Here is a 115,343-nt window from a genome sequence, read left to right on the forward strand (position 1 = left end):
CACACCGAGGACCTGCCCCTCGAAGAGCACCGGCAGCACGATCACATGCGCGGGCGGCGCCTCGCCGAGCCCCGAGGAGATCTTCAGATAACCGGGCGGCACGTTGTCCACCTGGATCGTCCGCTTCTCCTCCGCCGCCGTGCCGATGAGCGTCTCACCGGGCCGGAACGACGTCGGCATCGATCCCGCGGAGTAGCCGTAGCTGCCCCGCATCCGGAGCACATACGCGCCTTCCTTGTCGGCGTCCGCCCCCACCGCCTCGATGTCACCGGTCGGCACGGCCAGGAAGAACGCCCCGTGCTGCGCCGAGACGACCGGGGTCAGCTCGCTCATGATCAGCGAGGCGACGTCGTCGAGATCGCGACGCCCCTGCATCAGACCGGAGATCCGGGCGAGGTTGCCCTTGAGCCAGTCCTGCTCCTTGTTGGTGGCCGTGGTGTCGCGCAGGTTGGCGATCATCGTGTTGATGTTGTCCTGCAGGGCCTGGATCTCGCCGGCCGCGTCCACATCGATCTTGAGGTTGAGATCGCCACGGGTCACCGCGGTGGCGACGGCCGCGATGGCTCGCACCTGACGGGTCAGGTTCCCGGCCATCTCGTTCACGGACTCGGTGAGGTCGCGCCAGGTGCCGTCCACGTCCCGTACCCGGGCCTGACCGCCCAGCTGCCCCTCGGTACCCACCTCGCGGGCCACCCGGGTCACCTGGTCGGCGAAGGACGACAGCTGGTCGACCATCGTGTTGATGGTGTTCTTCAGCTCCAGGATCTCGCCGCGGGCGTCGATGTCGATCTTCTTGGTGAGATCGCCCTTGGCGATAGCTGTGGTGACCGTGGCGATCTGGCGCACCTGACCGGTCAGGTTGGACGCCATCGAGTTCACCGACTCGGTCAGGTCCTTCCACGTGCCGGAGACGCCCGGGACCCGCGCCTGACCGCCCAGCTCGCCCTCCGTGCCCACCTCACGGGCGACTCGCGTCACCTCGTCGGCGAACGACGACAGCGTCGTCACCATCGTGTTGACGGTGTCGGCGAGCTCGGCGACCTCGCCACGGGCCTCGACGGTCACCTTCTTGGTGAGGTCGCCGTTGGCGACCGCGGACGAGACCCGGGAGATGTTCCGCACCTGGCTGGTCAGGTTGTTGGCCATCAGGTTGACGTTGTCGCTGAGGTCCTTCCAGATTCCCGTCGCACCTCGCACCCGGGCCTGGCCGCCCAGGATGCCCTCGGTGCCCACCTCGCGCGCGACTCGCGTCACCTCGTCGGCGAAGTTGAGGAGCTGGTCGACCATCGTGTTGACGGTCGTCACCAGTTCGAGGATTTCGCCCTTGGCGTCGACGGTGATCTTCTTCGAGAGATCGCCCTTGGCGACCGCGGTGGTGACCTCGGCGATATTGCGGACCTGCAGGGTCAGGTTGTTCGCCATGCCGTTGACGGACTGGGTGAGGTCCTTCCAGGTACCGGACACGCCCTGCACCTCGGCCTGACCGCCCAGAATGCCTGCCGTGCCCACCTCACGGGCGACCCGCGTGACCTGCTCCGCGAAGTTCGACAGCTGGTCCACCATCGTGTTGAGGGTGTTCTTCAGCTCCAGGATCTCGCCGCGGGCGTCCACGTCGATCTTCTGCGACAGGTCACCGCGCGCCACCGCGGTCGCGACCTGCGCGATGTTACGCACCTGAGCGGTGAGGTTCCCCGCCATGCCGTTCACCGAATCGGTCAGATCGCGCCACACACCGGCCACTCCGGGCACCTGCGCCTGGCCGCCGAGCCGCCCGTCCGTGCCCACCTCACGGGCCACCCGGGTCACCTGCTCGGCGAAGGCGGAGAGCTGGTCGACCATCGTGTTGATGGTGTTCTTCAGCTCCAGGATCTCGCCGCGGGCGTCCACGTCGATCTTCTGCGAGAGATCGCCCCGTGCGACCGCAGTCGTCACCTGGGCGATCTGACGCACCTGCGAGGTCAGGTTCCCCGCCATGAAGTTGACGGAGTCGGTGAGCTCCTTCCACGTACCGGAGACACCGTCGACCCGCGCCTGGCCGCCGAGCCGGCCCTCCGTGCCCACGTCCCGCGCCATCCGTGTCACCTGGTCGGCGAAGGACGACAGCTGCGCCACCATCGTGTTGACGGTGTTCTTCAGCTCCAGCATCTCGCCGGCCACATCCACGGTGACCTTCTGCGACAGATCGCCGTTCGCGACCGCCGTCGTCACCTGCGCGATGTCCCGCACCTGACCCGTCAGGTTCCGGAACGCCGTGTTCACCGAATCGGTGAGGTCCTTCCACGTACCCGCCGCACCCGGCACCTCGGCCTGACCGCCCAGCCGGCCCTCGACACCGACCTCCCGGGCGACCCGGGTCACTTCGGAACCGAAGGACTGCAGCTGGTCCACCATCGTGTTGACGGTGTTCTTCAGCTCCAGCATCTCGCCGGCCACATCGACCGTGACCTTCTGCGTCATGTCGCCGCTGGCCACCGCGGTGGTCACCTGCGCGATGTCCCGCACCTGCGTCGTCAGGTTCCGGAAGACCGTGTTCACCGAATCGGTGAGGTCCTTCCACGTACCCGCCGCACCCGGCACCTGCGCCTGACCGCCGAGCAGACCCTCGCCACCGACCTCGCTCGCCACCCGCGTCACTTCGTCCGCGAAGGTCCGCAGCGTCTCGGTCATCTGGTTGATCGTCTCGGCGAGCTGCGCCACCTCACCGCGGGCACTGACCGTGACCTTCTGCGACAGGTCACCATTGGCGACCGCCGTCGTCACCTCGGCGATGCCACGCACCTGCGAGGTGAGGTTTCCGGCCATCGTGTTGACGGAGTCGGTGAGGTCCTTCCACACCCCGGCCACACCGGGCACCGTCGCCTGACCGCCCAGCTCGCCCTCCGTGCCCACCTCACGGGCGACCCGGGTCACCTCGGAGGAGAACGACGACAGCTGGTCGACCATCGTGTTTACGGTGTTCTTCAGCTGGAGCATCTCGCCGGCCACATGGACGGTGACCTTCCGCGACAGATCACCCTTGGCGACCGCCGTCGTCACCAGCGCGATGTCCCGCACCTGCGCGGTGAGCCGGTACGCCATGGTGTTGACGGAGTCCGTGAGGTCCTTCCAGGAACCGGACATTCCGCGCACCTGGGCCTGCCCGCCCAGCTTGCCCTCAGTACCTACCTCGACCGCCACCCGCGTCACCTGCTCGGTGAACGCCGACAGCTGGTCGACCAGGTTGTTGACCGTACGGGCCACCTTCAGGAACTCGCCACGCAGCGGTCGCACGGTCTCGTCGGCCGTGTGCGACCGGAGCTCCATCCGCTGCTCGAGATCACCGTCGGCAACCGCCGAGAGCACCCGCCCGACCTCCGACACCGGCCGCGCCAGGTCGTCGACCAGCTCGTTCGAGGCATCGATGGCGGCGGCCCAGGAGCCCTCGCAGGCCCCCGTCTCCAGCCGCTCGGTCAGCTTCCCCTCGCGCCCGACCACGCGACGTACACGTGCCAGTTCGCCGGTGAGGTGAAGATTACGGTCGGCGACCTCGTTGAAGACCGCCGCGAGCTCCGTCATCACGCCGTCGCCCGAGACGGTCAGCCGCCGGCGGAAGTTCCCGTCGCGCATCGCCACCAGGCCCGCGAGCAGTCTGTTGAGCGCCGCCGCATCGACGTCGATCGTTCCATTGCGCTGTTTCTTCACGGACTGTCCGCCTTTTGTGCGCGTGCTTGATCCCCGCGCCGCCACGCCAGACTCCACCGTGTCCCTCCCGCAGGGGTTGACCGTATCGCTCGGGCCTTTATCTGGGAGCTTGCCCAGTTCCACATTGGCTCACCGCCACTGCCCACCGTTGACGGGTGACCATGCGGACGTCAAATCGTTGAAACGTACCAGGCCGAAACAGATCGAGGTGGAACCTCCAACGGTTGTCCCTCATCCCTCCGTTGGGAAGCCCACACTTGTCCGCTCATCGACCACATCCTGGTCGCCCTTGTCCGAACTCGGCCCTCGTGTACCCGGGACCGAGACCGAGCGTCTAGCCTGGCTAAGCGAATCGAAGCGGCGAGAAACGGGCACAGGACTCGGGGAAGCGACGAGACACCATATGGGGAGTGCTGTGATCACCGCGCGCGCGGCTGCCACCTTCGACCCGGTCGGGCGCTCCGTCGCGACCGCCCGCGCCTTCGTGCGTGACACCCTTCAGGGCTGGGGGTACACCGACATCGTGGACGACGCGGTCGTCCTCACCAGCGAGCTCGTGACGAACGCGGTGGTGCACGCAGGCACCGCCGCCGACGTGCTGTGTCTGCGCACGGAGGACGGTGTCCGGGTCGAGGTCTCCGACCGCTATCCGGAACGAGAGATCCCGCTCCAGAGCACCGGCCTGGACTTCGGCAGCCCGGACCGGGAGAGCGGCCGCGGTCTGCTGCTCTGCGCCGCGCTCGCCTCCCGGTGGGGCGTCGAGTACTCCCCGACGCACAAACACGTCTGGTTCCAGCTCGATCTCCCCGAACGCCCGGTGGGCATCCGCTCCGCCGGCCCCCTGCTCCCCACCGATCTCCTCCCGGTGGCCGACGAGCGCGTCCGGGTCGCCGTCGTCCAGATCGACAGCTCCGGTTCCATCGCCACCTGGAACGACGACTGCGCGTTCCTCTTCGGCTACAGCGCGGACCAGGTCACCGGTAAGCAACTCACCGACTTCATGGCGTGGCCGCACACCCCCGGCACCAACACGGGCATCGCCGACGCTCTCCAGCTCTCCCGCTGGGAGGGCAGCTACGGGATCCGGGGCGCCGACGGCCGCACCATCCCGGTCTATGCCTCGCACCTCAGAGTCCGCGACACCCACGGCGAACCGTCGACAGTCTGTCTGCTCGTCCGCGACTACGAGCGCGCCGTGCTGCAGTCCCCGGTCCGCACCCCCGTCTCCGACCTCGGCGCCGAGAGCCGCGCCACCGACCCGTTCGAGGTCTTCATCGGCTCCCCCGCCCCCGACGACCTCGACGGACTGCTCCAGCGCACCGTCGAGCGGGCGCGCGACATGCTCGACGCGGATTCGGCCTTCCTGCTGTTGGCCACGGACGACGAGACGGAGCTGGAGGTACGGGCCACGACCGGCCTCCCGTCCGCCCGTCAGCGCTTCGCCCGGGTCCCCGTCGAAGCCGGCACCGGACGGTACGGCTCCGCCCGGATGCCCGCCGTCCACGAGGACCTGACCGCCGTACCCGGGGCCGTACCCCTGCTCGGCGGCACCGGCATGCGCTCCGTCGTCACCGTCCCGCTCAAGGTCGAAGGCCGACTCACCGGCTCACTCGGTGTCGCCGCCGAAGCACCGGGCCGGTACACCAACGAGGAAGCCCTGCGCCTCCAGTTCGCCGCGGACCGCATCGCACTTGCCGTCGAATCGGCCCGCCTCGGCGAACTCGAACGGCTCCGCCGCGGTTCGCTGTCCTTCCTCGTCGAGGCCTCCGACCTCCTTGCCGGCACGCTCGACCGGGACCAGACACTGGCGCTGATGGCCCAGATGACGGTCCCCACCCTGGCCACCTGGTGCGCCGTCTACACGATCGCCGACCAGTCCTCGGAGCCGTACCTCTCCTATGTGCTGCACGAGGACGAGGAGCTCATCGACGGACTCAAGGCGCTGCTCTCCAAGATCTCCCCGCCGGACCCCGTGCCGACACCCGGCGCCCGGGTCTGGGCCGCGCCCTCCGAGGCCGCCCACGAGGCGGCCCTGCGCACCTCCATGCGCAGCCTCGGCCTCAGCGAGTCCACCGCTCTCGGCGCCGGTATCCGCTCGACGCTGGCCACCGCAGCCGCGGTGGGCGGCGAGACGGTGGTCCTGCCGCTCGTCGCCCGGAACCGCGTCATCGGCATGCTCACGCTCGGCAAACCGTCCGACGACCACTTCCGCCAGGAGATCCTCGAACTGGCCGAGGACCTGTCCCGACGTGCCGCCCTCGCCCTCGACAACGCCCGTCTCTACTCGGAGCGCATGGCGATCAGTCAGTCCCTGCAGCGCAGCCTGCTGCCGCCGGGCCTCCCCGATGTCCCCAATGTCGAGATCGAGGTCATCTACCGGGCGGCCGGCGAGGGCAACGAGGTCGGCGGCGACTTCTACGACGTCTTCCCGATCCGCGACGGCGCATATGGCTTCGCCATCGGTGACGTCTGCGGTACCGGCCCGGAGGCCGCGGCCGTCACGGGCCTCGCCCGCCACGCCCTGCGCCTGCTCGCCCGAGAAGGCTTCGGCGGCCCGGCCGTCCTGGAGCGTCTCAACGCCGCCATCCTCGACGAGGGCTCCCGCAGCCGCTTCCTCACCCTCCTCTACGGAGAGTTGTGGCCCCAGAAGGACGGCAGCGCCCTTCTCAAGGTGGTGTGCGCCGGGCATCCCCTGCCACTGCGCCTGCGCCAGGACGGCACGGTCGAGGCAGCAGCCGAACCGCAGCCGCTGCTGGGCGTCATCGAGGACCTCGAACTGTACGAACAGACGGTCACCCTCCGTCCCGGCGATGTCCTGCTCTGCGTGACCGATGGCGTGACAGAACGCCGTGAAGGTACCCGGATGTTGGGGGACGACGGCCTGGCCGACGTCCTCACCATGTGTACGGGCCTCACTGCCGGAGCGGTGGCGTCCCGTGTCCTGCGGGCCGTCGAACGCTTCGCAGCCGAACCGGCCTCCGACGACATGGCCATCCTGGCGATGCGGGTCCCGGAACCGCCCACGGCCTGACGGCGAATCATCGATGAGCTGGTCGGCGCCCCCGGCGCCGGCAATCCGGACCACCCCCAGGGGAGTGAGTCTCAAGGCACCGGACATACGAAAGGCCCCCGCCATCGGCGGGGGCCTTTCGTATTACCTGAGCCCCAATACGGAATCGAACCGTAGACCTTCTCCTTACCATGGAGACGCTCTACCGACTGAGCTATTGGGGCCTGCTGCGCGGTGGCAACGAGATAGAGCATACCCCGAACTCGGGGATATTCATAACCACGCGCGGCCCAAGTCCAAACCTTCTCGCCGGCACTGTCTTCGCCTGCCCCGCGGGCCGGTACAGGATTCCTGCGCCCGGTGAGCCGGCATCCGATAAACGCAGAAAAGCCCCGCACCAGAGGTGCGGGGCTTTCCCGGAATAATTGTTCGGCGGCGTCCTACTCTCCCACAGGGTCCCCCCTGCAGTACCATCGGCGCTGAAAGGCTTAGCTTCCGGGTTCGGAATGTAACCGGGCGTTTCCCTAACGCAATGACCACCGAAACACTATGAAATTAACCAACACCGGGCAACAACACGGCCGTTCGTTATTTCAGAACTAACACAGTGGACGCGAGCAACTGAGGACAAGCCCTCGGCCTATTAGTACCAGTCAGCTCCACCCGTTGCCGGGCTTCCACATCTGGCCTATCAACCCAGTCGTCTACTGGGAGCCTTAACCCCTCAAAGGGGGTGGGAATACTCATCTCGAAGCAGGCTTCCCGCTTAGATGCTTTCAGCGGTTATCCTTTCCGAACGTAGCCAACCAGCCATGCCCTTGGCAGGACAACTGGCACACCAGAGGTTCGTCCGTCCCGGTCCTCTCGTACTAGGGACAGCCCTTCTCAATATTCCTACGCGCGCAGCGGATAGGGACCGAACTGTCTCACGACGTTCTAAACCCAGCTCGCGTACCGCTTTAATGGGCGAACAGCCCAACCCTTGGGACCGACTCCAGCCCCAGGATGCGACGAGCCGACATCGAGGTGCCAAACCATCCCGTCGATATGGACTCTTGGGGAAGATCAGCCTGTTATCCCCGGGGTACCTTTTATCCGTTGAGCGACAGCGCTTCCACAAGCCACTGCCGGATCACTAGTCCCGACTTTCGTCCCTGCTCGACCCGTCGGTCTCACAGTCAAGCTCCCTTGTGCACTTACACTCAACACCTGATTGCCAACCAGGCTGAGGGAACCTTTGGGCGCCTCCGTTACTCTTTAGGAGGCAACCGCCCCAGTTAAACTACCCATCAGACACTGTCCCTGATCCGGATCACGGACCCAGGTTAGACATCCAGCACGACCAGAGTGGTATTTCAACGGCGACTCCACAACCACTGGCGTGGCTGCTTCAAAGTCTCCCACCTATCCTACACAAGCCGAACCGAACACCAATATCAAACTGTAGTAAAGGTCCCGGGGTCTTTCCGTCCTGCTGCGCGAAACGAGCATCTTTACTCGTAGTGCAATTTCACCGGGCCTATGGTTGAGACAGTCGAGAAGTCGTTACGCCATTCGTGCAGGTCGGAACTTACCCGACAAGGAATTTCGCTACCTTAGGATGGTTATAGTTACCACCGCCGTTTACTGGCGCTTAAGTTCTCAGCTTCGCCGACCCGAAAGTCAGCTAACCGGTCCCCTTAACGTTCCAGCACCGGGCAGGCGTCAGTCCGTATACATCGCCTTACGGCTTCGCACGGACCTGTGTTTTTAGTAAACAGTCGCTTCTCGCTGGTCTCTGCGGCCACCCCCAGCTCATGGAGTAAATCCAATCACCAGTGATGGCCCCCCTTCTCCCGAAGTTACGGGGGCATTTTGCCGAGTTCCTTAACCATAGTTCACCCGAACGCCTCGGTATTCTCTACCTGACCACCTGAGTCGGTTTAGGGTACGGGCCGCCATGAAACTCGCTAGAGGCTTTTCTCGACAGCATAGGATCATCCACTTCACCACAATCGGCTCGGCATCAGGTCTCAGGCTTAATGTGTGACGGATTTGCCTATCACACGCCCTACACCCTTACCCCGGGACTACCACCGCCCGGGCTGGACTACCTTCCTGCGTCACCCCATCGCTTACCTACTACAAGTCTGGTTCGTCGGCTCCACCACTACCCTCAACTCCGAAGAGATCGGGCCGGCTTCACGGACTTAGCATCGCCTGATTCAGTACTGGGCGTTTCAAAGCGGGTACCGGAATATCAACCGGTTGTCCATCGACTACGCCTGTCGGCCTCGCCTTAGGTCCCGACTTACCCTGGGCAGATCAGCTTGACCCAGGAACCCTTAGTCAATCGGCGCACACGTTTCTCACGTGTGTATCGCTACTCATGCCTGCATTCTCACTCGTGAACCGTCCACAACTCGCTTCCGCGGCTGCTTCACCCGGCACACGACGCTCCCCTACCCATCCCAGCAGGCGTTGGCCCTATATGCTGGAATGACACGACTTCGGCGGTACGCTTGAGCCCCGCTACATTGTCGGCGCGGAATCACTTGACCAGTGAGCTATTACGCACTCTTTCAAGGGTGGCTGCTTCTAAGCCAACCTCCTGGTTGTCTCTGCGACTCCACATCCTTTCCCACTTAGCGTACGCTTAGGGGCCTTAGTCGATGCTCTGGGCTGTTTCCCTCTCGACCATGGAGCTTATCCCCCACAGTCTCACTGCCGTGCTCTCACTTACCGGCATTCGGAGTTTGGCTAAGGTCAGTAACCCGGTAGGGCCCATCGCCTATCCAGTGCTCTACCTCCGGCAAGAAACACACGACGCTGCACCTAAATGCATTTCGGGGAGAACCAGCTATCACGGAGTTTGATTGGCCTTTCACCCCTAACCACAGGTCATCCCCCAGGTTTTCAACCCTGGTGGGTTCGGTCCTCCACGAAGTCTTACCTCCGCTTCAACCTGCCCATGGCTAGATCACTCCGCTTCGGGTCTTGAGCGTGCTACTAAAACGCCCTATTCGGACTCGCTTTCGCTACGGCTTCCCCACACGGGTTAACCTCGCAACACACCGCAAACTCGCAGGCTCATTCTTCAAAAGGCACGCAGTCACGACATGCAAGCAAGCTTGCATGCGACGCTCCCACGGCTTGTAGGCACACGGTTTCAGGTACTATTTCACTCCGCTCCCGCGGTACTTTTCACCATTCCCTCACGGTACTATCCGCTATCGGTCACCAGGGAATATTTAGGCTTAGCGGGTGGTCCCGCCAGATTCACACGGGATTTCTCGGGCCCCGTGCTACTTGGGTGTCTCTTAAACGAGCCGTTAATGTTTCAGCTACGGGGGTCTTACCCTCTACGCCGGACCTTTCGCATGTCCTTCGCCTACATCAACGGTTTCTGACTCGCCTCACAGCCGGCAGACTGTGAAAAAGAGATCCCACAACCCCGCATGCGCAACCCCTGCCGGGTATCACACGCATACGGTTTGGCCTCATCCAGTTTCGCTCGCCACTACTCCCGGAATCACGGTTGTTTTCTCTTCCTGAGGGTACTGAGATGTTTCACTTCCCCTCGTTCCCTCCACACTGCCTATGTGTTCAGCAGCGGGTGACAGCCCATGACGACTGCCGGGTTTCCCCATTCGGACACCCCCGGATCAAAGCTCGGTTGACAGCTCCCCGGGGCCTATCGTGGCCTCCCACGTCCTTCATCGGTTCCTGGTGCCAAGGCATCCACCGTGCGCCCTTAAAAACTTGGCCACAGATGCTCGCGTCCACTGTGCAGTTCTCAAACAACGACCAGCCACCCATCACCCCACCCCTAAGGGCGAGTTCACTGGGGCCGGCAACTGAAGGCAACCATCACGGCCGTACCCTCAGATACCCAACAACGTGCCCGACACGACCGACCATCCTCCACGTTCCACGCCGAAGCAGTACTAGTGAAAAACAACCTGTCGTGCCGAATAGTCAACGTTCCACCCATGAGCAACCACCGTCGAACATTTGCCGACGTAGTGGCCTCTGACCAAGCAAGCTTGGTAAGAAGTGCTCCTTAGAAAGGAGGTGATCCAGCCGCACCTTCCGGTACGGCTACCTTGTTACGACTTCGTCCCAATCGCCAGTCCCACCTTCGACAGCTCCCTCCCACAAGGGGTTGGGCCACCGGCTTCGGGTGTTACCGACTTTCGTGACGTGACGGGCGGTGTGTACAAGGCCCGGGAACGTATTCACCGCAGCAATGCTGATCTGCGATTACTAGCAACTCCGACTTCATGGGGTCGAGTTGCAGACCCCAATCCGAACTGAGACCGGCTTTTTGAGATTCGCTCCGCCTCGCGGCATCGCAGCTCATTGTACCGGCCATTGTAGCACGTGTGCAGCCCAAGACATAAGGGGCATGATGACTTGACGTCGTCCCCACCTTCCTCCGAGTTGACCCCGGCAGTCTCCTGTGAGTCCCCATCACCCCGAAGGGCATGCTGGCAACACAGAACAAGGGTTGCGCTCGTTGCGGGACTTAACCCAACATCTCACGACACGAGCTGACGACAGCCATGCACCACCTGTATACCGACCACAAGGGGGGCACCATCTCTGATGCTTTCCGGTATATGTCAAGCCTTGGTAAGGTTCTTCGCGTTGCGTCGAATTAAGCCACATGCTCCGCTGCTTGTGCGGGCCCCCGTCAATTCCTTTGAGTTTTAGCCTTGCGGCCGTACTCCCCAGGCGGGGAACTTAATGCGTTAGCTGCGGCACCGACGACGTGGAATGTCGCCAACACCTAGTTCCCAACGTTTACGGCGTGGACTACCAGGGTATCTAATCCTGTTCGCTCCCCACGCTTTCGCTCCTCAGCGTCAGTAATGGCCCAGAGATCCGCCTTCGCCACCGGTGTTCCTCCTGATATCTGCGCATTTCACCGCTACACCAGGAATTCCGATCTCCCCTACCACACTCTAGCCTGCCCGTATCGACTGCAGACCCGGGGTTAAGCCCCGGGCTTTCACAACCGACGCAACAAGCCGCCTACGAGCTCTTTACGCCCAATAATTCCGGACAACGCTTGCGCCCTACGTATTACCGCGGCTGCTGGCACGTAGTTAGCCGGCGCTTCTTCTGCAGGTACCGTCACTCTCGCTTCTTCCCTGCTGAAAGAGGTTTACAACCCGAAGGCCGTCATCCCTCACGCGGCGTCGCTGCATCAGGCTTTCGCCCATTGTGCAATATTCCCCACTGCTGCCTCCCGTAGGAGTCTGGGCCGTGTCTCAGTCCCAGTGTGGCCGGTCGCCCTCTCAGGCCGGCTACCCGTCGTCGCCTTGGTAGGCCATCACCCCACCAACAAGCTGATAGGCCGCGGGCTCATCCTTCACCGCCGGAGCTTTCAACCCCGTCCCATGCGGGACAGAGTGTTATCCGGTATTAGACCCCGTTTCCAGGGCTTGTCCCAGAGTGAAGGGCAGATTGCCCACGTGTTACTCACCCGTTCGCCACTAATCCACCCCGAAGGGCTTCATCGTTCGACTTGCATGTGTTAAGCACGCCGCCAGCGTTCGTCCTGAGCCAGGATCAAACTCTCCGTGAATGTTTTCCCGTAATCGGGAGACACATCACGAGAGCGGGACGATCAGCCGGAATAAGACCGACCGTCCACAGCGTCCTCGCTGTGTAATTGCCTACCGGAACCACAAGGGCCCGGCAGGACTTTCAAAGGAACCACCAACCTGCCGAAGCAGGCCGGGGTATCAACATATCTGGCGTTGACTTTTGGCACGCTGTTGAGTTCTCAAGGAACGGACGCTTCCTTTGTACTCACCCTCTCGGGCTTTCCTCCGGGCTTTCCCTTCGGTCTTGCGTTTCCGACTCTATCAGACTCTTTCGTGTCCGATTCCCGGTCGAAGCGGGTTCCGCTTTCCAGGTTTTCGCTTTCGCGTTTCCCTTTCCGGCGGTTCCAACCTTACCAGACTCTTTTTCGTTACCGTTTCCGGTTCGAATTTGATTCCGATGGCCGATTGGAGTGGCCTTTGCCTTTCGGCGGATCCGACTTTATCAGAAGTTCTGAGTCGGAATTCCCGCCCCCTGCGGGGTGACCTCCACGCACGAGTGCGCAGGGTGCTTCCCGGTCAGGCGGAGCCGTAAACGTACTGGAGCGGGGCGCCCCGATGCAAATCGGGGGCCCCGCTCCGCAGTTCGCGCCTGTCGGGGCGTCAGACCTCGACGACGACGGGAAGGATCATCGGGCGCCGGCGGTAGGTGTCGGAGACCCACTTGCCCATCGAGCGACGGACGAGCTGCTGGAGCTGGTGCGGCTCCACCACGCCGTCCTGGGCGGACTTGTTGAGCGCTTCCTCGATCTTCGGCACGACGGCGGTGAATGCCGCGTCGTCGATTCCGGAGCCCCGGGCCTGGATGTACGGACCGCCCGTGATCTTGCCGGACGAGCTGTCGACCACGATGAAGACCGAGATGATGCCCTCGTCGCCGAGGATGCGACGGTCCTTGAGGGAGGTCTCCGTGACGTCTCCGACCGAGAGGCCGTCGACATACACATAACCGGCCTGCACCTTGCCGACGATCTTGGCCTTGCCGTCGACGAGGTCGACGACGACGCCGTCCTCGGCGATGACGATGTGGTCCTTGGGCACGCCGGTGAGCGCACCCAGTTCGGCGTTGGCCCGCAGGTGGCGCCATTCGCCGTGGACCGGCATCAGGTTCTTCGGCTTGCAGATGTTGTAGAAGTACAGCAGCTCGCCGGCCGAGGCGTGGCCCGAGACGTGGACCTTGGCGTTGCCCTTGTGGACGACGTGTGCACCCCAGCGGGTCAGGCCGTTGATCACGCGGTAGACCGCGTTCTCGTTGCCCGGGATCAGGGACGACGCGAGGATCACCGTGTCGCCCTGGACGATCCGGATCTGGTGGTCGCGGTTGGCCATGCGGGACAGTGCGGCCATCGGCTCGCCCTGGGAACCCGTGCAGACCAGCACGACCTCGTCGTCCGGCAGGTCGTCGAGGGTCTTGACGTCGACGACCAGGCCCGCGGGGACCTTCAGATAGCCGAGGTCACGGGCGATGCCCATGTTGCGGACCATCGAGCGGCCGACGAAGGCGACCCGGCGGCCGTACTCGTGTGCCGCGTCGAGGATCTGCTGAATCCGGTGTACGTGGCTGGCGAAGCTCGCCACGATGATGCGCTTCTGGGCGTTGGCGAAGACCGTGCGCAGGACGTTGGAGATGTCCCGCTCGGGCGGTACGAAGCCGGGAACCTCTGCGTTCGTCGAATCGGAGAGGAGAAGGTCGATGCCTTCTTCGCTCAGCCGGGCGAAAGCGTGCAGGTCGGTGAGACGGCCGTCCAGCGGGAGCTGGTCCATCTTGAAGTCACCGGTCGCGACTGCCATGCCCGCAGGCGTGCGGATGGCGACCGCGAGAGCGTCCGGGATGGAGTGGTTGACCGCGATGAATTCGCAGTCGAAGACGCCGATGCGCTCGCGCTGGCCCTCGGCGACTTCGAGGGTGTACGGACGGATGCGGTGCTCCTGGAGCTTCGCCTCGATCAGGGCGAGGGTCAGCTTGGAGCCGATGAGCGGGATGTCCGGCTTCAGTCGCAGCAGATACGGGACACCACCGATGTGGTCCTCGTGTCCGTGCGTGAGGACGATGCCCTCGATGTCGTCGAGACGGTCCCGGATCGTGGTGAAGTCCGGCAGGATCAGGTCGATTCCGGGCTGCTCCTCCTCGGGGAAGAGCACTCCGCAGTCGACGATGAGCAGGCGTCCGCCGTACTCGAAAACCGTCATGTTGCGGCCGATTTCGCCGAGGCCGCCCAGAGGGGTGACGCGGAGGCCACCCTTCGGGAGCTTCGGCGGGGTGCCGAGTTCGGGGTGCGGATGACTCAAAAGACTCTCCTTACCACGCACGCCACGTACCGCTGAGGCACGTGGCGCGCATGTCATTCGTGCACTTGCTGTTGTCTGTGATGTCGCTCTTGCGAATGTTCTTCGCGTATTCAGTTGTGAAGTCTGTGGTTACAGCTGTACCCCACCGGCGGCGAGATCGATCTTGAGCTGCGCCGTTTCCTGTGCGGTGAGTTCCACCAGAGGGAGGCGCAGCGGGCCGGCGGGCAGGCCCTGGAGGGCGAGCGCGGCCTTGGTGGTGATCACGCCCTGGGTGCGGAACATGCCGGTGAAGACCGGCAGGAGCTTCTGATGGATCTCCGTGGCCTTCTGGACGTCTCCGCCGAGGTACGCCTCGATGAGGGCGCGCAGCTCGGGGGTGACGACGTGACCGACGACCGAGACGAAGCCGATGGCGCCGACCGAGAGCAGCGGCAGGTTCAGCATGTCGTCGCCGGAGTACCAGGCGAGGCCGGACCGGGCGATGGCCCAGCTGGCGCGGCCCAGGTCGCCCTTGGCGTCCTTGTTGGCGACGATGCGCGGATGCTCGGCGAGCCGGACCAGCGTCTCTGTGTCGATCGGCACACCGCTGCGGCCGGGAATGTCGTAGAGCATCACCGGTAGACCGGTGGCGTCCGCGATGGCCGTGAAGTGACGGAAGAGGCCTTCCTGCGGCGGCTTGTTGTAGTACGGCGTCACCGCGAGAAGGCCGTGGACGCCGGCGCGCTCGGCCGTGCGGGCCAGCTCGACGCTGTGGCGGGTGTCGTTCGTGCCGATGCCGGCGACGACATGGGCCCGGTCCCCCACGGCTTCCAGTACAGCCCGTACGAGCTGGTCTTTCTCCGCGTCGCTGGTGGTCGGGGACTCGCCGGTGGTGCCATTGATGATCAGGCCGTCATTGCCTGCGTCCACCAGATGGGCGGCGAGCCGCTGGGCGCCGTCGAGGTCGAGTGCGCCGTCCGCCGTGAAGGGCGTGACCATAGCGGTGAGGACCCGCCCGAAGGGGGTCTGCGGAGTGGAGATCGGAGCCATGGGTAACACGCTACTCGTTGCTCAGCGCGCGGTGTCCCCTCGGGGGGACAAGGGATAGGAGCCCGGCACTGCCTGCTCGGGGGTTCAAGCAGTGCCGGGTCCGTTTGATCAGCCTAGATGAACTTCACGAAACGCCGCAATACGGACACCGCCTACGGAGCTACGCGTCCATTTTTGTTGAAGGCTGCATGGGTGAGCGGCATGAGCTGCGCCCACTGCTCCTCCATCTGTTCACCGACCATTTCGATCTCCCGCTGGGGGAAGGACGGCACCTTCGCCAGCTCGTGCTGGGTGCGCAGGCCGAGGAAATGCATCAGCGAGCGGGCGTTGCACGTGGCGTACATCGACGAGAACAGCCCCACCGGGAGCACGGCACGGGCGACCTCGCGGGCCACTCCGGCGGCGAGCATCTCCTGGTAGGCCTCGTACGCCTGGCGGTACGCGTCCTCCATCACACGGCCCGTGAGCTCCTGCTGGGCCGCGGTGCCCTCGACGAACTCGTATTTGCCGGGGCGGCCCTGCTGAACCAGCTTGCGAGCCTCATCGGGGACGTAGAAGACCGGCTCCAGCTCCCTGTAGCGGCCCGATTCCTCGTTGTACGACCAGCCGACCCGGTGACGCATGAACTCGCGGAACACAAAGATCGGGGCGCTGATGAAGAACGTCATCGAGTTGTGCTCGAACGGGGACCCGTGGCGGTCGCGCATCAGGAAGTTGATGAGCCCCTTCGAACGCTCCGGGTCCTTGCTGACCTCCTCCAGGGACTGCTCTCCGGCCGTGGAGACACGGGCGGCGAACAGGACGTCGGAGTCGGCCGCGGAGTGCTTCACCAGCTCGACGGTGACATCGCTGCGGAAGCTGGGCTTTGCGGGCTCGGGGGTCTCGGTCACCGGCGGGGTCCTTCCAATTGCGTCGCTCGGGCGGCGCCCACTCTACGGGCCGCCACTGACAACGAGGCACGGAAGGCCCGTCCGGGGATTTCTTCGGCCAATCAGGTGATTCGGGGCACCGAACGGGCGTGCCGCGCGTCTCACTCTGTAGCAGCACCTGTAACAGAGATCAAGGAGAGTTTCCTCATGTTCCGCCGGCGTGAAGCCGTCCCGTTCGCCTTCGTGGCCGAGGCCGACCGATTCCGTAGCAACGTCGCACCGCCGCCCCGGGAACGCGCCACCGCCGCCCAGCTGGCGGCCCGTTCTCTCGTAGGACTGACGGTGCTCGCAGGCCTTGCCGGATCATTGATCCTCGGCCTTCCCGCGCTTGCCCCGGCCCAGGCTCCCTCGCACACTCAGCAGACCGAAGCCGCGCACGGCCCCTGACTCGTACGGGGCCCCTGGGGTGGTAGCGGCGGTGGCCTGCTCGGTAGCCTCACCGGGCACAGCAATCGAGCGTGCTTGTGAGTGAGGATCAGTCGTGCCCCTGCCCTTTCTGACGGCCGACCGCGCGTTTGACGCGAGCGCTGAGGACATCGCGCTGCCGTTCGACGACCACGACAGCTGGCGGCGCCCCTACCGCCCCGGGCCGTGGCGGGTCGCCGCGGCGGCCACCTTGTTGTTGCTCGCCTCGTACGTGCTGATCGCAGGCATGATCATCGCGTTTGCCGGGGCACTGCCCGGGGCCTCAGCATGCCTCGGGCTCGCCCTTGTGGTGATTCTCTGCGCCCTGCGGATGCTGCGGGTCGGTGCCTGGGTGAGCCGCCACGGAGTGCGGCGCGTGGGCTTCTTCATAACGACGACCGTGCCGTGGAACCGGGTCACCGCGGTCCGCACCGTGCAGCAGCCGGTGAAGTGGCTCGGGTTCCCGCGCACGGTGCAGGGGCAGGCCCTGATCCTCGTACGTCTGGGTGGCGACGCCGTTCCGCCCCTGCTCACCGACAGCAACGCGGACTTCTTGGGGCGCAGCGAGGCGTTCGACCGGGCCGCGGACACGATAGAGGCCTGGGACGACGAGTACCGGCTCAGCTAGTGCTCCGAGCCCGCCCGGCGGCCGGTTACGTCCTCGGTCGCCGGACGGACTCGGATGACGTTCTCAGTCGCCGGACGAGCTCGATGTGACCGCCGGGCTTGATGTCCTCATGTGGAGGGCGATGGCGCGCTGCATGGCCTTGCGGGCGCGCGGGGTGTCCCGGGCGTCCTGATAGGCGACGGCGAGCCGGAACCAGCAGCGCCAGTCGTCCGGGGAGTCCTCGGTCTCCTCGCGGCGCCGTGCGAAGACGGCGTCGGCCGAGTCCCGGTCGATACGACCGGCCGGGGTACGGACCAGCTCGTCGACGGGCAGACCGCCCTCTGCGTCCAGCTCTGCGGCGAGGGCGTTGGCCCTGCGGACGAACTGGGTGTTCTTCCAGAGGAACCAGATACCGATCACCGGCAGGATCAGCACCGCGACCCCGAAGGTGACCGTGAGCAGCGTGCCGTGCTTGATGAGCAGCAGGCCACGGCTGCCGACCAGGGCGAAGTAGAAGACCAGGACGGCAGCGGTGACGAGGTAAGTGATCTTTGCGCGCATGGCGGTGGGCTCAGTCAGTTCAGGTCGAGGAAGTTTTCCAGGCCGAAGGTGAGGCCCGGAGTGGTCACCACACGGCGTGCACCCAGCAGGATGCCCGGCATGAAGCTGCTGTGGTGCAGGGAGTCGTGGCGGATGGTGAGGGTCTCGCCCTCGCCGCCGAGCAGCACCTCCTGGTGGGCGAGGAGGCCACGGAGCCTGATCGCGTGGACCGGGACCCCGTCGACGTTCGCGCCGCGGGCGCCGTCGAGCGCCGTGGCCGTGGCGTCGGGCTGCGGGGCGCAGCCGGCCTTCTTCCGGGCTTCGGCGATCAGCTGGGCGGTGCGGGTGGCGGTGCCGGAGGGGGCGTCGACCTTGTTGGGGTGGTGCAGTTCGACGACCTCGACCGACTCGAAGTAGCGGGCGGCCTGCTCCGCGAACTTCATGGTGAGGACGGCGCCGATGGAGAAGTTCGGCGCGATGAGCACACCGGTCTCCGGGGAGCCGGAGAGCCAGGTGTTCAGCTGCGCGAGCCGTTCGTCGGTCCAGCCGGTGGTGCCGACGACCGCGTTGATTCCGTGCCGGATGCAGAAGTCGAGGTTCCCCATCACCGACGCGGGTGTGGTGAGTTCGACCGCGACCTGGGCGCCGGTTTCCGCGAGCGTCTCCAGCTTGTCGCCGCGGCTGAGTGCGGCCACCAGTTCCATGTCGTCGGCGGCCTCGACGGCTCGCACCGCTTCGGATCCGATGCGGCCCTTGGCGCCGAGAACGGCCACGCGCAGCTTGCTCATTGCTCTGCTTCCTTACGGGTGGATTAGGAGACCGCTTCGTCGAGGCGGCCGGCCTGCTTGTCCTTGAGCGGACCGATGACGGAGAGCGAGGGGCGCTGTCCGAGTACCTCGCCTGCCACTGCCCGGACGTCGTCCGGGGTGACCTGCGCTATCCGGCTCAGCATGTCGTCGACCGACATCTGCTCGCCCCAGCACAGCTCGCTCTTGCCGATACGGTTCATCAGGGCGCCGGTGTCCTCCAGGCCGAGGACGGTGGAGCCGGAGAGCTGGCCGATGGCACGCCCGATCTCTTCGTCGCTCAGTCCGTCGGACGCTACCCGGTCGAGTTCGTCGCGGCAGATCTTCAGGACGTCGTGGACCTGGCTGGGCCGGCATCCCGCGTACACGCCGAAGAGTCCGCAGTCGGCGAAGCCCGAGGTGTACGAGTACACGCTGTAGGCGAGGCCGCGCTTCTCACGCACCTCCTGGAAGAGGCGGGAGCTCATTCCGCCGCCCAGGGCGGTGTTGAGTACGCCGAGTGCCCAGCGACGGTCGTCGGTGCGGGCGAGGCCCGGAACGCCGAGGACGACATGGGCCTGCTCGGTCTTGCGGTTGAGCAGCTCGACCCGGCCCGCCGTGCGCAGGGTGCGAGAGCCTTCGCGGGGTGCGACCGGGACGGCTTCGGTACGGGACAGGGCACCCGCGCGCTCGAAGGCCTTGCGGACCTGGCGTACCACCGTGGCGTGGTCGACGTTGCCGGCGGCGGCGACGACCAGGTGGGTGGGGTCGTAGTGCTTCTTGTAGAAGCGGGCGATCTGGCCGCGGTTCAGTGCGTTGATCGTGTCGACGGTGCCGAGGACCGGGCGGCCGAGGGGCGTGTCGCCGAGCATCGTGTGCGCGAACAGGTCGTGCACGCAGTCGCCCGGGTCGTCCTCGGTCATCGCGATCTCTTCGAGGATGACGCCGCGCTCGGCGTCGACGTCCTCGGCGGCGATCAGCGAGCCGGTCAGCATGTCGCAGACGACATCGATGGCCAGTGGCAGGTCGGTGTCGAGGACCCGCGCGTAGTAGCAGGTGTACTCCTTCGCCGTGAAGGCGTTCATCTCGCCGCCGACCGCGTCGATCGCGGACGAGATGTCGAGGGCGCTGCGCTTGGCCGTGCCCTTGAAGAGGAGGTGCTCGAGGTAGTGCGTCGCGCCGTTCAGGCTGGGCGTCTCGTCGCGTGATCCGACATTGGCCCAGATACCGAAGGTGGCGGAGCGTACGGAGGGCAGGGTCTCGGTGACGATCCGGAGACCGCCGGGGAGAACGGTACGGCGAACGGTGCCGATGCCATTGGTGCCCTTGAGAAGCGTTTGGGTACGGGCGACGGCCCGCGCCTCCGAAGAGGTGCGGGCCGTCGTCACGGAACTACGGGACGTCACTTGGCAGCGTCGTCCTTCTTCTCGTCCTCTTCGCCCTCGATCACGGGGATGAGGGAGAGCTTGCCGCGGGAGTCGATCTCGGCGATCTCGACCTGGACCTTGGCTCCGACCGCAACCACGTCCTCGACGTTCTCCACGCGCTTGCCACCGGCGAGCTTGCGGATCTGCGAGATGTGCAGCAGGCCGTCCTTGCCCGGCATGAGCGAGACGAACGCACCGAAGGTGGTGGTCTTGACGACCGTACCCAGGTAACGCTCGCCGACCTCCGGCATGGTCGGGTTGGCGATCGCGTTGATCGTGGCGCGGGCGGCCTCGGCCTGCGAGCCCTGCTGGGCACCGATGTAGATGGTGCCGTCGTCCTCGATCGTGATGTCGGCGCCGGTGTCCTCCTGGATCTGGTTGATCATCTTGCCCTTGGGGCCGATGACCTCACCGATCTTGTCCACCGGGATCTTGACGGTGATGATCCGCGGGGCGTTCGGGGACATCTCGTCCGGGACGTCGATGGCCTCGTTCATCACATCGAGGATGTGGAGGCGGGCGTCGCGGGCCTGCTTCAGCGCGGCGGCCAGGACCGAGGCGGGGATGCCGTCGAGCTTGGTGTCGAGCTGGAGCGCGGTGACGAACTGCTTCGTACCGGCGACCTTGAAGTCCATGTCACCGAACGCGTCCTCGGCACCGAGGATGTCGGTCAGGGCGACGTAGTGGGTCTTGCCGTCGATCTCCTGGGAGATCAGACCCATGGCGATACCGGCGACGGCGGCCTTGAGGGGCACACCGGCGTTCAGCAGCGACATGGTGGAGGCGCAGACCGAGCCCATGGACGTCGAGCCGTTGGAGCCCAGCGCCTCGGAGACCTGGCGGATCGCGTAGGGGAACTCCTCGCGCGACGGCAGCACCGGCACGATGGCGCGCTCGGCGAGCGCACCGTGGCCGATCTCGCGGCGCTTGGGCGAGCCCACGCGGCCGGTCTCACCGACGGAGTACGGCGGGAAGTTGTAGTTGTGCATGTAGCGCTTGCGGGTCACCGGGGAGAGGGTGTCCAGCTGCTGCTCCATGCGGAGCATGTTCAGGGTGGTGACGCCCAGGATCTGGGTCTCGCCACGCTCGAACAGCGCCGAGCCGTGCACGCGCGGGATGGCCTCGACCTCGGCGGCGAGCGTACGGATGTCCGTGACGCCACGGCCGTCGATGCGGACCTTGTCCTTGATGACGCGCTCGCGGACCAGCTTCTTGGTCAGCGCGCGGTAGGCACCGGAGATCTCCTTCTCGCGGCCCTCGAACTGCGGGAGCAGCTTCTCGCCGGCGATCTCCTTGATGCGGTCCAGCTCGGCCTCGCGCTCCTGCTTGCCGGCGATGGTGAGCGCCTTGGCGAGCTCGGTGCTGACGGCGGCGGTGAGCGCCTCCAGGACGTCGTCCTGGTAGTCGAGGAAGACCGGGAACTCGCCGGTGGGCTTGGCAGCCTTGGCGGCGAGCTCCGACTGGGCCTTGCAGAGGGCCTTGATGAACGGCTTCGCGGCCTCGAGACCGGCGGCGACGACCTCTTCGGTCGGGGCCTCGGCGCCGTCCTTGACGAGCTGGATGGTCTTCTCGGTGGCCTCGGCCTCGACCATCATGATCGCGACGTCGCCGTCCTCCAGGACGCGACCGGCGACGACCATGTCGAAGACGGCGTCCTCGAGCTCGGTGTGCGTCGGGAAGGCGACCCACTGGCCCTTGATCAGGGCGACACGGGTGCCACCGATCGGGCCGGAGAAGGGCAGGCCGGCCAGCTGCGTGGAGCAGGAGGCGGCGTTGATCGCGATCACGTCGTACAGGTGATCGGGGTTGAGCGCCATGATCGTCTCGACGATCTGGATCTCGTTGCGCAGGCCCTTCTTGAAGGAGGGGCGCAGCGGCCGGTCGATCAGACGGCAGGTGAGGATCGCGTCCTCGGAGGGGCGGCCCTCGCGGCGGAAGAAGGAGCCGGGGATCTTGCCCGCGGCGTACTGCCGCTCCTCGACGTCCACCGTGAGGGGGAAGAAGTCGAGCTGGTCCTTCGGCTTCTTGGAAGCCGTGGTGGCCGACAGCACCATGGTGTCGTCGTCCAGGTACGCAACGGCGGAGCCGGCGGCCTGCTTGGCCAGGCGGCCCGTCTCGAAGCGGATGGTGCGGGTGCCGAAGGTTCCGTTGTCGATAACGGCCTCGGCGTAGTGGGTCTCGTTCTCCACTAGCGTTTTCTCCGATACATATCGTCTTCTCGCCCCCACGCCCGTGTGGCGGGGGACGGTGCGGAGAAGCGCTCCATCGGCGGGCCGGTCTTCGATCGAAGCACCCGGGTTGCTCTGTCCGGGGGCCACTACCGAGGACCGGCGGCGGGGAGCCTGCTTCTTCCGCTCGTCTGCGGGACGTTCCGGGACCAGGTTACTGAGATTCGGCTCAGCTTGGCATTCCGGTCGACCGGGCGAGCCGGTCACGTCCCGTACAAGCTGTTGCACGCACACCTGTACGTACAACAAAGGGAGCGGTTCCCTCAGTCGTGGGAACCGCTCCCTTCACGGCGTCTTACTTGGCACCGCCGGCCGCACCGCGGCGGATGCCGAGGCGGTCGACCAGGGCACGGAAGCGCTGGATGTCCTTCTTGGCCAGGTACTGCAGGAGGCGGCGACGCTGGCCGACCAGGATCAGCAGACCACGACGGGAGTGGTGGTCGTGCTTGTGCGTCTTGAGGTGCTCCGTCAGGTCCGAGATGCGACGGGAGAGCATGGCCACCTGGACCTCGGGGGAACCGGTGTCACCCTCCTTGGTGGCGAACTCGGACATGATCTGCTTCTTCGTAGCGGCGTCGAGCGACACGCGGTACTCCTCTTTGATGTTCGATGCGCCCACGAGTGCCCCTGGTCTTGATCTCAGGGGGTCTTCCGTTACTCGAGGACGAAGGTCCGATGAGCGCAGCCCTCAGGATGATCCGGGAGCGCGTACACAAACGGCCGTCACACAGCGTACCAGGCCGGCAGAGCCGGGTTGCCGGGGGCTGGTGAGAGACGTCCGGGTGCCGGTTTGTCCTCCATCGCCGGACGGGCTTGATTGTGCCCGGCCGAGCTCGGTTCAGCCGGTGAGGGCTCGCGCCCTGGCGAAGACGTCCAGTACTGCCAGGCAGAGCGGGACCGGGGAGAGGAGGAGGGCGCTCTCCGTGAGGTCGAGGAGGCGGCCCCAGAACGGGGAGAGCCCCTTACGGGGAATGATCAGACCGATCGCCGTCAGCAGTGCGGCGCCCGCGGCCACGGCCGCGGAGAGCCAGACCGTTCGGATGTCCAGGGAGCCGCTGTCCCCGTACCGGGCCAGCTCCCTCACCAGGTCGGCCGGCGGTTTCAGGGAGAGGCCGAGGACCAGCAGGGCGACCGCGCCGATGCCCGCCACCAGGACGCAGGCGACCTGCGAGGTGTAGCGGAAGAGGCGGGCGCGCAGCAGCATCGCGAGTCCGGCGGCGAGGGCGAGGAGCCGGCCCCAGACGTTGCCGGAGAAGCCCAGGACGGCGGCGGACCCGACGACGACGGCCGCGCAGCCGCCGACCAGACCGAGCAGCATCTCGTGGCCGCGGCGGGCCTGGGCGGCGATGCGGTCGGCGTCGACGGGGACGCCTTCGGGCTCCGGGGAGGCGTTCGGGTCCGCGAAGCTGTCGTCGTAACCCCCCGGGGCGGTGCGTGGCGATGCGTAACCGATGGGCAGCCGGGCGAAGCGGGCGGAGAGGCCGGGCAGGAAGGCGACGAGGCCGAGGGCGACCGGGGCGCAGACCGCGGCGGTCCCGGTGGCGGAGACCCCGGTGAGGATCGCGACGAAGGTGGCGAGGGTGCCGACGGTGGCGACGAAGGTCGCCGCGACGAACGGGGCGTCGCCGCTCGGGGTCAGAGCGACCAGGACGACGGACGCGACCAGGACGGCCACGCAGCCGAGCAGGAACTGCAGCCGTCCGGGGCCCTGGCCGGCGTCCGGGCCGATGATGCCGGAGCCTGCGATGAGTACGAGGGGCAGCGCGCCGAGGCCGAGTGCGACGGCGGTGGCGCGATCCCCGTAGACCCGGGCGCGTACCCCCGCGAACGCGGTGAGCAGCAGTCCGGCGGAGCCCGCGATGATGCCGGGCAGGCTGTGCATGTCGTGCCGGACGGGGTCGGCGAACCAGAGGACGAAGCCCATCAGCACGAGGAGCAGTACGCCGCCCAGCAGACCGGCGCCGCGCAGCAGTTCGTCGCTCCACAGGTGGCGGTCCCGGGTGACGGCCGAGGCGACGGCGTCCGACACGTCGTCGAATACGGCGGGCGGCAGTGACTGCGCGAACGGGCGCAGGCTGAGCAGTTCGCCGTCGAGCACCTGCTGGGCGGCGAGCGTGCGCGCCCCGTCGAGCACCGTGCCGTCGCGGCGCACCAGGTGGTAGCCGGTGGGGTGGCCGGCTGCCTGGGTCTGGCCGGTGAGACGGAGGATCTCCGGGTAGATGTCGGCGACTGCGATGTCCTCCGGCAGGGCGACGTCGATACGGCTGTCGGGCGCCACGACAGTGACGCGGCAGAAGCCCGTCGCTGCAGTCGTACTCACGTGTCTGGTCCCCCTGATTCGCGGTTGCGCACGGTGCGCGCGCCACCCTACCGGGAGGAGGAAAGGTGATCGGCAAGTAGGATCACCGTCGCGCGGAGGGACGTCCGCAAGCAAAGGCAGCCACGGGGGGCTTCGGTGCGGGTTCGACCGGTCTTCCGCCCGTCCGTACCGAGGGATTGATGTTCCGGTGAGCCAGATCGTCGTGAAACGACCTCCGCGGTCCCTGCCGCCCGAAGTGCCCACGGACGAACTGACGTTGGAGGCCCCTCCCGAACTGCCGCGCGGGCAGCAGGAGGGCATGCTGATGCAGATCCTGCCGGTGCTCGGCATGGGCTCGTCGGTGGTCTTCTTCTTCTCGCCGCAGGCTCCTCCGTTCATGCGCATCATGGGCGTTCTGATGCTTGTCTCGACCGTCGGCATGGTGATCGCCCAGCTCGTCCGCCACCGCCGCGGTACGCAGGGGCAAATGGCAGATGTGCGGCGCGACTACCTCAAATACCTGGCGCAGACGCGGCGTACGGTGCGCCGGACCGCGCGCGCCCAGCGCGACGTGCAGCTGTATCTGCAGCCCGCTCCTGAGCAGTTGTGGTCGGTGGTCGCCGAGGGCAGCCGGGTGTGGGAACGGCGGGTCGGGGACAACGACTTCGGGCAGGTGCGGGTCGGGCTCGGGGCGCAGCAGCTGTCGACTCCGCTGATCGCCCCGGACACCGCGCCGGTGGATGAGCTGGAGCCGATGTGTGCGGGGGCGATGCAGCAATTCCTCGCGGTGCACGGGTCGTTGGACGGACTGCCGATGGCCGTGTCGATGCGGGCCTTCTATCACGTGACGGTCTCCGGTCAGCCGGAGGCGGCGCAGTCGGCGGCGCGGGCGCTGGTCGCGCAGCTGGTGACGCTGCACTCCCCCGAGGATCTGATGGTCGCCGTGGTGGCCGCACCGGGTGCGGTGGCACGCTGGGACTGGACGAAGTGGCTTCCGCACGCGCAGGTGCCCGGGCAGCTCGACGGGGCAGGTACGAAGCGGTTGTTCGGCGACGATCTGGGTGAGCTGGAGCAGTTGCTGGCGAGCCGGCTGGAGGGGCGGCCGCGGTTCGGGCGGGAGAGTCAGCCGCTGCTGGACCAGCCGCACATCGTGGTGGTCCTCGACGGCGGGATGGTGCCGCCGGATTCGTTGTTCGCGGCGGCCGAGGGGCTGCAGGGTGTGACGATCGTCGAGGTCGTCCCGGGTGAGCTGGACGAGCCGCGCGGCGGGCTGTCGGTGGTGGTGCGGCCGGGACTGCTGCGGCTGGAGTCGGGGGCGGGACTGGCGTACGAGGGTGTGCCGGACGGGATGTCGCTGCCCGCGGCCGAGGCGCTGGCCCGGCAGCTCGCACCGCTGCGGATGGGCGGGGGCGACGACGACGAACCGCTGCTCGCCAACCTGGACTTCACGGACCTGCTGAACCTCGGCGACGCGGGGGCGGTCGATGTGGCGCGCACCTGGCGGCCGCGGTCGGTCTCCGAGCGGCTGCGGGTGCCGATCGGGGTCGGTGAGGACGGTCAGCCGGTGATGCTGGATCTGAAGGAGGCCGCGCAGGAGGGCATGGGTCCGCACGGACTGTGTGTCGGTGCGACCGGTTCCGGCAAGTCGGAGCTGCTGCGGACGCTGGTCCTGGGGCTCGCGGTCACGCACTCCTCGGAGACGCTCAACTTCGTGCTGGCGGACTTCAAGGGTGGTGCGACGTTCGCCGGGATGTCGCACATGCCGCACGTGGCGGCGGTCATCACCAACCTGGCGGACGATCTGACGCTCGTCGACCGCATGGGTGATGCGATCCGCGGTGAGCTGCAGCGGCGGCAGGAACTGCTGCGGTCGGCCGGCAACTACGCCAACATCCACGACTACGAGAAGGCGCGGGCGGCGGGCGCGGCGCTGGAGCCGCTGGCCTCGCTGGTCCTGGTCATCGACGAGTTCTCCGAACTGCTGGCAGCCAAGCCGGACTTCATCGACATGTTCATCCAGATCGGTCGCATCGGCCGCTCGCTGGGTGTGCATCTGCTGCTCGCCTCGCAGCGCCTGGAGGAGGGCAAGCTGCGCGGTCTGGACACCTATCTCTCGTACCGGATCGGGCTGCGGACCTTCTCGGCCGCCGAGTCGCGTACGGCGCTGGGGGTGCCCGACGCGTATCACCTGCCGTCGGTGCCGGGTTCCGGTTATCTCAAGTTCGGTACGGACGAGATGACCCGGTTCAAGGCGGCGTACGTGTCGGGGACGTACCGCACAGGTGGGCCCGATCTGTCGGTGGGGACGCTGCCGGTCGAGCGGCGGCCCGCGGTGTTCAGCGCACTGCCGGTGCCGGTGGTGTACGCGGCGCCGGACCCGGCGCATGTGGTCGCCTCGCGGACGAGTACGGAGGACGACGCGCTCGCGGACACGGTCCTCGATGTGATCGTGCGGCGCCTCGAGGGGCAGGGGGTGCCCGCCCATCAGGTGTGGCTGCCACCGCTGGACCGGGCGCCGACGCTGGACCAGCTGCTGCCGGGGCTCGCGCCGACCGCGGACCGGGGGTTCACGGCGACGGAGTACACACGGCCGGGTGGGCTGACCGTTCCGCTCGGTCTCATCGACAAGCCGTTCGAGCAGCGGCGTGAGGTGCTGTACCGGGACTTCTCCGGTGCGGCGGGCCACATGATGGTGATCGGCGGTCCGCAGTCCGGCAAGTCGACGATGATGCGGACGCTGATCTCGTCGTTCGCGCTCACCCACACCCCGCACGAAGTGCAGTTCTACGGACTCGACTTCGGCGGTGGCGGACTGGTCTCACTGGCGGAGCTGCCGCATGTGGGCGGGATGGCGTCGCGGCTGGATCCGGAGCGGGTGCGGCGTACGGTCGCCGAGGTCGCAGGGGTGCTGAACCGGCGCGAGGAGTTCTTCCGAGCCCACTCCATCGACTCCGTCGCCACGTACCGGCGCAGGCGCGCTCTCGGTGAACTGCCGGGCGAGCCGTGGGGCGACGTGTTCCTGGTCGTCGACGGCTGGGGCGGCTTCCGGGCCGAGTACGAGATGCTGGAGCAGGTCGTCACCGACATCGCCTCGCGCGGTCTCGGGTACGGCGTCCACGTGGTGATCACGGCCGCCCGGTACATGGAGGTGCGCGCCGCGCTCAAGGACCAGATCCTCGGCCGGCTCGAACTGCGGCTCGGCGACGTCATGGACTCCGAGTTCGACCGCAGGGTCGCGGTGAACGTTCCGCAGGGAGTGCCGGGACGTGGCCAGGTCCCGGAGAAGCTGCACTTCATGGGTGCACTGCCGCGTATCGACTCCACGAGCAGCGCGGCGGATCTCTCCGACGGCACGGCGGGCTTCGTCGAGACGGTGAAGTCCAACTGGGCGGGTCCATCGGCGCCCGCCGTACGGCTGCTGCCGCGGAAACTGCCCGCCGAGCAGCTGCCGAAGGGCTTCGAGTTCCCGCAGCGCGGGATCGCGATCGGTATCGACGAGACCGACCTGGAACCGGTGTTCGTCGACTTCGAGACCGATCCGTTCTTCCTGATCTTCGGCGAGAGCGAATCGGGGAAGACGAATCTGCTGCGTCTGATCGCGAAGCAGATCGCGGAGCGCTACTCGCCCGACGAGGCGAAGCTCGTCGTCGGCGACTACCGGCGGGCCCTGCTGGGCGCGCTGCCGGAGAGCCATCTGCTGGAGTACGCGCCGATGGCGAGCTCCATGCAGATGCACATGGAGGCGCTGGCCGGTGTGTTCTCGCGGCGGCAGCCGCCGACGGACGTCACCCCGCAGCAGTTGCGCGACCGCAGCTGGTGGACCGGGCCGCAGATCTTCATCGTCGTCGACGACTACGACCTGGTGGCGACGAACGCGGGCAACCCGCTCGCCCCGCTCGCGGAGTATCTGCCGTTCGCCCGGGACACGGGCGTCCGGTTCATCATCGCGCGCAACTCGGCGGGAGCCTCGCGATCGATGTACGAGTCGTTCATGCAGCGCATCAAGGAGCTGGGGGCGCAGGGCGTGGTGCTGTCCGGCGATCCGTCCGAGGGCGATCTGATCGGGCCGGTACGGGGGCATCCGATGCCGCCCGGGCGCGGGTACTTCGCCTCCCGACGGCGGGGGAACCCGCTGGTGCAGATCGGGCGGCTGCCGGAGCAGCGCTGAACCGCGGGGACCGGGAGTGGTTCCCGGCCGACGACGGTGTGGGCCAGTGCCTCAGCAACGTCGCGGGCAACCGCAGCCGCGTCGCGTACATGCTGCGACGCGGCTTCCGTGTGGGGCGCGCGGTCCGTACCACCGCCGGTCGGAAGCTGTCCATACCGGGCCTGTGGGCCGTGGGAGCGGGGATAGTCTGCACGCGGGCGACGAACGTGTTCCGCCGCAGGAGAGGAAGGGCATCTGATGGGCACGCAGCAGGAGAAGGACGAGCTGTACGCACTCGACATCTCGGGGGTCGAGTGGCTGAGTGCGCCCGGTACGGAAGAGGCCGAGGAGCGCGTCGAGATCGCGCATCTGCCGGGCGGGGCCGTGGCGATGCGGTCCTCGCTGGATCCGGAGACGGTGCTGCGGTACACGGAGGCCGAGTGGCGGGCGTTCGTACTGGGTGCGCGGGACGGCGAGTTCGACCTGACGTAGGACACCGTACGGACGGGAGAAGGGGCACGCTGCGACGAGCGTGCCCCTTCCGCCTGTGCGGTGCCGCGGTCAGTACGCCTCGGTGAACAGGCGCGAGGCCTTCACGTCCGTCGAGCGGTAGCTGTCCTTGCCGGACTCGATGATCTTCGCGACGTGCTCCAGGCGGGTCTTCATGTGCTCCGCCTTGCCCTTGTACTTGGACTGGAGGTGCACGTACTCCCCGTGCGCCTCACCGTCCCAGGTGTCGGTGACGACCTTCAGTGCCGCATCCATCTCCTGGAGGTCCTTGATGATGTTCTGCGAGACCACACGGATGCGGTTCGCCATCTCCTGGACGCTCTCGTACCTGACCTTGGTGTTCGGGTCGGTCGCCATCTGTCTGCTCCTCGGTGCTCGGCGTGTGTACGGAAGGGTGCTGCGGCGCGGCTCAGATGCCGTTCAGCCCGGAGGTGTTGCCGGACGACGCCGGCTCCTTCACCGCGTTGAAGGCCGCGCGGACCTCGTCGTCGTTGGCGTTGCTGAGGTTCTTGGTCTGGCCGACCGCGTTGAGGAGCACGTTGAGGAGCCGGCGGATCTCGTCGTGGTCCTCGTTGATCACGATCTGTGCGGATGTGAATCCCGAGGCGCCGACACCCGTCCACCCCGCGCTGACCGTCGCGAGGATGTCGGCCAACTCCCTGGACTGCTTGGACACCTGCTCCGCGGTTTCGATGATCTTGTTCTTCGCCTGGACGATCGGATCGTCGGCAAGTCCGAAACCACCTGCGGGGTTGGTCATCCGGAGGTCCTATCTCTGAGTTCCCGGTCCTGTCCGCCCATCGCGGCCAGGGTTCCTGCCTGCCCCGTGTGCTCCGGTCGCGGAGTCGGGGAAGTGCGGGGACGGGGAAGGGCATGGCAGTGTTCCCACGCCTCTGAATCGGATGCGACCACTTCTCGTTCCCCCGTCACACACGTGAAGTCAGCTACCACCCTAGTCACTTCGTCATCTCTCCCCAACTGCGCTTTATGGGGAGGGATCCACTTCACCGGGCGGTGCTGTCATCGCAAACCGCGTCGCCGCCGGACATCGCGGACGACCGTCGCGGTACCGGCGACCACGGAGATCAGTACGGCCGCTATGGCCAGGGCGTAGGTCGCGTACCGCTCGCTGCGTTCCTGCGAGGTCTCCGACAGCGACAGATGCGCGGGCGAGGGGGCCTGGGCCCGGGGCGGGGCCGGGTCGGGGTGCGGGGTGTCCTGCGGGGTGTCGTCGCCGGAGAGTGCGCGGACCGGGTCGACGACGCCCCAGCCGACGAAGTCGTCGTGGCCGGTGACGGAGCGTTCGGCGGTCTGCTCGATCCGGGCGACGATCTGGGGCGCGGTCCATTTCGGGTACTTGGCGCGCATCAGGGCGGCTACCCCGGCGACGTACGGCGCGGAGAAGCTGGTGCCGTTGTCGGTGCACTGGCCGTTGCCGGGAACGGTGGAGACGATGTCGACGCCGGGTGCTGCGACGCCGACGAACGTACCGGCCTGGGAGAAGGCGGCGCGCTCGTTGTTGCGGTCCGACGAGGCGACGGCGAGGACGCCGTCGAAGGCCGCCGGATAGGTGTTCCTCAGCTTGCCGTCCATGCCGTCGTTGCCCGCGGAGGCGACCACGACGACGTCCTTGGCGAGCGCCCTGGCCACTGCCTTCCCCAGCGGGGAATCCGGGGTCAGCGACTTCGTCGTGTCCTGGGAGATGTTGATGACCTGGGCGCCCTCGGCGATCGCGTGGCCGATCGCGGCGGCCATGGTGGTGTCCTTGCCGCTGTTCTTCTCGTCGTTCTGGCGGATCGGGATGATCGTGGCCTCGGGCGCCAGGCCGACGAAGCCGGTGCCCTTGCGGGGGCGGGCGGCGATGATGCCGGCGACCTTGGTGCCGTGGCCGACCTCGTCGACGGTGCCGTCGCTCCGGCCGCCCTTGAGGTAGTCGGCGCCCGCGGAGGCGTCGACGGCGGTCTGCAGCTGCGGGTTGGTGTTGTCGACGCCGGTGTCGATGACCGCGACGCGGACGCCCCTGCCCTTGGTGTCCTGCCACAGTTCGTCGAGCAGGACCCGCTGCAGCGACCAGGGGCGTCCCTCGTACTGCTTCTTCATCGGGAAGGCGCATTCGCCGCTGCCGTCTATCCCGACGTCGCCCCGGTCGCCGGGGTGTTCCTCGGCGTACGCCGCCCAGGGTGCCGCCAGTGCGGCCAGCGCGGCGGTGGCCGCCACCGTCAGCAGGGCCGTCTTCCGGTACAACATCTGTTCCTCTCCCCCGACTTCTACGAGCCCTTCGCGAATGCCGTGGTCACGAACCCTGGGGCTGGCGAGCGCTGTTGGTGTCGAGCCGCGGGCCCTTGGACAGGAACTCGGACCAGGCGAGCGGGACGAGAGCGGGCGTCACCTTCTCGTATCCGAGCCTGATCTGCGCCTGGCTGGGTTCGGGGCGGCCGTCCGTCCCGTTCTGCTGCTCGCCCGCCCCGATGTCGGAACGCTCGGCGTCGCTGTCGCCGTTCGCCTGAACGGCGTACCGCAGTCCGGTGTCGGTCACCAGGAAGAGTGAGCCGTCGGGGCTGGCCTGCTGCCCTCGGAACTGGGTGTAGAGGAGGCCGCTGCCGGGGGTGACGTACGTGCTGGTGCCACCGGCGCTGATGGAGGCGGGGTACGCGGTGCCCGCCCAGGTGCTGAGCGTCGGGCGGCCGTTGCCGTCGACCTTGCGCAGCACGCTGCAGATGGTGTCGTGGTCGCCGCTGCCACCGTCGGCGGCGTTCACCTGGACGGTCTTCCGCGTGGGCCAGTGTGCTGCCTGGCCGGTGAAGGCAGCGGGGTCCGGGACGAACTTCTGGAGTCCGACGGCGCGCGCCTCGCTGTTCAGGTCGAGGCCGGCGGTCCGCGGGGAGTTGATCAGCAGCCAGGCGGTGAACTCGGAGACCGGCTGGACCTTGCCGTCGAGGACCACGTAGTGGGTGGTGCCTTCGCCGTTACGGGTCCGCAGGACCATGCCGACCCTGTTCTCCTCCGTGGAGAGCTGTCCTTGGATGTGCGCGTTCGCGCCGACGGTGCCGGGAATCTGCGGGAAGACGATCGGGCTGCCGTCGTTCAGGGTGGCCAGCCAGTCGTCGGTGACGGACTGCGGCTGCCGGCTGCCGACGAGGGCGCCGGTCAGGTGGCCGTTGTCGGCGGCGGTCTCGTCGATGCGGTATTTGGTGCCGCTCGCATCGACGAGATAGCGGGCTCCGGTCTGGCCCTTGACGTACAGGACCTCGCCACCGCTGAGCCTGTTGGCGCCGTCGGTCCGCCTGTTGTCGCGTTCGGCGAAGACGAAGGCGGCCTTCTGCACGGTGTTGCCCTTGCCTCCGGGCTGTTCGCAGACGGCCCACCGCTTGGCCGTGCCCGCGTCGTTCGCCTCGGGCAGCCGGTCGGGGGCGTACGGGATGCCGAGGACCGGTCCGCGCGGCGGGCTGCCCGCGTCGAGGATGTCGTCGGGTACCTGGATGACGTCGTACTGCTGCGGGGTGAGGAGCAGTCGGGCGGAGGCGAGGTTCAGTACGGGATGCAGCAGGGTCTTCTTCTTCGTGCCCTTGCCGGTGGTGAGCACGACATAGCGGGTGGTGGACTGCTTGCCGACGATCACGTTGGTGAAGGGCTTGTCCCAGTCCTTGGGTGCGGTGGGCTTGAACATGCCGTAGGCCCCGAAGCCCGCGAGGATCAGCGCCCCGGCCACCATGCTCGGGAGGACGGCGCGCAGGGGGCGCGGCGCGCCCTCCTCGGTGCCGGTGGGCGAGGGTTGGAGAAATGCCGCCACCGTGCGTTTCTTCGCAAAGGTGTACGCGTTGAGTTCATCCCGCCGTGATGTCATGAGTCTGCGTGTCTCCCGTGTCTCCCCGCGCGGCTCCAGGAGTTCGCGTCCCCCGACCCCTGCGCCGGCCCCCCGGATGCCGGACCGCGCTGCCGGACAGGCCCCTACTATGCCTGCTGACCCCGGGCGACTGCGGGGCGGGTAGGGTGATCCAGCCGCCAAAGCCCCGGCGGGACAGGGGTGATCGGGTCGAAACGGGGGCCTTATGAACGGGGGAATGCCGGAATGATGTCTTCCGCGACGCGGACACGTCCGGCCGGGAACGCACCACCCCCCGCAGCCCGTACACCCACCGGAGCGGCGTCCTCCCCGTACCCGCCCGGCGGACCGGCGCGCGGCTCCTCCGGCCCCGGCCGACAAGCCGTCCCGCGGCTGAACGGACGCCCCGGACACTTCGGTTCGTTCCGATTGCAACAACTCGTACTGATCGAGATCGCGGCTGCGCTGCTGCTCGTGTCCTGGGTGATCGAGCCTCTGCTGCTGGTTCCGGCCGGCGCGGTCGCCACTGCGCTGGTGCTGCTCGCCGTCCTCCGCAGGCACCGCCGTTCGCTGCCCGAATGGCTGGGCACCGCGATCGCGCTGCGCGCGCGTACCCGCAGGGCCGCGTCGCTGGTGCTGCCCGCAGGTACTGAGCCGGGGATCGCGCCCGCCGTCGAGTGCGACCCGGCGCTGCGCACGTACTCGTTCAGCGACCGTGACCGGCGGCCGGTCGGGATGATCGGCGACGGTACGTTCCTCACGGCCGTACTGCAGATCGAGTCGGACGCCACGGCCCTGCGGCCCGACCGGTCCGCACAGCCGTTGCCGCTGACCCTGGTCCGGGATGTCCTCGACGTCGACGGCATCCGCCTGGAGTCGGCGCAGATCGTGCAGCACACCCAGCCCGCGCCCGCTCCGCATCTGCCCCCGCAGTCCGTCGCGGCACGCAACTACGCACCGCTGCAGGCCCGGACGGGATCGCCCGCGGTCCGGATCACCTGGATCGCGCTCAAGCTGGACCCGGAGCTCTGCCCGGAGGCCGTGCAGGCGCGCGGCGGCGGGGTCGAGGGAGCGCAGAAGTGTCTCGTACGCGCTGCCGATCAGCTGGCCAGCAGACTGACGGGGGCCGGTTTCCGCGCGACGGTGCTGACCGAGCAGGAGTTGACGTCGGCGATCGCGACCTCGGCCTGCGTCAGCCCGTCGGCGATGGAGCAGGCGGGCCGGACCCACACACCGGCGCGGCGCACCCAGGAGAACGCGCGGACGTGGCGCTGCGACGACCGGTGGCACACCACCTACTGGGTGGGACGCTGGCCGCAGTTCGGCGGGGCGACGAGCGGTGGCGGGGCGTCGATGCCGCAGCTGGTCGCACTGCTCACCTCGCTCCCGGCGCTCGCCACGACCTTCAGCCTGACGCTGGGACACGGCGACCGGCAGGAGGTCTCGATCGCCGGCCATGTCCGGATCACCGGACGCAGCGACGAGGAACTGCTCACCGCCCGGCACGAGTTGGAGCGCACCGCGCGTGGCGTGAAGACATCGCTGGTGCGACTCGACCGCGAGCAGCTGCCCGGTGTGCTCGCCACGCTGCCGCTCGGGGGTACCCGCTGATGTCCGTACCCACCAGTGCCCGCGCCCGGCTGGGCTTCGGGCTGATCGGACCGCGTCGCAGCCGGCACACGGTCTCCGTCGAGCAACTGGCCTCGATGGCCCTGCCGCTCGGCGACGACGGCATGGTGATCGGTGTGGACGCCGAGGGGCGGCCCGCCGTGCTCGGCATCAACCGGCCGACGCCGTACGACGTCACACTGATCGGCGGGCTGTGGACGGCGCAGGTGCTGGCCCTGCGGGCGGCCGCGACCGGCGCCCGGATCGTCGTGGAGACCGGCCGGGCCCACGCCTGGACGGGGCTCGCACAGGCGGCCGGGGGTGGCCAGCCGTGCATTTCGCTGCACGACGTGGGACGGGTGCCACCGCAGGGCGCCTCGGCCGGCAGCCCGGTGGTCGTGGTGCGGGACTGCGGGATGCGGCCGCCGCGCGGGCGAGTGGTGTCCGGGCCCTGGCAGTCGGTGATGACGCTGCTGCCGTATCTGAGTCCGGTGGCCCCCGGATTGATGAAGAAGGCGTCCCTGGTGGGGATTCAGCGGGTATCTCCCGACGAGGCCGCGCAGATCGGGCGAATCGCTCATCTGCCGGTCGCCGCGACGCAGGCGCTGTCGACGCTGGCGGACGGGGTCACCCTCTGGTGCACGGAACGGGACCGGCAGTTCGTGATGACGCAGGCCACCGATGCGGAGACGGGGCTGCTGGGCGGCGCACGACGGATGGACTGACCGTCGCACGCGCGCGAGGTACGTACCGGTCCGGGCAAGGCGCACGGAATGTTCACATATCCGTGTGCAGATGTATGAGTTTGACCGCTTCGCTCGTCATGCTCTGACCTACTCGGTTCACTTGGGGGCTACGCGTGACGTACTGGACAGCTCTTGCGGTGCCCTACGGCCTGCCGGAGGGGGCCCGATGACGATTAGGGTGGGTAGGGGCGCGGCAGTAGAACCTGCGGGCAGGCAGTGCGCGTCCCAAGGGGGAGAGCCGGGCGGTTCGGAATACGGGAACGGTCGCCCCCACCCACCACGGCACAAGGGTGCTCGACCACACCAGGAGGCAAAGTGAACGGCGATCGGGACGAAATCCGAGAGGGCTGGAGCAGGCCCGTCGACGAGTCGTCCGACGCGGAGCCCGCCGAGATGACGGGTGAGTTCACCATCGACTACACCCCGCCCGCCTGGTACACGCAGAACGCGTCCGGGGACTCGTCGGGCGGGGCCGGATCGCACCTGGCGCCGCCTCCGCCGCCCAACGGGGCGCCGGTGTCCGTGCCCGGGCTGCCGGCCGGGGGCGGCTTCGAGCCCACCTGGGCTCCGGCACCGCCCGCAGCCGCACCGCCGGTGGCACCGGTCGCGCCGACACCCCCTGCTGCTGCCGCTGCCGCTGATTCCTCTTCCTCCCCCGCGCCCGGGGCAGGGGAGGCAAGTGGTGCGCCGGCTCCTTTCGGAGGCGGAGACCTGGAGAGCGGCGCGACCATGCGGTTCTCGCCGGCCGCGCTGAAGCGGGAGATCGCGGAGCGGGAGGCTGCGGCCGCGGAGGCCGCGGACGCCGCTGTGGCCGCGACTGCGGCCGCGACAACTGCCCCGCCGGCAGACGGGGCCGGTGCCGGTGATCGTGGCGGGGACGGTGGCGCTGCCGATTCTGGCGCGACCGCCGGATCCGATTCGGGACAGCCTTCCGACGTGGCGACCGGCGACGGCGACGGCGATGCGGGACCGGTGACCGATGCGGTCAGGGACTCCGTTACGGACGAGGTTCCGGCCGACGTTCCTGCCGACGCCGACGAGCCTGTCGGCCCTGCGCCCTCGGACGCCATTTCGGACGCGGTGCCGCCGAACGCCCCGCCGGCCGCTGCGCCGCCGACCCCTTGGACCCCGGCACCGCCCGCGCAGGGCACTCTGCCGCCGCTGCCGCCCGCCTTCCAGCCCGCCGCGCCGCAGCCCGACGCGCCCCAGCCGGCGCCGCAGTGGCCGGCGACGGGGCCTGCCCAGACGAACCAGGCGCCCGGCGGTTACGGGTTCCCGAACCCCGCGCAGGCGCCGCACACGCCTCAGGCACCGCAAGCGCCTCAGCTGCCTGCCCAGCGGAACGCCCCGGCGCCGCAGGGCGGTTACGGATTCCCGCCGCAGCCGCAGGCGCCCGCCCAGGGAGTGCCGCTGCCGCCGCAGGTTCCGCAGCACCCCGCTCCCCCCGCGCCGCCGGTGCAGGGCGCATACGGGTTCCCGCAACCGCCTCAGGTGCCGCAGCCACCGCAGTGGCCCGCACAGCAGAGCGCCCCGCAGCCGCCCCAGGCCCACCAGGCGCCCCAGCCGCCGGTCCAGGGCGCGCCCAATCTGCCCGCGCCGGTCGCGCCCCAGCCGCCCGCCCACCAGCAACAGCCCCAGCAACCCCAACACCTGCACCCGCAACAGCAGCCGCCGCAGGGTCCGCCCGTCGACCCGCGCACCGGCGCGGCCTGGCCCACCCCGGTCACCCATGACCAGCGCGAGCGTTCCGTGCCCGGCGCACCCCTCGGTTACACGGCGGCTGTGGAGCTGTCCTCCGACCGCCTGGTCCGGGGCAAGCAGAAGGCCAAGAGCAGCCGTGCGCCGTCCGCCGCGTCCCGCTTCAAGCTGGGCAACAAGAAGGAGGAGGCCGAGCGGCAGCGCAAGCTCGACCTGATCCGTACGCCCGTGCTGTCGTGCTACCGGATCGCGGTCATCAGCCTCAAGGGCGGTGTCGGCAAGACCACGACGACCACCGCACTCGGCGCGACCCTGGCCACCGAGCGCCAGGACAAGATCCTCGCCATCGACGCCAACCCGGACGCCGGTACGCTCGGCCGCCGCGTGCGTCGCGAGACCGGGGCCACCATCCGTGACCTGGTCCAGGCGATCCCGTACCTCAACTCGTACATGGACATCCGCCGCTTCACCTCGCAGGCGCCCTCCGGTCTGGAGATCATCGCCAACGACGTGGACCCGGCGGTCTCGACGACCTTCAACGACGAGGACTACCGGCGCGCGATCGATGTCCTCGGCAAGCAGTACCCGATCATCCTCACCGACTCGGGTACCGGTCTGCTCTACAGCGCGATGCGCGGAGTGCTGGACCTCGCCGACCAGTTGATCATCATCTCGACGCCGTCGGTCGACGGTGCCTCGAGTGCCTCCACGACGCTGGACTGGCTGTCGGCGCACGGGTACGCGGAACTGGTGCAGCGCTCGATCACCGTCATTTCCGGGGTCCGCGAGACCGGGAAGATGATCAAGGTCGATGACATCGTGCAGCACTTCGAGACGCGCTGCCGGGGCGTGATCGTCGTACCGTTCGACGAGCATCTGTCGGCCGGCGCCGAGGTCGACCTGGACATGATGCGCCCGAAGACCCGCGAGGCGTACTTCAACCTCTCCGCGCTGGTCGCCGAGGACTTCCCGCGCGCCCAGCAGCAGCAGGGCCTGTGGACGTCGGACGGCAACAACCCGCCGCCGCAGTTCGCCCCGCCGATGCCCGGACACCAGACGCCCGGTCAGCAGCCGTACGCACCACAGCAGACGGGCCAGCCGTATCCGCCTCAGCAGCCCCAGCAGCCCTACCCGCCCCATCAGCCGTACGGGGGACAGCAGCCGTATCCCCCGCACCCCGGTCCCGGTGCACAGCAGAACGGCTGGCAGCAGTCGTTGCCGTCCCAGGCCCAGTCCCCGGCGAGCCCGGCCGGCCCGCCCGCGCCGCAGCAGCACGGCGGTCAGCCCGGCTTGCCGGCACAGCAGGACCACCCCGAACTGCAAGGCCCCGTCCCGCCCGCGGGCTGGCAGCAGCACCCTCCGCAGCCACCGCCAGCGCCTCAGCAGTAAGGCATCAGAGGTCTAAACCAATGAGGGCCCGCACCGTCCCGACGGTGCGGGCCCTCTGGGCATTCCTGCAGCCCACACGCCGTTTGGGGCACCGTTGACGCGACTCGACCGGCGCTGGTAGACCTTCGCTTCACCAGTTGGCGAACCAGAGATCAACCCGCCTTCTCCGTGCGAGTCATGACGCGAGGTCCCTGTTCATGGTCACAAGAGTCCCACCACCCTCCGCTCAGCCACGCTCACGTATGCGTACCCTCCTGGCATCCGGTGCCGCGGCCCTCGCATTGGCGGCCGGATCGATCGTCCCCGGGATGCCCGTCGGCGCCGCCCCGCAGCAGGCGCAGGCAGCCGACAACGGCAAGACGACGCTGACCGTCGCGGTCGCACAGAGCGTCGACTCACTGAGCCCGTTCCTCGCTCAGCGGCTGATGAGCACCAGCGTCCACCGGCTCATGTACGACTTCCTCACCAACTACGACCCCAAGGACAACCACACGGTCCCTGGGCTCGCCACCAAGTGGGAGCCGTCCGCCGACAAGCTGACCTGGACGTACACCATACGGCCCAACTCCAAGTGGTCGGACGGGCAGCAGGCCACCGCCGAGGACGCGGCGTGGACCTTCAACAAGATGATGACCGACGAAGGTGCCGCCACCGCGAACGGCAGCTTCGTCGCGAACTTCAAGAAGGTGACGGCGCCCAGCCCGGAGAAGCTGGTCATCGAGCTGAAGCAGCCTCAGGCCACCATGGCCGCACTCGATGTGCCGATCGTGCCGAAGCATGTCTGGGAGAAGGTCGGGGACTTCTCGAAGTTCAACAACGACACCAAGTTCCCGATCGTGGGCAACGGGCCGTACATCCTGACCGACTACAAGGTCGACCAGTATGTGAAGCTCAAGGCCAACAAGAGCTTCTGGCGCGGCGCCCCCAAGTTCGACGAACTGGTCTTCAAGACGTACAAGGACCAGGACGCCGCGGTCGCCGCCCTGCGCAAGGGTGAGGTCTCGTTCGTCGCGGGCGCCCCCGCGCTCACGCCCGCCCAGGCCGCGTCCCTCAAGGGCGACAAGAACATCAAGGTCAACGAGGGTCCGGGCCGCCGCTTCTTCGCGCTGGCCACCAACCCGGGTGCGCAGACCAAGGACGGCAAGAAGTTCGGCGACGGCAACAAGGCCCTGCTCGACCAGAAGGTCCGTCAGGCGCTCTTCCTGTCGATCGACCGCAAGACCATCATCGACAAGGTCTTCCAGGGCCACGCCGTCGAGGGCCAGGGCTACATTCCGCCGCGTTTCTCGGACTACTTCTGGCAGCCGTCCGACAGCCAGAAGCTGTCGTACGACCCCGACCGGGCGGGCAAGCTCCTCGACCAGGCGGGGTACAAGCTCAAGGGCGACCAGCGCGTCGGCAAGGACGGCAAGCCGCTCGACCTGCGCATCCTGTGCCACGCCACGGACCCGAACGACAAGGCGATCGGCAAGTACCTCAAGGAGTGGTGGGGCAAGCTCGGCATCGGCCTGAAGGTCGACTGCCGCGACGACGTCTCGGTGCCCTGGTACGCCGGTGAGTACGACCTCGCCTTCGACGGCTGGTCCGTCAACCCGGACCCGGACTTCGTCCTGGGCATCCACACCTGCTCGGCCCTGCCCGCCAAGGCCAAGGAGAGCGCAGCCACGGACAACTTCATCTGCGACAAGACGTACGACGAGCTGTACAAGAAGCAGCTCGCCGAGTACGACCCGGCCAAGCGGGCGGACATCGTCAAGCAGATGGAGTCGTGGATGTACGACTCCGGGTACATGAACATCATCGCGTACCCGAACGCGGTCGAGGCGTACCGCACCGACCAGATCAAGTCCATCACCACCATGCCCGAGGCGGCCGGCAACATCTACGGCCAGGACGGGTACTGGAGTTGGTGGTCGGCCGTTCCGGCGGCCGCCGACGGCAAGAACGGTTCGGCCGCCGACAGCGGTGGCAGCTCGACCGGTGTCGTCATCGGCATCGTCGTCGCCGTGGTGGTGGTCGCCGGTGGCGGGTTCCTCCTCGCGCGGCGCCGCCGCAGCACGGCGGAGGAACGCGAATAATCACGCGAACGGGATGAGAGGGACCGGCAGGGGGCCACGACATCGCATCCCCCTGCCGGTCCCTCCAAGTGCAGCACGAGTAACGAGAGTTCCCCCATGACAGCTGACAGCACTCCGGCGCTCGTGCAGAACGCGGATGCGGACATCGACGGCCGGGCTCCGGCCGGGCCGACGGTCGCCCGCGACGCACGGGCGCGCAACATCAAGGTCTATCTCCAGTACGTGGCGGCAAAGATCGCGGGAGCGGTCGTCTCCCTGTTCGCCGTTCTGGTCACCAGCTTCTTCCTCTTCCGCCTCATCCCCAGCGACCCCGTGAAGCAGATGACCGGCGGCCGCCGCGTCTCCGCCGAGCAGCTCCAGTCGCTCAGACACCAGTTCGGCCTCGACCAGCCGCTCTGGAAGCAGTTCACGAGCTACGTGGGTGATGCGCTGACCGGGGACTTCGGTACCTCGTTCCAGTTCCACAGCCCCGTCATCGACAAGATCACCGAGGCGCTCCCGGCGACGCTGCTGCTCACCGGCACGGCATACGTCCTCTACACGGCGCTCGGCATCTGGCTGGGCACCCGTACCGCCTGGCGCAACGGCTCCCGCAGCGACCGCTTCAACACCGCGTTCGCGCTCACGCTCTACTCGGTGCCGTCGTTCTGGCTGGGCCTGCTCCTGATCATTGTCTTCTCGGTGGGCATCGGCCCGATCCCCGGCATGTTCCCGACGGGCGGCCTGGAGTCGGGCGGCGAGACAGGCCTCGCCTATGTCCTCGACGTCGCCCATCACCTGGTGCTTCCCGTGATCACACTGGTCGCGGTCGGCTATGCGCAGACACTCCTCGTGATGCGTTCCTCGCTCCTCGACGAGATGGGCAGCGACTATCTGACGACAGCCCGCGCGAAGGGGCTCCGTGACGATGTCGTACGGCGCAAGCACGCCGTCCCGAACGCGATGCTGCCCACGTTCACACTGATGTTCGTGAACCTTGGTCATGTGGTGGCGGGCCAGATCCTGGTCGAGACGGTGTTCTCCTGGCCGGGACTCGGCGGTCTCTTCTACCAGGCGCTGAGCGTGCCCGACCTTCCCCTCGTCCAAGGGCTGTTCTTCGTCTTCGCCACCGCGGTGATCCTGGCGAACACCCTCGCCGACGTGCTGTATCCGCTGCTCGATCCCCGGGTGGGCCGATGACGACCGAACCGTTGCCCGTGCAGAACGAAGCGGGCGTGACCAAGACCCCGCGCGCCCTGGCCCGGGCCCGCAAGCGCCAGTCACTGGCCCGCTTCTGGCGGGAGTACCGGACACACCGGGGCGGCCTGTGGGGGCTGGCCGGGCTCATCCTGATCGCACTGATCGCGGTGTTCGCGCCCACGCTGGCCGGCGCCGACTCGCAGAGCGTCACCGACGCACCGGGGGGCGCGCTCGAATCGCCCAGCGGTGAATTTCCGCTCGGTACCGACCAGTTCGGACGCAGCGTCCTGGCACTGCTGGTATGGGGCGCCCGCGTCTCGCTCACGGTGGGACTGCTCGCCGCGTTCCTGTGCGTGGCGATCGGCACGGTCGTCGGAATCGTCGCGGGCCACTTCCACGGCTGGTACTCGACGGTGCTGATGCGCGTCACCGACTGGTTCCTGGTGATGCCGACCCTCGTTCTCGCGATCGCGCTCGCCACGGTGATGGACCGCTCCATCTGGACGGTCATCCTCGCCATCGGCGTGACGACCTGGCCGACCACGGCCCGTCTGGTCCGCGCCCAGACGCTCGCCGTGGAGTCCCGTCCCTACATCGAGCGCGCCCGCGCCCTGGGCGGCGGCCACGGGCACATCATGGCCCGCCACGTCCTGCCGAACGTGATGCCGCTGGTGCTCGCGCAGACCACGCTCGTGATCTCCAGCGCGATTCTCACAGAGGCCACGCTCGCCTTCCTCGGCCTCGGCGACCCGACCATCACCTCCTGGGGCGGCATGCTTCAGGACGCGCGCGAGGCGGGCGCCGTGAGCGCCGGCGACTGGTGGTACCTGGCACCGCCCGGCATCGCCATCGCCCTGGTGGCGCTGTCGTTCACACTGTGCGGGCGTGCCATCGAGTCCGTCCTCAATCCCAAGCTGGGGGTGGCCCGTTGAGTACACCGAGCACACAGAGGAGCCCCCTGCTGGAGGTGCGCGACCTCTCGGTGACGTACGCCGGCGGAGCGCAGGCGGTCCGGGGCGTGAACCTCACCGTCGACGCGGGCCGGAAGCTCGGCATCGCCGGTGAGTCCGGGTGCGGCAAGTCGACGCTCGCGCTCGCGCTGCTGCGGCTGCTGCCCGCCCGGACGAAGGTCACCGGCGAGATCCTGCTGAACGGCGAGGACGTCCTCGCCATGAAGTGGGGCCAGGTCAGGGCCGTGCGCTGGGCGGGTGCCTCGATCGTCTTCCAGGGGGCCATGCACTCGCTCAACGCCGTGCACCGCATCGGTGACCAGATCGCCGAGCCGATCCTGCTGCACAAGAAGGCGACACCGGCCGGCGCGAAGAAGAAGGCCGGTGAACTCCTTGAGCACGTGGGGCTGCCGGCCGCGCGCGCGAACGCGTATCCGCACGAGCTCTCCGGCGGTCAGCGGCAGCGCGTGATGATCGCGATGGCGCTGGCCTGCGACCCGGACCTGATCATCGCGGACGAGCCGACGACGGCTCTCGATGTGATGATCCAGGCTCAGATCCTGCGGCTGATCGAGCAGCTGGTGTCCCAGCAGGACCTCGGTCTGATCATGATCAGCCACGACCTGGCGGTGCTCTCGGACACCTGTGACCGGCTCGCGGTGATGTACGCGGGCCGGGTCGTGGAGGAGGGCCCCTCCGCCGCGGTCTTCGAGGACGCCCAACACCCCTACAGCAAGGCCCTGTCGGGCGCCTTCCCGCGGATCGGCGACCGGTCCTCCCGGTTCGCGCCCCGCGGGCTGCCCGGTGACCCGCCGGACCCGTCGGCGCTGCCGGCCGGCTGCACGTTCCATCCGCGCTGTCCGGTGGCACTGGACTCCTGCACCACACAGGACCAGGAGCTGCGGGACGCCGGCGCGGCGCGGCGGGCGGCCTGCGTGCTGGTGGAGCCGGGGGCGGCCGACGCCTCGCTCCGGCAGGGCGCCGAGGAAGCAAGGAGCACATCATGACCACCACCACTCCTCTGCTCAGCGCAGAGGGACTGAAGGTCACCTTCCCCGGCCGGCGCGGTGCGGCCACGGCTCGCGCGGTGGACGGCGTCGACCTGGACATCCGGCCCGGCGAGATCGTCGCACTGGTCGGCGAGTCCGGGTGCGGGAAGACGACGCTGGCCCGCTCCCTGCTGGGGCTGGTGCCCCCGACGTCCGGGGCGGTCACCTTCGACGGCAAGCCGCTCGACTATGCGGGCCGCGCGCTTAAGGCGTACCGCAAGCGGGTGCAGCTGGTTCTCCAGGACCCCAGTGGTTCGCTCAACCCGCGGCACACGGTGTACGAGGCGGTGGCGGAGGGCCTACGGATCCACGGGTACGCCGGTGACGAACGGGCCGCCGTCGCGGAGGCCCTGTCGCGGGCCGGGCTGCGGCCCCCCGAGCGGTTCTTCCTGCGCTACCCGCACGAGCTGTCGGGCGGCCAGCGTCAGCGCGTTGTGATCGCGGGCGCCCTCGTCCTGGAACCGGAACTCATCGTGGCCGACGAGCCGGTGGCCTCGTTGGACGCGTCGGTGCGCGGCGAGATCCTGGCCCTGCTGCTGCGGCTGAGGGACGAACTGGGCCTGTCGGCCCTGGTGGTCACGCACGACCTCGGTCTGGCGTGGAACATCGCCGACCGGGTCGCGGTGATGTATCTCGGCCGGATCGTCGAGACGGGCGAGGTCGAGCAGATCCTGACGGCCCCGCAGCATCCCTACACCCAGGCACTGCTGTCGGTGCTGCCGGAGGCCGAGGGCGATCCGGTGATCCTCACGGGTGAACCGCCGGACCCGTCGAAGGTGCCGTCCGGATGCCGCTTCCACGCGCGTTGCCAGATCCTCGCCTCGGGCGAGGCGGAGCAGGCAGGAGTGGCGGACGCGTGCCGTACGAAGGATCTTCCGGTGCTCGCCGGGGGCGGGGAGACACAGGTGGCGTGCCACTGGGCGAACGCGGTGGTGGGCGCGCAGTCGTAGGGCGGTGGCCCTCCGGTCGGCCGGGCGTCCGGCCGACCGCTCCGGGTCGGACGCGGCCCCGTCCCGGTCGATGCCTCAGTGCTCAGATACTGACTGTCGGCGGCTTTTCGACCCGGGCCGGCCGCCCGGCCACCCCGGTGGCCGTCCCGGGGTCGGGCGGTGTCCGTTCCGCCGTCTCCAGGGAGCGTTCCAGCTTGCCGAGGAGCCGGCCCAGTTGACGTCGCTCGGCCCCCGTCAGCTCCGCCAGCATCCGCTCCTCGTTGGCGAAGTGCGCGACCGCGACCACATCGGCGATCTCGATCCCCCGGTCGGTGAGCCGCGCGTACACGACCCTGCGGTCGCCGGGATCGCGCTCCCGGGTCACCAGACCGGCCTTCTCCAGCCGGTCCAGACGCAGCGTGATGCCGCCGGTGGTGACCAGGGATATGTGGGCGAGTTCACCGGCGGTCCGTCGGTAGGGCGGTCCTGACCTGCGCAGAGCAGCGAGCACATCGAAGGCCGCCATGTTCAGGTCGAAGCAGTCGAAGAGGTCGGACAGCAGCCCCTGGTAGCGCAGGAAGCTGCGGTGCAGCCGGCCGAGCACCTCCATCGGGGAGGCGTCGAGACTCGGCAGCTCCCGCTTCCACTGCTCCAGAATGAGGTCGACCGCGTCGGGGCTGCTGGAAGCTCTACGAGTCATGTGCGGTGGGAGGACGGCGCCGGCGCCGGGACCCCGCGCCTCCTTCCGGGAATGGAGCGTGCGGTGCGGTAGTGACCGCCCACGATACAACCGGCACCCGGAGCCGGACCCTTGTGGTGGCTATCTCCAAGTGCTAGAAATCTCAGCATTAGCTGTTTCAGTTCTTAGATAACTCTCCGTGGTGACATCGGTGATCGACCGCTGCGCCGCTCCAGGAGGCACGGTCCGCATGCTCCTGCTCCCCACCGGGATGGTGGCGCCCACCCAGCGCACCATCCCCGACTTCGTCCTGGAACGTCCCGTGACGGCGGCCGAGGCCGTGGCGGCGGGGGCAACCCGCGGTGCGGTCTATGCGCAGGGCTGCAGCGATCTCTTCGCACAGTTCCGCGAGGGTCTCGACTGCCGGACCCTCGTGTCGCTGGAGCGCGTACCCGAGCTCGGCGCGGTCGAGTGGGACGGCTCGACGCTGGAGATCGGCGCCGGGGTCGATCATCATGCCGGCTCGCACGACGCCCGGGTGCGGGCCGCCCTGCCGGGTCTGGCCGCGGGCTGGGGCAGCATCGCCACCCAGCGGATCCGGCGGCGGGCCACCCTCGGCGGGAATCTGATGGCGCGACGTACCCGGTACGAGATGTCGGTGATGCTGGGCGCGCTCGACGCGGAGCTGGACTTCCTGACATTCGACGGGACGGTCACCGTCTCGCCGGCCGCACTGTGGGACCGGGCGGAGCCGCCGGGCGGTCTGCTGCGGGCGGTCAGGATCACGGACGTACGTCAGGTGTGGTTCGGGTACGAGCGCTCGATGCGCCCGCTGATGACGGTGGCCGCAGCGGTCCGTGCGGGGACGGTCACGATGGCGGTGGGCTCCGAGTACACCCGTCCGTACACCGTCGGCGCCCCGCTGGGCACCGACCCCACCGAGATCGCGGCCGCACTGCCCGAGGCGATCGGCGACGCGGCCGGGAGCGCCCGCTACCGGCGCCATGTCGCCGCGGTACTCCTCGGACGGCTGCTGGAACGACGCACCACCGGAGAGGGAACACCCCGATGAACAGCGACATGACCAGCGACATGGGCACCCGACTCACGATCGACTTCGCCGTCGACGGCCGGCCGCGCACCGAGCGGATCGCACCCAACACCGTTCTGCTCGACCTGCTCCGCGACCGCTACGGCATGACCGGTGTCAAGGCGTCCTGCGAGCGCGGCGTCTGCGGCGCCTGCACCACGCTGATCGACGGGACCCCCTCCGCCTCCTGCAGCGTCTTCGCGTTCAGCGTCGACGGCCGTGCGGTGGAGACCGTCGCGGGACAGGCCACGGGCGGGGAACTGAGTCCGGTGCAGCGCGCCTTCGCGGAGTGCGGGGGCTTCCAGTGCGGCTACTGCACCCCCGGCATGATCATGCTGACCACCGCCCTGCTGAGGGAGGACCCGGAGCCGGACGACGAGACGATCCGTTCCTGGATCTCCTCCAATGTGTGCCGCTGCACCGGCTATCAGATGATCATCGACTCGGTACGCAGGGCGGCCGAGCTGTCCCGTGACGACGAGCCGGCCCGTGACACCGAGGACGCCCGATGACCGGATCCCGCATCGGAACCCGCGACCGCCGCACCGACGCGACCCTCAAGGTCACCGGCGCCGCGCAGTACACCGCCGACATCCGGCTCCCCGGCATGCTGCACGCCAAGGTGCTCCGCAGCCCGCACGCCCACGCCCGCCTGGTGTCGGTCGACAGCGCCAAGGCCCGCGCGCTGCCGGGCGTGCACGCCGTACTGACCCGCGACGAGCTCGACGGACTCGACCCCACCTACGGCTACTTCATCAAGGACCAGCCGGTCGTCGCCCTGGACCGGGTGCGGTACGCGGGCGATGTGGTGGCGGCCGTCGCCGCCGAGTCAGAGGCGGTGGCGCTGCACGCGCTGGAGCTGATCGAGGTGGTGTACGAGCCGCTGCCGGCCGTCCCCGACATCGAGGCCGCTCTCGCACCCGACGCCCCTGAGCTGTTCGAACAGGCTCCGCCCGGCATCGTCCCTCCCTATGGGACAGGGGCCTCCGGTCAGCTCCGGCCGCGGCCCAACGTCTGTTACGAGTTCCGGTACGAGACCGGCCCGGACTCCGTCTGGGACGACTGCGACCACATCTTCGAGGACTCCTTCACCTTCTCCCGGATGAATCACTTCCATCTGGAGCCGTTCGTGACGGTCGCGGATGTGCGCGGCGAGGAGATCGAGATCTGGGCCTCGACCCAGAACCCGTTCCCGCTGCGCAAGGAGCTGGCACGGGTGCTGCGCACCCCGGAGAGCCGGATCCATATCCATGTGCCGTATGTGGGCGGCGGGTTCGGCTCGAAGCACAACTGCAAGACCGAGCCGATCGCCATCCTGCTGTCGCGGGCGGCCGGCCGGCCGGTGCGCTACTGCCTGACGACGGAGGAAGGTTTCCTCACGCTCAGCCAGCACGCCGCCGTCCTGAAGGTGAGGACGGGCGTCATGGCGGACGGGACGTTCGTCGCGCGCGAGAGCGAGGTGCTGCTGGACGCGGGAGCGTACTCCGACGGCAGCCCGCTGGTCGCGGAGAAGGCCTGCTACCGGATGCCGGGGCCGTACCGCTGGCAGCACATCCGTTCCTCCTCGTCGTGCGTGATGACGACGACCACACCGGCGGGTCCGTTCCGCGGCTTCGGGGCGACGCAGGCCACCTGGGCGTCCGAGAGCCAGGTCGACATGATCGCCGAGCGGCTCGGGATGGACCCGTACGAGCTGCGCATGAAGAACCTCAAGCAGCTCGGGGAGCCGTTCGTGCCGGGCGAGAGCGGGATCGACAGCGATCTCGCCGAAGGCCTGGACGCGGTCGCCGATGCGCTCGGCTATCAGGGGCGCGAGCGCGTACCCCATCGCGGTATGGGGCTGGCCATCGGTTTCAAGGACGGCGGAGGGGTGAACAAGCCCGCGCAGGCCCGGGTGAAGATCACGGCCACCGGCTCGGTCTACGTCAGCTCCGGCACTGTCGAGATCGGCCAGGGCGCCTCCACCTCGCTCTGCCAGGTCGCAGCCGAGGTGCTCGGCACGGATCTGGAGCGGGTGCGATACGCACCGGTCGACACCGATGTCACTCCTTACGACCAGGGCACCAACGCCTCGTCCGGGATGACGGTGATGGGCACCGCGGTACTCAGGGCGGCCCAGGACGCCAGGTCGAAGGTGCTCGCTTTCGCAGCCGAGCAGCTCCGCTGCGATCCGGCCGAACTGACCCTGCAGGATTGGACGGTACGCCGCGGGGAAGACGCACCGGTTCCGCTGCCGGGCCTGGTGGCGAGGGTCTTCGGCGGTACGGGGTACGAGTTCCACGGCGAGGGCTTCTTCAAGGCGCCGCTCTCCTCCGACGCCCCGCTGGAGTCCCCCTGCCTCTTCTGGGAGATCGGCTGGGCGGGCGCGGAGGTCGAGGTCGACCCGGACACCGGAAAAGTGACGGTCCTGCAGCTGGTGGCGAGCGGCGATGTCGGCCGGGCCGTCAACAAGCTGCTCTGCCGTGGTCAGGACGAGGGCGCTGCCGTGATGGGGCTGGCGCAGGCGATGTTCGAGGAGATGCGGTACGAGGACGGCGCACTGCTCAACGGTGAGGCGCTGGACTACCGGGTGCCCATGGCCGAGGACCTCCCCGAGCGTTTCGTGTCGATCACCCAGGAGCAGGGGCACGGACCCGGCCCGTTCGGCGCCAAGGGGGCCGGCGAGGGCGCGATGGTCCCGGTCGCGGCGGCCATCGCCAATGCGGTGCAGGACGCCACCGGTGCGCGGGTGACCACCCTGCCGCTCTCCCCCGAGCGGGTCTTCGACGCGCTGCAGGCACTGCCGCGGGAGCGCACACAGCTGCGCTGACCCGCACCGCCCCAACCGGCCCATGGCTCATCCGCCATAGGTCGGTGAGTCATGCCCGTGCCTCGCTCACCATCAAAATGCCTGTTCAGGCGGGGTTCACTTCGTTATGAAATTTAAGTGCTTAGTTGTTGACCCCTAAGACACTTCTTTCTAAGGTCACCGCAACTCCTCTGTTCGCGGAAGGATCCCCATGTCAATCGTGGCCACCGGCCCCACCGTGAGCTCCATCTCGGCCAGGCTCGAACGCCTGCCGAGCTCTCGCTGGCACATCAAGGTCCGCACGCTCATCGGCGCCGTCACGTTCTTCGAGGCGTTCGACCAGTTGCTGACCGCCTCCGCACTGCCCGTCCTGACCGAACAGTGGAAGCTGAGCACCGGCCAGGGCACGCTGATCGTCACCAGCGGTTCGGTCGGCATGCTGCTCGGCGCACTCGTCGCCGGCTGGCTCGGCGACCGCATCGGCCGGGTCCGTACCGTCGCGCTCGGCGTGGCCGTGACCGCGCTGGCCAGCCTCGCCGTCGCCGTCTCGCCCGGCTTCGCCCTGTTCACCGCCTTCCGGTTCGTCCAGGGGCTCGGCATCGGCGGCGTCGTACCCGTCGCCGCCACGTACATCAACGAGATAGCGCGCGCCGACCACCGCGGCCGGTTCGTGCTGCTGTACGAGCTCATCTTCCCGGCCGGTCTGGCCTCGGCGACGCTGGTCGCCAGCTGGGTGGTGCCCAGCTTCGGCTGGCGTGTGATGTTCCTGATCGGCGCCCTGCCCGTGCTGCTGGTGGTCGTCCTGCGCCGCCAGGTTCCCGAGTCGCCACGCTGGCTGCTCTCCCGCGGCCGGGTCGAGGAGGCCGAGCAGGTCATCGCCCGGATCGAGCAGGACGTCGAAAAGTCCATCGGCGCACAGCTGCCGGAGCCCGGCCCGGCGACAGCCGTCGAGACGGCCCGTGGCGGCCTGCGCGACCTGTTCACCGGCCGCTATCTGCGGCGCACGGTGGTCGTCTCGGGTCTGTGGTTCGTCGCGTACTACGTCAACCACGGCATCGCGACGTGGCTGCCCTCGCTCTACACCAAGACGTTCGGCCTCGATCTGCGCACCGCGCTGAACTACTCGCTGCTGAGCAATGTGACCGGGCTCATCGGCTGTCTCCTCGTGGCCCTGATCATCGACCGGGTGGGCCGCCGGATCTCGCTCACCATCGGGCTCGGCGGCGCGGCGGTCGCCCTGCTCTCGCTGGCCGTCTCCGGTGCCACCTCGGGCGGACAGGTCGCGGTCTGGGCGTCGGTCGCGACGCTCTTCGTCTTCGCGACCAATGTCAGCCTGTACCTCTACACACCGGAGCTGTACCCGACCCGCAGCCGTGCGCGCGGGGCGTCGTTCGGCGGGGTGTGGAACAGGCTCGGTGTCATCCTCGGACCGATCGTGGTCGGCGCCATCATCGGCTCGGGGGGCAGCCTGACGATGGTCTTCGCCCAGCTGGGCTGCATGGCCGTGGTGGGTGCGGTGATCGCACTGTTCGCGGTGGAGACCAAGGGGAAGACGCTGGAGGAGCTCAACTCCTGAGCCGCCTCCCGATACACCTACGGCTCCGGCCGGGACCGCTCTGCGCGGTCCCGGCCGGAGCCGTAGGTGAGAGAAGGATCAGCCGCGGTCGTACGCCGCGACCAGCTCGCTCGCCCGCTTCACATCGGCGGCGATCGCCACCAGCAGGTCGTCGAGCGAGTCGAACTTCGCCATCCCGCGGACGTACGCGAGGAAGTCGACGGAGACATGGAGTCCGTACAGATCAAGACCCACACGGTCGATCGCGTAGGCCTCCACCGTCCGCTCCGTGCCGTCGAACTGCGGGTTCGTGCCGACCGAGATCGCGGCGGGCATCGTCTCGCCGTTCGCGTTCAGCCAGCCCGCGTACACGCCGTCGGCGGGGATCGCGGTGTGCGGCAGGGTCTCCACGTTCGCCGTCGGGAAGCCCATCTCGCGGCCGCGCTGTGCGCCGCGCACCACGATGCCCTCGACACGGTGCGGACGGCCCAGGATCTCGGCGGCGCCCGCCACATCGCCCTCGGCGACGAGCCGGCGGGTGAGGGTGGACGAGAACGGCTCGCCGCCGCCCGCCTCGCCCCTCACATACAGATCGATGACCTCGACGCTGTAGTCGTAGGTCGCACCGAACTCGGTGAGAAGCTGCACGTTCCCCGCGGCCTTGTGGCCGAAACGGAAGTTGGGGCCCTCGATGACGAGCTGCGCGTGCAACTTGTCGACCAGCACCTTCACGATGAAGTCGGCCGGCGTCAGCTTCGAGAACTCGGTCGTGAACGGCAGGATCAGCAGCGCGTCCACTCCCAGGTCGGCCATCAGCTCGGCGCGCCGGTGGTGCGGGGCCAGCAGCGGCGGATGGCTGCCGGGCCGTACGACCTCGCTGGGGTGCGGGTCGAAGGTCACGACGACCGAGGGCACGCCCAGCTCGCGCGCGCGGTCCACGGCCCTGCCGATGATCAGCTGGTGTCCGCGGTGCACCCCGTCGTAGGAGCCGATGGTGACGACGCTGCGTCCCCAGTCCTGGGGGATGTCCTCCAAGCCACGCCAGCGCTGCACTGTGACCGCTCCTCGCCCGAACCTGTGTACGTGGGTTTACCTCTTATGCAGGTCTAAGACTGCCATGCCCCCGCCCCGGGGCCTGCATCGGCATCGTCATCGCGGTGGACAGGGTCTCCACGGTCCGCCGCGTACTGGGGCCGACGACGGCTGTCCACTCCTGCGGCGCATCGGCCAGCCATCCGGTGACCAGCTGGGCGAATCCGGGCACGTCGCGGGCCAGTTCGACCAGCCTGCGGTCGAAGCGGGCCGCTCCTTCGGGGGTGCGGACGAGCAGCATCCCGGTGCGGTGCACCAGCGCTCGGGTACGGACCGGCGCACGCCGGGCGGATTCCGTCGCCGCTGCACAGAGCAGTGCGTCGAGCACGACCGGGTCGCGGTGGGCGCCCTGTTCGAACTCCAGCAGGACCTCCAGCAGCTCGGCGCGCAGGGCCCCGGAAGCCGGGGTGCCGGGCGCGGCCAGCACCCGGGCGAGCGCGCCACGCACGGGTGCGGGGGCCGGACGGTCCCGCAGCAGGCCGCTCATCAGAGGCAGCAGCAGCGCGCGGGCGACGGGCCCGTGCTCCAGTCTGCGGTCGATGTACGCGGCAGCATGTGCGCCGCCCTCAGGATGGCTGTCGACGTACGCCCGCACCAGACCGGCCGCGTGCAGGGCGAGCGCCGGGGCGTCGATCCCGGCGAGCGAGCGCAGCACCTCGCCCGCGCCGTCCCCGGGCCGGGTGAGCGCCTCCCGCAACGCGGCGATCACCGGCTCGCGATGGGTCGGCAGGGCGACGACGAGCTCGGCCGCGGTCAGATGCGGATCGCCCTGCACGAAGACCCGCAGGGCCTGCGGCAGATAGCGGTCCCGGGTCTGCGGATCGCGTACGAGGAGGGTCAGCGCGGCTCCGTGCAGGTCGACGTCGGCGGGGTGGGCCAGCAGGGCGAGCGCGGAGCGGCGCAGCAGTGCACGGTCGGCTTCGGCAGTGGCGTGCGGTGCGGTGACGAGCCCGTACGAAGCGGCGGCGCCCCGTCGGGCCCGCCGGTCGCCATCGCGTGCCCAGCGCTCGACAGCCCGGCACAGGGCGGCCGGCTCGTCCTCGGCCAGCGCGACGAGCAGCTCGTCGGCGCGCGGGTGGACGGTCGCGACGAGGGCGTCGGTCAGATCGTCGACGGCCAGGTCACGACGGGCGTACAGGAGCGCCTGCGCGGCGGCGGCGACGGTCGGCCGCATCGCCACACCGTCCTCGGCGGGCAGCGGGCGCTCATCGGTGAACCAGCGGCAGAGCAGGGGCTGCACGATCCGGGGCCGGGCGACGAGCCGCCTGGCCACCACATCCAGGAACCGCTCCCCGCCGCTGTCCCCGCCCTCGTCACGACATGCGGCGGCCCCGCCCCGTCGGCTGTGGCGGTCGCCGTCCCATCCGTCTCCGCGCGGCGGGCCGTCCGCAGGCACCAGCCGCCGCAGCAGGTCGATCCGGTCCGCCTCGGACAGCCGCAGCCGCAGCCAGAACCACGGTCCGAACTCGGCGTACGCCCCCAGCGGGTGTCGGTGACACCCCGGACCGGGCGGGACATCGCGGGCGCCCTCTCGCTCTCCTGTCCCTCCCTCGGCGCCGGACCGCCGGACGATGAGACCTGCGAGAAGCCGCAGCACTTCGACGTACCGCCCGGCATCGGGCACCCGGAGCAGTGTCTGCGACAGGAGGTGAGCGGCCCACCAGGAGGCGTCGCGCAGCGGGCCGGCGCCCTCGGCCCCGCCGGGCCGGGCAGCGCCGCCGTCCGGACCGGCCGCAGCCGTCGGGATCCCGGTGCCCTGCCCCCGGGCGGCTGTGGCCGGGCCGTCCGTCCTCGTGGACAACCGGTCCATGGCCTCGATCAGATCCGCCAGGCGATGGGACAGGGCGGCAGCGCCTTGCCTGCGGCCCAGGAGCAGGAGTGCCTGGATCACCGGGCCGATCCGATGGCGCGGTACGGGGAGCGTGTGGGGCTCGCGCGAGGGCATCGCTCCCGAAGCCGCGTCGGCCCCCTGCCCCCGCTCGGAGGCAGTCGACGCCCGGCGGCTCGTCCGCGGGCTCCGCTGGGCCGGAACGCGTGCCTCCGCCGCCCTGCCCCCACCGCCCGGATCCTCCTCGTGCCATCGGTGCACCAGCGACCGCAGCGCCGTGTCCAGGTCCAGGTGGGCGCCCTGCACCCAGTCCCCCAGCTCCTCGTGCGCGAAGCGGTAGCCCGCGCCCGCCGGGACCAGCAGGCCCTCGGTGAGGACCGCCGACGCCCATCCCGTGCGCCAGGGGAAGATTTCCTCGAACGCCGCGCGGTCCAGCTCCCCCTGCCCCGGCCCGAGACAGCGCCGCGCAGCCTCGTGGACCTGCCCCGTCACCCGGGTGGCCAGCCGCCGCACCGCCGTGCCCCTGAGCGCCGGACGGGACGCCGCGGCGATCCGGACCGCGATGCGCAGGCACATCAGGTCCAGGTGGGCGCCGAAGACGTCGTCCGTGTCCGGCTGTCCGGCCACGTCTCCGGGGAGCGCCGCCCGTACCTCTGCGAGCAGGCGCAGGGTGAGCGGATGCCGGTCGTAGCCGGGGGCCAGGGCGTCGGCCGGAATGGCGTACCGTTCCCTGGCACGCTCGGCCTGGCTCGCGGTGAGGCCGGCGAGCCGGACGGCGGCCGGCAGCCGACGGGCCGGCCTGGCGGGGCGGTGCAGCGCTCCGGGCGGGCAGAGCGCACCGGCCGTCTCCCAGTGTTCGGGCCGGCAGGCGATCACCAGCCGTGCCCCGTTGCTCCGCAGCCAGTCGACCGTTCCCGCCGTCCACCGGTCCAGCCGGTGAGCGAGTACGGGCGGCATCTCCTCGGGGCCGTCCAGCAGAACGAGCAACGGGCGCCCGGAATCGGCAGCGAGCCGGGCCACCCGCTCGGGGGTGGCCGTCGCCATGTCACCGCCGGCCCCGGCCGCCGTGACGATCCGCCCGGCCTGCCCGAGCGTGCGGGCGATCGCGTCGGCGACCGAGGCATCGGCGGCCAGCAGATCGGCGCCGCGCAGCCAGAGGGTGAGGGCGGGGTCGCAGCCGCGGGCCCGGCGGGCGGCGAGCGCGGCGAGTTCGGTGGTGCGGCCGGTGCCGGGCTCCGCGACGAGGCCGAGCACGACCGCAGGGCGTTCCCCGGCGGCCGCGAACGCCGTGAACTCCGCGGTGACGTCCGGGCGTTCGACCGGATCGGGCCGGGCCCCAGGACCGCCCGCGGCCCCGATGGACATCGCGGCGAGCTGCAGGGCACCGGCAAGGTTGAGGTCGCGTCCGTATCCGGGGACGGTCGTCGCATTGCGCCGCAGCAGCGCGCCCAGCGGTGCGTCGGTGCCGACGCCCACCAGCGGCACCGCGAACCCGGCGGCGGGGTGTTCGCCGCGCAGCGCGGTACCGACCACGGCGATCACCGCACCGCTGTCCGGATCGAGCACCGGCCCGCCGACCGCCGCCCCGCGCAGCCGCAGTGCGTCTCTGCCGTCCGTGCCGAGCGCCAGCTCCATCGCGGCGCCGACCCGGTAGGAGCGGTCGGTCGCGGTGTACGTCACCGGGGCCACGCCCAGCACGCGCGCCTCACGCCAGCCGTGGGCGGCGATACGTACGTACGTACCGGCCTCGATCCGGTCCCGCAGCACGATCGGCAGCGGCTCCACGCCGAGCACATCGAGTCCCCCGGTGCGTACCAGCGCGAGGTCCAGCTCCGGGAGCGCGGTGATCGCATCGGCCTCGACGCGGCAGCTGCGATCACCTGTCCCGTGCAGGACGAGTCGCAGCAGGCCGTCGACGGCTTCGTGACTGGTGACGACCGTGCCGCGGTCATCCGCGACGAACCCCGTCCCTCGCGGCCGGCCGGCCGGATCGCAGATACGCACCAGCGTCGACCGGTCCCCGCTTCCCATGGTCCGACGTTAGGTCGGCAGTGATCAGCGCGAGAACCACTCGGAGCAAACGCGCCCCCAAGTGCACCCCTGAATCACTCCGAGCGCCTGCTCGTGGGGGTGAATTCGCGGGTTCCGGTGGACAGACACCCGAGGGGGATCGTGGAGCGGGCACGGGGGGCTGCCCGCTCCACGATGGGGATCCGGCGTCCGGTGGCGATCCCGGCGCCGACGGCCGTCAGCCGAAGACGGCGAGGCTCTTGGCCTTGCCCTTCTGCTCCTCGACCAGCACCAGGAAGGTTCCGTCGGGCCCGAAGACCGCGACCGGTCCCGGCGGGTACGAGGGCATGTCCAGCCGCACCCCGTTCAGCAGCAGCTTGGCCCGCTTCTCGTCCACGTCCCAGCGCGGGAACGCGGCGGCGGCGGCCTCCGCGACCGGCATCACGGTCAGCTCCTCCTGGTGCTGATCCAGCGTCCGCGCCGCATCGATGCCGTACGGACCGACGCGAGTGCGCCGCAGTGCGGTCAGATGCCCGCCGACACCCAGTCCGGCGCCGAGGTCGCGGGCCAGGGCGCGGATGTAGGTACCGGAGGAGCAGACGACGGAGACGACCAGGTCGACGACCGGGGTCCCGTCCTCCGCGACCGCCTCGCGGACGTCGTAGACGTTGAAGGACGAGATCGTGACCGGCCGGGCCGGGATCTCGAACTCCTCGCCGCCGCGCACCCGCGCGTACGACCGCTTGCCGTCGATCTTGATGGCGCTGACCTTGGACGGCACCTGCATGATCGCCCCGGTCAGCGCAGCGACACCGGCGTCGATGCCCTCACGCGTGACACCCGACGCATCGGTGGACGAGGTGATCTCGCCCTCGGCGTCGTCCGTGACCGTGTCCTGGCCGAGCCGGATCGTGCCGAGGTATTCCTTCTCGGTCAGTGCGAGATGGCCGAGGAGCTTGGTGGCCTTCTCGACACCGAGCACGAGAACGCCGGTCGCCATCGGGTCCAACGTGCCGGCGTGCCCGACGCGGCGGGTGCGGGCGATGCCGCGCATCTTGGCCACGACGTCGTGCGAAGTGAAGCCGGACGGCTTGTCGACAATGACAAGGCCGTCCGGCGTCCTGTTCTGCTGTGTCATTCGGAGGCTGAGCCCTCGTTCTCGTCGGACTCGTCCGTTTCGTCCTCCGGCTTACGGTACGGGTCGGCGTCGCCCGCATACTTCGCACCGGTGGACACCTCGCGAACCTCCGCGTCCTTGGCCCGCGCCTTGTCGAGGAGGTCCTCGATGGTGCGGGCGTTGTCCGGCAGGGCGTCCGGGACGAAGGCCAGGGTCGGCGTGAACCGGACCCCGGTCTGCCGGCCGACCTCGGAGCGGAGCACGCCCTTGGCGCTCTCCAGCGCGGCGGCGGAAGCCGCCCGCTCCTCGTCGTCGCCGTAGACCGTGTAGAAGACCGTGGCCTCCCGCAGGTCGCCGGTGACCCGGGCGTCCGTGATGGTCACGAATCCGAGCCGCGGATCCTTGATACGCCGGTCCAGGGTCTCCGCGACCACGACCTGGATGCGATCGGCCAGCTTGCGGGCCCGCGCGTTGTCGGTCACCGGTCCGTCACTCTTCCTTCTGGGTTGCTTACGGTCCGACGCTTCCGGGGTCCGACGCATGCGCGTCGGACGGTGCCGCGTCGAACAGTTCTGACGTTGTTCAGTCTTCGTCGCTGTGCAGCCGCCGTCGAACCGACAGCAGCTCCACCTCGGGCCGGGCGGCAACCAGCCGCTCGCACCGGTCCAGTACGTCTGTGAGGTGTTTGGTGTCCCCGGAAACCACGGCAAGGCCGATCTCTGCCCTGCGATGGAGATCCTGTCCGCCCGTCTCCGCCGCACTCACCGCGTACTTGCGCTGGAGCTCGGCGACGATCGGCCGGACGATGGAGCGCTTCTCCTTCAACGACCGTACGTCGCCGAGGAGCAGATCGAAGGACAGTGTCCCCACATACATGTATGTCCGGATGTCCCGCCGGTTCGGGTTCGCGCCCTGCCAGTGCTTGGCAGGGACACAAGAACCGTACACGGAACGGCCGGGGCCGATCGACGGGAATACGACCCGTCGACCGGCCCCGACTGTTGAGGTACGGGTCAGCCTCGCGGCTTCTCGCGCATCTCGTACGTCGCAATGACGTCGTCGATCTTGATGTCGTTGAAGTTTCCGAGGTTGATACCGCCCTCGAAGCCTTCGCGGATCTCGGTGACGTCGTCCTTGAAGCGGCGCAGACCGGAGATGTTGAGGTTCTCCGCGATGACCTTGCCATCGCGCAGCAGGCGCGCCTTGGTGTTGCGCTTGACCTCGCCGGACCGGACCAGCACACCGGCGATGTTGCCCAGCTTGGACGAGCGGAAGATCTCGCGGATCTCCGCCGTGCCGAGCTCGACCTCTTCGTACTCCGGCTTGAGCATGCCCTTGAGGGCCGCTTCGATCTCTTCGATCGCCTGGTAGATGACCGAGTAGTACCGGACGTCCACGCCTTCGCGCTCGGCCATCTGCTGCGCACGCCCTGCGGCGCGCACATTGAAGCCGATCACGATGGCGTCGGAGCCGGTCGCCAGGTCGATGTCCGACTCGGTGACCGCACCCACACCGCGGTGCAGGACCCGGATGTCGACCTCGTCACCGACGTCGAGCTGGAGCAGCGAGGACTCGAGAGCCTCCACCGAACCGGACGCGTCGCCCTTGATGATGAGGTTGAGTTCCTGGACCAGACCGGCCTTGAGCGCCTCGTCCAGGTTCTCCAGGGAGAACCGGACGCCCTTGCGGGCGAAGTTGGCGTTGCGCTCACGAGCGGCACGCTTCTCGGCGATCTGACGGGCCGTACGGTCCTCGTCGACCACCAGGAAGTTGTCACCGGCGCCCGGGACGTTGGTGAGACCGAGGACGAGGACGGGGGTCGACGGACCCGCTTCCTCGACGTTCTCACCCTTGTCGTCGAGCATCGCGCGGACTCGGCCGTACGCGTCGCCGACCACCATCGTGTCGCCGACCCGCAGGGTGCCTCGCTGGACCAGGACGGTCGCAACGGCACCGCGGCCGCGGTCGAGGTGGGACTCGATCGCAATACCCTGCGCGTCCTGCTCCGGGTTGGCCCGCAGGTCGAGCGAGGCGTCGGCGGTGAGGACGACGGCCTCCAGAAGAGCCTCGATGTTGAGGCCCTGCTTGGCGGAGATGTCGACGAACATCGTGTCGCCGCCGTACTCCTCGGCCACCAGACCGAACTCGGTGAGCTGACCGCGCACCTTGGTCGGGTCGGCACCCTCGACGTCGATCTTGTTGACCGCGACCACGATCGGCACGTCGGCCGCCTTGGCGTGGTTCAGCGCCTCGATCGTCTGGGGCATCACACCGTCGTTCGCCGCCACCACGAGGATCGCGATGTCGGTGGACTTCGCACCACGGGCACGCATGGCGGTGAACGCCTCGTGACCCGGGGTGTCGATGAAGGTGATCCTGCGGTCCTCACCGTTGACCTCGGAGGAGACCTGGTACGCACCGATGTGCTGCGTGATGCCGCCGGCCTCGCCCGCAACGACGTTCGTCTTGCGGATCGCGTCCAGCAGTCGGGTCTTACCGTGGTCGACGTGACCCATGACGGTCACGACCGGCGGACGCGAGACCAGAGCCTCTTCGCCGCCCTCGTCCTCGCCGAACTCGATGTCGAAGGACTCGAGCAGCTCGCGGTCCTCCTCCTCCGGGCTGACGATCTCGAGGATGTAGTTCATCTCGTCGGCCAGCAGCTTCAGAGTCTCGTCGGAGACGGACTGCGTGGCAGTGACCATCTCGCCGAGGTTCATCATCACGGCGACGAGCGACGCCGGGTTGGCGTTGATCTTCTCCGCGAAGTCGGTGAGGGAGGCACCGCGCGACAGCCGGACAGCCTGTCCGTTGCCGCGAGGCAGCATGACGCCGCCCACCGACGGGGCCTGCATGGCCTCGTACTCCTGGCGCCTCTGCCGCTTCGACTTGCGACCACGACGCGCGGGACCGCCGGGACGGCCGAACGCACCCTGTGTGCCACCACGGCCACCGGGGCCGCCGGGGCGTCCACCGAAGCCGGGACGACCGCCGAAGCCGCCGCCACCACCGGGACGGCCTGCGCCGCCACCGCCACCGCCGCCACCGGGACGACCGGCGAAACCGCCGCCACCGCCACCGGGACCGGCCGGACGACCGGCGAAGCCGCCGCCGGGACGACCTGCACCGCCGCCACCGCCACCGGGACGGCCTGCGCCGCCACCGGGACCACGGCCACCGCCGGGGCCACCACCGGGACGCGGGCCGGCAGCGGGACGCTGCGGCATCATGCCGGGGTTCGGACGGTTACCACCGGGCGCACCGCCCGGACGCGGAGCCTGCGGACGGGGCATGCCGCCCGGAGTCGGACGGGCACCGCCCTGCCCCTGCGGACGCGGGGCGCCACCGGGGCCGCCCTGCGGACGCGAGGCGCCCGGACGCTCCTGGCCGCCACCGGGACGCGGGGCGCCACCGGGACGGGGTGCCTGCGGACGGGCCATGCCCGTCGAGCCACCGGAGGTGAAGGGGTTGTTGCCCGGACGGGGACCCGCCGGACGGGAGCCGCCGGGGCGCGGGGCGCCCTGGCCTGCGGGACGGGCCGGACGGTCGCCGCCACGGCCACCGTCACGCTCGCCGCCACGGCCACCGTCACGCTGACCGCCGGCCGGAGCCGGACGGGCGGGGCGAGGACCGGGGGTGGCACCCGCGGGACGCGGGGCCTGCTGCGGCGCGGCCGGCTGGGCCGGGGCCGGAGCGGAGAACTCTGCTGCGGGCACCGGGGTGACCGGAGCGGGCTTCGGCGCGGGCTTGGGACCCGGACGCGGGCCCGCCGACGGCGCGGAAGGCGCGGCAGCGGAAGGGGTGCTGCCGGGGGCCTCGGCTGCGGCCGGCTTGGGGGCCGGGGCGCCGGGCTTCGGGGCAGCGGGACGTGCCGCAGCAGCCGGGGAGGGCGCTGCGGGCTTTACGGGCGCGGCCTTGCGAGGCGCGCCAGGCTTCGCAGCGGACTTGCCGGCGTTGCCGCCGGGCCCCTGCAGTGCGTCAGTCAACTTGCGTACAACCGGCGCCTCGATCGTCGAGGACGCCGAACGGACGAATTCACCGAGTTCTTGGAGCTTGGCCATGACGACCTTGCTCTCGACGCCGAACTCCTTGGCGAGTTCGTATACCCGGACCTTAGCCACTTCGCTCCTTTTAGGTCCGGGTTACCGCCGGACCGTCGCTACTTCATGGGCGTACTCATCGCGTACTCATCGAGTGCTCATCGCAATCTCGACCTACTTCCAACTCGCGAGGTACCTGACCGCACGGGGTCCCGTGCCGTTCTCGTTTCTTACGGTGTCACCCGCTCGACGTACCGCTGCACTTCCGCGGAATCGAGCGGCCCCTTGGCCTTGAAGGCCCGGGGGAATGCCCGGCGGCGAACCGCCAGGTCCAGACAGACAGTGACGGGGTGCACATATGCACCCCGGCCGGGCAGCGTACCGCGAGGATCGGGGACGCATGCATCCTCGTCCACCGCGATGCGCAGCAGCTCGCTCTTGGCCGCTCGCTCCCGGCATCCCACACAGGTTCGCTCAGGGCAAGCGCGGGCGTGCGTCCGGCCAGACACGGTTAAGTCTACCTCCCCGCACCGACCTCACCCCTTTGGGGCAAAAATCGAACGGATGTTGTCGTGTTCTCAGCGGCATGAAGCGTGGGTCTATTCCCCCGGGACCCATGTCGGCCCCGTGCTCCTGACCGTTTCGGGTCCATTTCCCGGACCGGACGGGTCCACCGTCCGGACGGGCGCCGGTCCACTCCTCGGACCGGCGCCGGCCGATTCCGTACCGGATCAGAGCCGGTCGGACCGCTCGCGGGCGCGCTCGGCCCGCTCCCGGTCGGCGATGTCCCGCTCGGCGTCGGTCTCGGTGTCCGGGCGGATGTCGATACGCCAGCCGGTGAGGCGGGCGGCGAGGCGGGCGTTCTGCCCCTCCTTGCCGATCGCCAGGGACAGCTGGTAGTCGGGGACGGTGACCCGGGCGGACCGTGCCCCGAGGTCCACGACCTCGACCTTGCTCACCCGGGCGGGCGACAGCGCGTTGGCGACCATCTCTGCCGGGTCGTCCGACCAGTCCACGATGTCGATCTTCTCGCCGTGCAGTTCGGCCATGACATTGCGGACACGGCCACCCATCGGGCCGATGCAGGCACCCTTGGCGTTCAGGCCCGAGCGGGTCGAGCGAACCGCGATCTTGGTGCGGTGGCCTGCCTCGCGGGCGATCGCGCAGATCTCGACGGAACCGTCGGCGATCTCCGGGACCTCCAGCGCGAAGAGCTTCTTGACCAGGCTGGGGTGGGTCCGGGACAGGGTCACGGACGGACCGCGCACACCCTTGGCGACCCGTACGACATACGAACGAAGCCGCAGACCGTGCGTGTACTCCTCGCCCGGCACCTGCTCCTGCACCGGCAGGATCGCTTCCAGCTTGCCGATGTCGACCAGGACGTTCTTCGGGTCCTTGCCCTGCTGGACGACGCCGGTGACGACATCGCCCTCGTGGCCCGCGTACTCGCCGAACGTCTTGTCGTCCTCGGCGTCACGCAGCCGCTGCAGGATGACCTGCTTGGCGGTCGTCGCGGCGATCCGGCCGAAGCCGGACGGGGTGTCGTCGAACTCCTTGGGCTCCTGGCCCTCTTCGAGGTCGGCCGGGTCCTCCTTCGCCCACACCGTCACATGGCCACGCTCGTTGAGCTCCACACGCGCGCGGCGGTAGCTCCCGTCGGTGCGGTGGTAGGCGATGAGGAGGGCCGACTCGATCGCCTCGACGAGCACGTCGAAGGGGATCTCCTTGTCCTGTGCCAAGCCCTTCAAGAGCTTCACATCGATGTCCACGGCTACGCCTCCTCTTCCTTCTTGTCCTTGCGGTTGAATTCGATCTCCACGCGCGCCTTGGCGATCTCGTCGAAGGCGACCCGGCGGGAGGTGGGCCTGCGGCCCTTGACGCCAGGCACCTCGAGGTCCAGTCCGTCGTCGTCGACCGCGATGATGCGGGCCACCAGTTCGCCGGCGGCTCCCTCGGCGGTCAGCTGCAACTTGACCAGGCGGCCGGTGGCGCGTACGTAGTGGCGGTGCTCCGTCAGCGGACGGTCGGCACCGGGAGAGCTCACTTCGAGGACGTACTCGTCCTCGCCCATCGCGTCGGTCTCGTCGAGCTTCTCGGAGATCGCGCGGCTCAGCTCGGCGCAGGCGTCGAGCTCCACGCCCTCGTCCGAATCCACGATGATGCGCAGCACACGGCGGCGGCCGGCCCGGGACACCTCGATCTCCTCGAGATCCAGCTCCTTGGCGCTGACGAGCGGTTCGAGCAGCCCGCGCAGCCTCTCGCTCTGGGTGGTGCTCATCCGGGTGACTCCTCGGCCGCGTGTGCTGTTGTGTGGTTCGTCGCGTGTCAGGTCAAAGGGTATCCGGTCCCGAGGGGTGTTGCCGTCCGCCGACCGCTCAGCCGCGGGTACGCTCGCCTGCGGTGATCACTTCAGGACAGAACCTGTCAGGACAGATCGACACCCGAAGGAGAACAGGTGCGGCGCACGGGGACGACGCGCAGGGGTGCGCTCACCGCGACGGGGGCGATCGCCCTGGGGGCGGCGCTGGCCGGCTGCGGGGACGGCGGCGGCAGGGAGGACACCACGATTGCCGACGCGCAGGCCGCTGCGGCCCAGGTGGAGAAGACCTTGCGGATGACGGCCGCCACGACGAGCCGGAACCTGCTCGTCCAGTACGACCAGGTCGTCAAGGCGCATCCGAAGACCGAGGCCGGACTCACACCGCTGCGGGACGCCGTACGGGCACACACGACGGCGCTGGCGCAGGGCGAAGGCGGGGCGCTCGCCCTCTCGCGCCCGCCCGCCGCCGATGCGAAGGCCGCCGTCAAAGAACTGGCCGCGGCGGAGCGCCGTACCGCCGACGCCCATACGGCGACGCTCCTCAAGGCCCCTCCGGAGCTGGCCCGGCTGCTGGCGTCGATCGCCGCGGCGGGCGCCGCCCATGCCTACCTGCTGACCGAGCTGGCCAAGGAGACCTCGTCATGAGCGCGCAGACGCTGCAGGCGGCGCAGGCATCGCTGGCCGCCGAACATGCGGCGGTGTACGGGTACGGGGTGGTCGGCGGCCGGGTCTCCGACGGCCGCCGGGCGGAGGCCACGGCGGCTTACCACGCGCACCGGGCCCGGCGCGACGCGCTGGTGCGGACCGTGCAGGACCTGGGCGGTGAACCGGTCGCCGCGGATTCCGCGTACGCTCTGCCGTTCGCGGTGCCGGACTCGGCGGCGGCGGTGAAGCTCGCCGCACTGCTGGAGGACCGGATCGCGGACGTCTACTCCGATCTCGTACGGGCTGCCGGAGGGCCGCTCAGGCGAGCGGCGGCGGATGCGCTGCGGGAGGCCGCGGTGCGTGCGGTCCGCTGGCGGGGCAGCGGCGTAGCCTTTCCCGGGCTTGCCGAGCGGTCCGCCGACGGAACCACCGGGACGCACCGGCCGACCGGGACCGATGCGACGGCAGGGACCACTGCGAAGGCCGGGGCAGGTCCGACGCACTGAAGAAGGCTCTGAAAGGGAACACAGCACGTATGGGTTTTGAACCGCCGCAGCGTCTGGTGCGAGCGCTCGGCGAGGTGTACGGGGAACCGGCCGCCGCCGACTGGCTCGCGCGACTTCCCGCACTGACCGCCGAGGCGCTGTCCGCGAACGGGCCGGAGCTGACCGTGGAGCGGGTGGCCGCGCCCGGTGGGCGCAGCAGCCTGGTTCTGCTGGTGCGGCGCTCCGACGGCACCCCGGCGGCACTGAAGATCGCTCCGTCCGGGGCCGCACCCGAGCTGGAAAGGGCGGCGCTGGCGCACTGGAACGGCTGGGGTGCGGTGCAGCTCGTCGGCGCCGATGGCGGCGCGCTGCTGCTGGAGCGGCTGCATCCCGAGGTGTCGCTGCGTTCGCTGCCGGAGGCGAAGGCGCTGCTGGAGGCGGCGGGGACGGTGCGGCGGCTGTGGGTCGAGCCGCCCGCCGGACACTCCTTCGAGACCGTCGAGGAGCGGACGGGCCGGCAAACGGAACCGATGCGGGCTGCCGCGAAGGCCGACCCGATGCTGGAACCGCTGGTCTCCGCGGCCCTGGCGGCTCGCGAGGAGCTCGTCGCCCACTCCCCCGAAGTCCTGCTGCTGCACGGCAACTTCCGCCAGAGCAAGGTGCTGGCGGGCGAACGGGCGCCCTGGCTGACGGTCGGGCCGGAGCCGCTGGTCGGCGAGCGCGCCTACGACCTGGCGCGACTGGTACGTGACCGGGTGGAGGACCTGATCGCGTCCCCCGGCGGGGCGGCGACCGCCCGTCGCCGGGTCAACAAGCTCGCGGATTCGCTGGATGTGGACCGGGAGAGGCTCCATGGCTGGACGCTGTTCCGTGCGGTGGAGTCGGGCACCCGCGCGCTGGCGGTCGGCCGTCGTCGGGAAGGCGAGCTGACCCTGGAGTTCGCGGACTGGCTGTAGCCGTCACGGCGGAGCCGCCCTGTCACGAACGGGCGAGGGCCCCCGCGCTGTCGGACAGCGCGGGGGCCCTCGTCGGTCTGAGCGGAGGTCAGCCCTGCACGGTGAGACGGGCGATCGCCTCGTCGACCGTGAGCTCCTCGCGCTCGCCCGTACGGCGGTCCTTGAGCTCGAGGACGCCCTCGGCCGAACGGCGGCCCGCGACCAGGATCTTCGGCACACCGATCAGCTCGGCATCGGTGAACTTCACACCGGGCGAGACACCGGCGCGGTCGTCGACCAGCACCCGGACGCCCGCGGCGCCGAGCTTCTCGGCGACATCGAGGGCCAGCTCGGTCTGCAGCGCCTTGCCCGCGGCGACGAGGTGGACGTCGGCCGGGGCGATCTCACGCGGCCAGCACAGGCCCTGCTCGTCGGCGGTCTGCTCGGCGAGTGCGGCGACCGCACGGGAGACGCCGATGCCGTACGAGCCCATGGTGACGCGGACGGGCTTGCCGTTCTGGCCGAGCACATCGAGCTGGAAGGCGTCCGCGAACTTGCGGCCCAGCTGGAAGATGTGGCCGATCTCGATGGCACGGTCCAGCTTGAGGCCGGCGCCGCACTTGGGACACGGGTCGCCCGCCTCGACGACAACGACGTCGAGGTAGTCGTCGACCTCGAAGTCGCGGCCGCAGACGACGTTCTTGGCGTGGGTGTCGGGCTTGTTGGCGCCGGTGACCCAGGCGGTGCCGGGGGCGATGCGCGGGTCGGCGATGTAGCGGACCTTCTCCAGGCCCTGCGGGCCGACGTAGCCGCGTACCAGGTCGGTACGGCCCACGAAGTCCTCACCGGTGACCAGCTCGACGACGGCCGGGGCCAGGTGCTCGCCGAGCTTGCCGAGGTCGACCTCGCGGTCGCCGGGGACGCCCACGGCCACGATCTCGCCGTCGACCTTGACCAGAAGGTTCTTCAGCGTCGCGGAGGCCGGGATCCCGAGGTGGGCGGCGAGCGTCTCGATGGTCGGGGTGTCCGGGGTGTCCAGCTCCTCGACAGGGCCGTGCGCCGAGCCGTCCACGGGGGTGGCCTTGAAGGTCACAGCCTCCGTGTTGGCCGCGTAGTCGCAGGCGGGGCAGTCGACGAAGGTGTCCTCGCCGGCCGGGGCGGGCGCCAGGAACTCCTCGGACGCCGAGCCGCCCATCGCGCCGGAGACCGCGGAGACGATGCGGTGGTCGAGGCCGAGCCGCTCGAAGATGCGGATGTAGGCGGCGCGGTGCAGCTGGTAGGCCTCGATGAGGCCCTCGTCGGTGGTGTCGAAGGAGTACGAGTCCTTCATCTGGAACTCGCGGCCGCGCAGCACACCGGCGCGGGGGCGGGCCTCGTCGCGGTACTTGGTCTGGATCTGGTACAGGATCACGGGCAGGTCCTTGTAGGACGTGATCTGATCCTTGACGACCTGGGTGAAGATCTCTTCGTGGGTGGGGCCGAGGAGGTACTCGGCGCCCTTGCGGTCCTTGAGCCTGAAGAGCAGGTCGCCGTACTCGTCGTAGCGGCCGCTCGCGTCGTACGACTCCTTGGGGAGCAACGCCGGCAGCAGGACCTCCTGGCCGCCGATGGCGTCCATCTCCTCGCGCACGACGCGCGTGATGTTCTCCAGGACCTTCTTGCCCAGGGGCAGCCAGGTCCAGATTCCGGCGGCGGTGCGGCGTACGTAACCGGCCCGGACGAGCAGCTTGTGGTTGAGCGTCTCGGCGTCCGCCGGGTCGTCGCGCAGTGTCTTGATCATCAATCGGGACATGCGCTGGACCTGGGCCATGATGAACTCCTGCTCGGAAGGGTGATGTGCAGGAGGTTAGCCGGGTGGTACGGGCGGGCGGAAATCGATTGACCCGGTCCTAGGCCCGGCGGCGCAGCGGAAGAGGCGCTCCCATCACCGCGTACGGCTTGGGAGCGCTGGGAAACAGCACGTGTCGGGCCAGGTCCCGATAGCCGAGCGTGCGATACAGACCACGCGCCGGGCTCTCCGTGTCGATGGCGGAGAGGATGGAACGGGGCTGGTCGACGGCGTCCGTGATGGTGGTGATCAGCGAGCGGCCGATGCCCTGGTTCTGGAACTCCGGGTGGACGTGCAGTTCGGTGATCACGAACGAGTCGTCGAGCCAGTCCTCGGAGCCGGTGGCGCGCAGATAGGGCTCGACGACGGTGGACCACCAGTGGCCGCGCTCGTTCGGCATGCCGTACACGAACCCGATGAGCCGGCCGGTCGCGGTGGTGGCTCCGAGGGCGCGGGCACACGGGTGCTCCAGGTGTCTGAGGACGATGTGCCGACGTACGTCGACCTCGTTCCGCCCGAGGCCGAAGGCGACCGCCTGCACGGCAAGCGCCTCGTCCACGCGTGCGGCGAGATCGATCGGCCCGACCAGGACACTCGGAGTGTGGGCACCGCCCCCGGAAACTGCTGCCATGCGCCGAACCCTACTGTCCGCGCCGGGCTGCGGGATACGTGCCCGGGGCGGCCGGATGACCTTCGGACGGGCCTGAACGGTGCGTGGGGACCCGCCCGGAGCGGCTCCTTCCGGCGAGGTCAGAAGAGCACACTCATGAACGCGCCGACCTCACGGAAGCCCACCCGGGTGTAGGCCTTGCGGGCCGCGGTGTTGTAGTCGTTCACATACAGGCTGACGACCGGTGCGACGTCGGCGAGTGCGTAGCGCAGGACCGCCGCCATGCCGGTCTCGGACAAGCCGCGGCCGCGGTGTTCGGGGGCGACCCAGACACCCTGGACCTGGCAGGCCTGCGGGGTGGCCGCGCCGATCTCCGCCTTGAATACGACCTTGCCGTCCTCGATACGGGCGAAGGAGCGGCCGGCGCCGATGAGCTCGGCGACGCGTGCCTGGTAGAGGAGTCCGCCGTCACCGGCCATCGGAGAGATGCCCACTTCCTCGGTGAACATCGCGACGCAGGCCGGCATCAGGACGTCTATCTCGTCCTTGCGGATGCGACGTACGAGAGGGTCGGGTGTCACTTCGGCGGCGGGGCTCTCGGTGACCATGAGCGGCTGGTTGGCCCTGACCTCTCGGGCGGGGCCCCAGCCGGGTTCGAGGAGCCGCCACAGCTGTGCGGTCGCTTCGGCGGGACCGACGATGGAGGAGCAGCGGCGACCCGCCCGGCGGGCCCGGTCGGCGAAGGCCCTGATGGCCTCGGGGGTGGCGCAGATGGGGACGAGATTGGCGCCGGAGTAGCAGAGCGACCGCAGTCGGCCGTCGGCGTACCAGCCCCACATTTCGCCGCCGAGGCGCCATGGGTCGAGTCCTGCGATCTGAACCCGGGACGTCACAAAAGCGTTGGCGACGGGCTCGCTCTCCAGGATGGCGAGCGCTGCGCCGAGGTCGCTGGGTTCGAGGACCCGGGTGGTGGTCTGCGTCAACACGAGGGGGCCTCACCATGCGGTCTGCTGATTTCCGCACTGTACCCAAAGAGGCTGGGAGACGCCGCCCCATGGCTGTCACCGGTATCTTCGGCCCACCGTGAGGTCTCTCACGACGGTGCCCCGCCGGGCGGTTCGTTCGCCGGGCGGGGCACCGTCATGAAGTGGGGATCGACCTCAGCTGATGGAGACCTCGGGCTCGCCGGAGGCGATGCCGTCCTTCTCCATCTGCTCGGCGATCTTCAGGGCTTCCTCGATGAGCGTCTCGACGATCTTCGACTCGGGAACCGTCTTGATGATCTCGCCCTTGACGAAGATCTGCCCCTTGCCGTTACCCGACGCCACACCCAGATCCGCCTCACGGGCCTCACCCGGACCATTGACGACACAGCCCATCACGGCAACCCGCAACGGCACCTCCATGCCCTCAAGACCCGCAGACACCTGATCCGCCAGCTTGTACACATCCACCTGCGCACGACCGCACGACGGACACGACACGATCTCCAACCGCCGCTGCTTCAGATTCAACGACTCCAGAATCTGCAGACCGACCTTGACCTCCTCGGCCGGCGGCGCCGACAACGACACCCGGATCGTGTCCCCGATCCCCTCACTCAACAACGCACCGAACGCCACCGCAGACTTGATCGTCCCCTGGAACGCCGGCCCCGCCTCCGTCACCCCCAGATGCAACGGGTAATCACACTGAGCCGCCAACTGACGGTACGCATTCACCATCACCACCGGATCGTTGTGCTTCACCGAGATCTTGATGTCCCGGAACCCGTGCTCCTCGAACAGCGACGCCTCCCACAACGCCGACTCCACCAGAGCCTCAGGAGTCGCCTTCCCGTACTTCTTCAACAACCGCGCATCCAACGAACCCGCATTCACACCGATCCGGATCGGCGTCCCCGCATCGTTCGCCGCCCGCGCGATCTCCTTCACCTTGTCATCGAACTGCTTGATGTTCCCCGGATTCACCCGCACCGCAGCACAGCCCGCATCAATCGCCGCGAACACATACTTCGGCTGGAAATGAATATCCGCGATCACCGGAATCTGCGACTTCCGCGCAATCGTCGCAAGCGCATCCGCATCATCCTGAGTCGGACACGCAACCCGCACGATCTGACAGCCCGACGCCGTCAGCTCCGCGATCTGCTGCAACGTCGCACCGATGTCCGACGTCCGGGTCGTGGTCATCGACTGCACCGACACCGGCGCATCCCCACCGACCGCCACCGACCCGACCTGGATCTTGCGGCTGACCCTCCGGTCGGCGAGCTTGGTCGGAACGGACGGCATTCCGAGAGAAATCGCAGTCATGCGCTGAGCATCCCCAAGGTGTGGATCAAGGTCCCGAGATCGGCGGGCTCCGACCTTCGAGGTTACGCCACGGGTGAGATCCCGGAGCACACCGCATCCCCGAGTGAGCACAAAGGTGGTCGGCCGGACACCGGGTGTATGTCCGGCCGCCACCTGTGGTGCACGCGATGCGGGCGGCGCGCAGGGCGCGATCCGCGCACCCGGCCGGTCAGGAAATCTTCACCGGGTTCACGATGTCGGCCACCAGGACCAGCAGTGTGAAGCAGATGAAGACGCCGGCGACGACGTAGGCGACCGGCATCAGCTTGGCCACGTCGAAGGGTCCGGGGTCGGGGCGCTTGAAGACCCGCGCCACGTTGCGCCGCACGGACTCCCAGAGCGCTCCGGCGATGTGCCCGCCGTCGAGCGGCAGCAGGGGCAGCATGTTGAAGAGGAACAGCGAGAGGTTGAAGCCCGCGAGCAGGAACAGCATCATCGCGATCTGGTTCGTCGCAGGGACGTCCAGCGTCATCACCTCGCCGCCGATCCTGGCCGCACCGACCACGCCGACCGGGGAATCCGCTGCTCGCTCCCCGTCGCCGAAGGCCGCGTTCCACAGGCTCGGGATCTTGGACGGAAGGGCGATGATCGAGTCGACGCCGTTCTCGATCATGTCACCCATGCGGACGACCGAGTCACCGAAGGAGAGCGGGACGATGTCCGTCCGAGCGGCGAAGCCGAGGTATCCGGCCGGCACGAACTTGCCGGGGACCACCTCGCCGTTGGAGTCCTTCTCGGCCACCGAGTTCTTCTGCAGCACGGCGTGGAGGGTCTTCTCCTGGCCGTCGCGCTGGACGGTGATGGTGGCGGGGCCGATGGTCTCGCGGATCCGGTCGGAGAGGGTGGCCCAGTCGTCCACCTTCCGGCCGTCGAAGGCGACGATCTTGTCGCCCTTCTGCAGTCCGGCGGCCTGCGCGGGCGAGACCGGGTCGCTCTTCTTGCAGGTGTCGCGCTTCTCGCTCTGTGCGATCACGCACTTCTGGACACCCGCGACCTCGGTGGTCTGGGTCTGGAAGCCGAAGCTCATCGCGACCCCGAGGAAGATCGCGACGGCCAGGATCAGGTTCATGAACGGTCCGGCGAACATCACGATCACGCGCTTCCACGGCTTGCGCGTGTAGAAGAGACGCTTCTCGTCACCCGGTTCGATCTCCTCGAAGGCGGCCTCTCTGGCGTCCTCGATCATGCCGCGCCACGGCGAGGTGGAGCGCGCTTCCAGCCGCCCGTCCGGACCCGGCGGGAACATGCCGATCATGCGGATGTAGCCACCGGCCGGAATCGCCTTGAACCCGTACTCGGTGTCGCCCTTCTTGCGCGACCAGATGGTCGGTCCGAAGCCGACCATGTACTGCGGGACGCGGATGCCGAAGAGCTTCGCGGTCGACAGGTGACCCAGCTCGTGCCAGGCGATCGAGAACAGCAGGCCGATGGCGAAGACGACGATGCCCAGAATCGTCAACAGGACCGTCGTAATACTCATGCGCGCGCCTCCGCTGTCGCTTTCGCCGAGAGTTCCCGAGCCCGGGCCCGCGCCCAGGTCTCCGCTTCCAGGACGTCTGCGACCGTGAGTGAAGTTCCCGTCGGCGGTGTGCCGTGTTCGGCCACCACCGCCGTGACCGTATCCATGATTCCGTTGAACGGCAGCTGTCCTGCCAGGAAAGCGTCCACGCACTCCTCGTTCGCGGCGTTGAACACCGCCGGGGCGGTGCCGCCGAGCGTGCCCACGTGCCTGGCCAGTCCCACGGACGGGAAGGCGTCGTTGTCGAGCGGGAAGAACTCCCAGGTGGAGGCCTTCGACCAGTCGAATGCGGGTGCCGCGTCCGGGACGCGCTCCGGCCAGCCGAGGCCGATGGCGATCGGTCCGCGCATGTCCGGCGGGGTGGCCTGGGCGAGGGTGGAGCCGTCGGTGAACTCCACCATGGAGTGAACGTACGACTGAGGGTGGACGACGACCTCGATCCGGTCGAACGGGATGTCGTAGAGGAGATGAGCCTCGATGACCTCCAGCCCCTTGTTGACGAGGGTGGCGGAATTGATCGTGATGACCGGGCCCATGGCCCAGGTCGGGTGCGCGAGGGCCTGCTCGCGCGTGACGTTCGCCAGCTCGCTCTTCGTCCGTCCCCGGAAGGGGCCGCCGGAGGCGGTGACGACAAGCTTGCGCACGTCGGCACGGCTACCGGCGGCGAGCGCCTGGAAGAGCGCGGCGTGCTCGGAGTCGACCGGGATGATCTGGCCCGGCTTGGCCAGTGCCTTCACCAGCGGGCCGCCGACGATCAGCGACTCCTTGTTGGCGAGGGCGAGCGTACGGCCCGCCTCCAGCGCGGCGAGCGTCGGGGCGAGGCCGATCGAGCCGGTGATTCCGTTGAGCACGGTGTGGCAGTCGCTGCCGGCGAGCTGCGTGGCGGCGTCGGAACCCGCCAGGATCTCGGGCAGCGGCTCCCCGGCCCCGTACTGCTCGCGCAGCGCCTCGCGAAGGGCCGGCACGGCTTCCGGTGCGGCGACGGCCACGGTGCGCACCTTCAGTCGCCGCGCCTGCTCGGCGAGGAGGGCAACCCGGCCGCCTGCGGCGGAGAGCGCGGTGACGCGGAAGCGGTCGGGGTTGCGCAGCACCAGGTCGATGGCCTGGGTGCCGATGGACCCGGTGGAGCCGAGGATGACGAGATCCCGGCGGCCGTCCGCTGCGTCGAAGACGAGATGCGGGTCGGCAAGGGGGGCAGGGCTGTCGCTCATGCCCCCCATTGTTGCCGCATCGGCCCAGCGGGTTGACAGCGCGTCCCGGAGAATTCCGGGCGGAGCAGCTCCGGCGGCTTTCCTGTGAATGTCGGCAGCCGCCGGGCCACGGCCCACCGGGCCCGGTCCGCGAGGAGTTCGTCGCGCTGCTGCACGAGCCGGGCCGGCCGGACGGGGGCGATCGCCTACGGGGCGTTCCGGAGCGGCTGGGCGAGCGCGGCGATCATGCTGCGCGGAACTTGGTCCACTGCGCGGTCATGATCTCCTGCGGGATGCCGCCGATGTCCTTGGTGCCGGGGATCTCGCCGCGGAAGGCGAGGGTGGTGGAGCCGGAGCGGACGACCGTGAGGTATTCGTACAGCTTCAGCTTCCCCTTCACGTCGAGGACGGTGAAGCGGTAGGCCTTGGCCTCGTCGGCCTCGGCCGCGAAGTCGGGTGCCTCGGCAGGCTCGACCTTCAGATACTTCGCGCTCGCAAGGGCCCGCTCCTCGGTGAATCCCCCGGCGCAGTCCTTGCCTGCCTTGTCGAGCGCCTTCATGACCTCGGCCGCATGACCGTTCGGGTACGACCGGAGGGTGACATCGACGGTGATGCCGAGCATCTCGTCGGGGATGTCGACCTTGCGTTGGACCTGCGCGGCGGGGTCGTGGTCGCTGACATCACCGGCGAGACTGACGAGCGGCTGGCAGCCGACGGGATCTGCGGTGTAGGCGTCGCCGAGTGGACCGTCGAGGGCGTACTCGGAGGCCGTGTACTTGCCGACGGTCTGCCCGTCGGTGAACGAAGCCGCCTTGAGCTGTGCCTCGCTGAGCGCCTTGGGCCCGTGGGCCGCCGCCGAGGCCTTGCCGTCCTTCCCTGAGCGCCCGGACCCGCCCGGACCACCCGAACTGTCCTTGTCACTGCTGCACGCGGTTGCTCCCAGAGCCATCACGACTGCAATCGTCATGGCCGCGGCCCGGCGCCACTGTCCGCGCTGGATACCCACCCCGAACATCCCTGCCCCCATTTCGCTGTTGGTGATGCTGGTTCTTCTGCAGGCTCTTCAGGCCGTGCTGGAGTCCGTCGTTCTTGACCGACGCCCGATTGTGCTGCATGCCCACTGCGTGCCCGCAGTTCCGGTTCCGCCGAGCGCGCCTACTTCGACATCGGGTGCGCGCACAGGGCCTTGTTCCGGGCGCTGTATTCCAGGTACAGCAGCCAGTCCTTGCCCCAGCACTTGTCTCCGTCCGAGATCCAGAACTCGGCCTCGGACGAGCTGCATCCGACCTCTTCCAAGTCCTGGTCGGGCCACTCCGCGTTGTTACGGACACAGTCTCCGGCCGTGAACGTGGGCCGGGTGTCGGGGATCAGCCCGGGTACGACGACAGTGGCGAGCGCCAGGACCAGGACGGTCATGATGGCGAGCGCGGGCGGGCGGGCCAGGACACGGCGGCCGGGGGCGAGTTGAGGACGCAGATTCCCCACCGGGTGCGGCAGGGCGCGGATCCGGGAGCGGGCACCGATGTTCATCAGCATGGTGACCGGAGCGGCGAACACGGACAGCAGGCCCCACCAGCCCTGCCACAGGGTGTCGGACGTCATCCGGCGGTAGGTCGCGGTTCCGCAGGTACGGCAGAAGGTGCCTTCCTCGGTCAGGAAGCGGAGCGTGATGACGAGACCCTGGTGTCCACGAACGACGGTGTGGACGGCGGGTATCGCACCGCAGATGTGGCACGACACGACGGATCCGAACGAAGGAAGAGGGTGGTGGGGCGGCGTGGACATGAGAACTCCCGGGGACGGCGTGGGCCCAGGAACCCTAACGGTTCGTGAGTTCCGCGAACTCGGCGAATGCTTCGTGAAACTGCGGGAACGTCTTCCGTACGCAGCCGGGATCGTCGTAGGTGATGCCGGGAACCCTCAGACCCGCGACGGCGAACGACATCACGATGCGGTGGTCGCCGTGGGTGACGATCTCGGTGGGGCGCGGTGTACCGGGGTGGATCCGGATCCAGTCCGGACCGGTCTCGACGGTGATGCCCATCCTCCGGAGGTTCTGCGCACAGGCCTCCAGCCGGTCGCACTCCTTCACCCGGGTGTTGCCGACGTCCTCGATGCGTACCGGGCCCGAGGCGAAGGGCGCGAGTGCGGCCAGCGTCGGCATGGTGTCGGAGATGTCGCGCATGTTGACCGTGAGTCCGCGGAGCGTGCCACTGGATCGGACGGTGGTGGAATCCGGGGAGCTGCGCACATCGGCGCCCATGCGGCGTAGTACGTCGACGAACCGCAGGTCGCCCTGGAGCGCGTCCTTGCCGAGGCCGGCGACGGTGACCTCGTGGCCGGTGAGGGCTGCCGCGGCGAAGAAGTAGCTCGCGGTGGATGCGTCGGGCTCGATGGCGTACGGCGTGGCCCGGTAGCCGCCGGGCGGCACGGTGAAGACGTTGCTGTCGTGGCCGCCGCGGGTCACCTCGACGCCGAAGCTGCGCATCATCGCGAGGGTGATCTCGACGTACGGAGCGGAGACCAGGTCGGTAACGGTGATCCGGAGCCCTTCCGCCGTCAGCGGCCCGAGCATCAGCAGTGCGGTGAGGTACTGGGAGGACTCCCCCGCGTCCAGGGTGAGTTCGCCGCCCTTGATCCCGGACGCGGTGACCGTCAGCGGATGGTGGCCCTCGGCTGCCTCGTGGCGCAGATCGACGCCGAGCGTGCGCAGGGCCTGGGTGAGCGGGGCAAGGGGCCGGCGGCGCATCTGCGCGGAGGCGTCGAAGCGGTACGTACCGGAGGCTGCGGCCGCGGCGAGGGTGGGCAGGAAGCGTGCCGTGGTGGCGCCGTCGCGGCAGTAGACGTCGGCCTCGGTGGCGGCGGGTCCGGCCGGGCGGCCCTCGATGTGCCAGCGGTCCGCTTCCTTCGCGACGTCGTAGCCAAGGCGCGCGAGGCCCTCGGCGAAGCCCTCGGTGTCGTCCGAGCACAGGGGACGTACGAGGGTGCTGGTGCCTTCCGCGGCAGCGGCCAGGAAGAGGGCGCGTGCGGTGACGGACTTGGAGCCGGGGATGTGGATGACGGTCACGGGTCCCCATCCTGCCGTGCGGCGCACTACCGGGCGGGGTGCGTCCAGCGAGTGGACGCACCCCGCCCGGCCGGCCCGGCTCTCCGACGGTCAGCGGATGGTGCGGTGAACGTTTTCCCTGGTGGCCGGGCCGGGGGTGGCGTCGGCGATCCAGGGGCCTTCGCCGCTCGGGTCGACGACCCCCTCCTCCAGCCAGGTGTACGCACCGTTCAGGACGGCGTCGACCACACGCCGGTCGAGGTCGTCCGTGTTGGACCAGAGACGGTTGAAGAGTTCCTCGGTCCGGATGCGGGACTGGTGGCAGAAGGCGTCGGCGAGTTGGTAGGCCTCTCGGCCGTGATCACCGGTGGTGCGCAGGTGCTCGGCGCGGACGCAGGCGGCGCTCATCGCGAAGAGTTCCGCTCCGATGTCGACGATCCTGCCGAGAAAGCCCTGCTTGGTCTCCATGCGGCCCTGCCAGCGCGACATCGCGTAGAAGGTGGAGCGGGCCAGCTTGCGTGCGGAGCGTTCGACGTAACGCAGATGGGTGGAGAGGTCCGGGTGGCCGGACGGATGGAACTCGTTGTAGGTGCGCGGGAGTTGTCCTGGGCCCGCGACCAGTTTGGGCAGCCAGCGGGCGTAGAAGCCGGCCGCGTTCGCTCCCGCCTTCGCCTTGGCGGAGAGTGGTTTGTCGGGGTCGATCAAGTCACCCGCGACCTTCAGATGGGCGTCGACGGCCTCACGGGCGATCAGCAGATGCATGATCTCCGTCGAGCCCTCGAAGATCCGGTTGATCCGCAGGTCCCGAAGGAGTTGTTCGGCAGGGACGGCACGCTCGCCCCGGGCGGCGAGGGAGTCGGCGGTCTCGAAGCCCCGGCCGCCGCGGATCTGGACCAGTTCGTCGGCCATCAGACAGCCCATCTCGGAGCCGTACAGCTTGGCCAGGGCCGCTTCGATCCGGATGTCGTTGCGGTCTTCGTCCGCCATCTGGGAGGCGAGATCGACGACGGCCTCCAGGGCGAAGGTGGTGGCGGCGATGAAGGAGATCTTGGCGCCGACAGCTTCGTGCCGGGCAACCGGCCTGCCCCACTGCTCGCGGACCGCCGACCATTCGCGGGCGATCTTCAGACACCACTTGCCGGCGCCGACACACATGGCGGGCAAGGACAGCCGTCCCGTGTTGAGGGTGGTGAGGGCGATCTTGAGCCCAGCGCCTTCGGGGCCGATGCGGTTGGCGGCGGGGACCCGGACGCGGTGGAAGCGGGTCACGCCGTTCTCGATCCCGCGCAGCCCCATGAAGGCGTTGCGGTTCTCCACGGTGATGCCCGGGGCGTTCGCCTCCACGACGAACGCGGTGATGCCGCCCTTGTGGCCGACCGACTTCGGGACGCGGGCCATGACGACCAGCAGGTCGGCAACGACACCGTTGGTCGTCCACAGCTTCACACCGTCGAGGATGTAGTCGGGACCGTCCGGAACGGCCGAGGTGGCGAGCCGGGCAGGGTCGGAGCCGACATCCGGTTCGGTGAGAAGGAACGCCGAGATGTCGGTACGGGCGAGCCGGGGCAGGAACGTGTCCTTCTGCTCCTGGGTGCCGAAGAGCTTCAACGGCTGCGGTACGCCGATGGACTGGTGGGCGGAGAGCAGCGCGCCGATCGCCGGGTTGGCGGAGCCGACCAGGGAGAGGGCTCTGTTGTAGTAGACCTGGGTCAGTCCCAGGCCGCCGTACTTCGGGTCGATCTTCATCCCGAGGGCGCCGAGCTCCTTGAGGCCGTTGATGACCTCGTCGGGGATCTTCGCCTCACGCTCGATCAGGGCGCCGTCGATCTTGGTTTCGCAGAAGTCGCGCAACCGGGCGAGGAACGCCTCGCCTCGCCGGACGTCGTCGGCGGCCGGCTGTGGATGCGGATGGATCAGGTCCAGCCGGAAGCGGCCGAGGAAGAGTTCCTTGGCGAAACTGGGCTTGCGCCAGTCCTGCTCGCGTGCGGCTTCGGCCACTTGGCGCGCTTCACGCTCGGTGACCTTGGGCGTGTTCTTCGGAGCGGATGGTGCGGTCATGAGGAGCTCACCTCGCCGCGTTGTCGGTGGGCGGACCCGGCCGGTCCGCGCGGAGCGCGCATGCGCGCGCCTGCCGAGGCATACCAACCGGTGCTACTCGTCCGTATGTACCCGATTCCTGCCGCCCTCACCAGCCCTCGGACGCCGATCGGGTAGCGAGCCACTCCAGTGGCACGTTCAACGAGCGTCCTGTGGCCGGGCGCGGGCGAGGGAAAGGAGCCGTCCCCGGTGCGGCCCACCCAGGAGTACTCCAGGGCGTCCGGGGACAGCAGCCGTAACGCGTCCTGGTACCCGGCCGCGCCGGGGCCGGTGCAGAACTCGCGTACTCCCGGTCCTGGAAGAACCCGGTACCGCGGGGGGTGGTCGGGCTCCGGGATGTCGAAGTCACCGGGGACCGGCCGCGCGCCGGTCTCGCCCGACGGCAGCGCCGCGCGCAGCTCCTCGAGGAACTTGCGCCTACGGCTCATCAGCGGCGTCGGCACCGGGGTCAGCCGAACGTGAAGGAGTGGACCTTGAGCCCTGGCGTGAGGGTCAGGGTCAGGAGACCCTGCCGAGGCTTCGTACCGCTCACCAGCCGGTGGATGTTGGGTGCTCCGGAGATGGTGTGGGTAGTGGTCTTCCCGTCGAGGGTCGCGGTGATGGTGCCGGTGCCGCCGACGTCGATGTGGACCTCGCTCGCGGAGAAGTTCAGCTTGATGCCCGCGTCGGGCCCGCTGGTCACCGACTCCCGGTCGGCGCTCCAGGTGCCGTCCAGGGCGGCCTCGCCGGACCCGATCTCCGCCGGGTAGGTGAAGGTGTCGGTGCCTTCGTCCAGGGATCCGTTGGCGACGGGGCCGCTGCGCCCGGCGCCCAGGGCGACCTCCCGGGTCAGGTTCGGGTCGGTCGGAGTGGCGTCCGGGAGACCGGTGGGGGGCGGCAGGGCGATGCCGGGGCGTGCGTCGGCCAGCAGTTTCCGGATCAGCGACTCGCGATGGCCGTAGTTGCCCTCGCCGACGGCAACGTGCCGCACCTGGCCCCGGGCGTCGATGAGGTACTCGGTCGGCCAGGCGTAGTTGTCGAAGTTCTCCCAGGTCCTGAAGTCGTTGTCCAGCGCGACCGGGTACGTGATGTCGAGCCGTTCGGCACCGGCCCTGACGTTCCCGGGCACGTGCTCGAACGCGTACTCGGGAGTGTGCACGCCGATCACCTCCAGGCCGGCCGACCGGTACTTCTCGTACCAGGCGTTGACGTGCTGGATGCTGCGGTGGCAGTTGATGCAGGAGTAGGCCCAGAAATCGACCAGGACAACCTTGCCGGCCCGTGCGCTCTCGGTCAGCGGCGCGCCCTGGGGCGTGTTGAGCCACTGTTGGATTCCGGAGATCTCCGGCGCGGTGCCGCAGTCGAGCAGCCCCGACGCCGGCTCTGCGGCGCACCGACGCAGCGACTGGTTCCGGTCCGCGTCGAGCGCCTCGGCGATCCCCGAGTCCGCGATCGCCTTGTTGACGCGGGCGGTGTAGTCGGGGACGGAGCGCTGCAGGACGTCGGTGACGTTGAAGGTGAGGCCGAAGGCCAGGAGCACGAAGGTCAGCCCGGCAACGAACCGCACGCCCCGCTGCCGGTTACGGAACGCCCGCACCCGCTCGCCGATGCGCCGGCCGGCCAGCGCGAAGAAGAGCAGGGGAATCGCGGTGCCGATCGCGAAGGCGACGGCGAGCGCGGCCGTCTGGACCCCGATCCGCTGCGTGGCGCCCGCGACGGTGATGGCGGCGAGGACGGGTCCGGCGCAGGGCACGTACACCGCGCCCAGCGCCAGTCCCAGGACGAACCCGCTGCGCCTGCCGCCGATCTGCCGTTGGCCGATGCGTGCGAACGGGCGCTCCAGCAGATCCTGCACCGCCGGGAACATCATGGCGACGCCCAGCAGGAGCAGCACCCCCAGACCGACCCACCGGATGATGTCCTGGGGCAGCGGCAGGGCCCCGAGCACCAGGGTGCCGAACAGCGTGATCAGGCTGAAGCTGACGACCAGCCCGCCCATCACCGCATAGGACCGGCCCTTGTGCGCCGGCCCCGCTCCGGTCCCGGAGGCCGGAACCCCGCCGGAGAGGAAGACCAGGGGCAGCACGGGCAGGACGCACGGCGAGACGGCGGTGACGAAGCCGCCGACCAGTCCGATGAGTATCAACGTAAGCAATACGACCTCCAGAGAACGAAGCCGCCCGAACAGCCACGGTTCGCCATGTCCTCGGGACCGACACCCGCGGCGAGGACCACCGGGCAAGGGACGTGCGCCTCGGGCCGGTTCCGCGTGCAGTCCCCGAGACGTCACCTGTCTCGCCGGTGACTCTTGCACGCGGCGAGTTACCTGTCAAACCGGTGACGCGGGCAATTCGGCCGGGACGACGGGGTCCACACCCGCACCCGGTGGGCGTTCTGAGCGAACGGGCCGCCCCCCGGTGAGGGGGCGGCCCGTTCGCCTTCTGCTGCGCGTGTGCGTGTGGTCAGCCGACCGGCTTGGTCTCGACGAAGCCGTCGAGGTCACGCAGGATGGCGGCCTTCGGCTTGGCGCCGACGATGGTCCTGGCGACCTCGCCGTTCCGGTACACGTTCAGCGTCGGGATGGACATGACGCCGTACTTGGCGGCCGTGGCCGGGTTCTCGTCGATGTTGAGCTTGACGATCTCGATCTGGTCGCCGTACTCGGCGGCGATGGCCTCCAGCGACGGGGCGATCTGGCGGCAGGGGCCGCACCAGGCAGCCCAGAAGTCCACCAGGACGGGCTTGTCGCTCTGCAGAACCTCGGCGTCGAAATCTGCGTCGGTGACGTTCTTCAAGGTGCCGGCCACAGCGGCCTCCTTCTTCCGGGGGGTGGGGTGCGGGGTGCGTCAGCTCTCGTCGGGCGTCAGCCGCAGCGAGATGCTGTTGATGCAGTACCGCTGGTCGGTCGGGGTGGGAAAGCCCTCACCTTCAAACACGTGCCCGAGATGCGATCCGCACCGGGCGCACCGGACCTCGGTCTGTACCGTGCCGTACGACCGGTCCTCGGCCAGCTCGACGGCGTCCGTGTCCTTCGGGTCGAAGAAGGACGGCCAGCCGCAGCCGGAGTGGAACTTCTCCGTGGAGGTGAAGAGCTCGGCGCCGCAGGCACGGCAGGAGTAGACGCCCTTGGTCTCGGTGTCGGTGTACTCGCCGGTGAACGGCCTCTCCGTGGCAGCGCGGCGCAGAACCTGGTATTCGTCAGGGCCCAGCTCCGCGCGCCACTGCTCGTCCGGCTTTTCGATGTCGTACGCCATGAGGCTCAGCCCCTCGTAGGTGGTGGGAAGAGGGGTGCGGGAAGGGCGGTCGCCTCGCGGCGGAGGGCACTGCAGGGCTTCAGCCGAACGATCTTCCACTGCAGGCTTGAGGTTGGGCCCGGGGACATCGTCCCTTCCCGCACCCACACATGCATGAACCTTCAATCAAACCGGAGTGTTCCCGCCACCCCGGCATGACCTGAACCACAGCGGCCCCGCCCCCTGGTCTTCCCACTACTGCATGGGAATCGGTCAGGATTTGGTCCTTGGCCCAGGTCGGAGGCCAGAGGAAAACGAACGGCCGGAACCCCCGCACAGTGGGCCCCTCGCAGCGCCCTGACCTGCAATTTTCCTCTGACCTGCACAAACTTTCAACGCCTTGGCCCGCATCAACCCGTCCGGGCCCGCTTCAAGCCGTTTCAACTTGCCCGCGTCCTCCCACGGGAGCACCACGGCTGAGGCGAAAACGAAGCAGGCCCTGACCTGCTGTTATCCACTGCATTGCCCCACGAGCCCGCACCTGCCGCCAAGCTGACCAAAAATCTCGCGCACACGCGCGGGCCCCGACACCAAGCTGTCGGGGCCTGCGCGTGCATGACCGGATCGAAGGCGGATCATCCTCGGGTCGTACGTACAGATCGGGACGGCTGCTCACCTGGAAGCGGGCGGTCGCCTCCGCGTGGACTGGGCCGGGCCGGTCACTGGCAGCGGCGTCACCGGCCGGAGGGCCAGGTTCAAGATCGCTCGGCCGCCCGGACTGGGCACTCCTGGTCCCGGGTGCCTTGCCAGTCCAGGCAGACCACGGTGGCGTCATCATGCAGGACACCTTGCTGAGCACGCAGGACAGCCTGAGTAAGGGTGTGAACGGTCTCGCGAGGGTGCAGGTCGCGAGTGCCCTCGATCAGGGACGGAAGGTCCTCGGCGGCGGCGTTGCGCTCGAGCATGCCATCGGTGACCAGGATGAGGCGGTCACCTGGTCGCAGTTGGAGCGACTGGACGCGGTGCGGGTGCACCAAAGGGGCGCCGAAGGGCGGATCGATCTCGGGAGTGAGACGCGCGAGGCGTCCCCCGCGCAGTAGCCAGGGCCACGGGTGACCGGCATTGACGAAGCCGGCACTTCCCGTCTGCAGGTCGATGCGCAAGAGCTGGCCGGTGACCAAGGGGCCATGCAGGCCGTGGTCGAGCAAGGCCTGATGGGCCTGATGGGCCTGGTCGGCCAGGTCGGCTCCTTTGCGCCGCGCGCTGCGTAGAGCGCCAACAAACAGGGTGGCGATGAGGGCGGCACGGACGTCGTGGCCCATGGCGTCGGTGATGGACACGTGCAGGGTGTGGCGGTCGAGGGAGTGATCGAAGGTATCGCCGGCGATCTCTTCGCTCGGGATCAGCTCGCCGGAGATCGTGAACTGCGGTGCTTCACAGGTGAGGCTGTCGGGAAGGAGAGTGTTCTGGATCTCAGCGGCCAGGGTCATGGGGAGGGTGCGGCGGCCCCACTGATACAGGTCGGTGAAGCGGCGGTTGGCGATGAGGATGTACGCCAGGGCATGGGCCGATTCGACGATCGCCTGCACAGCTGAAGGTTCGGGGGCTTGCGGGAGGAGGACTTCAAGAAGCCCGATGGCATCCCCCCGGTTGGTCACCGGGGCCACGATCTGGACCTGCCCGTCGGGGTGCCCGCCTCGCCGGACGGACACCCGTTGGTCGCGCAGTACCTCCCCGTAGACGGTGCCGGGCAACCTGATGCGCTCCCGCTCCTCACCGGCGTCAGCGTTGCTCAGGCGCACAACGGCGTTGCCGGTGAAGTCGGTGATCAAAAAGGAAACCGACCGGGCCTCCAGGCGCCTCGCCAGCTCGAAGGCGATCACCTCGGCCGACTCGACAGGCATCCGGGCCTCTGCCGCAGCGAGCAGTCCGGCCAGTCCTGCAGACCCTTCAGCCATCTCCGGTTCCTCTCGCCGGATCCGCCCAAAGATCCACTCTCACGACAGCACCGACGAGCCGCGCCCGTGACCGATGCGATACAGAGTTACTTGGCCAGAGAGCGCAAGGCCCCATTACTCCACCAGCGGCATGTCACACACCGTCGTCCCGCGTGCAGCCATGCGACCCCACGGCAGACCTGGTCTCACCTGACGGGAGATCAGTAGTGCAGCGGCACTTGACGGCCCGGATCGTCCAGCAGACGCCGCAACCGGGCCTTGCCGGGAAACCGTGGCCGGCACTCCGGTGAGCGCGGCGGGTGTACGTAGCCGTCGGGCCGTGCACCGGACATCGAGTCGCCGTGTGAGGCGACGACGTATGGACCCACGACGGCGCAGTCGCAGTCGACACAGATCCTCATCGCCGGGCCTTCCGCCACGCCCGCGCGAGCCGGAGTGCCGTGGGGCAGGACGCCAACGGCCAGCGGGCCGCCCGCGCCAAGCGTCTGGCCAAGGCCCCGCGATCTGGACAAGCTCGCCGGTGCGGCGGACGGGCGGCACTACAGGACCCGCGAGGAGATCGCCGCCAAGCACCGCGTGGTCTCCAGCCTGCGCGGAACCATCACCGACAGGCCGATAGTGCAGATCGCCCGCGGCGTCCAACTCCGCCTCCCCGAACCCCTCGGCCTCAAAGTCACCCAAACCCGCTGGCCACAGACCTGAACCGGTGACCTGGGAAGTACGGGACTAGTCGGCGCAGAGACAGAACGGATGCCCGACGGGATCCGCGAAGACTCGCCAGTTGCGCTCACCCTTACCGTCGTCCAGCAGGGTCGCGCCCAGCTCCAGCACCCGCTCCTGCGCGGTGTCCAGGTCGTCCACCACGACGTCCATGTGGAACTGCTGCGGCCGTTCGGGGTCGGGCCAGCGCGGCTCCCGAAGCTGCGGCGCCTGCTGGAAGCCCAGGCTGGTGCCGTCCTCGCGGACGAGGTCGACCCACTCGGGGCTATCCGGGTCCAAGCGCACCTTGCCGCCCACCACGGCTGCGTAGAACTCGGCGAGGGCCTTGGGGTCGGGACAGTCCAGGACGACGCTGCCCAGCTTGCCGATCATGATGTCTGCCTCTCTTCGATCCGATTCTCTTCTGTCCGGTTCACGGGAACGCGTACCCCGGTCCAGGGGTCTTTCACGGTGCGGATGTCCCGCGTGAGCATCGGCAGTGCTGACCCGGCGAGGGCCACGCTGCCGATGGCAACCGCCGTCACGCTGCCCAGTGACTGCCCGAGCAGGCCGCCGAGGGCGGCGCCCACCGGCAGCACGCCGTAGGTGATGGTGCGGTAGGCGCCGTTGCTGCGGCCAGCGAGGTCTTGGGAACCAGGACCTGCCGGACGGTCACCGACAAGACGTTGGCGCTGCCCAGCCCGATGCCGGCGAGGGCCTGGCAGAGCCCGAGCAGTACTCCGTACGACAGGCTGCGCCCGGGCAGCAGCGGCAGCAGCAGCGGGGTGCCGGTGGACAGGACGAGGGAGGCGGCGAAGGCACGACCGTAGCCGAGGCGGGCGGCGAGGCGGAGGCCGAGCATGGCGCCGAGAAAGGCGCCGGCGCCGGCGGCGCTGAGGGCGAGTCCGTAGCCGCCTGCCGAAAGGCCGCGTTCCTTGACGGCGAGGACGACGAGATTGACGACGAGGATCTGCGCGCCCGCGTTGTAGAGCGCGGCATGCGCGGTGAGCGACCGCAGGAAAGGGCTGACCCAGATCTGCCGCAGACCCTCGGCCATGCCGGGCCGGTCCGGGTTCCGTACGGGCGGCGGCTCGGGCCGACGCGCGCCCGTCACGCCGAGCGCACTCGCGACGTACGAGACGGCGTCGGCCAGCACCGCCACCGCCGGGCCGAGTGACTGCACCAGAAGGCCCGCGATACCCGGGCCGCTGACCTGCGCGGCGGTGGACGAGCCCTGGAGGGCGCGATTGGCGGCGGGCAGGTCGTTCTCACCCACCAGGGAAGGGACGTAGGCAAAGCCCGCGATGTCGAAGACGACGCTTGCTGCGCCCACCGTCAGCGCGACGGCGATCAGCAGCGGCAGTGACAGCCCGCCCAGCAGCGCGGCCACGGGGACGGCGGCGAGCGCGACCGCCCGCAGCAGGTCGGCCGCGATCATGATGCCGCGCCGGCGGCGGCTCTCCAGCCAGTGCCCGGCGAATAGCGGGAGGGCGACGCTCGGCAAATAGGTGGCGGTGGCGATGGCACTCACGCCGGCTGCCCCCGCGTCCAGGGTGAGCGCTGCGGCGAGCGGCAGCGCCACCGCGGTGACGTGCGCGCCGACCGCGGAGACGGTGTGTCCCGCCCAGAACCGCCGGAAGTCGGCATCGTGCAACAGCGCCAATTTCGTTACCCCTAACCCCGTTCAACCAGTAACGGCGTTACCTGATAATGCCCCTCAAGGCGTAACCTCGCAAGCATGCGACAACCCGGTGAACGCGCTCCCGCTCCTGAGCCCCTCAGATTGGCCCAGGACCTGGTGAACACCGTCGACCTGGAAATGGACAACGATCAGCTACGGACGGAGGCCGGCCTGACCGCCTTCGCCCGCGACCACGGCATGCCGGATCCGACCTTCGACGCGCAGGACCTCGCTGACGTCCGCGAACTGCGCGAAGCGCTGCGCGACGCCTGCCAGGCCCATACAGGCACCGATGTCCCGGACGCGTCCGCCACCGCCCTCGACCGGCTGCTGTCCGCCGCACCCCTCGTCCTCGCCGTCGACACCCACGGCGCCGCCACGCTGCGCCCCGCCCCCGGGCTGACCGGCGCCGCCGCGCTCACCGCCCGCATCGCCGCCGGCATCGCGACCGGCCTGGCCGACGGAACCTGGTCACGGCTCAAGGCGTGCGCGGCGCACAGTTGCCGCTGGGTCTACTACGACCGCAGCCCGGCAGGCCGCAGCCGCTGGTGCACGATGTCCATCTGCGGCAGCCGCGCCAAGATGCGGGCGTACCGCAGCCGTGGCACGTAAGGCACCCAGGGCAATAGGGAGGAAGCGCTACGCGTTTGCCCGGTACGTCCAGCCCGCATTGCCCCACAGCGCGGCATCCAGCGCGTTGCGGCCGTCGATCACATACCGCCGCGTCGCGCGACTCGACCCCTCGATCCCGGTGACATGCCTTGCCGGCAGCTCCTCCAACCCCGGCTCGAACATCGGGACCCTGCCCGCCGACAGCCTCTCGGCCCTGCGCGGGTCGATGTCCAGAGCCAGCATCTCGACCCCCAGCTCAGCCAATGCCGGCAGCGTGCGTGGCACCGAGATGTCCGGTGCCGATCACGCTGAGCGTGAGTATCGGGTGCGGTCCGGTTTCGGACGCCAAACAGCCCCTGCGGGGAACCGAATCAGCGAGCTGCGAAGTCCGGTGGAGCAGCGGACCCGTGTCCGGCCGTGTCCGGACAGGCGGCGGACATCAGCGGACAACCGGCGGTCAGTGCCCACGGACAACCTGCCTGAACTGCTTGGACACTGTCCGGGCAGGTGTCCGGACAGGTGTCAGCCGTGGAGCTCGATAACGACTGGTCCTCCGCCGCCGTCCGCTCCGGCCTGGGCGGATCCGTTGGTGGAGACGCTGCCGCCTGCCCCACCGCCCCATCCGCGTGCCGTTGTGCCCGGGCCGTTGGTCGCGCGCCCGTACCCGCCATGGCCGAGGTGCGACGCGCCTCCCACTCCAGCGAGACCGGACGTACCGCTCAGGCGGATCGCGCCCTATCCGGCCCGCCGCCCTGGGCGAGTTGTCCCGTCCCGCCGAACGGTCCGGGGATGCCGCTGGTGGTCGTCATGCCGGAGCCTGACGCCATGCTCGCGGTACCGCCGTCACCACCGGTGGCCACCACGAGGCCACCGAAGGAGGATGTGCCTCCTGCGTTACCGGGCTGATTCCCTGTGCCGCCAGCGCCGCCCGCGCCGACCACAACGGTCTCCACGGCGCCTTGAAGACCTTGGCTGAGTCCTCGTCGTCGAAGCGCTCGGACCGCCACCTGTCGGACCGTGTGCCGCCGTCCTTCCACTTCAGCTGGTAGCTGAGGATCTCCCCGGCCTTGTTCCTGCGCGGAACGATGCTTGCCATGGCGGGAGACCAGCTCCGTTTTCCCACCGTTTTCCCAGCCACCCGTTTGAACTAGCCAAGATCTAGCGATACTTGCAGGTCAGGGTGCAGATATGCAGGAACGGCCGGAGCCCCCGCACAGTGGGCTCCGGCCGTTCGTCCGCCGCCTGCTGTCGTGCTGTCCAGGCGGATTACAGGCGGCTGTGATGGATCGGTTCGATCCTGCTCACGGACTACAGGGCGAGGCCGGTGAGAACCAGCACGCGCTCGTAGGTGTAGTCGTCCATGGCGTAGCGAACACCCTCGCGGCCGACGCCGGACTGCTTGGCTCCGCCGTACGGCATCTGGTCGGCGCGGTAGGACGGGACGTCACCGATGATGACGCCGCCGACCTCGAGGGCGCGGTGGGCGCGGAACGCGGTCTGCAGGTCGTGTGTGAACACACCTGCCTGCAGGCCGTACTTGGACGAGTTGACGGAGGCGAAGGCCTCGGCCTCGCCGTCCACCTTCTGAACGGTGAGCACCGGTCCGAACACCTCCTCGGAGGCGAGGGTGACGCCGTCCGGGAGCTCCGTCAGCACGGTCGGCGCGTAGGTCGCACCGTCCCGCTTGCCGCCGGCGAGGAGCTGGGCGCCGGCCTGCACGGCCTCGTCGACCCAGGACTCGACGCGCTTGGCGGCGTCCTCGTTGACCAGCGGGCCGACATCGGTCGCGGCGTCGGACGGGTCACCGGTGACCTGGGCCTCGACGGCCGCGACGATCTTCGGAACGAGCCGGTCGTATACCGCGGCGTCCGCGATGACGCGCTGCACCGAGATGCAGGACTGGCCGCCCTGGTAGTTGGAGAAGGTCGCGATGCGGGTCGCGGCCCAGTCCAGGTCCTCGTCGGAGGCGTAGTCGCCGAGGACGACCGCCGCGCCGTTGCCGCCGAGCTCCAGGGTGCAGTGCTTGCGCGGCACCGACTCCATGATCGAGTAGCCGACCGCCGCCGACCCGGTGAAGGAGATCACGGGCAGCCGCTCGTCCTGCACGAGGGCGGGCATGCGGTCGTTGGGCACCGTGAGCACGGACCACGAACCGGCCGGAAGGTCCGTCTCGGCCAGCAGCTCACCGAGGATCAGCGACGAGATCGGGGTGGCCGGGGCGGGCTTCAGGATGATCGGGGCGCCGACGGCGATGGCCGGGGCCACCTTGTGGGCGCTCAGGTTCAGCGGGAAGTTGAAGGGCGCGATACCGAGGATCGTGCCGCGCGGGAAGCGGCGGGTCAGCCCGAGGCGACCGGTGCCACCGGCGTCGGTGTCGAGGCGCTGGGCCTCGCCGCTGTTGAAGCGGCGGGCTTCCTCGGAGGCGAACCGGAACACGGAGACGGCGCGGCCGACCTCGCCGCGGGCCCACTTGATGGGCTTGCCGTTCTCGGCGGAGATCAGCTGGGCGATCTCCTCGGTGCGCTCCACGAGACGCCGTACGACGTGGTCGAGCGCGGCGGCACGGACATGGGCGGGCGTCGCGGCGAACTCCTCGCGCACGGCGTGCGCGGCCGCGACGGCCTCCTCGATCTGCGCGTCGGTCGGCACGCTGACCGTGCCGACGAGACGACCGTCCCAGGGGTTGGTGACGTCGAAGCTGTCCTCGCCGGTGGCCTGGCGGCCGGCGAGCCAGAAGGCGTGGGTGGAAGTCATGGAGGTTCCGGCCCTTCGGAGTCGTGGGGTGTCCTGCTCCCCCACCGTAGGGCCGTACGGTCGGCCTGGCGTTTGTCCGGTGCGGAGCAGAAGCGGGCAGGCATGCGCCGGTTTGTCGGATGACCCGGACCGCCGGAACGGTTCACCACGACCGTCCGCCAAGCAGTTACGTGCCCAGGGGGCGGACGGGCTTCATCTCACGGCGTCGTCGGGGAGCTCGTGGCCTTCAGCGCCAGCCACAGCTCCATCCGCACATCCGGGTCGTCCAGGGAGCGGCCCAGGATCTCCTCCACCCGGCGCATCCGGTACCGCAGGGTGTGGCGGTGCACGCCCAGGTCGGCCGCGGCAGCGTCCCACTGGCCGTGGTGGCTGAGCCAGGCGCGCAGCGAGGCGACCAGGTCGCCCCGGCCCTTCGCGTCGTGTTCGCGCAGGGCGCGGAGCATGCCGTCCGCGAAGGCCCGGACCGCGTCGTCCGCGAGCAGCGGCAGGACCGAGCCGGCCGCCAGCTCCTCGTGCTCGACCATGGCCCTGCCCCTGCGGCGGGCGACCGAGAGTGCCTGTTCGGCCTGCTTGTACGCGGCGGAGACGGCGGTCGGGCCCGCCGGTGCGGACAGCCCGACCACCACCTCGGTGTCCTCCGGCGCCGCCTGGTCGTGCGGGGTTCGCTCCTCCTGGGCCTCCGCGTATGCCGCGCAGGCCGCGACGGCCGCACCGCCGTCCGCCGCGAGGACGACGAGCCGTTCTCCCTCGGGGACCATCAGCAGGGCCTCCCCGGACCGGGCGGCCGCGGACTCCATCGCCTCGCCGAGCGGTGCCGGTGTCGCCGGATCGGACGCCTCCGCGATCAGCAGGCGGAACGGGGCGTCGAGCAGCCCTCCGTACAGGTCTCCGGCAACGGCCCGCGCATGGTCCGGCTGGCCGGCGAGGAGCATCCGGAGTACCGCAGCGCCCAGCCGCTGTTCGGCGCCCTGGAGGGCGCGGGAGCGGGCGGTGGTGAGGGTCAGCAGGGCGACCGCCGAGTGCACGGCGTAACGCTCGGCGGTACCGAGGGCGGACCCGGTGCCCACCGCCAGCGCGCCGCGGGCCCGGCGGCCGGTGCCCAGGGTCTGGAGCTCGACCCGGTCGTCGGTGTCACCGACGACGACACTCGCCGGGGCGGGGCGGTCCCGCAGGCGTTCCACATCGGGGGTGAGCCGGGCCGCTCTGCGGGCGGCCCAGTCGGGGGCGGCGGCCACGACGGCGCCGGAGGCGTCGTACAGCGCGGCCCAGCCGTCGACCTGGGCGGCGAGCCGGCTGAGGAGTTCGCCGGGGCCCTCCCCGGCGAGTGCGGCCTTGGTGAGATCGCGCTGGGCCTCGAAGCCCGCTGTCACGGCCCGGTACTGGTCGGCGGCGATCGCCGAGGAGACGGCCTTGGCGATGGCGAGGAAGGCGGTGCGGCGCGGGACTTCGAGGAGCGGCAGTCCCGCCTCCTCGGCGGCGTCGATCAGTGGCTGCGGCACCTCGTCGTAGTTGACGCCCACGGCGAAGCCGAGCCCGACGACTCCGGCGTCGGCCAGCCGGCGCACGTACCGGCGCATCGCTTCGGGGTTCTCGGCGTCGAGGTTGGTGGCGGTGATGAGGAGGAGTTCGCCGCCCTCCATGTACGGGACGGGGTCGGCCAGCTCGCTGGCGTGCGCCCAGCGCACCGGCGCGTCGAGCCGGTCCGCCCCCGCACGCACCGTGAGTTTGAGCGCCGAATGCTGGACGAGCGAGGCGAGAGTAGGGGGCATGGGGACCGCGGGACCTTCGGAGTCGATTTCGCCGTCCCGTACGAACGGCTCCTCCCGATTCTGCCAGGACGGCAGGGTCCGCCGTAACCACTCTCAGTGATCCGGCACCGCCGCGGCCCACCGGATCCGCTGCGGTGGACCCGGCCCGCACGTCATGGCCGCCCGGCCCCGGTTCAGCCGTTCAGGTTCACCAGCAGGGGCGGCGCGTGCTCCCCTCGTACCGTCGTCAGGGACAGCACCGCGTGTCCGGCCGGGACGCGATGGGCCAGTTCGGAGGCCGACCAGCGTTCGCGCTCGACCTGGCGCACCGTCACCGCGTCCGTGGTCACCGCCTTGCCGGTGACCAGCTTGCGGAAGGCGTGGATGGCCCGGGTCATCGGCTGGTCGGCGAAGACCGTGCGCTGGGTGACGTCCCGGGTCTCGACCCATTCCGTACCCCATGCCTCGGCGAACCGCTTGCCGTCCCAGGTTGTGATCCCGGAGAAGGCCATCCGGCAGCCGACCGCGCCCAGCAGCGCCGTGTGCAGGCTCTCCGGGACGTCGTCGAGGGTGCGCAGCGTGAGCACGGCCCCGGCGTGCGCGGAGCGCAGCCGCTGGATGCCGCGGACGGTGTCGGGGGTCAGGGTGCGGGTCGCGTCGTCGAGGACCAGGCAGGCGAAGAGCGAGCGGTCGGCACGGGCGGCGGCGCTCGCCGTGAACTGGGCGAGGACGAGACGGGCCAGCATCCGCGACGCCTCGGCGTGGCCGCGTTCGGGCAGATCGATGCGGACCCGGAGCGGGTGCTCCAGGGCCCGCAGGGAGAAGGGGCGGGCCTTGCCCGTGGTGTCGAAGAAATCGGCGAACGCGGGCCGGTCGAGCAGCGCGACCCGGTCGGCGAGTGCGGGCCCCGGGTCTCCGGGAGCGCCGGACTGACGGGCGCGGGCGTCGAGTTCGCGGTGCATGCTCTGCCCGCCCGCCGCGTCGACGGCCTCGCGCAGGGCCGCGAGCGCGGCCGGGACACCGTCCAGCAGCTCCCGCAGCTCGGGGACCGAGGGAAAGCGGCCGTGGGCGGCGCGGTAGGGGCCGAGGAGCTGCGCGAGGGCGGTGGCGGCTCGTCTGCTGTCCACTTCGGGGAGGTCTCCGACGAGCCCCTCGGCCAGGACGGCCGCGGCTTCGTCGGGGTCGGTGGTGCCGCCGTAGAGGTCGAGATCGTGGACGGAGGCCGGATCGCCGAGCTTGACCACGACGTCGAACCCCTCGTCGGCTCCGAGCTGGGTGCCGGTGGCGCATACCGCGACGACGGCGGCCCGCCCGGCGAGCGCCTGAAGGGCGAGGGATTCGACGACGGGACGGATCAGTGCGCGGCTCTTGCCCGCCCCCGGCGGTCCGACGGCGAGCAGCGAGGTGCCGAGCAGTCCGGGGTCGAGGGCGATTCCGCTGCCGCGGCGCGCATAGGGGTTGCGCTCGTTGTCGTCGACCGTGCCGAGCCTGACCTGGTCGACGAGCAGATCGTGCCGGGCCGAGCGGACCGGGAGATCGCGCGCGCCGGAGGGATGGGTGCAGGCGGCGGCGCCGTTGCGCAGCACGGTGTCGGTGAAGGCGGGCAGCCGGGTGTTGTCGGCACGTACGGAGGTCCAGGCGCGTCGGATACGGGCGTAGTCGACGTCGTTCATCCGGCCCGACCGGGCCTCCTGGGCGAGCCTGGCGGCGGCCTGGTCCTGTCCGGCGGCACGCAGGTCGGGCCACTCGGCCGGATCGTCCGCGCCGCCCTCGGCGCCGCCCGCCGTCCGGGCCTCCGCGTCGTGGCCTGCCTCGCGGGCCGTGCCCCGGTCCGCGGTTGCGCGCGCGCTCCCCGAGGTGCCGGCCTGTGCCGTCGGCGGCTGCGCACCTCCGGCGTTCCTGCGGCGGAGCCGGGACCATCGGCCCAGCTTCGCGAACGGCCACACGATCACCAGGGTGATCAGGGCGTACAGCGTGTACGTGACCACGGTGGTCAGGGTGCGGTCGGTGCCCATCCACGGGCCGGCCACGAAGCTGAAGGTGAGCTCCATGCCGGGCACGGTCCCCGTCCACACGAGGATCCAGACCAGCAGCGCGCCGGCAGCCGCACCGGCCGCGCGGGCGCCGGGCCCCCGGCCGGCGACCGAGCGTTCGAAAGCGGCGGGCCAGTTACCCAACCGGCCGAACCCGTAGACGATGGCTCCGATGATCAGCAGGCGGTAGATGTCGAGCGCGCGTACCGCCCCGTGGGTCAGCGGCTGATGGTCGAACGGTCCCCACCAGTCGTCAGGGGTGAAGAGTGTCAGCGGGACCCGCCAGTACGGGATGTATCCGTTGCGCCAGAGCGACCAGACGAGGATGCAGGCAAGGAGCGAGATCACCGCTCCGCTCAGCAGCGTGCGGTCGGGCGTGCGCTCCGCCTCCTCGGCGGGCCGGTCGGTGTGTCCGGACCGCCAGACGCCCGGTTCCGCGAGGGGCCTGGGGATGCGCAGCCAGTCCCCGAGGGAGGGCCCGGTGGCCGGTGCGTGGCCCGGCATGGGCGGCAGTACGGGCGGTGGCGGGCCGGCCGGGCGCGGCACCGAATGACCGGAGCGGGTGCCGCGTGAGTCGTACGTGCCCTCGGTGTCCATGTGCTGTCCCTCGTCCCCTGACCAGCGCCGACCGGTAACCACGGGCGCAGGCGCCCCGATCCCCTCAATCTAGTGCCCACTAGCACCCCGTCAGACGCTGTCCGGCGGGAAGTCCCGCCACCGGTCGCCAGGCCGTCGCTATGTCCGTGACGGACAACCGCGTCGAGCCACTTCTCCCGAACGGAACATGCCGGACCCCCGGCCTCGCCCCTAGCCTGCAGACAGAGAAGCGTCCGAAACACCCCCAGGAGCCCCTCATGACCGCAATTCCGCAGGAGCGCCGCGTCGTCACTGCCATTCCCGGCCCGAAGTCGGTGGAGCTGCAGGCCCGCCGTCTCGCGACGGTCGCCGCAGGTGTGGGCTCCACCCTGCCGGTGTTCACCGCCCGCGCAGGCGGCGGCATCATCGAGGACGTGGACGGCAACCGTCTGATCGACTTCGGCTCCGGCATCGCCGTGACGTCGGTCGGCGCCTCCGCCGAGGCCGTCGTACGCCGCGCGTCCGCGCAGCTCGCCGACTTCACCCACACCTGTTTCATGGTCACGCCGTACGAGGGGTACGTCGAGGTCTGTGAGCAGCTCGCCGAGCTGACGCCGGGCGACCACGCCAAGAAGTCCGCGCTGTTCAACTCGGGCGCCGAGGCCGTCGAGAACGCCGTGAAGATCGCCCGTGCCTACACCAAGCGCACCGCGGTCGTCGTCTTCGACCACGGCTACCACGGCCGGACGAACCTGACGATGGCGCTGACCGCCAAGAACATGCCGTACAAGCAGGGCTTCGGTCCGTTCGCGCCCGAGGTCTACCGGGTCCCGGTGGCGTACGGCTACCGCTGGCCGACCGGTGCGGAGAACGCCGGTGCCGAGGCATCCGCTCAGGCCATCGACCAGATCACGAAGCAGATCGGCGCCGACAACGTCGCCGCGATCATCATCGAGCCGGTGCTCGGCGAGGGTGGCTTCATCGAGCCGGCGAAGGGCTTCCTCCCGGCGATCGCGCAGTTCGCCAAGGACAACGGCATCGTCTTCGTCGCGGACGAGATCCAGTCCGGCTTCTGCCGTACCGGCCAGTGGTTCGCCTGCGAGGACGAGGGCATCGTCCCCGACCTGATCACCACCGCCAAGGGCATCGCGGGCGGTCTGCCGCTCTCCGCCGTGACGGGTCGCGCCGAGATCATGGACGCCGCGCACGCGGGCGGCCTCGGCGGTACGTACGGCGGAAACCCGGTGGCCTGCGCGGGCGCGCTCGGCGCCATCGAGACGATGCGCGAGCTGGACCTGAACGGGAAGGCGAAGCGCATCGAGGAGGTCATGAAGGGCCGCCTCGCCGAGATGCAGGCGAAGCTGCCGAACGGCGACGTCATCGGTGACATCCGTGGCCGTGGCGCAATGATCGCGATCGAGCTGGTGAAGGCCGGCACGAAGGACCCGAACCCGGAGGCCGCCGCGACGCTCGCGAAGGCCTGCCACGCGGAGGGCGTGCTCGTCCTCACCTGTGGCACGTACGGCAACGTGCTGCGCTTCCTGCCGCCGCTGGTGATCGGCGAGGACCTGCTCAACGAGGGCCTCGACGTCATCGAGCAGGCTTTCGCCCAGATCTGATCCGATCCCTGGCACCGATCCTGACCGGGTCCACGTGAGGGCCTGTGAAGAACGTGTGGGGGGCCCATGGCGGGATCCGGTTCCCGCTGTCGGTCCCCCGTCGACTGCCGTACGGTTCCTGCAGATGAGAGAAACACCCCGCTCGCAGGGGACTGCGGGTGATACCGGGTCGGAGCATCCCCAGCACCGTCCTGGTCGTGCCATCGCGCACACCACTGGAGCCTCCGGCTCCGGAACTCCTCACCGATCGGATGGCCGCTCGCCCCAAACCCCCCGGGGCGCGCGGCAAACCGATCACGGCGGCCGCCCCGGAACCACCCCCCCTGTTCCGGGGCGGCCGGCTCCTCTCCTCTTCCTCGTGCCGCCGCTTCTCGCGGTCCTCGCACTCCTCACCTGGCAGGTCGCGGCCGACGGCCCGCTGCGCAGGCTGGACGAGCGGATCGGCCGGAGCGTCGCCGGGCACGGCCCCGGCCGCCTCACCGAATTCCTCGCCGATCTCGGCAATATGCAGGTCGCGCTCCCGGTCCTGGGCTGCGCGGTCGTCTACGCCTTGGTGCGGGGCGCACGCCGGGTGCCGCTGTACGCCGTTCTCGCCATGGCCGCGGTGCCCGCGCTCGTCGTCCCGCTCAAGGACTGGATCGGCCGGACGGGACCGCTGACCGGCGAGACCGGTTACTACCCGTCGGGCCACGCGACGACGGCCGCGGTGGCGTACGGGGCGGCGGCGCTGCTGATCGCGTACCGCACAACGCCTGCAGAACGGTCGAAGCGGTCATGGATGATGCCCGTCGCCGCTGTCCTGCTGACAGTGGCGACGGGCATCGGTCTGGTGCTGCGCGGCTATCACTGGCCGCTGGATGTGCTCGCCGGCTGGTGCCTGAGCGGGCTGTTGCTCGTGGCGCTCAGCTGGTCGAGCGGTCGATCACGGAGACGTCAGCCGCCGAAGTAGGCGTCGAAGTTCTTCGAGAACTCCCCGTTGTTGAAGCGGTCCCAGTTGATCGACCACGTCATCAGTCCGCGCAGTCCGGGCCAGGTGCCGTGCGTCGCGTACGAACCGCAGTCGGCCTTCTTCGTCAGGCAGTTCAGCGCCTTGTCGACCTCGCTGGGTGAGGTGTAGCCGTTGCCCGCCTGGGTGGAGGCAGGAAGCCCGATGGAGACCTGGTCGGGGCGGAGCGCGGGGAAGACCTTGGTGGTGTCACCGGCCACCGGGAAGCCGGTGAGCAGCATGTCGGTCATGGCGATGTGGAAGTCGGCGCCGCCCATCGAGTGGTACTGGTTGTCCAGACCCATGATGGAACCCGAGTTGTAGTCCTGGACGTGCAGCAGGGTGAGGTCGTCCCGCAGGGCGTGGATGACCGGGAGGTAGGCGCCGGCGCGCGGGTCCTGGCCGCCCCAGGGGCCCGACCCGTAGTACTGGTAGCCGAGCTGCACGAAGAACGTCTCGGGGGCCATGGTCAGCACGAACTTGTCGCCGTACTTGGCCTTGAGGGTCTTCACCGCGGAGATCAGGTTGACGATGACCGGGGTGGTCGGGCTGCGGAAGTCGGTGTCGCCGGTGTTCAGCGAGAGCGAGTGGCCCTCGAAGTCGATGTCGAGACCGTCCAGACCGTAGTCGTCGATGATCTTGCTGACGGAGGAGACGAAGGTGTCACGGGCGGCCGTGGTGGAGAGCTGCACCTGACCGTTCTGGCCGCCGATGGAGATCAGCACCTTCTTGCCCGCGGCCTGCTTGGCCTTGATGGCCGCCTTGAACTCGGCCACGGACTCGACGTTCGGGCACTCGGTGACCGGGCAGAGCGAGAACCGGATGTCGCCCGAGGTGACGGAGGTCGGCTCGCCGAAGGCCAGGTCGATGACGTCCCAGGAGTCGGGGACGTCCGCCATCCGCGTGTAGCCGGAGCCGTTGGCGAAGCTGGAGTGCAGATAGCCGACGAGCGCGTGAGTGGGGAGGCCGGAGCCGCCGCCGCCTCCGCCGCCCGCCGTGGTGGTGGCGGTGACGGCGGCGGACTTGGCGGACTCACCGGCGGAGTTGGTCGCGGTGACCTGGAAGCTGTACGCGGTCGAGGCGGCCAGACCCGTCACGGTGGCGGACGTCCCGGTGACCGAGAGGACCTTCGTACCGCCCTGGTAGACGTTGTAGCCGGCGGCTCCCGTGGAGCCGGTCCAGGAGAGGGCGACGGAGGAGGAGGTGATCGTGCCGGCCCTCAGCCCGGCGGGGGTCGCGGGGATCGCGACCGGGTCGCCGCCGGGGCCGACGAGGGTGAGGTCGTCGGCGTAGTAGGTGGGGGTGCCGTACCACCCGTGGGTGTAGATCTTCACGGACGTCGTGGCGGCACCGGTCCTGAACGTGGTGGTGAGCTGCGTCCAGCCGGGAGAGGACGGCGTCCAGGTCGACACATCGGTGGTGCCGGTTCCGGATGCCCCGAGGTAGACGTAGCTGCCCTGCACCCAGGCGCTCAATGTGTACGTGGAGTCCGGCTTGACCGTGACGGTCTGGGAGCACTCGGCGTTGTCACTGCCGGCCGGCGTCGCCTTGAGTGCGGAACTGCCGCCGTGGGTGGGTGTGCTGACGACGGCTCCGCTGCCGCCCGTACAGCTCCAGCCGTCCAGACCGGCCTCGAAACCGCCGTTGCGCGCCAGATCGGTGTCGGCAGCCGCGGCGGCCGGCGCCGACGCTGCCAGGCCACCGACGACGAGCAGAGCCGCCGAGAGGGCGGCCAGAAGTCCGGAAAATCGGGCGGGGGGTCCCGTGCGGTCCACAACGGCCTCCGTGCAGGGGGGAATTGACTGTGGCGCCACAACATGGTCCAGACCAATCAGGTTGTCAAGACCTCTGGTGTCATCCCGGGCCCGCCGCACCGGCCGTCAGCCCCACCACCCGCCCCCGTCTCCGCCCCTGTCTCCGCCCCGGCCGCCGCCCCGGGCCGTCACCGCCGCGGCCTCGTGCATCGCCAGCTCCAGCAGAGTCGCGTCGGTCAGCGCCCCCGAGCCGTCGGGCGGTATCAGCCAGCGCACCCCGCCGGACACCCGCCCCGGGCACGGCACCAGGATCCAGGTCCCGAGTCCCACTCCCCGTACCCCCGTTCCGATCCAGCGGGCGACCGTACCCGGCGGCACGAAGAAGCCCATGCGGCCGTCGCCGAAGTCGGAGAGGACCGGCCCCGGCCGGTCGATGAGACGGGTGAGCACATCGAACGTCGGATAGCCGAGCTCCCGCGGAAGAATCAGTACGTCCCAGCGCCTGCCTGCGGGAAGGAGCGCAATCCCCTGGGGATCGCGCTCCCATTCCCACCGGCACGCAGCCGGATCCGGTGCCACCGAGGCAAGCCATTCGACTGCCGCCCTTACCTCCGAGCCAGTCATGGCCGGCCTCCCGTTCCGTGTGCACCGACGGTGCGTCCACACGGCGAGAGGGGGTTCGGCCCGGATCATTACGCGAGTCGGGGCACCGGTCGGAAGTGAATCGGGTCACACCCCGACCGGCGTCTCTCCCGGACCCGGGTCAGCTGTCGAAGCCGAGCCCCAGCCGGTCCATCGTGCGCAGCCACAGGTTGCGCCGGCCCTCATGACTGTCCGCCCTGGCCAGGGACCTCTTCGTGAGTTCGATCCCGGCCCAGGCGAACGGCTCCGGCGGGAACGGCATCGGCTTGGTGCGCACCATCTCCAGACCGGTCCGCCCGGTCCGTTCACCGGAGAGCAGATCGAGCATCACATCGGCGCCGAACCGGGTGGCCCCGACCCCGAGGCCGGTGAAGCCGGCGGCGTAGGCGACCCGCCCCTGGTGGGCCGTACCGAAGAAGGCGGAGAAGCGGGAACAGGTGTCGATCGCACCGCCCCAGGCGTGACTGAAACGTACCCCTGCCAGCTGCGGGAAGCAGTCGAAGAACTGGCCCGCGAGCTTGAGGAACGTCTCCGGCCGCTGGTCGAGATCGGCGCTCAGCCGGCCGCCGTACGGATAGATCGCGTCATAGCCGCCCCACAGGATCCGGTTGTCCTCGGACAGCCGGAAGTAGTGGAACTGATTGGCGCTGTCGCCCAGTCCCTGCCGGTTCTTCCAGCCGATGGAGGCGAGCTGGTCGGCGGTGAGCGGCTCGGTCATCAGCGCGTAGTCGTAGACCGGGACGGTGTACGGGCGCACTCGCTTGACCAGCGACGGGAAGATGTTCGTGCCGAGTGCGACCCGGCGGGCGAGGACCTTGCCGTACGGCGTGCGGACCGCCATCCCGGTGGCGGTCCTGGCCAGTTCGAGGCCCCGGGTGTGCTCGTACACCCGTACCCCCAGATCGAGGCAGGCCCGCTTGAGGCCCCAGGCCAGCTTGGCGGGGTGCAGCATGGCGACTCCGCGCCGGTCCCAGAGTCCGCCGAGGAAAGTCGGTGAGTCCACTTCCGCGCGCAGTGCCTCCCGGTCGAGGAATTCCACTCCGGTGAAGCCGAGTTTCTCGGCTTCCTGGTGCCATTCCCGCAGCTCTTCCAGCTGATGCGGTTCGGTGGCGACATCGATTTCGCCGGTGCGCTCGAATGCGCAGTCGATGGAGTAGCGGGCGACGGCCGCCTCGATGGCGTCGAGGTTCTGCTCGCCCAGTTCTTCCAGCTTCTTGATCTCGTCCGGCCAGCGTTCCAGGCCGTTGGGGAGGCCGTGGGTGAGGGAGGCGGCGCAGAATCCGCCGTTGCGGCCCGAGGCGGCCCAGCCCACCTCGTGCCCCTCGATCAGTACGACGTCCCGTTCCGGATCGCGTTCCTTGGCGATCAGCGCGGTCCACAGTCCGCTGTATCCGCCGCCGATGACGAGCAGATCGCAGTGCTCGTCGCCGGTGAGCGCGGGAAGCGCGTCGGGCCTGCCGGGATCGTCCAGCCAGAACGAGACCGGTCGTGCGCCGGAGAGTGATTGTGCAGCAGTACGCATGGCAGCTGGGGCCATGGTTTCCAACTCCTTCAGGACTTTCAGGGTCGTGCGCTGTTTTTTCGCCGGTTCGTGATGAGTTGGCCGGCGACAACCACCAGAACGGCAATGACGAACATCGCCGTGCCGATGACGTTGATCTGCACGGGTGTGCCGCGCTGCGCCGAACCCCACACGTACATGGGGAAGGTCACGGTCGAGCCCGCGTTGAAATTGGTGATGATGAAATCGTCGAAGGAGAGCGCGAAGGCGAGCAGCGCTCCCGCGGCGATTCCGGGGGCGGCGATCGGCAGGGTCACCCGGACGAAGGTCTGCACGGGTCCCGCGTACAGATCGCGGGCCGCCTCCTCCAGTCGCGGGTCCATCGACATCACGCGCGCCTTGACCGCCGTCACGACGAAGCTCAGGCAGAACATGATGTGTGCGATGAGGATCGTCCAGAAACCCAGTTGGGCGCCCATGTTGAGGAAGAGCGTGAGCAGTGAGGCGGCCATGACGACCTCGGGCATCGCCATCGGCAGGAAGATCAGCGAGTTGATCGCGCCGCGCGCCCGGAAGCGGTAGCGGACCAGCGCGAAGGCGATCATCGTGCCGAGCGCGGTCGCGCCGATCGTCGCCCAGGTGGCGATCTGGAGGGAGAGCGAGAGCGAGCCGCACATGTCGGCGACGCCGCAGGGGTCCGTCCAGGCGTCCAGCGAGAAGCGCTGCCAGGCGTAGTTGAAGCGCCCGTTCGGCTTGTTGAAGGAGAACACCATCACGACGATGTTCGGAAGGATCATGTAGGCGAGGGTCAGCAGACCCGCGATCACGATCAGATGGCGGCGGAGCCAGCGCAGTACGGGCATCAGACCAGGTCCTCCGTCCCGGAGCGGCGGATGTACACGGTCACCATCAGCAGGACGACCGCCATGAGGATGAAGGAGAGCGCGGCGGCCATCGGGTAGTCGAGGACGCGCAGGAACTGGGTCTGGATGACGCTGCCGACCATCTTGGTATCGGTGGAGCCCAGCAGTTCGGCGTTGACGTAGTCACCGCTGGCCGGGATGAAGGTCAGCAGCGTGCCCGAGACGACACCCGGCATGGAGAGCGGGAACGTCACCTTGAGGAAGGTGGTGGCGGGGGTGGCGTACAGATCGCCGGCCGCCTCGTGCAGCCTGCCGTCGATCCGCTCCAGCGAGGTGTAGAGCGGCAGGATCATGAACGGCAGGAAGTTGTACGTGAGACCGCAGACGACGGCCATCGGCGTGGCCAGCACCCGGTTGTTCTCGGTCCAGCCGAGCCAGCTGGTGACATCCAGGACGTGCAGGGCGTTCAGTACGTCGACGACCGCGCCGCCGTCCGCGAGGATCGTCTTCCAGGCGAGGGTACGGATCAGGAAGCTGGTGAAGAAGGGCGCGATGACCAGCACCAGCACCAGATTGCGCCAGCGGCCCGCCTTGAACGCGATGAGATACGCGAGCGGGTAGCCGAGCAGCAGGCAGAGAATCGTCGCGGTGCCCGCGTACAGCAGGGACCGGATGAACTGCGGGTAGTACTCGGACAGCGCGTCCCAGTAGGTCTGGACGTGCCAGGTGACCTCGAACCCCTTCTCCAGGGATCCGGTCTGTACGGAGGTCGATGCCTGGTACACCATCGGCAGGGCGAAGAAGACGACCAGCCAGAGGATGCCGGGGAGCAGCAGCCAGTACGGGACGAGCCGCTTGCGGGTGGAGGCCTTGCGTACGGGGAGTTCGGCGGGGTCCTGGGGCGGCGCGGGCGGCGCTTCGGTGACGGTCACGTCGCGTCCTCCACCGTCTCCACACCGGCGTCGATGTCCTGGGCCGCGTCGAGGCCGAAGGTGTGCTCCGGGTTCCAGTGCAGGACGACCTCGGCGCCGCGGGTGAGTCCCGCGCGGTGCCCGACGTTCTGCTCGTACACCTGCAGTGCCTTGCCGGCCGGGCTCTCCACCACGTACTGCGTGGAGACGCCGATGAAGCTGGAGTCGACGATCCGGCCGGTCACCCGGTTGCGTCCGGCGGCTATGGTGTCGGCTTCGCCGGCGGATGCGAGGGAGATCTTCTCCGGGCGGATGCCGACCAGGATCCTCCCGCCGAGCGCGGTGGGGGCCGAGCAGCGCCCGGCGGGCAGTCGCAGAGTGCTGCCGCCCACGCCGACGAGGATGTCCGTGCCGGACTCGGTTATCTCGCCCTCGATGAGGTTGGAGGTGCCGAGGAAGTTGGCGACGAAGGTCGTCTTCGGGTTCTCGTACAGATCGGCGGGGGCGCCGAGCTGCTCGACGCGGCCCGCGTTCATCACCGCGACGGTGTCGGCCATGGTCATGGCCTCCTCCTGGTCGTGGGTGACATGGATGAACGTGATGCCGACCTCCGTCTGGATGCGCTTGAGCTCAAGCTGCATCTGGCGGCGCAGCTTGAGGTCGAGGGCGCCGAGCGGCTCGTCGAGCAGGAGCACCTGCGGGTGGTTGATCAGGGCGCGGGCGACGGCGACGCGCTGCTGCTGACCGCCGGAGAGCTGGTGCGGTTTACGCTTCGCGAAGTCGCCGAGCTGAACGAGCTCCAGCATGTCGTCGACCTGCTTCTTCACCGACTTGATGCCGCGCCGGCGCAGACCGAAGGCGACGTTCTCGGTGATGTCCAGGTGCGGGAAGAGCGCGTAGCTCTGAAAGACGGTGTTGACGGGCCGCTTGTACGGGGGCAGGTCGGTGATGTCCCGGCCGCCGAGCGAGATGGTGCCGGTGGTGGCCTCCTCCAGCCCCGCGATCATCCGCAGGGTGGTGGTCTTGCCGCAGCCGGACGCTCCGAGCAGGGCGAAGAAGGAGCCCTGCGGGACGGTCAGGTCGAGCGGCTGGACGGCGGCGAAGGAACCGTACATCTTGCTGATCCCGGTGAGGCGGACGTCGCCGCCTTCTGTCTGCTGCTGTGTCATGGGTCGCAGTCCCAGTGGTGTCAGGGGGAGATCGGGCGAGGGGGAAAAGGTACGGCGGTCAGGCGCCGATGAGCTTGGCGAACTTCTCCTCGTACGCCGTCTCTTCCTTGCTTGTCAGCGAGCGGAAGGCGTGCGATCGGGCCGCCATCTCCTTGTCGGGGAGGATGAGTGTGTTGGCGGCCATCGCCTTGTCGATCTTGGTGAGTTCCTCGCGGACACCGTCGACCGGACAGACATAGTTGATGTAGGCGGCGAGCTGGGCGGCGACCGGCGGCTCGTAGTAGTAGTCGATGAGCTTCTCGGCATTGGTCTTGTGCCGGGCCTTGGCGGGGACCAGCATGTTGTCGCTCGACGTGATGTATCCGGCGGCCGGGATCGCGTACTTGATGTCCGGGTTTCCGGACTGGAGCTGGATGATGTCGCCGGCCCACGCGATGCAGGCGGCGATGTCACCCTTGTCGAGGTCCGCGGTGTAGTCGTTGCCGGTGAAGCGGCGGATCTGCTTCTTGTCGACGCCCTTCTGGATCCGGCCGATCGCCGCGTCGAAGTCGGCGTCCGTGAACGTCCCGGGGTCCTTGCCCATGTCGAGCAGGGTCATGCCGACTGAGTCACGCATCTCGGAGAGGAACCCGACCCGGCCCTTGAGGGAGGGGTCGTCGAGCAGCTGCGTGATGGAGTCGACCTTGCGCCCGCCGGTCGCCTTGGAGTTGTAGGCGATGACGGTCGGAATGCCGGTCCAGGGGTACGAGTAGGCGCGGCCCGGGTCCCAGTCGGGGGTGCGGAACTGGGACGAGAGATTGGCGAAGGCGTGCGGCAGGTTCACCGGGTCGAGCTTCTGGGCCCAGCCGAGCCGGATGATCCGCGCGGCCAGCCAGTCGGTCACGATGATGAGGTCCCGGCCGGTGTCCTGGCCCGCGGCCAGCTGCGGCTTTATCTTGCCGAAGAATTCGACGTTGTCGTTGATGTCCTCGGTGTACTTGACCTCGATCCCGGTGCGTTTCGTGAACGCCTCCAGGGTGGGCCGGTGCTTCTCGTCCTCACTGACGTCCATGTATTCGGTCCAGTTGGAGAAGTTGATCTGCTTCTCCTTGGCCGAATGGTCGTCCGAGGCCGCTGCGGCGTCCCCTTCCCGCTTCGCGGGCGGAATGCCGCATGCGCTCAGCGTCCCCAGTCCGCCGAGCGCGAGCGCGCCCATACCGGAGGCGCGGATGAGTGAACGCCGGGTGAGGGCGCCCCTGCCACTGGTCAGACTGCGCCGCATCGCGGCCAGCTGCGCTGCAGAGAGGTGCTCCGGCTCGTACTGCTCCATGCGCGTTGCCCTTTCGGGTGGGAATGGCCGTGGTCGGCCGGGCTATCGGTCCCCGAAGATCGTGCGGTGCCAGTCCTTGCGGGCGACCGCGGTGTTGTCATACATCACGTGCTTGACCTGCGTGTACTCCTCGAAGGAGTACGCCGACATGTCCTTGCCGAAGCCGCTGGCCTTGTATCCGCCGTGTGGCATCTCGCTGATGATCGGAATGTGGTCGTTGACCCAGACGCAGCCCGCCTTGATCTCGCGGGTGGCGCGGCCCGCCCGGTACACGTCCCGGCTCCAGGCGGAGGCAGCAAGTCCGTACGGGGTGTCGTTGGCAAGAGCGATGCCCTCGTCGTCGGTGTCGAAGGGCAGCACGACCAGGACCGGGCCGAAGATCTCCGACTGGACGATCTCGCTGTCCTGGGCGGCTCCGGCGACCAGTGTCGGCCGGTAGTAGGCGCCGTCCTCGAGGTCGCCGCCGGGCGCCTCGCCACCGGTGACGACGGTGGCGTACGCACGGGCGCGCTCGACGAATCCGGCGACCCGGTCCCGCTGGGCGTGGCTGATCAGCGGGCCGAGGTCGGTCGACGGGTCGAAGGGGTCGCCGAGCCGGACGGTCGCCATCAGCTCGGCGACCCCATTGACGAAGGCGTCGTAGAGCGGGCGCTGGACGTAGGCGCGGGTGGCGGCGGTGCAGTCCTGGCCGGTGTTGATGAGCGCTCCGGCGACCGCGCCGTTGACGGCGGCGTCGAGGTCGGCGTCGTCGAACACCAGGAAGGGGGCCTTGCCGCCCAGTTCGAGGTGGAGGCGCTTGACGGTCGCGGTGGCGATCTCGGCGACCCGCTTGCCCACCGCGGTGGACCCGGTGAAGGAGGTCATCACGACGTCCGGGTGGCCGACCAGGTGCTCGCCCGCGTCCTTGCCCGCCCCGGTGACGATGTTGATCACGCCGTCCGGGATGCCCGCCCCGGTGGCCGCCTGCGCGAACATCAACGAGGTCAGCGGGGTGATCTCGGCGGGCTTCAGCACGATCGTGTTGCCTGCCGCGATCGCCGGGAGGATCTTCCAGGCGGCCATCTGGAGCGGGTAGTTCCAGGGAGCGATGGAGCCGACGACACCGATCGCCTCACGACGTACGTACGAGGTGTGGTCGCCGTCGTACTCGCCCGCGGACCTGCCCTCCAGATGGCGGGCGGCGCCCGCGAAGAAGGAGGTGTTGTCGATGGTCCCCGGCACGTCGAACTCGGTGGAGAGCTTGATCGGCTTGCCGCACTGGAGCGACTCGGCGTACGCGAAGTCGTCGGCCTGCTCGGCAAGTACGGCGGCGAAGCGGTGCATCGCCTCGGACCGCTCGGCCGGTGTGGCGCCGGACCAGCCGGGGAAGGCTTCCCTTGCGGCGGCGACGGCCGCGTCGACATCGGCGGTACCCGCCAGTTCGTAGGTGTAGACGGTCTCGCCCGTCGCCGGGTTCACGACCGCGTGACTGCGTCCCGATGTGCCGGACCGCAGACTTCCGCCGATGTACTGCGCGCCGTCCGCGAAGCGGTCCTGCACCTGGAAGCCGTTGCCCATGACGCTCTCCTCCGCCGCTGTTCCCGTCGACCGGGGCGGCGTAGCTTCTGCTCGAATTGAGTGCCGATCCTGACAGAGGACACTGAGCCCAACAAGTGATTCCGTTGTTGCCTTTTGGTTACGCGACGGAATCTGTCGACCATGTGTCGCGTCGATACGGAATTCCGCGTACGGAGTGTCAGTGGCGGATGCCACACTCGCATGTCATGGAGCACATGAACGATCTTGTGGCGCGGACCCGTCACGGCGAGAAGGTGAAGTACCTGCGGTTCTGGGGACACCGCCCGCTCCCGGACGGGCGGATCGGTGCGAGCTGTCTCAGTCAGTGGTGGCCGTCGCCGTTCACCGTCGACGGCGTGGCGTACGCGTCGGCCGAGCACTGGATGATGGCCGGCAAGGCGCGGCTCTTCGGCGACGAGGAGGCGGAGCACCGGGCCGTGTCCGCGAGCAGCCCCGCTGCGGCGAAGAAGACGGGCCGGCTGGTCCGCGGTTTCGACGAGTCCGTGTGGGAGCGGGAGCGGTTCGCTCTGGTGGTGGCGGGCAGCGTCCACAAGTTCGGTCAGAACGCCGAGCTGCGGGAATTCCTGGTGAACACCGGGGACCGGGTGCTCGTCGAAGCCAGCCCCGTGGACCGGATCTGGGGCATCGGGCTGGCGGCGGACGATCCGCGTGCCGAGAACCCGGCGAGCTGGCGCGGGCTGAATCTGCTGGGGTTCGCGCTGATGGACGCGCGGGCGGAGCTGCGCACACCATGAGGCGGCCCGGATGCGCGACGGCCGGGCGGGCCGGAGCCCGGCCCGCCCGGCCGTCAGGTGGGATACGGCACCGGTTCGCAAGGTTCCGGTACCGCCCGACATCGCCTAGCGCGTGACGTCGACGACCAGGGACGAGGCGAACGGGTCGTCGTTGTAGGTGTTGTCGTCGAACTCATCGGCATGGGTGACGAACAGCCAGATGAAGAAGCCGATGATCGCCACACCGAGGACCATGCCGATGGACCCCATGATGATCCCGGCGAGTGCCTGACCGCTGTTGGTCGCCTCGCCGCGCTGCACCCGCTTACGGCCCAGGATGCCGAAGATCAGGGCGAGTGCGCCCAGGATCAGGCTGGGTATCCCGTAGATGCAGAACAGGCAGACGGCCAGGATGCCGAGCACCATGGCTGCCGTACCCATGCCGTTGGAAGGCGCGCTGCCCCAGGGCGTCTGGCCGTAGCCGGTATACCCCGGGTAGCTCCCGTACTGCGGGCCCGGCGCGGCCGGGTAGCCGTACTGCCCCGCGGCCGGCGGGACCTGCTGGCCCGGTCCGTTCGGTGCGATCGGCGGCGGCGGTACCTCCTCGGGGCCGGCGGCCGGCGCGGGACCGGTCGGAGCTCCGAACCCCGGTCCGGTGGCAGGTGCGGACCCGTCCCCCACACCCGGCATCGAGGTCACGGTCGGCTGGTCGTGCACAGCAGGCGGACGAGGATCACCGGACGGCTTCTCCAGCGGCACTCTGCTGTCCGGCGGAGCCCATGGGTCGCGTGGCTCCGCCCCGCCCCCTGGCTGCTCTGTGTTGTCTGACATGGGCCTCCCCCATCGTGGTCCCGTCATGCTACGGCCCGCTCCCGCCGGTCCGGCCCCGGCCTACGATGATCCCCGTCCCGCCCCGGGCCGCAATGCGCCCGGACCGCTCGAACCTCACGTTCCGGAGGATCCGATGACCGATCTGCACCCCTTCATCGCGGGGCTGCCCAAGGCCGAACTGCATGTCCACCATGTCGGATCCGCCTCGCCACGCATCGTCGCCGAACTGGCCGCCCACCACCCGGACTCCAAGGTCCCCACGGACCCCGAGGCGCTGGCCGACTACTTCTCCTTCACCGACTTCGCCCACTTCATCGATGTCTATCTCTCCGTCGTGGACCTGATCCGCACCCCGGAGGACGTCCGGCTGCTGACCTTCGAGGTCGCCCGTGACATGGCCCGCCAGAACATCCGGTACGCGGAGCTGACCGTCACCCCGTTCAGCTCGACCCGGCGCGGGATCCCGGAGCAGGGCTTCATGGAGGCCATCGAGGACGCCCGCAAGGCCGCCGAGGCCGAGCTCGGGGTCGTACTGCGCTGGACGTTCGACATCCCCGGCGAGGCCGGACTGGAAGCCGCCGAGGAGACCACCCGGCTCGCGGTCGGACTGCGGCCCGAGGGGCTCGTCGCGTTCGGGCTCGGCGGTCCGGAGATCGGCGTGCCCCGCCCGCAGTTCAAGCCCTACTTCGACCGGGCGATCGCCGAGGGCCTGCACTCCGTCCCGCACGCCGGGGAGACCACGGGTCCGCAGACCATCTGGGACGCCCTCACCGATTTGCGCGCCGAGCGCATCGGCCACGGCACCAGCGCCACCCGGGACCCGAGGCTCCTCGACCACCTCGCCGAGCACCGGATTCCGCTGGAGGTCTGCCCGACCTCGAACATCGCGACCCGCGCCGTCACCGACCTCGACCGGCACCCGGTCAAGGAGATGGTGGACGCCGGCGTTCTGGTCACCATCAACAGCGACGACCCGCCGATGTTCGGCACGGACCTCAACAACGAGTACGGGGTGGCGGCCCGTCTCCTCGGCCTGGACGAGCGGGGTCTCGCCGCACTCGCGAAGAACGCGGTGGAGGCCTCGTACCTCGACCCGGCCGGCAAGCGGACGCTGGCCGCCGAGATCGACACGTACACGACGAGCTGGCTGGAGCGCACCGGCCGGTGACCGGAGGCGGTGACAATGGCCCCATGGCCACCTCTGTCACCGCCGTGGCTCACCGCGGCGATCCGTACCGTGTCCGCGAGAACACCCTCCCGTCGATCCGCTCCGCGATCGAACGGGGGGCGGACGCGGTCGAGATCGATGTCCGGGTCACCCGCGACGGGGTGCCCGTCCTGCTGCACGACCCCACGCTGGAACGGCTGTGGGGCCACGACCGCAGGCTGGACGGGCTCACCCATCAGGAGCTCACCGAAGTGACCGGGGGCGGTGTACCCACGCTGCGCGAGGCGCTGCTCACCGCCGGAACGCATCGCCTCATGGTCGACCTGCCCGGCTCCACCGACGATTCGGTACGCAGGATCGTCGGTGTGGTCCGGGAGTGCGGGGCCGGGGAGCGTACGTACTACTGCGCGGGCCCCGAGGCCATGCTGCGGGTGCGCGCAGCCGATCCGTCCGCCGAGATCGCCCTGACCTGGACGTCGCTCGCCCCACCCCGTGCCGGTCTGCTGGAGGCGGTGAAGCCGCGCTGGCTGAACTACCGGTTCGGCCTGGTGAGCCGGGAGTTGACGGACCGTGTCCACCGGGACGGGCTGCTGGTCTCGGCCTGGACGGCCGACACCAGGCGCACCATGCGCCGCCTGATCGCGCACGGCGTCGACTCGATCACCACCAACCGGGTCGACGCCCTGCACGGTCTGCTCGCCAACTCGACTGTCACTGAGGTCCCTTGATCGATCCGGCATGATGGACGATGCCTCATCGATCGCGATGTCGCCCCGGCGCCGGAGGAGCAGATGTGACTGATGTGACCGATCCGCGGAGCAACCCTCCTTCCCCCCGTGTCCGTTCCGACATCGCGCACAACGCCCGGGTCTGGAACTACTGGCTGGGCGGCAAGGACAACTACCCCGTCGACCGCGCGGTCGGGGATCAGGTCACCGGCATGTACCCGAGCATCGGTGAAGTGGCCCGGGCCGACCGGGCCTTCCTGGGACGGGCGGTCCGCCATCTGGCCGGCGACGCGGGGATCGGCCAGTTCCTGGACATCGGCACCGGCCTGCCGACGGCGGACAACACCCATGAGGTCGCGCAGCACACCGCGCCGGACGCCCGCATCGTGTACGTCGACAACGACCCGATCGTGCTGGCGCACGCCCGCGCGCTGCTCACCAGCTCGCCGGAGGGTGCGACCACCTACATCGACGCGGACGCCCGCCACCCGGAACGGATCCTGCAGGCGGTCGAACCGACCCTGGACCTCAAGAAGCCGGTCGCGGTGCTGATGCTCGGCATCCTGAACTTCGTTCTCGACACGGCCGAGGCCGGGGGCATCGTACGGAAGCTGATGGACGCGATGCCGTCCGGCAGCTATCTGGTGCTCACCCACCCCACACTCGAGCTGGGCGGCGAGGGCAACGAAGCGGCGATGCGGTTCTGGAACGAGAACGCCACACCACCGATCACCGCCCGCAGTCGCACCGAGTTCGCCTCGTTCCTGGAGGGTCTGGAGCTCATCGGTCCCGGCATCGTGTCGTGCGCTCGCTGGCGCACCGGCCCGGCCGCGGTGGGGGCCGAGGTCGCCCAGTTCGGCGCAGTGGCCCGGAAGCCCTGACGGCGCCGGTCCCATGCATCTACGTGGTATCGCCCCGAGGGCGCTCGGGGCCGGCCCCCGGACCGTGGACCTCCTCATCGCGCTGCTGGTGCAAGCCGCGGTGACCATGCCGTTCGTCGTCCCGCGGGGCCCGGACCTGCCGGAGGCGACGTGGGCGGCGTACGGACTGACCACCCTGACCGTGGTGCCGCTGGTCGCGCGGCGGCGGGCTCCGGTCGCCGTGCTGATCGCTGTGCTCGCTGTCGGCGGCCTGTACAAGTTCACACTCGACGGGCCGGGCCAGCCGCTCCCGTACGCCGGACTCGTGGCCTTCTACACGGTGGCCGAACTCTCCTCACCGGTGAAGCGGCTCGGGGTCGCGGCGCTCACCACCGCGGCGGTGCTGTCCTCACCCGGACGCAACAGCAACGAGATGAGGGAGCTGCTCTTCTCCTTCTTCGTGTTCGGCGCGGCCTATGCCTTCGGCCGGTTCACCGTCACGCGCAAGGCCTACCTGCGGGCGTTGGAGGACCGGGCCCGGCAGCTGGAGCTGACGCACCGCATCGAGACCGAGCAGGCGGCGGCCCGCGAACGGGCCCGGATCGCACGGGAGATGCACGACATCCTCTCGCACGCGGTGAGCCTGATGATCGTGCAGGCGGAGGCCGGTCCGGTGGCCGTGCGCACGGCACCGGAGCGTGCCGAGGCGGCGTTCGACGCGATCTCGGAGACGGGGCGGGACGCCATGGTGCAGTTGCGCCGGATGCTCGGCGTGCTGCGCGAGAACGAGAGCCCGCACGGCGCGCCCAGGGAACCCCAGCCCGCGCTGGCCGGGCTGCCCGGCCTGGTCGAGCGAGTACGCGGCAGCGGCCTGGAGATCTCGTACGAGGTCACGGGTCCGGCCCGCCCGCCCGGCCTGGACGTCGAGGCCACCGTGTACCGGATCGCGCAGGAGGCCCTGACGAACGTCGTCAAGCATGCCGCCGCCGACACCGTCTGCGTACAACTGACGTATGAGCCGACAGCGTTGATCCTCACTGTCACCGATGACGGGCGCGGACCCGGGACCGTCACCGGAATGGGACTGATCGGCATCCGGGAACGCGCCTCGGCACACGGCGGCACCGCCCGCACAGGAGCGGGTCCGGGTGGCCGGGGATTCCGGGTCCGGGTGACGATTCCGCTTGCGGCCACGCAGACGGACGCGCACGGCAAGGCACATGCCCATGGAGAGACGCATACAGGGGTGGAGAGTTGACGATCCGTGTGGTGGTGGCCGACGACCAGGAGCTGGTACGCAGCGGCTTCGCGATGATCCTGGACGCGCAGCCGGACATCGAGGTGGTCGCGGAGGCGGGCGACGGCGCCGGGGCGGTCGACGCGGTACGCCGGCTGGCGCCGGAGGTGGCGCTGCTCGACATCCGGATGCCCGGCACGGACGGCATCGAGGCGTGCCGCACGATCAGCGCGGAGACCGACTGCCGGACGGTCATGCTCACCACCTTCGACTCCGACGAGTATGTCTACGAGGCGCTGCACGCGGGTGCGAGCGGCTTTCTGCTCAAGGACGTCCGCCGCGACGATCTGGTGCACGGGGTACGAGTGGTGGCGGCCGGGGACTCGCTGCTGGCGCCGTCGGTGGCGCGCCGGCTGATCGCCGACTACACCGCGCGCCCGGCGGCCTCGGCCGTACCGCCGTCCGCACGGTTCGATGTCCTGACCGCCCGCGAACGCGAGACGCTGCTGCACCTGGCACGCGGCCTGTCGAACGCGGAGATCGCAACCGCACTCGTCGTCAGCGAGCACACGGTGAAGACCCATGTGGGCCATGTCCTGTCCAAGCTGGGCCTGCGCGACCGGATCCAGGCGGTCATCTGCGCGTACGAGTGCGGTCTCGTCACTCCCTCGCCGGAGGGAGAGACGTCCCCCGTCTCCCCCGCACCGGCGAGAAGACCTCATGGCGAGGACCGCCCGCCCGGGTGATCCGCCGGGGCGCGCGGATCAACAGGATGGACTCCACCAGCAGTTACGGATTCCACTCCCCGGAGGCACCGGACATGAACGCCCGCGCTACCCGTACCTTCGTCGCCACCGCCCTGGTCCTCGGCATCCTCTCCGGCCCGGCCGGACCGGCGCTCGCGGCAGCGCGCGCTCCGGTGGCCGCCGTCGCAACCACCCAGGAGGCACCGGACGCCGAGGCCCTGCGTGCCGCGATCGCCGGGCTGCCGAAGGCCGACGCCACGGCCGCGCTCGTACGGGTCGCGGGCACCGCCGGCAGCTGGCGGGGCACTTCCGGCGTCCACGACCTGGAGTCCGGCCGTCCGGCGGACCGGGACGCCCGCTTCCGGGCCGGTTCGGTCACCAAGGTCTTCACCGCCGCCGTCGTGCTCCAGTTGGCGGGCGAGGGGAAGCTCGACCTGAACCGTCCGGCCCGGCACTATCTGCCGGAGCTGATCCCCGCGAGCTACCGGCAGGTCACGGTGCGGCAGCTGCTGAACCACACCAGCGGCATCCCGTCCGTCGGCTCCGGCGGCGACACCCTGGACGAGTGGTACGCGCACCGCTTCGACCTGCACGACGCGGCGGACACGGTACGCGAGGCCACTTCCCACGAGCCGGACTTCGCGCCCGGTACGCAGCAGCACTACGACAACATCGGCTACACCGTGGCAGGCCTCCTGATCGAGGAGGTCACCGGTCACACGTACGCGGGGGAGGTCTCCCGCCGCATCCTGAAGCCTCTGCACCTGAAGGACACGTACTTCCCCGGCACCGACCCGACGATCCGCGGCCCGTACAACCACGGCTATCAGACCTTCACCGGGACCGACGGGACCGCCGAGCTGCGTGATGTGTCGGTGTGGGGGGCGACGGACGCCTGGGCGGCGGGTGACCTGATCTCCACCACCGCCGACCTGGAGCACTTCGTCCGGGCCCTGTTCCGCGGGCAGGTGGTGCGCGGACCGCTCCTGGAGGAGATGTTCACGCTGCCCGACGCATCGGTGCGCGAGTACGGCACGGGCGAGCCGGCCGCGTACAGCGCGGGCCTGTCGGTGGTGAAGCTGGGCGGGCGCGAGGTATGGGGCAAGACGGGTGGCCGCTGGGGCTACAACACGGCTGTCGTGGCCACCCGTGATCTCTCCCGGACACTCGTCTACAGCGTCAACGCGACGGACGCGAAGGGCGAGGGCATGAACGCCACGGCGATGAACATCGTGGTGGCCGCCTTCGGTGCCCCGTCGGCCGGGTGACTCAGACCGCTGGAGCCGCCGCCGGGCCGGCCACCGGATCCGGCGTCCGCTCCATCGCCTCCAGCCGCTTGATCATCCGGCGGACGACGAGCAGCGGGATCACCCCGATGACACCGAACGACATGTCGATGACCGACCACCAGAAGGGGATCCCCCGGACCGGTCCGCAGATCAGCGCGAGCGGGATGATCCCGGCGCAGGCGATCATGCCGAACTCGATGACCCAGATGTTGCGGACCGGGTCGCGGTACGGACCGTAGAAGGCGACGGCGATGACGAGATGCGCGAAGGCCAGCCAGTCGGTGCCGTACAGCACGAAGGGGTACTTCGCGTCGGCCTCGTCCAGACCGGTCCGGACCCGGGTGATCCACTCCATCAGAGCCGGGAAGTGCTCGGGCACGGGCGAGGCCGAGGACTTCAGCAGGTCCTCGGTCCAGTGGAGTTCATGGACGAGCGGGAAGGCGGTGAGCCCGCTCAGTACCAGGCAGACGATAAAGACGACCAACCACACGCGTATGCGCCTCAGCAGGGCTCTTCGCTCGCTCATGCCCGCAGCGTACGCCCGGGTTTACGTGCCCTTTACGCCGGCCCGGCACCTCGCTCAGAGACCGACGATGGAGTTCCATTTCTTCGCGAACTCGGTGCGTTCCTCGGACGTGATGTCGCGGGCGATCGCCAGCCGTGCGCGCATCGCGTCGTCGGGGAAGATCAGTGGATCCTCGGCGAGGGCGGCGGTCTCCTCGTCCTTGGCCGAGGCCAGCACCTCGCGGGCGGCCGGGACGGGACAGACGTAGTTGACCCAGGTGGCGAGTTCCGCGGCGACCTCGGGCTCGTAGTAGTAGTCGATCAGTTTCTCGGCATTGCGCTTGTGACGGGCGAGGTTGGGGATCATGAGCGATTCCGCCCAGAGCTCGGCCCCCTCCTCGGGCACCACGAACTCGATCTCCGGGTTGTCCGCCTGGAGTTGGATGACATCGCCCGAGTAGGCCTGGCAGGCGAGCACATCGCCGGTGGACAGATCCTTGATGTAGTCGTTGCCGGTGAAGCGGCGGATGTGCTTCTTCTTCACCAGCTTCTCCACCTGGTCGCACGTCGTGTAGAAGTCGTCCCGCGTCCAGCGGGTGATGTCGACGCCGTTGCCCTGCATCAGCAGGGCGAACGACTCGTCGAGCCCGGACAGCAGCGTCACCTTGCCGCGCAGGTCGTCCGCCCAGAGATCGCTCGTGTGCTTGATCTCGCGGCCGAGCTTCTTGCGGTTGTACGCGATGCCGGTGATCCCGGACTGCCAGGGGACGCTGTGCATCCGCCCCTGGTCGAAAGCGGGCGAACGCAGCTGCGGGTCCAGGTACTTGGCGACGTTGGGCTGCTCGGTCCGGTCCATCTCCTGCACCCAGCCGAGCCGTACGAACCGGGCGGCCATCCAGTCGCTGATGACGATCAGGTCCCGGCCGGTCTGCTGGTGGTTCATCAGCGCCGGGCTGATCTTCCCGAAGAACTCGTCGTTGTCGTTGATCTCCTCGGTGTACCCGACGGAGATCCCGGTGCGCTCGGTGAACGTATCGAGGGTGGGCCGCTTGGACTCGTCCTCGTCGTCGGTGTCGATGTACAGCGGCCAGTTGGCGAACCGCAGCGTGTGGTCGGTGGCGGAGACGTCGCGTCCGGCGCGGTCACCGGGCTGCACATACGCGGCGGGCACGCCACAGCCGGCCAGCGTGGCACCGGCCGCTCCCGCCCCGAAGGCGCGCAGCAGGGACCGGCGGGACATGGGGTGGTTCGGGATCGCTCGCACCTGCGCAGGATGCCGGTCGGCGGGTTGGGCGGACAATGGACCATTCGTCCAGCGGCATGCACTCCATCCGCACACCCTGTCGATGCCCCGTCAGAAGCGGGGCACGGAAACGGCCCCGGGCCGGAGCCCGGGGCCGCCACCGCATGCACGGAAGGTCAGTCGTCGAGAGACGTCATGACGTGCTTGATGCGCGTGTAGTCCTCGAAGCCGTACGCGGAGAGGTCCTTGCCGTAGCCGGACTT

General features: G+C 69.2%; 87 protein-coding genes, 1 tRNA gene, 3 rRNA genes and 1 pseudogene (2 of these 92 cut by a window edge). 30 read left to right on the top strand and 62 right to left on the bottom strand.

Going from position 1 to position 115,343, the window contains the following annotated elements; all coding sequences use genetic code 11:
- Positions 1-3,681: the 5' portion of a HAMP domain-containing protein gene (locus OHA88_RS15625; protein WP_328625993.1), read on the bottom strand. Its footprint begins 1,752 nt before the window's first position; 3,681 of the gene's 5,433 nt are visible here — the first part of the coding sequence; its start codon is at positions 3,679-3,681; its stop codon lies beyond the left edge, outside the window.
- A 403-nt stretch (positions 3,682-4,084) separates the two neighbouring features.
- Here OHA88_RS15625 and OHA88_RS15630 point away from each other — a divergent pair, with 403 nt between their 5' ends.
- The gene (locus OHA88_RS15630) at positions 4,085-6,712 is read left to right on the top strand and encodes a SpoIIE family protein phosphatase (RefSeq protein WP_328625994.1); all 2,628 of its coding nucleotides are present in this window, start codon (positions 4,085-4,087) and stop codon (positions 6,710-6,712) included.
- Between the two features lie 130 nt (positions 6,713-6,842).
- On the opposite strand, the gene OHA88_RS15635 is transcribed toward OHA88_RS15630, so the two are convergent.
- From OHA88_RS15635 to thyX, 7 genes are all read right to left on the bottom strand, one after another.
- A tRNA-Thr gene (locus tag OHA88_RS15635) sits at positions 6,843-6,915 on the bottom strand.
- 203 nt (positions 6,916-7,118) lie between these two features.
- A 5S ribosomal RNA gene (rrf, locus tag OHA88_RS15640) occupies positions 7,119-7,235 on the bottom strand.
- Positions 7,236-7,314: 79 nt separating this feature from the next.
- Positions 7,315-10,438, bottom strand: a 23S ribosomal RNA gene (locus tag OHA88_RS15645).
- A 299-nt stretch (positions 10,439-10,737) separates the two neighbouring features.
- Positions 10,738-12,263: ribosomal RNA gene (locus OHA88_RS15650) — 16S ribosomal RNA — on the bottom strand.
- Together the 16S, 23S and 5S rRNA genes with 1 tRNA gene alongside form the textbook arrangement of a ribosomal RNA operon.
- A 622-nt stretch (positions 12,264-12,885) precedes the next feature.
- On the bottom strand, positions 12,886-14,571 hold the full coding sequence (locus OHA88_RS15655) for a ribonuclease J (protein ID WP_328625995.1): 1,686 nt from the start codon (positions 14,569-14,571) through the stop codon (positions 12,886-12,888).
- Between the two features lie 129 nt (positions 14,572-14,700).
- Positions 14,701-15,600 carry a 4-hydroxy-tetrahydrodipicolinate synthase gene (gene dapA / locus OHA88_RS15660; protein ID WP_326606070.1) on the bottom strand — a complete coding sequence of 300 codons (900 nt, stop codon included), beginning with the start codon at positions 15,598-15,600 and terminating at the stop codon, positions 14,701-14,703.
- Between the two features lie 152 nt (positions 15,601-15,752).
- Entirely contained in the window at positions 15,753-16,490 is a 738-nt protein-coding gene (thyX, locus tag OHA88_RS15665; RefSeq protein ID WP_328625996.1) for an FAD-dependent thymidylate synthase, read from the bottom strand.
- Positions 16,491-16,676: 186 nt separating this feature from the next.
- On the opposite strand from thyX, the gene OHA88_RS15670 reads away from it, so the two are divergent.
- Both OHA88_RS15670 and OHA88_RS15675 read left to right on the top strand, forming a co-directional pair.
- Positions 16,677-16,916, top strand: coding sequence for a hypothetical protein (locus tag OHA88_RS15670; RefSeq protein ID WP_328625997.1), 240 nt, complete (start codon positions 16,677-16,679; stop codon positions 16,914-16,916).
- A 94-nt stretch (positions 16,917-17,010) separates the two neighbouring features.
- Entirely contained in the window at positions 17,011-17,562 is a 552-nt protein-coding gene (locus OHA88_RS15675) for a hypothetical protein (protein WP_326626756.1), read from the top strand.
- Positions 17,563-17,625: 63 nt separating this feature from the next.
- Here the strand turns inward: OHA88_RS15675 and OHA88_RS15680 are convergent, their stop codons facing one another.
- From OHA88_RS15680 to eccD, 6 genes are all read right to left on the bottom strand, one after another.
- Positions 17,626-18,102: a hypothetical protein gene (locus OHA88_RS15680; protein ID WP_328625998.1), complete on the bottom strand. Its 477-nt coding sequence runs from the start codon at positions 18,100-18,102 to the stop codon at positions 17,626-17,628.
- 14 nt (positions 18,103-18,116) lie between these two features.
- On the bottom strand, positions 18,117-18,869 hold the full coding sequence (dapB, locus tag OHA88_RS15685; protein WP_267001102.1) for a 4-hydroxy-tetrahydrodipicolinate reductase: 753 nt from the start codon (positions 18,867-18,869) through the stop codon (positions 18,117-18,119).
- 23 nt (positions 18,870-18,892) lie between these two features.
- The gene (locus OHA88_RS15690; RefSeq protein ID WP_328625999.1) at positions 18,893-20,272 is read right to left on the bottom strand and encodes a M16 family metallopeptidase; all 1,380 of its coding nucleotides are present in this window, start codon (positions 20,270-20,272) and stop codon (positions 18,893-18,895) included.
- Complete coding sequence (locus tag OHA88_RS15695; protein ID WP_030933195.1) at positions 20,269-22,482, bottom strand: polyribonucleotide nucleotidyltransferase; 2,214 nt, start codon at positions 22,480-22,482, stop codon at positions 20,269-20,271. The genes OHA88_RS15690 and OHA88_RS15695 overlap by 4 nt, the downstream gene beginning before the upstream one ends.
- Before the next feature lie 334 nt (positions 22,483-22,816).
- The gene (rpsO, locus tag OHA88_RS15700) at positions 22,817-23,107 is read right to left on the bottom strand and encodes a 30S ribosomal protein S15 (protein ID WP_030933198.1); all 291 of its coding nucleotides are present in this window, start codon (positions 23,105-23,107) and stop codon (positions 22,817-22,819) included.
- A 252-nt stretch (positions 23,108-23,359) separates the two neighbouring features.
- A complete protein-coding gene (eccD, locus tag OHA88_RS15705) occupies positions 23,360-24,841 on the bottom strand; it encodes a type VII secretion integral membrane protein EccD (protein WP_328626000.1) in 1,482 nt (493 codons plus the stop codon).
- Positions 24,842-25,028: 187 nt separating this feature from the next.
- On the opposite strand from eccD, the gene eccCa reads away from it, so the two are divergent.
- A complete protein-coding gene (eccCa, locus tag OHA88_RS15710; RefSeq protein ID WP_328626001.1) occupies positions 25,029-28,988 on the top strand; it encodes a type VII secretion protein EccCa in 3,960 nt (1,319 codons plus the stop codon).
- Between the two features lie 237 nt (positions 28,989-29,225).
- Entirely contained in the window at positions 29,226-29,459 is a 234-nt protein-coding gene (locus OHA88_RS15715; RefSeq protein WP_030933207.1) for a DUF397 domain-containing protein, read from the top strand.
- A gap of 69 nt (positions 29,460-29,528) precedes the next feature.
- Here OHA88_RS15715 and OHA88_RS15720 read toward each other — a convergent pair whose 3' ends face one another.
- The 4 genes from OHA88_RS15720 to eccB form a co-directional block, all read right to left on the bottom strand.
- On the bottom strand, positions 29,529-29,834 hold the full coding sequence (locus OHA88_RS15720) for a WXG100 family type VII secretion target (RefSeq protein WP_030979818.1): 306 nt from the start codon (positions 29,832-29,834) through the stop codon (positions 29,529-29,531).
- Between the two features lie 52 nt (positions 29,835-29,886).
- Positions 29,887-30,237 carry a WXG100 family type VII secretion target gene (locus OHA88_RS15725; protein WP_030979817.1) on the bottom strand — a complete coding sequence of 117 codons (351 nt, stop codon included), beginning with the start codon at positions 30,235-30,237 and terminating at the stop codon, positions 29,887-29,889.
- Positions 30,238-30,497: 260 nt separating this feature from the next.
- Positions 30,498-31,724, bottom strand: a complete 1,227-nt coding sequence (gene mycP / locus OHA88_RS15730; RefSeq protein WP_328626002.1) for a type VII secretion-associated serine protease mycosin — start codon at positions 31,722-31,724, stop codon at positions 30,498-30,500.
- Positions 31,725-31,770: 46 nt separating this feature from the next.
- Positions 31,771-33,321: a type VII secretion protein EccB gene (gene eccB, locus OHA88_RS15735; RefSeq protein WP_328626003.1), complete on the bottom strand. Its 1,551-nt coding sequence runs from the start codon at positions 33,319-33,321 to the stop codon at positions 31,771-31,773.
- 228 nt (positions 33,322-33,549) lie between these two features.
- On the opposite strand from eccB, the gene eccE reads away from it, so the two are divergent.
- From eccE to OHA88_RS15775, 8 genes are all read left to right on the top strand, one after another.
- Positions 33,550-34,911: a type VII secretion protein EccE gene (gene eccE, locus OHA88_RS15740; protein WP_443044374.1), complete on the top strand. Its 1,362-nt coding sequence runs from the start codon at positions 33,550-33,552 to the stop codon at positions 34,909-34,911.
- Positions 34,911-35,633, top strand: coding sequence for a hypothetical protein (locus tag OHA88_RS15745; RefSeq protein WP_328626005.1), 723 nt, complete (start codon positions 34,911-34,913; stop codon positions 35,631-35,633). The genes eccE and OHA88_RS15745 overlap by 1 nt, the downstream gene beginning before the upstream one ends.
- A gap of 336 nt (positions 35,634-35,969) precedes the next feature.
- On the top strand, positions 35,970-38,741 hold the full coding sequence (locus tag OHA88_RS15750) for an SCO5717 family growth-regulating ATPase (RefSeq protein ID WP_328626006.1): 2,772 nt from the start codon (positions 35,970-35,972) through the stop codon (positions 38,739-38,741).
- 197 nt (positions 38,742-38,938) lie between these two features.
- Positions 38,939-40,819 carry an ABC transporter substrate-binding protein gene (locus OHA88_RS15755; protein ID WP_328626007.1) on the top strand — a complete coding sequence of 627 codons (1,881 nt, stop codon included), beginning with the start codon at positions 38,939-38,941 and terminating at the stop codon, positions 40,817-40,819.
- 96 nt (positions 40,820-40,915) lie between these two features.
- Positions 40,916-41,998, top strand: a complete 1,083-nt coding sequence (locus OHA88_RS15760; protein WP_328626008.1) for an ABC transporter permease — start codon at positions 40,916-40,918, stop codon at positions 41,996-41,998.
- Complete coding sequence (locus OHA88_RS15765) at positions 41,995-42,930, top strand: ABC transporter permease (RefSeq protein WP_030979809.1); 936 nt, start codon at positions 41,995-41,997, stop codon at positions 42,928-42,930. Before OHA88_RS15760 ends, OHA88_RS15765 begins: the two co-directional genes overlap by 4 nt.
- Positions 42,927-43,955 carry an ABC transporter ATP-binding protein gene (locus OHA88_RS15770; RefSeq protein WP_328626009.1) on the top strand — a complete coding sequence of 343 codons (1,029 nt, stop codon included), beginning with the start codon at positions 42,927-42,929 and terminating at the stop codon, positions 43,953-43,955. Before OHA88_RS15765 ends, OHA88_RS15770 begins: the two co-directional genes overlap by 4 nt.
- The gene (locus OHA88_RS15775) at positions 43,952-44,947 is read left to right on the top strand and encodes an ABC transporter ATP-binding protein (RefSeq protein ID WP_328626010.1); all 996 of its coding nucleotides are present in this window, start codon (positions 43,952-43,954) and stop codon (positions 44,945-44,947) included. Before OHA88_RS15770 ends, OHA88_RS15775 begins: the two co-directional genes overlap by 4 nt.
- An 82-nt stretch (positions 44,948-45,029) precedes the next feature.
- Here the strand turns inward: OHA88_RS15775 and OHA88_RS15780 are convergent, their stop codons facing one another.
- On the bottom strand, positions 45,030-45,626 hold the full coding sequence (locus OHA88_RS15780) for a MarR family winged helix-turn-helix transcriptional regulator (RefSeq protein WP_328626011.1): 597 nt from the start codon (positions 45,624-45,626) through the stop codon (positions 45,030-45,032).
- A 229-nt stretch (positions 45,627-45,855) separates the two neighbouring features.
- Between OHA88_RS15780 and OHA88_RS15785 the strand changes: the two genes are divergently transcribed.
- From OHA88_RS15785 to OHA88_RS15800, 4 genes are all read left to right on the top strand, one after another.
- Complete coding sequence (locus OHA88_RS15785; RefSeq protein ID WP_328626012.1) at positions 45,856-46,677, top strand: FAD binding domain-containing protein; 822 nt, start codon at positions 45,856-45,858, stop codon at positions 46,675-46,677.
- Positions 46,674-47,207, top strand: coding sequence for a (2Fe-2S)-binding protein (locus OHA88_RS15790; RefSeq protein WP_326626786.1), 534 nt, complete (start codon positions 46,674-46,676; stop codon positions 47,205-47,207). Before OHA88_RS15785 ends, OHA88_RS15790 begins: the two co-directional genes overlap by 4 nt.
- On the top strand, positions 47,204-49,504 hold the full coding sequence (locus OHA88_RS15795) for a xanthine dehydrogenase family protein molybdopterin-binding subunit (protein WP_328626013.1): 2,301 nt from the start codon (positions 47,204-47,206) through the stop codon (positions 49,502-49,504). The genes OHA88_RS15790 and OHA88_RS15795 overlap by 4 nt, the downstream gene beginning before the upstream one ends.
- Positions 49,505-49,694: 190 nt before the next feature.
- On the top strand, positions 49,695-51,059 hold the full coding sequence (locus tag OHA88_RS15800; protein WP_267001143.1) for an MFS transporter: 1,365 nt from the start codon (positions 49,695-49,697) through the stop codon (positions 51,057-51,059).
- 78 nt (positions 51,060-51,137) lie between these two features.
- Here OHA88_RS15800 and OHA88_RS15805 read toward each other — a convergent pair whose 3' ends face one another.
- The 9 genes from OHA88_RS15805 to rimP all read right to left on the bottom strand — a co-directional run bounded on the left by OHA88_RS15805 (position 51,138) and on the right by rimP (position 63,406).
- Positions 51,138-52,091, bottom strand: a complete 954-nt coding sequence (locus OHA88_RS15805) for a bifunctional riboflavin kinase/FAD synthetase (RefSeq protein WP_328626014.1) — start codon at positions 52,089-52,091, stop codon at positions 51,138-51,140.
- Between the two features lie 43 nt (positions 52,092-52,134).
- Positions 52,135-55,989, bottom strand: a complete 3,855-nt coding sequence (locus OHA88_RS15810; protein ID WP_328626015.1) for a serine protease — start codon at positions 55,987-55,989, stop codon at positions 52,135-52,137.
- Positions 55,990-56,206: 217 nt separating this feature from the next.
- Positions 56,207-57,106, bottom strand: a complete 900-nt coding sequence (gene truB / locus OHA88_RS15815) for a tRNA pseudouridine(55) synthase TruB (protein ID WP_326606047.1) — start codon at positions 57,104-57,106, stop codon at positions 56,207-56,209.
- Positions 57,103-57,567 carry a 30S ribosome-binding factor RbfA gene (gene rbfA / locus OHA88_RS15820; RefSeq protein WP_267001150.1) on the bottom strand — a complete coding sequence of 155 codons (465 nt, stop codon included), beginning with the start codon at positions 57,565-57,567 and terminating at the stop codon, positions 57,103-57,105. The genes truB and rbfA overlap by 4 nt, the downstream gene beginning before the upstream one ends.
- 100 nt (positions 57,568-57,667) lie before the next feature.
- Positions 57,668-57,961, bottom strand: a complete 294-nt coding sequence (locus tag OHA88_RS15825) for a DUF503 domain-containing protein (RefSeq protein ID WP_328626016.1) — start codon at positions 57,959-57,961, stop codon at positions 57,668-57,670.
- A gap of 137 nt (positions 57,962-58,098) precedes the next feature.
- On the bottom strand, positions 58,099-61,206 hold the full coding sequence (gene infB, locus OHA88_RS15830) for a translation initiation factor IF-2 (protein WP_328626017.1): 3,108 nt from the start codon (positions 61,204-61,206) through the stop codon (positions 58,099-58,101).
- Positions 61,207-61,355: 149 nt separating this feature from the next.
- Positions 61,356-61,634, bottom strand: a complete 279-nt coding sequence (locus OHA88_RS15835) for a YlxR family protein (RefSeq protein WP_078879240.1) — start codon at positions 61,632-61,634, stop codon at positions 61,356-61,358.
- A gap of 222 nt (positions 61,635-61,856) precedes the next feature.
- Entirely contained in the window at positions 61,857-62,897 is a 1,041-nt protein-coding gene (nusA, locus tag OHA88_RS15840; protein WP_267001160.1) for a transcription termination factor NusA, read from the bottom strand.
- Positions 62,898-62,899: 2 nt separating this feature from the next.
- Positions 62,900-63,406 (bottom strand): ribosome maturation factor RimP, encoded by a 507-nt coding sequence (rimP, locus tag OHA88_RS15845; RefSeq protein WP_326606044.1) that lies wholly within the window; start codon positions 63,404-63,406, stop codon positions 62,900-62,902.
- Between the two features lie 177 nt (positions 63,407-63,583).
- Here rimP and OHA88_RS15850 point away from each other — a divergent pair, with 177 nt between their 5' ends.
- From OHA88_RS15850 to OHA88_RS15860, 3 genes are read left to right on the top strand one after another with little or no spacing between them, the layout of a single operon-like run.
- Positions 63,584-64,093, top strand: a complete 510-nt coding sequence (locus OHA88_RS15850) for a hypothetical protein (RefSeq protein ID WP_328626018.1) — start codon at positions 63,584-63,586, stop codon at positions 64,091-64,093.
- Positions 64,090-64,599 (top strand): ferritin-like domain-containing protein, encoded by a 510-nt coding sequence (locus OHA88_RS15855; RefSeq protein WP_328626019.1) that lies wholly within the window; start codon positions 64,090-64,092, stop codon positions 64,597-64,599. The genes OHA88_RS15850 and OHA88_RS15855 overlap by 4 nt, the downstream gene beginning before the upstream one ends.
- A gap of 29 nt (positions 64,600-64,628) precedes the next feature.
- A complete protein-coding gene (locus tag OHA88_RS15860; RefSeq protein WP_328626020.1) occupies positions 64,629-65,534 on the top strand; it encodes an aminoglycoside phosphotransferase family protein in 906 nt (301 codons plus the stop codon).
- 88 nt (positions 65,535-65,622) lie between these two features.
- Here the strand turns inward: OHA88_RS15860 and OHA88_RS15865 are convergent, their stop codons facing one another.
- The 17 genes from OHA88_RS15865 to OHA88_RS15945 form a co-directional block, all read right to left on the bottom strand.
- On the bottom strand, positions 65,623-67,323 hold the full coding sequence (locus tag OHA88_RS15865) for a proline--tRNA ligase (protein ID WP_328626021.1): 1,701 nt from the start codon (positions 67,321-67,323) through the stop codon (positions 65,623-65,625).
- Positions 67,324-67,402: 79 nt separating this feature from the next.
- Positions 67,403-67,972, bottom strand: a complete 570-nt coding sequence (locus OHA88_RS15870; RefSeq protein ID WP_267001176.1) for a GNAT family N-acetyltransferase — start codon at positions 67,970-67,972, stop codon at positions 67,403-67,405.
- Between the two features lie 119 nt (positions 67,973-68,091).
- A complete protein-coding gene (locus OHA88_RS15875; RefSeq protein ID WP_328626022.1) occupies positions 68,092-68,937 on the bottom strand; it encodes a GNAT family N-acetyltransferase in 846 nt (281 codons plus the stop codon).
- 174 nt (positions 68,938-69,111) lie between these two features.
- Positions 69,112-70,266: a flavodoxin-dependent (E)-4-hydroxy-3-methylbut-2-enyl-diphosphate synthase gene (ispG, locus tag OHA88_RS15880; RefSeq protein WP_267001180.1), complete on the bottom strand. Its 1,155-nt coding sequence runs from the start codon at positions 70,264-70,266 to the stop codon at positions 69,112-69,114.
- A 208-nt stretch (positions 70,267-70,474) separates the two neighbouring features.
- Positions 70,475-71,785 (bottom strand): M50 family metallopeptidase, encoded by a 1,311-nt coding sequence (locus OHA88_RS15885; protein ID WP_328626023.1) that lies wholly within the window; start codon positions 71,783-71,785, stop codon positions 70,475-70,477.
- A complete protein-coding gene (dxr, locus tag OHA88_RS15890) occupies positions 71,782-73,035 on the bottom strand; it encodes a 1-deoxy-D-xylulose-5-phosphate reductoisomerase (protein WP_328626024.1) in 1,254 nt (417 codons plus the stop codon). The genes OHA88_RS15885 and dxr overlap by 4 nt, the downstream gene beginning before the upstream one ends.
- A gap of 223 nt (positions 73,036-73,258) precedes the next feature.
- On the bottom strand, positions 73,259-74,020 hold the full coding sequence (locus tag OHA88_RS15895; RefSeq protein ID WP_328626025.1) for a hypothetical protein: 762 nt from the start codon (positions 74,018-74,020) through the stop codon (positions 73,259-73,261).
- 149 nt (positions 74,021-74,169) lie between these two features.
- On the bottom strand, positions 74,170-74,799 hold the full coding sequence (locus OHA88_RS15900) for a hypothetical protein (protein WP_328626026.1): 630 nt from the start codon (positions 74,797-74,799) through the stop codon (positions 74,170-74,172).
- Positions 74,800-74,833: 34 nt separating this feature from the next.
- Positions 74,834-76,081 carry a 3-phosphoshikimate 1-carboxyvinyltransferase gene (gene aroA, locus OHA88_RS15905; protein WP_328626027.1) on the bottom strand — a complete coding sequence of 416 codons (1,248 nt, stop codon included), beginning with the start codon at positions 76,079-76,081 and terminating at the stop codon, positions 74,834-74,836.
- Between the two features lie 90 nt (positions 76,082-76,171).
- The gene (locus tag OHA88_RS15910) at positions 76,172-78,118 is read right to left on the bottom strand and encodes an acyl-CoA dehydrogenase family protein (RefSeq protein WP_328626028.1); all 1,947 of its coding nucleotides are present in this window, start codon (positions 78,116-78,118) and stop codon (positions 76,172-76,174) included.
- Entirely contained in the window at positions 78,115-78,585 is a 471-nt protein-coding gene (locus OHA88_RS15915) for a hypothetical protein (protein ID WP_328626029.1), read from the bottom strand. Before OHA88_RS15915 ends, OHA88_RS15910 begins: the two co-directional genes overlap by 4 nt.
- Positions 78,586-78,605: 20 nt before the next feature.
- The gene (locus OHA88_RS15920; RefSeq protein ID WP_328626030.1) at positions 78,606-80,291 is read right to left on the bottom strand and encodes a cytochrome c biogenesis protein CcdA; all 1,686 of its coding nucleotides are present in this window, start codon (positions 80,289-80,291) and stop codon (positions 78,606-78,608) included.
- A 307-nt stretch (positions 80,292-80,598) separates the two neighbouring features.
- The gene (gene trxA / locus OHA88_RS15925) at positions 80,599-80,943 is read right to left on the bottom strand and encodes a thioredoxin (RefSeq protein WP_328626031.1); all 345 of its coding nucleotides are present in this window, start codon (positions 80,941-80,943) and stop codon (positions 80,599-80,601) included.
- 39 nt (positions 80,944-80,982) lie between these two features.
- Positions 80,983-81,390 carry a peptide-methionine (R)-S-oxide reductase MsrB gene (gene msrB / locus OHA88_RS15930; RefSeq protein ID WP_328626032.1) on the bottom strand — a complete coding sequence of 136 codons (408 nt, stop codon included), beginning with the start codon at positions 81,388-81,390 and terminating at the stop codon, positions 80,983-80,985.
- 734 nt (positions 81,391-82,124) lie between these two features.
- Positions 82,125-83,273: a PP2C family protein-serine/threonine phosphatase gene (locus OHA88_RS15935; RefSeq protein WP_328626033.1), complete on the bottom strand. Its 1,149-nt coding sequence runs from the start codon at positions 83,271-83,273 to the stop codon at positions 82,125-82,127.
- A 780-nt stretch (positions 83,274-84,053) separates the two neighbouring features.
- Positions 84,054-84,422, bottom strand: coding sequence for a VOC family protein (locus tag OHA88_RS15940; protein ID WP_328629702.1), 369 nt, complete (start codon positions 84,420-84,422; stop codon positions 84,054-84,056).
- A 145-nt stretch (positions 84,423-84,567) separates the two neighbouring features.
- Positions 84,568-85,689 carry an MFS transporter gene (locus OHA88_RS15945; protein WP_328626034.1) on the bottom strand — a complete coding sequence of 374 codons (1,122 nt, stop codon included), beginning with the start codon at positions 85,687-85,689 and terminating at the stop codon, positions 84,568-84,570.
- Between the two features lie 75 nt (positions 85,690-85,764).
- Between OHA88_RS15945 and OHA88_RS15950 the strand changes: the two genes are divergently transcribed.
- Positions 85,765-86,319 (top strand): CGNR zinc finger domain-containing protein, encoded by a 555-nt coding sequence (locus OHA88_RS15950; protein ID WP_328626035.1) that lies wholly within the window; start codon positions 85,765-85,767, stop codon positions 86,317-86,319.
- Between the two features lie 108 nt (positions 86,320-86,427).
- Here OHA88_RS15950 and OHA88_RS15955 read toward each other — a convergent pair.
- The 5 genes and pseudogenes from OHA88_RS15955 to OHA88_RS15975 form a co-directional block, all read right to left on the bottom strand.
- Positions 86,428-86,641, bottom strand: a pseudogene (locus OHA88_RS15955) (UDP-glucose 6-dehydrogenase); the annotation flags it as partial.
- A 483-nt stretch (positions 86,642-87,124) separates the two neighbouring features.
- On the bottom strand, positions 87,125-87,415 hold the full coding sequence (locus OHA88_RS15960; protein ID WP_328626036.1) for a hypothetical protein: 291 nt from the start codon (positions 87,413-87,415) through the stop codon (positions 87,125-87,127).
- 212 nt (positions 87,416-87,627) lie between these two features.
- Positions 87,628-89,073, bottom strand: coding sequence for an aldehyde dehydrogenase family protein (locus OHA88_RS15965; protein ID WP_326626858.1), 1,446 nt, complete (start codon positions 89,071-89,073; stop codon positions 87,628-87,630).
- Positions 89,074-89,270: 197 nt separating this feature from the next.
- On the bottom strand, positions 89,271-90,842 hold the full coding sequence (locus OHA88_RS15970) for a PucR family transcriptional regulator (protein ID WP_328626037.1): 1,572 nt from the start codon (positions 90,840-90,842) through the stop codon (positions 89,271-89,273).
- 173 nt (positions 90,843-91,015) lie between these two features.
- Positions 91,016-93,451, bottom strand: a complete 2,436-nt coding sequence (locus tag OHA88_RS15975; RefSeq protein WP_328626038.1) for an ATP/GTP-binding protein — start codon at positions 93,449-93,451, stop codon at positions 91,016-91,018.
- Positions 93,452-93,708: 257 nt separating this feature from the next.
- Here OHA88_RS15975 and gabT point away from each other — a divergent pair, with 257 nt between their 5' ends.
- Both gabT and OHA88_RS15985 read left to right on the top strand, forming a co-directional pair.
- Positions 93,709-95,049 (top strand): 4-aminobutyrate--2-oxoglutarate transaminase, encoded by a 1,341-nt coding sequence (gabT, locus tag OHA88_RS15980; RefSeq protein WP_030978901.1) that lies wholly within the window; start codon positions 93,709-93,711, stop codon positions 95,047-95,049.
- 358 nt (positions 95,050-95,407) lie between these two features.
- On the top strand, positions 95,408-95,998 hold the full coding sequence (locus OHA88_RS15985) for a phosphatase PAP2 family protein (protein ID WP_328626039.1): 591 nt from the start codon (positions 95,408-95,410) through the stop codon (positions 95,996-95,998).
- Here OHA88_RS15985 and OHA88_RS15990 read toward each other — a convergent pair.
- From OHA88_RS15990 to OHA88_RS16025, 8 genes are all read right to left on the bottom strand, one after another.
- Positions 95,983-97,809, bottom strand: a complete 1,827-nt coding sequence (locus OHA88_RS15990) for a chitinase (protein WP_328626040.1) — start codon at positions 97,807-97,809, stop codon at positions 95,983-95,985. The two genes, OHA88_RS15985 and OHA88_RS15990, sit on opposite strands and share 16 nt — an antisense overlap.
- A 105-nt stretch (positions 97,810-97,914) precedes the next feature.
- Complete coding sequence (locus OHA88_RS15995) at positions 97,915-98,412, bottom strand: hypothetical protein (protein ID WP_328626041.1); 498 nt, start codon at positions 98,410-98,412, stop codon at positions 97,915-97,917.
- A gap of 139 nt (positions 98,413-98,551) precedes the next feature.
- The gene (locus OHA88_RS16000) at positions 98,552-99,967 is read right to left on the bottom strand and encodes an NAD(P)/FAD-dependent oxidoreductase (RefSeq protein ID WP_328626042.1); all 1,416 of its coding nucleotides are present in this window, start codon (positions 99,965-99,967) and stop codon (positions 98,552-98,554) included.
- Between the two features lie 23 nt (positions 99,968-99,990).
- Entirely contained in the window at positions 99,991-100,794 is an 804-nt protein-coding gene (locus tag OHA88_RS16005) for an ABC transporter permease (protein ID WP_267001213.1), read from the bottom strand.
- Positions 100,794-101,726, bottom strand: a complete 933-nt coding sequence (locus tag OHA88_RS16010; protein ID WP_328626043.1) for an ABC transporter permease — start codon at positions 101,724-101,726, stop codon at positions 100,794-100,796. The genes OHA88_RS16005 and OHA88_RS16010 overlap by 1 nt, the downstream gene beginning before the upstream one ends.
- Positions 101,723-102,874, bottom strand: coding sequence for an ABC transporter ATP-binding protein (locus OHA88_RS16015; RefSeq protein WP_326606021.1), 1,152 nt, complete (start codon positions 102,872-102,874; stop codon positions 101,723-101,725). Before OHA88_RS16015 ends, OHA88_RS16010 begins: the two co-directional genes overlap by 4 nt.
- 58 nt (positions 102,875-102,932) lie before the next feature.
- Positions 102,933-104,183, bottom strand: a complete 1,251-nt coding sequence (locus OHA88_RS16020) for a polyamine ABC transporter substrate-binding protein (protein WP_328626044.1) — start codon at positions 104,181-104,183, stop codon at positions 102,933-102,935.
- A gap of 42 nt (positions 104,184-104,225) precedes the next feature.
- The gene (locus OHA88_RS16025; RefSeq protein WP_328626045.1) at positions 104,226-105,740 is read right to left on the bottom strand and encodes a gamma-aminobutyraldehyde dehydrogenase; all 1,515 of its coding nucleotides are present in this window, start codon (positions 105,738-105,740) and stop codon (positions 104,226-104,228) included.
- 215 nt (positions 105,741-105,955) lie between these two features.
- On the opposite strand from OHA88_RS16025, the gene OHA88_RS16030 reads away from it, so the two are divergent.
- Positions 105,956-106,495, top strand: a complete 540-nt coding sequence (locus OHA88_RS16030; protein WP_326626876.1) for an NADAR family protein — start codon at positions 105,956-105,958, stop codon at positions 106,493-106,495.
- A 105-nt stretch (positions 106,496-106,600) separates the two neighbouring features.
- On the opposite strand, the gene OHA88_RS16035 is transcribed toward OHA88_RS16030, so the two are convergent.
- Complete coding sequence (locus OHA88_RS16035) at positions 106,601-107,305, bottom strand: DUF4190 domain-containing protein (RefSeq protein ID WP_328626046.1); 705 nt, start codon at positions 107,303-107,305, stop codon at positions 106,601-106,603.
- 133 nt (positions 107,306-107,438) lie between these two features.
- Between OHA88_RS16035 and OHA88_RS16040 the strand changes: the two genes are divergently transcribed.
- The 6 genes from OHA88_RS16040 (at position 107,439) to OHA88_RS16065 (ending at position 113,312) form a co-directional block, all read left to right on the top strand.
- Positions 107,439-108,473, top strand: coding sequence for an adenosine deaminase (locus OHA88_RS16040; RefSeq protein ID WP_328626047.1), 1,035 nt, complete (start codon positions 107,439-107,441; stop codon positions 108,471-108,473).
- Positions 108,474-108,496: 23 nt separating this feature from the next.
- Positions 108,497-109,201: a glycerophosphodiester phosphodiesterase gene (locus OHA88_RS16045; RefSeq protein WP_328626048.1), complete on the top strand. Its 705-nt coding sequence runs from the start codon at positions 108,497-108,499 to the stop codon at positions 109,199-109,201.
- Positions 109,202-109,275: 74 nt separating this feature from the next.
- A complete protein-coding gene (locus OHA88_RS16050) occupies positions 109,276-110,082 on the top strand; it encodes an SAM-dependent methyltransferase (protein ID WP_328629703.1) in 807 nt (268 codons plus the stop codon).
- Positions 110,083-110,095: 13 nt separating this feature from the next.
- Positions 110,096-111,319, top strand: a complete 1,224-nt coding sequence (locus tag OHA88_RS16055; RefSeq protein WP_328626049.1) for a sensor histidine kinase — start codon at positions 110,096-110,098, stop codon at positions 111,317-111,319.
- Complete coding sequence (locus OHA88_RS16060; protein WP_328626050.1) at positions 111,316-112,044, top strand: response regulator transcription factor; 729 nt, start codon at positions 111,316-111,318, stop codon at positions 112,042-112,044. The genes OHA88_RS16055 and OHA88_RS16060 overlap by 4 nt, the downstream gene beginning before the upstream one ends.
- A gap of 74 nt (positions 112,045-112,118) precedes the next feature.
- Positions 112,119-113,312 carry a serine hydrolase domain-containing protein gene (locus OHA88_RS16065; RefSeq protein WP_328629704.1) on the top strand — a complete coding sequence of 398 codons (1,194 nt, stop codon included), beginning with the start codon at positions 112,119-112,121 and terminating at the stop codon, positions 113,310-113,312.
- Between the two features lies 1 nt (position 113,313).
- Here OHA88_RS16065 and OHA88_RS16070 read toward each other — a convergent pair whose 3' ends face one another.
- The 3 genes from OHA88_RS16070 to OHA88_RS16080 all read right to left on the bottom strand — a co-directional run.
- Positions 113,314-113,859: a hypothetical protein gene (locus OHA88_RS16070; protein WP_328626051.1), complete on the bottom strand. Its 546-nt coding sequence runs from the start codon at positions 113,857-113,859 to the stop codon at positions 113,314-113,316.
- Between the two features lie 54 nt (positions 113,860-113,913).
- Positions 113,914-115,077, bottom strand: a complete 1,164-nt coding sequence (locus tag OHA88_RS16075; RefSeq protein WP_328629705.1) for a polyamine ABC transporter substrate-binding protein — start codon at positions 115,075-115,077, stop codon at positions 113,914-113,916.
- A 179-nt stretch (positions 115,078-115,256) separates the two neighbouring features.
- Positions 115,257-115,343: the 3' portion of a gamma-aminobutyraldehyde dehydrogenase gene (locus OHA88_RS16080; RefSeq protein ID WP_267001237.1), read on the bottom strand. 1,353 nt of this gene lie beyond the right edge of the window; the window shows 87 of its 1,440 coding nt (coding positions 1,354-1,440); its start codon lies beyond the right edge, outside the window; the stop codon is at positions 115,257-115,259.

The organism is Streptomyces sp. NBC_00353 (genome assembly GCF_036108815.1).
Lineage (GTDB): Bacteria > Actinomycetota > Actinomycetes > Streptomycetales > Streptomycetaceae > Streptomyces.

Excerpts from the sequence above, each read along its gene's own strand:
- OHA88_RS15630 (WP_328625994.1), top strand. The coding sequence starts at position 4,085 with ATGGGGAGTGCTGTGATCACCGCGCGCGCGGCTGCCACCTTCGACCCG.
- dapA (WP_326606070.1), bottom strand. The coding sequence starts at position 15,600 with ATGGCTCCGATCTCCACTCCGCAGACCCCCTTCGGGCGGGTCCTCACC.
- OHA88_RS15670 (WP_328625997.1), top strand. The coding sequence starts at position 16,677 with ATGTTCCGCCGGCGTGAAGCCGTCCCGTTCGCCTTCGTGGCCGAGGCC.
- OHA88_RS15680 (WP_328625998.1), bottom strand. The coding sequence starts at position 18,102 with ATGCGCGCAAAGATCACTTACCTCGTCACCGCTGCCGTCCTGGTCTTC.
- dapB (WP_267001102.1), bottom strand. The coding sequence starts at position 18,869 with ATGAGCAAGCTGCGCGTGGCCGTTCTCGGCGCCAAGGGCCGCATCGGA.
- OHA88_RS15715 (WP_030933207.1), top strand. The coding sequence starts at position 29,226 with ATGGGCACGCAGCAGGAGAAGGACGAGCTGTACGCACTCGACATCTCG.
- OHA88_RS15720 (WP_030979818.1), bottom strand. The coding sequence starts at position 29,834 with ATGGCGACCGACCCGAACACCAAGGTCAGGTACGAGAGCGTCCAGGAG.
- OHA88_RS15725 (WP_030979817.1), bottom strand. The coding sequence starts at position 30,237 with ATGACCAACCCCGCAGGTGGTTTCGGACTTGCCGACGATCCGATCGTC.
- mycP (WP_328626002.1), bottom strand. The coding sequence starts at position 31,724 with ATGTTGTACCGGAAGACGGCCCTGCTGACGGTGGCGGCCACCGCCGCG.
- eccB (WP_328626003.1), bottom strand. The coding sequence starts at position 33,321 with ATGACATCACGGCGGGATGAACTCAACGCGTACACCTTTGCGAAGAAA.
- eccE (WP_443044374.1), top strand. The coding sequence starts at position 33,550 with ATGTCTTCCGCGACGCGGACACGTCCGGCCGGGAACGCACCACCCCCC.
- OHA88_RS15745 (WP_328626005.1), top strand. The coding sequence starts at position 34,911 with ATGTCCGTACCCACCAGTGCCCGCGCCCGGCTGGGCTTCGGGCTGATC.
- OHA88_RS15755 (WP_328626007.1), top strand. The coding sequence starts at position 38,939 with ATGGTCACAAGAGTCCCACCACCCTCCGCTCAGCCACGCTCACGTATG.
- OHA88_RS15760 (WP_328626008.1), top strand. The coding sequence starts at position 40,916 with ATGACAGCTGACAGCACTCCGGCGCTCGTGCAGAACGCGGATGCGGAC.
- OHA88_RS15765 (WP_030979809.1), top strand. The coding sequence starts at position 41,995 with ATGACGACCGAACCGTTGCCCGTGCAGAACGAAGCGGGCGTGACCAAG.
- OHA88_RS15775 (WP_328626010.1), top strand. The coding sequence starts at position 43,952 with ATGACCACCACCACTCCTCTGCTCAGCGCAGAGGGACTGAAGGTCACC.
- OHA88_RS15780 (WP_328626011.1), bottom strand. The coding sequence starts at position 45,626 with ATGACTCGTAGAGCTTCCAGCAGCCCCGACGCGGTCGACCTCATTCTG.
- OHA88_RS15785 (WP_328626012.1), top strand. The coding sequence starts at position 45,856 with ATGCTCCTGCTCCCCACCGGGATGGTGGCGCCCACCCAGCGCACCATC.
- OHA88_RS15790 (WP_326626786.1), top strand. The coding sequence starts at position 46,674 with ATGAACAGCGACATGACCAGCGACATGGGCACCCGACTCACGATCGAC.
- OHA88_RS15795 (WP_328626013.1), top strand. The coding sequence starts at position 47,204 with ATGACCGGATCCCGCATCGGAACCCGCGACCGCCGCACCGACGCGACC.
- OHA88_RS15800 (WP_267001143.1), top strand. The coding sequence starts at position 49,695 with ATGTCAATCGTGGCCACCGGCCCCACCGTGAGCTCCATCTCGGCCAGG.
- OHA88_RS15810 (WP_328626015.1), bottom strand. The coding sequence starts at position 55,989 with ATGGGAAGCGGGGACCGGTCGACGCTGGTGCGTATCTGCGATCCGGCC.
- truB (WP_326606047.1), bottom strand. The coding sequence starts at position 57,106 with ATGACACAGCAGAACAGGACGCCGGACGGCCTTGTCATTGTCGACAAG.
- OHA88_RS15825 (WP_328626016.1), bottom strand. The coding sequence starts at position 57,961 with ATGTATGTGGGGACACTGTCCTTCGATCTGCTCCTCGGCGACGTACGG.
- rimP (WP_326606044.1), bottom strand. The coding sequence starts at position 63,406 with ATGAGCACCACCCAGAGCGAGAGGCTGCGCGGGCTGCTCGAACCGCTC.
- OHA88_RS15855 (WP_328626019.1), top strand. The coding sequence starts at position 64,090 with ATGAGCGCGCAGACGCTGCAGGCGGCGCAGGCATCGCTGGCCGCCGAA.
- OHA88_RS15860 (WP_328626020.1), top strand. The coding sequence starts at position 64,629 with ATGGGTTTTGAACCGCCGCAGCGTCTGGTGCGAGCGCTCGGCGAGGTG.
- OHA88_RS15865 (WP_328626021.1), bottom strand. The coding sequence starts at position 67,323 with ATGGCCCAGGTCCAGCGCATGTCCCGATTGATGATCAAGACACTGCGC.
- OHA88_RS15870 (WP_267001176.1), bottom strand. The coding sequence starts at position 67,972 with ATGGCAGCAGTTTCCGGGGGCGGTGCCCACACTCCGAGTGTCCTGGTC.
- ispG (WP_267001180.1), bottom strand. The coding sequence starts at position 70,266 with ATGACTGCGATTTCTCTCGGAATGCCGTCCGTTCCGACCAAGCTCGCC.
- OHA88_RS15885 (WP_328626023.1), bottom strand. The coding sequence starts at position 71,785 with ATGAGTATTACGACGGTCCTGTTGACGATTCTGGGCATCGTCGTCTTC.
- dxr (WP_328626024.1), bottom strand. The coding sequence starts at position 73,035 with ATGAGCGACAGCCCTGCCCCCCTTGCCGACCCGCATCTCGTCTTCGAC.
- OHA88_RS15900 (WP_328626026.1), bottom strand. The coding sequence starts at position 74,799 with ATGTCCACGCCGCCCCACCACCCTCTTCCTTCGTTCGGATCCGTCGTG.
- OHA88_RS15910 (WP_328626028.1), bottom strand. The coding sequence starts at position 78,118 with ATGACCGCACCATCCGCTCCGAAGAACACGCCCAAGGTCACCGAGCGT.
- OHA88_RS15915 (WP_328626029.1), bottom strand. The coding sequence starts at position 78,585 with ATGAGCCGTAGGCGCAAGTTCCTCGAGGAGCTGCGCGCGGCGCTGCCG.
- msrB (WP_328626032.1), bottom strand. The coding sequence starts at position 81,390 with ATGGCGTACGACATCGAAAAGCCGGACGAGCAGTGGCGCGCGGAGCTG.
- OHA88_RS15935 (WP_328626033.1), bottom strand. The coding sequence starts at position 83,273 with ATGCCTGTCGAGTCGGCCGAGGTGATCGCCTTCGAGCTGGCGAGGCGC.
- OHA88_RS15950 (WP_328626035.1), top strand. The coding sequence starts at position 85,765 with ATGCGACAACCCGGTGAACGCGCTCCCGCTCCTGAGCCCCTCAGATTG.
- OHA88_RS15960 (WP_328626036.1), bottom strand. The coding sequence starts at position 87,415 with ATGGCAAGCATCGTTCCGCGCAGGAACAAGGCCGGGGAGATCCTCAGC.
- OHA88_RS15965 (WP_326626858.1), bottom strand. The coding sequence starts at position 89,073 with ATGACTTCCACCCACGCCTTCTGGCTCGCCGGCCGCCAGGCCACCGGC.
- OHA88_RS15970 (WP_328626037.1), bottom strand. The coding sequence starts at position 90,842 with ATGCCCCCTACTCTCGCCTCGCTCGTCCAGCATTCGGCGCTCAAACTC.
- OHA88_RS15975 (WP_328626038.1), bottom strand. The coding sequence starts at position 93,451 with ATGGACACCGAGGGCACGTACGACTCACGCGGCACCCGCTCCGGTCAT.
- gabT (WP_030978901.1), top strand. The coding sequence starts at position 93,709 with ATGACCGCAATTCCGCAGGAGCGCCGCGTCGTCACTGCCATTCCCGGC.
- OHA88_RS15995 (WP_328626041.1), bottom strand. The coding sequence starts at position 98,412 with ATGACTGGCTCGGAGGTAAGGGCGGCAGTCGAATGGCTTGCCTCGGTG.
- OHA88_RS16000 (WP_328626042.1), bottom strand. The coding sequence starts at position 99,967 with ATGGCCCCAGCTGCCATGCGTACTGCTGCACAATCACTCTCCGGCGCA.
- OHA88_RS16005 (WP_267001213.1), bottom strand. The coding sequence starts at position 100,794 with ATGCCCGTACTGCGCTGGCTCCGCCGCCATCTGATCGTGATCGCGGGT.
- OHA88_RS16015 (WP_326606021.1), bottom strand. The coding sequence starts at position 102,874 with ATGACACAGCAGCAGACAGAAGGCGGCGACGTCCGCCTCACCGGGATC.
- OHA88_RS16020 (WP_328626044.1), bottom strand. The coding sequence starts at position 104,183 with ATGGAGCAGTACGAGCCGGAGCACCTCTCTGCAGCGCAGCTGGCCGCG.
- OHA88_RS16025 (WP_328626045.1), bottom strand. The coding sequence starts at position 105,740 with ATGGGCAACGGCTTCCAGGTGCAGGACCGCTTCGCGGACGGCGCGCAG.
- OHA88_RS16030 (WP_326626876.1), top strand. The coding sequence starts at position 105,956 with ATGAACGATCTTGTGGCGCGGACCCGTCACGGCGAGAAGGTGAAGTAC.
- OHA88_RS16035 (WP_328626046.1), bottom strand. The coding sequence starts at position 107,305 with ATGTCAGACAACACAGAGCAGCCAGGGGGCGGGGCGGAGCCACGCGAC.
- OHA88_RS16040 (WP_328626047.1), top strand. The coding sequence starts at position 107,439 with ATGACCGATCTGCACCCCTTCATCGCGGGGCTGCCCAAGGCCGAACTG.
- OHA88_RS16045 (WP_328626048.1), top strand. The coding sequence starts at position 108,497 with ATGGCCACCTCTGTCACCGCCGTGGCTCACCGCGGCGATCCGTACCGT.
- OHA88_RS16055 (WP_328626049.1), top strand. The coding sequence starts at position 110,096 with ATGCATCTACGTGGTATCGCCCCGAGGGCGCTCGGGGCCGGCCCCCGG.
- OHA88_RS16065 (WP_328629704.1), top strand. The coding sequence starts at position 112,119 with ATGAACGCCCGCGCTACCCGTACCTTCGTCGCCACCGCCCTGGTCCTC.
- OHA88_RS16070 (WP_328626051.1), bottom strand. The coding sequence starts at position 113,859 with ATGAGCGAGCGAAGAGCCCTGCTGAGGCGCATACGCGTGTGGTTGGTC.
- OHA88_RS16075 (WP_328629705.1), bottom strand. The coding sequence starts at position 115,077 with ATGTCCCGCCGGTCCCTGCTGCGCGCCTTCGGGGCGGGAGCGGCCGGT.